This window comes from Paenibacillus sp. ALJ109b (assembly GCF_010747435.1).
GTDB classification, from domain to species: Bacteria; Bacillota; Bacilli; order Paenibacillales; family Paenibacillaceae; genus Paenibacillus; species Paenibacillus taichungensis.
The window spans coordinates 1-115,343 of record NZ_JAAIFP010000011.1; the positions used below are offsets into that span (position 1 = coordinate 1).

Annotated in this window: 95 protein-coding genes and 1 pseudogene (1 of these 96 running past the window's edge); 73 read left to right on the top strand and 23 right to left on the bottom strand. The window is 44.9% G+C overall.

The genetic code is table 11. From position 1 onward, the window contains the following. The first annotated feature begins 104 nt into the window (after positions 1-104). The 5 genes from G3352_RS13110 (at position 105) to purF (ending at position 6,603) form a co-directional block, all read left to right on the top strand. Positions 105-977 (top strand): phosphoribosylaminoimidazolesuccinocarboxamide synthase, encoded by an 873-nt coding sequence (locus tag G3352_RS13110; RefSeq protein WP_163757067.1) that lies wholly within the window; start codon positions 105-107, stop codon positions 975-977. Between the two features lie 1,002 nt (positions 978-1,979). Then, positions 1,980-2,225: a phosphoribosylformylglycinamidine synthase subunit PurS gene (gene purS / locus G3352_RS13115; protein WP_024633544.1), complete on the top strand. Its 246-nt coding sequence runs from the start codon at positions 1,980-1,982 to the stop codon at positions 2,223-2,225. Positions 2,226-2,229: 4 nt separating this feature from the next. Next, the gene (gene purQ, locus G3352_RS13120) at positions 2,230-2,919 is read left to right on the top strand and encodes a phosphoribosylformylglycinamidine synthase subunit PurQ (protein WP_024633543.1); all 690 of its coding nucleotides are present in this window, start codon (positions 2,230-2,232) and stop codon (positions 2,917-2,919) included. Next, positions 2,897-5,140: a phosphoribosylformylglycinamidine synthase subunit PurL gene (purL, locus tag G3352_RS13125; protein WP_163757069.1), complete on the top strand. Its 2,244-nt coding sequence runs from the start codon at positions 2,897-2,899 to the stop codon at positions 5,138-5,140. Before purQ ends, purL begins: the two co-directional genes overlap by 23 nt. Next, positions 5,125-6,603 (top strand): amidophosphoribosyltransferase, encoded by a 1,479-nt coding sequence (gene purF / locus G3352_RS13130; RefSeq protein ID WP_163757071.1) that lies wholly within the window; start codon positions 5,125-5,127, stop codon positions 6,601-6,603. The genes purL and purF overlap by 16 nt, the downstream gene beginning before the upstream one ends. Before the next feature lie 40 nt (positions 6,604-6,643). Here the strand turns inward: purF and G3352_RS13135 are convergent, their stop codons facing one another. After that, positions 6,644-7,096, bottom strand: coding sequence for a hypothetical protein (locus tag G3352_RS13135; RefSeq protein ID WP_163757073.1), 453 nt, complete (start codon positions 7,094-7,096; stop codon positions 6,644-6,646). Between G3352_RS13135 and purM the strand changes: the two genes are divergently transcribed. From purM to G3352_RS13190, 11 genes are all read left to right on the top strand, one after another. Next, positions 7,084-8,124 (top strand): phosphoribosylformylglycinamidine cyclo-ligase, encoded by a 1,041-nt coding sequence (purM, locus tag G3352_RS13140; protein ID WP_163757075.1) that lies wholly within the window; start codon positions 7,084-7,086, stop codon positions 8,122-8,124. The genes G3352_RS13135 and purM overlap by 13 nt on opposite strands. Further along, on the top strand, positions 8,124-8,741 hold the full coding sequence (gene purN / locus G3352_RS13145) for a phosphoribosylglycinamide formyltransferase (RefSeq protein ID WP_163757077.1): 618 nt from the start codon (positions 8,124-8,126) through the stop codon (positions 8,739-8,741). The genes purM and purN overlap by 1 nt, the downstream gene beginning before the upstream one ends. Before the next feature lie 335 nt (positions 8,742-9,076). Next, complete coding sequence (purH, locus tag G3352_RS13150; protein ID WP_163757079.1) at positions 9,077-10,624, top strand: bifunctional phosphoribosylaminoimidazolecarboxamide formyltransferase/IMP cyclohydrolase; 1,548 nt, start codon at positions 9,077-9,079, stop codon at positions 10,622-10,624. Between the two features lie 130 nt (positions 10,625-10,754). Then, the gene (gene purD / locus G3352_RS13155; protein WP_163757080.1) at positions 10,755-12,020 is read left to right on the top strand and encodes a phosphoribosylamine--glycine ligase; all 1,266 of its coding nucleotides are present in this window, start codon (positions 10,755-10,757) and stop codon (positions 12,018-12,020) included. A 725-nt stretch (positions 12,021-12,745) separates the two neighbouring features. Further along, positions 12,746-14,083, top strand: coding sequence for a hemolysin family protein (locus G3352_RS13160; RefSeq protein WP_163757083.1), 1,338 nt, complete (start codon positions 12,746-12,748; stop codon positions 14,081-14,083). A 280-nt stretch (positions 14,084-14,363) separates the two neighbouring features. After that, positions 14,364-15,446 (top strand): hemolysin family protein, encoded by a 1,083-nt coding sequence (locus tag G3352_RS13165; RefSeq protein ID WP_163757085.1) that lies wholly within the window; start codon positions 14,364-14,366, stop codon positions 15,444-15,446. A 297-nt stretch (positions 15,447-15,743) separates the two neighbouring features. After that, positions 15,744-16,694 carry a ring-cleaving dioxygenase gene (locus G3352_RS13170; protein WP_205524858.1) on the top strand — a complete coding sequence of 317 codons (951 nt, stop codon included), beginning with the start codon at positions 15,744-15,746 and terminating at the stop codon, positions 16,692-16,694. Between the two features lie 14 nt (positions 16,695-16,708). Continuing rightward, positions 16,709-17,314 (top strand): alpha/beta hydrolase, encoded by a 606-nt coding sequence (locus G3352_RS13175; RefSeq protein ID WP_099859048.1) that lies wholly within the window; start codon positions 16,709-16,711, stop codon positions 17,312-17,314. Positions 17,315-17,584: 270 nt separating this feature from the next. Continuing rightward, complete coding sequence (locus tag G3352_RS13180; RefSeq protein WP_163757087.1) at positions 17,585-18,475, top strand: alpha/beta fold hydrolase; 891 nt, start codon at positions 17,585-17,587, stop codon at positions 18,473-18,475. A 63-nt stretch (positions 18,476-18,538) separates the two neighbouring features. Continuing rightward, complete coding sequence (ilvA, locus tag G3352_RS13185; RefSeq protein ID WP_163757090.1) at positions 18,539-19,831, top strand: threonine ammonia-lyase IlvA; 1,293 nt, start codon at positions 18,539-18,541, stop codon at positions 19,829-19,831. Continuing rightward, positions 19,831-20,436 carry a GNAT family N-acetyltransferase gene (locus tag G3352_RS13190; RefSeq protein ID WP_240343063.1) on the top strand — a complete coding sequence of 202 codons (606 nt, stop codon included), beginning with the start codon at positions 19,831-19,833 and terminating at the stop codon, positions 20,434-20,436. The genes ilvA and G3352_RS13190 overlap by 1 nt, the downstream gene beginning before the upstream one ends. A 90-nt stretch (positions 20,437-20,526) precedes the next feature. Here the strand turns inward: G3352_RS13190 and G3352_RS13195 are convergent, their stop codons facing one another. After that, positions 20,527-21,492: a hypothetical protein gene (locus G3352_RS13195; protein ID WP_163757091.1), complete on the bottom strand. Its 966-nt coding sequence runs from the start codon at positions 21,490-21,492 to the stop codon at positions 20,527-20,529. 288 nt (positions 21,493-21,780) lie between these two features. Here G3352_RS13195 and G3352_RS13200 point away from each other — a divergent pair, with 288 nt between their 5' ends. Both G3352_RS13200 and G3352_RS13205 read left to right on the top strand, forming a co-directional pair. Next, positions 21,781-24,981 carry a copper amine oxidase N-terminal domain-containing protein gene (locus G3352_RS13200; protein WP_163757093.1) on the top strand — a complete coding sequence of 1,067 codons (3,201 nt, stop codon included), beginning with the start codon at positions 21,781-21,783 and terminating at the stop codon, positions 24,979-24,981. Between the two features lie 242 nt (positions 24,982-25,223). Next, a complete protein-coding gene (locus G3352_RS13205; protein WP_163757095.1) occupies positions 25,224-26,141 on the top strand; it encodes an AraC family transcriptional regulator in 918 nt (305 codons plus the stop codon). Positions 26,142-26,460: 319 nt separating this feature from the next. On the opposite strand, the gene G3352_RS13210 is transcribed toward G3352_RS13205, so the two are convergent. Beyond that, positions 26,461-27,297 carry a DUF1129 family protein gene (locus G3352_RS13210; RefSeq protein ID WP_163757097.1) on the bottom strand — a complete coding sequence of 279 codons (837 nt, stop codon included), beginning with the start codon at positions 27,295-27,297 and terminating at the stop codon, positions 26,461-26,463. 413 nt (positions 27,298-27,710) lie between these two features. Here G3352_RS13210 and G3352_RS13215 point away from each other — a divergent pair, with 413 nt between their 5' ends. The 3 genes from G3352_RS13215 (at position 27,711) to G3352_RS13225 (ending at position 29,982) form a co-directional block, all read left to right on the top strand. Beyond that, entirely contained in the window at positions 27,711-27,947 is a 237-nt protein-coding gene (locus G3352_RS13215; protein ID WP_163757099.1) for a hypothetical protein, read from the top strand. 239 nt (positions 27,948-28,186) lie between these two features. Beyond that, positions 28,187-29,017, top strand: a complete 831-nt coding sequence (locus G3352_RS13220; protein WP_163757101.1) for an alpha/beta hydrolase — start codon at positions 28,187-28,189, stop codon at positions 29,015-29,017. Positions 29,018-29,196: 179 nt separating this feature from the next. Beyond that, a complete protein-coding gene (locus G3352_RS13225) occupies positions 29,197-29,982 on the top strand; it encodes a DODA-type extradiol aromatic ring-opening family dioxygenase (protein WP_163757103.1) in 786 nt (261 codons plus the stop codon). A 179-nt stretch (positions 29,983-30,161) separates the two neighbouring features. Here G3352_RS13225 and G3352_RS13230 read toward each other — a convergent pair whose 3' ends face one another. Together G3352_RS13230 and G3352_RS13235 are read right to left on the bottom strand one after the other, a co-directional pair. Further along, complete coding sequence (locus G3352_RS13230) at positions 30,162-30,374, bottom strand: hypothetical protein (protein WP_076291601.1); 213 nt, start codon at positions 30,372-30,374, stop codon at positions 30,162-30,164. A 157-nt stretch (positions 30,375-30,531) separates the two neighbouring features. Beyond that, a complete protein-coding gene (locus G3352_RS13235) occupies positions 30,532-31,071 on the bottom strand; it encodes a DoxX family protein (RefSeq protein WP_063568076.1) in 540 nt (179 codons plus the stop codon). Positions 31,072-31,409: 338 nt separating this feature from the next. Here G3352_RS13235 and G3352_RS13240 point away from each other — a divergent pair, with 338 nt between their 5' ends. From G3352_RS13240 to corA, 4 genes are all read left to right on the top strand, one after another. Beyond that, a complete protein-coding gene (locus G3352_RS13240; protein ID WP_163757105.1) occupies positions 31,410-32,477 on the top strand; it encodes a DUF3048 domain-containing protein in 1,068 nt (355 codons plus the stop codon). Between the two features lie 216 nt (positions 32,478-32,693). Continuing rightward, the gene (locus G3352_RS13245; RefSeq protein WP_062327047.1) at positions 32,694-33,311 is read left to right on the top strand and encodes a DUF47 domain-containing protein; all 618 of its coding nucleotides are present in this window, start codon (positions 32,694-32,696) and stop codon (positions 33,309-33,311) included. 14 nt (positions 33,312-33,325) lie between these two features. Beyond that, positions 33,326-34,315 (top strand): inorganic phosphate transporter, encoded by a 990-nt coding sequence (locus tag G3352_RS13250; RefSeq protein WP_063568079.1) that lies wholly within the window; start codon positions 33,326-33,328, stop codon positions 34,313-34,315. Positions 34,316-34,667: 352 nt separating this feature from the next. Continuing rightward, positions 34,668-35,627, top strand: a complete 960-nt coding sequence (corA, locus tag G3352_RS13255; protein WP_163757107.1) for a magnesium/cobalt transporter CorA — start codon at positions 34,668-34,670, stop codon at positions 35,625-35,627. Positions 35,628-35,982: 355 nt separating this feature from the next. On the opposite strand, the gene G3352_RS13260 is transcribed toward corA, so the two are convergent. Both G3352_RS13260 and G3352_RS13265 read right to left on the bottom strand, forming a co-directional pair. Next, positions 35,983-37,074 (bottom strand): DNA alkylation repair protein, encoded by a 1,092-nt coding sequence (locus G3352_RS13260; protein WP_163757109.1) that lies wholly within the window; start codon positions 37,072-37,074, stop codon positions 35,983-35,985. Between the two features lie 169 nt (positions 37,075-37,243). Beyond that, positions 37,244-37,879, bottom strand: a complete 636-nt coding sequence (locus tag G3352_RS13265; RefSeq protein WP_099858983.1) for a hypothetical protein — start codon at positions 37,877-37,879, stop codon at positions 37,244-37,246. Between the two features lie 449 nt (positions 37,880-38,328). On the opposite strand from G3352_RS13265, the gene G3352_RS13270 reads away from it, so the two are divergent. From G3352_RS13270 to bioC, 8 genes are all read left to right on the top strand, one after another. Then, a complete protein-coding gene (locus G3352_RS13270) occupies positions 38,329-38,619 on the top strand; it encodes a YerC/YecD family TrpR-related protein (protein ID WP_017690665.1) in 291 nt (96 codons plus the stop codon). A 2-nt stretch (positions 38,620-38,621) separates the two neighbouring features. Next, entirely contained in the window at positions 38,622-39,401 is a 780-nt protein-coding gene (locus tag G3352_RS13275; RefSeq protein WP_163757111.1) for a sirohydrochlorin chelatase, read from the top strand. 335 nt (positions 39,402-39,736) lie between these two features. Then, positions 39,737-41,095, top strand: a complete 1,359-nt coding sequence (gene bioA, locus G3352_RS13280) for an adenosylmethionine--8-amino-7-oxononanoate transaminase (RefSeq protein WP_163757114.1) — start codon at positions 39,737-39,739, stop codon at positions 41,093-41,095. Beyond that, positions 41,092-41,826, top strand: a complete 735-nt coding sequence (gene bioD, locus G3352_RS13285; protein WP_163757115.1) for a dethiobiotin synthase — start codon at positions 41,092-41,094, stop codon at positions 41,824-41,826. Before bioA ends, bioD begins: the two co-directional genes overlap by 4 nt. A 2-nt stretch (positions 41,827-41,828) precedes the next feature. Then, entirely contained in the window at positions 41,829-42,827 is a 999-nt protein-coding gene (bioB, locus tag G3352_RS13290; protein ID WP_326101881.1) for a biotin synthase BioB, read from the top strand. A 13-nt stretch (positions 42,828-42,840) separates the two neighbouring features. Further along, the gene (gene bioF, locus G3352_RS13295; protein ID WP_163757117.1) at positions 42,841-44,019 is read left to right on the top strand and encodes an 8-amino-7-oxononanoate synthase; all 1,179 of its coding nucleotides are present in this window, start codon (positions 42,841-42,843) and stop codon (positions 44,017-44,019) included. Next, the gene (locus tag G3352_RS13300; RefSeq protein WP_205524859.1) at positions 44,016-44,813 is read left to right on the top strand and encodes an alpha/beta hydrolase; all 798 of its coding nucleotides are present in this window, start codon (positions 44,016-44,018) and stop codon (positions 44,811-44,813) included. The genes bioF and G3352_RS13300 overlap by 4 nt, the downstream gene beginning before the upstream one ends. Beyond that, complete coding sequence (gene bioC / locus G3352_RS13305; RefSeq protein WP_163757119.1) at positions 44,794-45,657, top strand: malonyl-ACP O-methyltransferase BioC; 864 nt, start codon at positions 44,794-44,796, stop codon at positions 45,655-45,657. The genes G3352_RS13300 and bioC overlap by 20 nt, the downstream gene beginning before the upstream one ends. Here the strand turns inward: bioC and G3352_RS13310 are convergent. Further along, the gene (locus tag G3352_RS13310; protein WP_163757121.1) at positions 45,654-46,220 is read right to left on the bottom strand and encodes a TetR/AcrR family transcriptional regulator; all 567 of its coding nucleotides are present in this window, start codon (positions 46,218-46,220) and stop codon (positions 45,654-45,656) included. The genes bioC and G3352_RS13310 overlap by 4 nt on opposite strands. A gap of 168 nt (positions 46,221-46,388) precedes the next feature. Between G3352_RS13310 and G3352_RS13315 the strand changes: the two genes are divergently transcribed. Together G3352_RS13315 and G3352_RS13320 are read left to right on the top strand one after the other, a co-directional pair. Continuing rightward, positions 46,389-47,315, top strand: coding sequence for a ketopantoate reductase family protein (locus G3352_RS13315; RefSeq protein ID WP_163757123.1), 927 nt, complete (start codon positions 46,389-46,391; stop codon positions 47,313-47,315). A 75-nt stretch (positions 47,316-47,390) separates the two neighbouring features. Further along, positions 47,391-47,807 carry a DUF4395 domain-containing protein gene (locus tag G3352_RS13320; protein WP_063568191.1) on the top strand — a complete coding sequence of 139 codons (417 nt, stop codon included), beginning with the start codon at positions 47,391-47,393 and terminating at the stop codon, positions 47,805-47,807. Between the two features lie 66 nt (positions 47,808-47,873). Here G3352_RS13320 and G3352_RS13325 read toward each other — a convergent pair. Then, positions 47,874-48,071 (bottom strand): annotated as a pseudogene (locus G3352_RS13325) (NPP1 family protein); the annotation flags it as partial. Positions 48,072-48,555: 484 nt separating this feature from the next. Here G3352_RS13325 and G3352_RS13330 point away from each other — a divergent pair. Both G3352_RS13330 and rlmD read left to right on the top strand, forming a co-directional pair. Beyond that, entirely contained in the window at positions 48,556-49,437 is an 882-nt protein-coding gene (locus tag G3352_RS13330) for a diacylglycerol kinase (RefSeq protein WP_063568189.1), read from the top strand. A 110-nt stretch (positions 49,438-49,547) separates the two neighbouring features. Beyond that, positions 49,548-51,185, top strand: a complete 1,638-nt coding sequence (rlmD, locus tag G3352_RS13335) for a 23S rRNA (uracil(1939)-C(5))-methyltransferase RlmD (RefSeq protein ID WP_163757127.1) — start codon at positions 49,548-49,550, stop codon at positions 51,183-51,185. A gap of 148 nt (positions 51,186-51,333) precedes the next feature. On the opposite strand, the gene G3352_RS13340 is transcribed toward rlmD, so the two are convergent. Further along, positions 51,334-53,199 carry a leucine-rich repeat domain-containing protein gene (locus G3352_RS13340; protein ID WP_163757129.1) on the bottom strand — a complete coding sequence of 622 codons (1,866 nt, stop codon included), beginning with the start codon at positions 53,197-53,199 and terminating at the stop codon, positions 51,334-51,336. Positions 53,200-53,622: 423 nt separating this feature from the next. On the opposite strand from G3352_RS13340, the gene G3352_RS13345 reads away from it, so the two are divergent. Then, positions 53,623-58,077: an endo-1,4-beta-xylanase gene (locus tag G3352_RS13345; protein WP_163757131.1), complete on the top strand. Its 4,455-nt coding sequence runs from the start codon at positions 53,623-53,625 to the stop codon at positions 58,075-58,077. 100 nt (positions 58,078-58,177) lie between these two features. Here G3352_RS13345 and G3352_RS13350 read toward each other — a convergent pair whose 3' ends face one another. Beyond that, a complete protein-coding gene (locus G3352_RS13350; protein WP_076291617.1) occupies positions 58,178-58,384 on the bottom strand; it encodes a DUF2536 family protein in 207 nt (68 codons plus the stop codon). A gap of 477 nt (positions 58,385-58,861) precedes the next feature. On the opposite strand from G3352_RS13350, the gene G3352_RS13355 reads away from it, so the two are divergent. The 7 genes from G3352_RS13355 to G3352_RS13385 all read left to right on the top strand — a co-directional run bounded on the left by G3352_RS13355 (position 58,862) and on the right by G3352_RS13385 (position 68,180). Further along, positions 58,862-60,124, top strand: coding sequence for a hypothetical protein (locus G3352_RS13355; RefSeq protein WP_163757133.1), 1,263 nt, complete (start codon positions 58,862-58,864; stop codon positions 60,122-60,124). Then, positions 60,093-60,557, top strand: coding sequence for a three component ABC system middle component (locus G3352_RS13360; RefSeq protein ID WP_163757135.1), 465 nt, complete (start codon positions 60,093-60,095; stop codon positions 60,555-60,557). Before G3352_RS13355 ends, G3352_RS13360 begins: the two co-directional genes overlap by 32 nt. Then, complete coding sequence (locus G3352_RS13365) at positions 60,554-62,428, top strand: DUF3732 domain-containing protein (protein WP_163757137.1); 1,875 nt, start codon at positions 60,554-60,556, stop codon at positions 62,426-62,428. Before G3352_RS13360 ends, G3352_RS13365 begins: the two co-directional genes overlap by 4 nt. A 477-nt stretch (positions 62,429-62,905) precedes the next feature. Next, positions 62,906-63,808: a hypothetical protein gene (locus G3352_RS13370; RefSeq protein ID WP_205524860.1), complete on the top strand. Its 903-nt coding sequence runs from the start codon at positions 62,906-62,908 to the stop codon at positions 63,806-63,808. Positions 63,809-64,321: 513 nt separating this feature from the next. After that, the gene (locus tag G3352_RS13375) at positions 64,322-65,857 is read left to right on the top strand and encodes an AAA family ATPase (RefSeq protein ID WP_163757141.1); all 1,536 of its coding nucleotides are present in this window, start codon (positions 64,322-64,324) and stop codon (positions 65,855-65,857) included. Then, positions 65,850-66,911, top strand: a complete 1,062-nt coding sequence (locus tag G3352_RS13380; protein ID WP_163757143.1) for an HNH endonuclease — start codon at positions 65,850-65,852, stop codon at positions 66,909-66,911. The genes G3352_RS13375 and G3352_RS13380 overlap by 8 nt, the downstream gene beginning before the upstream one ends. Positions 66,912-67,202: 291 nt before the next feature. Further along, complete coding sequence (locus G3352_RS13385) at positions 67,203-68,180, top strand: tRNA dihydrouridine synthase (RefSeq protein WP_163757145.1); 978 nt, start codon at positions 67,203-67,205, stop codon at positions 68,178-68,180. A gap of 197 nt (positions 68,181-68,377) precedes the next feature. Here G3352_RS13385 and G3352_RS13390 read toward each other — a convergent pair whose 3' ends face one another. After that, positions 68,378-69,430, bottom strand: a complete 1,053-nt coding sequence (locus G3352_RS13390) for an ankyrin repeat domain-containing protein (RefSeq protein ID WP_240343065.1) — start codon at positions 69,428-69,430, stop codon at positions 68,378-68,380. A 280-nt stretch (positions 69,431-69,710) separates the two neighbouring features. On the opposite strand from G3352_RS13390, the gene G3352_RS13395 reads away from it, so the two are divergent. The 4 genes from G3352_RS13395 to G3352_RS13410 all read left to right on the top strand — a co-directional run bounded on the left by G3352_RS13395 (position 69,711) and on the right by G3352_RS13410 (position 76,102). Then, the gene (locus tag G3352_RS13395; protein WP_076291621.1) at positions 69,711-70,280 is read left to right on the top strand and encodes an SF0329 family protein; all 570 of its coding nucleotides are present in this window, start codon (positions 69,711-69,713) and stop codon (positions 70,278-70,280) included. Positions 70,281-70,391: 111 nt separating this feature from the next. Then, positions 70,392-71,552, top strand: coding sequence for a cobalamin-independent methionine synthase II family protein (locus G3352_RS13400; protein ID WP_163757148.1), 1,161 nt, complete (start codon positions 70,392-70,394; stop codon positions 71,550-71,552). Positions 71,553-71,830: 278 nt separating this feature from the next. Beyond that, complete coding sequence (locus G3352_RS13405) at positions 71,831-75,196, top strand: HEAT repeat domain-containing protein (RefSeq protein ID WP_205524861.1); 3,366 nt, start codon at positions 71,831-71,833, stop codon at positions 75,194-75,196. A gap of 198 nt (positions 75,197-75,394) precedes the next feature. Further along, complete coding sequence (locus G3352_RS13410) at positions 75,395-76,102, top strand: DNA alkylation repair protein (protein WP_163757150.1); 708 nt, start codon at positions 75,395-75,397, stop codon at positions 76,100-76,102. Between the two features lie 204 nt (positions 76,103-76,306). On the opposite strand, the gene G3352_RS13415 is transcribed toward G3352_RS13410, so the two are convergent. Beyond that, on the bottom strand, positions 76,307-76,882 hold the full coding sequence (locus G3352_RS13415; RefSeq protein WP_163757152.1) for a TetR/AcrR family transcriptional regulator: 576 nt from the start codon (positions 76,880-76,882) through the stop codon (positions 76,307-76,309). 201 nt (positions 76,883-77,083) lie between these two features. Between G3352_RS13415 and lpdA the strand changes: the two genes are divergently transcribed. The 5 genes from lpdA to G3352_RS13440 all read left to right on the top strand — a co-directional run bounded on the left by lpdA (position 77,084) and on the right by G3352_RS13440 (position 82,552). Beyond that, a complete protein-coding gene (lpdA, locus tag G3352_RS13420) occupies positions 77,084-78,481 on the top strand; it encodes a dihydrolipoyl dehydrogenase (RefSeq protein ID WP_163757154.1) in 1,398 nt (465 codons plus the stop codon). Between the two features lie 35 nt (positions 78,482-78,516). Further along, the gene (locus G3352_RS13425) at positions 78,517-79,149 is read left to right on the top strand and encodes a biotin/lipoyl-containing protein (RefSeq protein WP_163757156.1); all 633 of its coding nucleotides are present in this window, start codon (positions 78,517-78,519) and stop codon (positions 79,147-79,149) included. Then, positions 79,133-80,305, top strand: coding sequence for an ABC transporter permease (locus G3352_RS13430; protein ID WP_163757158.1), 1,173 nt, complete (start codon positions 79,133-79,135; stop codon positions 80,303-80,305). Before G3352_RS13425 ends, G3352_RS13430 begins: the two co-directional genes overlap by 17 nt. A 171-nt stretch (positions 80,306-80,476) precedes the next feature. Continuing rightward, a complete protein-coding gene (locus G3352_RS13435) occupies positions 80,477-81,649 on the top strand; it encodes a DUF4317 domain-containing protein (protein ID WP_163757159.1) in 1,173 nt (390 codons plus the stop codon). Between the two features lie 183 nt (positions 81,650-81,832). Then, on the top strand, positions 81,833-82,552 hold the full coding sequence (locus G3352_RS13440) for an MBL fold metallo-hydrolase (protein WP_163757161.1): 720 nt from the start codon (positions 81,833-81,835) through the stop codon (positions 82,550-82,552). A gap of 123 nt (positions 82,553-82,675) precedes the next feature. On the opposite strand, the gene G3352_RS13445 is transcribed toward G3352_RS13440, so the two are convergent. Continuing rightward, the gene (locus tag G3352_RS13445) at positions 82,676-83,620 is read right to left on the bottom strand and encodes an AraC family transcriptional regulator (protein WP_163757163.1); all 945 of its coding nucleotides are present in this window, start codon (positions 83,618-83,620) and stop codon (positions 82,676-82,678) included. Positions 83,621-83,860: 240 nt separating this feature from the next. Between G3352_RS13445 and G3352_RS13450 the strand changes: the two genes are divergently transcribed. The 4 genes from G3352_RS13450 (at position 83,861) to G3352_RS30895 (ending at position 88,409) form a co-directional block, all read left to right on the top strand. Beyond that, the gene (locus tag G3352_RS13450) at positions 83,861-84,880 is read left to right on the top strand and encodes a glycoside hydrolase family 88/105 protein (RefSeq protein WP_163757165.1); all 1,020 of its coding nucleotides are present in this window, start codon (positions 83,861-83,863) and stop codon (positions 84,878-84,880) included. Between the two features lie 13 nt (positions 84,881-84,893). After that, a complete protein-coding gene (gene gnpA / locus G3352_RS13455; protein ID WP_163757167.1) occupies positions 84,894-87,077 on the top strand; it encodes a 1,3-beta-galactosyl-N-acetylhexosamine phosphorylase in 2,184 nt (727 codons plus the stop codon). 428 nt (positions 87,078-87,505) lie between these two features. Then, a complete protein-coding gene (locus G3352_RS13460; RefSeq protein WP_163757169.1) occupies positions 87,506-88,093 on the top strand; it encodes a hypothetical protein in 588 nt (195 codons plus the stop codon). Positions 88,094-88,211: 118 nt separating this feature from the next. Further along, the gene (locus tag G3352_RS30895) at positions 88,212-88,409 is read left to right on the top strand and encodes a hypothetical protein (protein WP_205524862.1); all 198 of its coding nucleotides are present in this window, start codon (positions 88,212-88,214) and stop codon (positions 88,407-88,409) included. A 300-nt stretch (positions 88,410-88,709) separates the two neighbouring features. Here the strand turns inward: G3352_RS30895 and G3352_RS13465 are convergent, their stop codons facing one another. Beyond that, positions 88,710-90,050, bottom strand: coding sequence for a lytic polysaccharide monooxygenase (locus G3352_RS13465; RefSeq protein WP_163757170.1), 1,341 nt, complete (start codon positions 90,048-90,050; stop codon positions 88,710-88,712). 397 nt (positions 90,051-90,447) lie between these two features. Between G3352_RS13465 and G3352_RS13470 the strand changes: the two genes are divergently transcribed. Beyond that, the gene (locus G3352_RS13470; RefSeq protein ID WP_076291635.1) at positions 90,448-90,663 is read left to right on the top strand and encodes a hypothetical protein; all 216 of its coding nucleotides are present in this window, start codon (positions 90,448-90,450) and stop codon (positions 90,661-90,663) included. Positions 90,664-90,803: 140 nt separating this feature from the next. Here G3352_RS13470 and G3352_RS13475 read toward each other — a convergent pair whose 3' ends face one another. Then, positions 90,804-91,127, bottom strand: a complete 324-nt coding sequence (locus G3352_RS13475) for a hypothetical protein (RefSeq protein WP_163757172.1) — start codon at positions 91,125-91,127, stop codon at positions 90,804-90,806. A 121-nt stretch (positions 91,128-91,248) separates the two neighbouring features. Further along, positions 91,249-92,193 carry an alpha/beta hydrolase fold domain-containing protein gene (locus G3352_RS13480; protein WP_163757174.1) on the bottom strand — a complete coding sequence of 315 codons (945 nt, stop codon included), beginning with the start codon at positions 92,191-92,193 and terminating at the stop codon, positions 91,249-91,251. A gap of 249 nt (positions 92,194-92,442) precedes the next feature. On the opposite strand from G3352_RS13480, the gene G3352_RS13485 reads away from it, so the two are divergent. Continuing rightward, positions 92,443-93,435, top strand: coding sequence for a phosphotransferase (locus G3352_RS13485; protein ID WP_163757176.1), 993 nt, complete (start codon positions 92,443-92,445; stop codon positions 93,433-93,435). A gap of 95 nt (positions 93,436-93,530) precedes the next feature. On the opposite strand, the gene G3352_RS13490 is transcribed toward G3352_RS13485, so the two are convergent. Continuing rightward, the gene (locus tag G3352_RS13490) at positions 93,531-94,520 is read right to left on the bottom strand and encodes a DUF4003 family protein (RefSeq protein ID WP_163757178.1); all 990 of its coding nucleotides are present in this window, start codon (positions 94,518-94,520) and stop codon (positions 93,531-93,533) included. A 463-nt stretch (positions 94,521-94,983) separates the two neighbouring features. Here G3352_RS13490 and G3352_RS13495 point away from each other — a divergent pair, with 463 nt between their 5' ends. Together G3352_RS13495 and G3352_RS13500 are read left to right on the top strand one after the other, a co-directional pair. Beyond that, positions 94,984-96,363: an amino acid permease gene (locus G3352_RS13495; RefSeq protein ID WP_163757180.1), complete on the top strand. Its 1,380-nt coding sequence runs from the start codon at positions 94,984-94,986 to the stop codon at positions 96,361-96,363. 227 nt (positions 96,364-96,590) lie between these two features. Next, complete coding sequence (locus G3352_RS13500; RefSeq protein WP_163757182.1) at positions 96,591-98,051, top strand: alpha/beta hydrolase family protein; 1,461 nt, start codon at positions 96,591-96,593, stop codon at positions 98,049-98,051. Positions 98,052-98,077: 26 nt separating this feature from the next. Here the strand turns inward: G3352_RS13500 and G3352_RS13505 are convergent, their stop codons facing one another. After that, entirely contained in the window at positions 98,078-99,061 is a 984-nt protein-coding gene (locus G3352_RS13505) for a MerR family transcriptional regulator (RefSeq protein ID WP_240343066.1), read from the bottom strand. 333 nt (positions 99,062-99,394) lie between these two features. Between G3352_RS13505 and G3352_RS13510 the strand changes: the two genes are divergently transcribed. Then, complete coding sequence (locus G3352_RS13510) at positions 99,395-100,297, top strand: SDR family oxidoreductase (protein ID WP_024631293.1); 903 nt, start codon at positions 99,395-99,397, stop codon at positions 100,295-100,297. 126 nt (positions 100,298-100,423) lie between these two features. Here the strand turns inward: G3352_RS13510 and G3352_RS13515 are convergent, their stop codons facing one another. After that, positions 100,424-102,955 carry a transglutaminase domain-containing protein gene (locus G3352_RS13515; protein ID WP_163757189.1) on the bottom strand — a complete coding sequence of 844 codons (2,532 nt, stop codon included), beginning with the start codon at positions 102,953-102,955 and terminating at the stop codon, positions 100,424-100,426. 316 nt (positions 102,956-103,271) lie between these two features. Between G3352_RS13515 and G3352_RS13520 the strand changes: the two genes are divergently transcribed. Both G3352_RS13520 and G3352_RS13525 read left to right on the top strand, forming a co-directional pair. Next, positions 103,272-103,691 (top strand): ester cyclase, encoded by a 420-nt coding sequence (locus G3352_RS13520; protein ID WP_163757276.1) that lies wholly within the window; start codon positions 103,272-103,274, stop codon positions 103,689-103,691. Positions 103,692-103,760: 69 nt separating this feature from the next. Further along, positions 103,761-104,198 carry a phospholipase domain-containing protein gene (locus G3352_RS13525; RefSeq protein WP_163757191.1) on the top strand — a complete coding sequence of 146 codons (438 nt, stop codon included), beginning with the start codon at positions 103,761-103,763 and terminating at the stop codon, positions 104,196-104,198. A gap of 41 nt (positions 104,199-104,239) precedes the next feature. Here G3352_RS13525 and G3352_RS13530 read toward each other — a convergent pair whose 3' ends face one another. Continuing rightward, positions 104,240-104,998: a GNAT family N-acetyltransferase gene (locus G3352_RS13530; RefSeq protein WP_163757193.1), complete on the bottom strand. Its 759-nt coding sequence runs from the start codon at positions 104,996-104,998 to the stop codon at positions 104,240-104,242. A gap of 170 nt (positions 104,999-105,168) precedes the next feature. On the opposite strand from G3352_RS13530, the gene G3352_RS13535 reads away from it, so the two are divergent. Together G3352_RS13535 and G3352_RS13540 are read left to right on the top strand one after the other, a co-directional pair. Further along, a complete protein-coding gene (locus G3352_RS13535) occupies positions 105,169-105,831 on the top strand; it encodes a M48 family metallopeptidase (RefSeq protein WP_163757195.1) in 663 nt (220 codons plus the stop codon). 42 nt (positions 105,832-105,873) lie between these two features. After that, entirely contained in the window at positions 105,874-106,260 is a 387-nt protein-coding gene (locus G3352_RS13540; RefSeq protein ID WP_163757197.1) for an iron chaperone, read from the top strand. A gap of 234 nt (positions 106,261-106,494) precedes the next feature. On the opposite strand, the gene G3352_RS31700 is transcribed toward G3352_RS13540, so the two are convergent. After that, positions 106,495-106,575: a putative holin-like toxin gene (locus G3352_RS31700; RefSeq protein ID WP_481856290.1), complete on the bottom strand. Its 81-nt coding sequence runs from the start codon at positions 106,573-106,575 to the stop codon at positions 106,495-106,497. Between the two features lie 526 nt (positions 106,576-107,101). Then, the gene (locus G3352_RS13545; protein WP_163757199.1) at positions 107,102-107,677 is read right to left on the bottom strand and encodes a dihydrofolate reductase family protein; all 576 of its coding nucleotides are present in this window, start codon (positions 107,675-107,677) and stop codon (positions 107,102-107,104) included. A gap of 393 nt (positions 107,678-108,070) precedes the next feature. Between G3352_RS13545 and G3352_RS13550 the strand changes: the two genes are divergently transcribed. The 6 genes from G3352_RS13550 to G3352_RS13575 form a co-directional block, all read left to right on the top strand. Beyond that, positions 108,071-109,654, top strand: coding sequence for a glycosyltransferase family 39 protein (locus tag G3352_RS13550; RefSeq protein WP_163757201.1), 1,584 nt, complete (start codon positions 108,071-108,073; stop codon positions 109,652-109,654). 5 nt (positions 109,655-109,659) lie between these two features. Beyond that, positions 109,660-110,247 carry a hypothetical protein gene (locus G3352_RS13555; protein WP_163757203.1) on the top strand — a complete coding sequence of 196 codons (588 nt, stop codon included), beginning with the start codon at positions 109,660-109,662 and terminating at the stop codon, positions 110,245-110,247. Positions 110,248-110,635: 388 nt separating this feature from the next. Next, positions 110,636-111,640, top strand: a complete 1,005-nt coding sequence (locus tag G3352_RS13560) for a phosphotransferase enzyme family protein (RefSeq protein ID WP_163757213.1) — start codon at positions 110,636-110,638, stop codon at positions 111,638-111,640. Between the two features lie 210 nt (positions 111,641-111,850). After that, positions 111,851-112,381 carry an HAD family hydrolase gene (locus tag G3352_RS13565; protein ID WP_076291655.1) on the top strand — a complete coding sequence of 177 codons (531 nt, stop codon included), beginning with the start codon at positions 111,851-111,853 and terminating at the stop codon, positions 112,379-112,381. Positions 112,382-112,517: 136 nt separating this feature from the next. After that, positions 112,518-113,657 carry a GntR family transcriptional regulator gene (locus G3352_RS13570; protein WP_163757278.1) on the top strand — a complete coding sequence of 380 codons (1,140 nt, stop codon included), beginning with the start codon at positions 112,518-112,520 and terminating at the stop codon, positions 113,655-113,657. 387 nt (positions 113,658-114,044) lie between these two features. Next, positions 114,045-115,343, top strand: the 5' portion of a protein-coding gene (locus G3352_RS13575) for a Vps62-related protein (protein WP_163757215.1). 189 nt of this gene lie beyond the right edge of the window; only the first 1,299 of its 1,488 coding nucleotides appear in the window; it begins with the start codon at positions 114,045-114,047; the stop codon falls past the right edge of the window.

Genomic DNA, 115,343 nt, shown 5'->3' on the forward strand with positions numbered 1-115,343 from the left:
CTGGGGATAACAGCGATCGGAAGATTGTTCTGTCATCGAAGTGGAGTCCGCACCATCAGGATTCTGTTCTTAGCCTTACATCTCCTGAAAGAAGGTGAGCCTCCATGGCGCTGTCCACTGCGGCAGATCTCGTTAAAGCTCCTTTGTTATATAAGGGAAAAGTACGTGAGTTGTACGATCTGGGTGAACATTTTCTCATCGTGGTTACGGACCGGATTTCGGCATTTGACTATGTGCTGGACCCAGCCGTTCCCGAGAAGGGCAATGTGCTAAATAAACTGAGCAGCTTCTGGTTTGAACTGACGGGCGACATGATGGATAACCACGTGGTGCATACGGATGTAAACCAATTGGGCGATATCATCACTGATCCTGAACTGCTCAAAGACCGCATCATGGTGACCCGCAAAGCCGAGCGCATTGATATTGAATGTGTGGTGCGTGGATACATTACTGGTGGCGGATGGAGACAATATGAGAAAAGCGGAGAGGTCAACGGCATCAAGTTGCCGGATGGACTTCGCAAAAATGCCAAGCTCGACGTTCCCATCTTCACCCCAGCAGCTAAAAACGATGTTGGTCATGACGAAGACATTCCGATGGATCGAATGAAAGAAATTGTCGGAGATGCTCTCGCGATTGAGCTTCAGGAAAAGAGCCTGCGTCTCTACGAATTCGCTCGCGACTATTGCGATCAGCGGGGCATCATTCTCGCAGACTGCAAATTCGAGTTCGGCATGGTCGATGGGAAAGTCATTCTGATCGATGAAATCTTCACGCCAGACGCTTCTCGCTTCTGGGCCCAGGAGAATTACGAACTCGATATCGAGATCGACAGCATGGATAAAGAGCCAGTGCGCACCTATCTGTTAGGCAGCGATTGGGACAAGAACAGCAAACCTGACCCGCTGCCACAAGAGGTAGTGGAGGCCACAACCGCAAGATACGTCGATATTTATAATCGTCTAACGAAATAATAGGTTGAAACGTTTGAAGTGAACTTCGGGAAAGTTTGAGGTGGCTAACGTTTGAGTGTAGGCTACGGGAAAGTTTGGCTTTCGATCGCTGTTGCCTCCGGAATGTTTGGATTGGAATCCTTTTTTTCAAAAGGAAACATTCCGGTTGCAAAGGCGAACGCTAACGCTTCTCCAGCTCAAATCTTTCCCTCCGCCAGTGTTCAAACTGGTGGGTGAGGCAATTAAGAGCGGTGGCTTCCCACAGGTAGGGAAGCCTGAAAAGATTACGAGAATTAAATTCATTGATTACTAAAGTAACTTAAAAACCATTCACTGGTTTCACGTAATGGTCAGTCCCGACCATTACACACCGTGCAACGTAAAAGGTTTAGGCCTTTAAAAAACGTCGCATGGACTAGCGGAGGGGCGGAATTGTTCTTAAAGGAGCGATAGCGTTCGCCTTTGTCCCCGGGTTTTGACCGCACAGCGGGCCAAAACAATCAAAAAACCTGGGGACAACAGTGACCGGAAGAACAATCCACCCCGGAGCGAGCTCCACCATTACCCACCGTGCAACGTAAAGGGTTTAGGCCTTTAAAAAAGCGTCGCATGGACTAGCGGAGGGGCGGAATTGTTCTTAAAGGAGCGATAGCGTTCGCCTTTGTCCCCGGGTTTTGACCGCACAGCGGTTCAAAACAATTCAGAAAAACCTGGGGACAACAGCGACCGGAAGAACAATCCGCCCCGGAGCAAGCTCCACCATTACCCACCGTGCAACGTAAAGGGTTTAGGCCTTTAAAAAAGCGTCGCATGGGCTAGCGGAGGGGCGGAATTGTTCTTAAAGGAGCGATAGCGTTCGCCTTTGTCCCCGGGTTTTGACCGCACAGCGGGCCAAAACAATCAAAAAACCTGGGGACAACAGTGACCGGAAGAACAATCCGCCCCGGAGCAAGCTCCCAAGTCACTTTTTTTAACAGCGTAAAGCATTTATCCCGTTCATTACTGAGGAGGAACATAAGGATCATGATCAAAGCAACCGTCTATGTCACTATTAAGCAAAGCGTTCTCGACCCGCAAGGAGTAGCTGTTCAAGGTGCCCTGCACTCGATGGGATTCAATGAAGTGGAAAGTGTACGGATTGGTAAAGTCATGGAACTGACTCTGGATACAACAGACCGTGCGGAAGCGGAGAAACGATTGACAGTAATGTGTGAGAAGCTGCTGGCTAACACCGTTGTTGAAGATTACCGCTACGAATTGGAGGGTTAATCCCATGAAATTTGCAGTTCTTGTGTTTCCTGGCTCCAACTGCGACATCGACTGTTACAAAGCAGTAGAAGATGCGATTGGACAAGAGGTTGATTATGTATGGCACACGGCTACAGATCTATCGGCTTATGATTGTATCCTAGTTCCAGGTGGTTTCTCTTATGGTGACTATCTGCGCTGCGGAGCGATATCCCGTTTTGCACCCGTAATGAACGAGGTAGCTAAGGCTGCTGAACAAGGTAAATATATTCTGGGCATTTGCAACGGATTCCAGATCCTCACTGAGGCGGGATTACTTCCAGGTGCATTGATCCGCAATATGTCGCTGAAATTCCGTTGTCACGATACAGTGTTGAAAGTAGCGAATGCAGATACTCCATTTACACGTGACTATGCACCTGGGGAAGAGATTGTTATTCCGATTGCTCACGGTGAAGGAAACTATTACTGTGACGAGGAAACGCTCGCGAGTTTGCAGGCTAATAACCAGATCGTCTTTACGTATGGCAGCAACCCGAACGGATCCCTGGGTGATATCGCGGGAATCTGTAATGAGGGTGGAAACGTGGTTGGCATGATGCCACATCCAGAGCGCGCGGTGGACTCACTGCTGGGTTCGGAAGACGGCAAACGTATGTTTACATCTATTTTGAAAGCATGGAGGGATCGGCATGACGCAGCAGCTATCCGCTAAGGAACCGACGGCAGAACAGGTCGCAGAACATAAACTTTACGCACAAATGGGCGTGTCTGACAGCGAGTATGAGCTGATCTGTGAGTTCATGGGGCGTAAGCCGAACTACACGGAAATTGGTGTTTTCAGTGTTATGTGGTCCGAGCATTGCGCGTACAAAAACTCCAAGCCGTTACTGCGTCGATTCCCTACAAGTGGACCACGTGTCCTAATGGGGCCGGGTGAAGGCGCCGGAATCGTGGATATCGGTGATAACCAGGCCGTTGTATTCAAAATTGAAAGCCATAACCATCCTTCCGCGGTTGAGCCTTACCAAGGTGCTGCAACAGGTGTGGGCGGAATTATCCGTGATATTTTCTCCATGGGCGCAAGACCGGTTGCATTGCTGAACTCCCTTCGTTTTGGCAAGCTGGAGAGCGATCGCGTTAAATATTTGTTCGAACATGTTGTAGCAGGTATTGCAGGATACGGGAACTGTATCGGTATTCCTACCGTTGCTGGTGAAGTGATGTTTGATGAGAGCTACGAAGGCAATCCGCTGGTTAACGCGATGTGTGTGGGACTGATTGATCATGACAAGATCCAGCGCGGTGTAGCTAAAGGTGTGGGGAACCCAGTGTATTATGTTGGGCCACCAACAGGCCGGGATGGTATTCATGGAGCAACCTTTGCATCGGTTGAACTGACGGAAGAATCCGAGTCCCAACGGACAGCGGTTCAGGTCGGTGACCCGTTTATGGAAAAACTGGTGATGGAATCCTGTCTGGAATTGATCGACACGGGAATCGTGCTGGGAATTCAAGATATGGGTGCCGCTGGTCTGACATGTTCGAGTGCAGAGATGGCAAGTAAAGCAGGTAATGGTCTGGAACTGTATCTGGATCAGGTGCCACAGCGTGAAGAAGGCATGACACCTTACGAGATGATGTTGTCCGAGTCCCAAGAACGGATGTTGTTCGTCGTTGAGCCGAAGGATGAGGCGCAGGCGATGGAAATCTTTGAACGTTGGGGCGTAATCTGTGCCAAAGTCGGTAAAGTAACGGATGATGGTCGTCTGAAATTGATTCACCACGGCGAAGTGGTTGGAGACATGCCGGTAACAGCACTGGTTGACGAGTGCCCTGTGTATGACAAACCTTCTTCTGTACCTGCCTACTACGAGCAAAGTGCTTCCATCGACACGCTTCGTTACGACGAAGTGTCGGATCTCGGCGGAGCTTTGAAACAAGTGTTGGCTTCACCAACAGTAGCGAGTAAAAAATGGGTTTATGATCAATATGACTACATGGTGCGTACAAGCACTGCCGTTCGTCCTGGTTCGGATGCAGCCGTAGTTACGATCCGTGGTACACGCAAAGGTCTCGCGATGACAACGGACTGTAATGGACGTTATGTTTATCTTGATCCTGAAGTAGGTGGACGGATTGCCGTAAGTGAAGCAGCGCGTAACATTGTATGTTCCGGTGCTGAGCCGCTGGCGATCACGGACAACCTGAACTTCGGTAACCCGGAGAAGCCGGATATTTTCTGGCAAATGGAGAAAGCGGTAGACGGTATGGCGGAAGCTTGTCGTGTGCTGGATACGCCGGTTATCGGTGGTAACGTAAGTCTGTATAACGAAAACGCCAAAGGCTCCATCTATCCAACGCCAGTTGTCGGTATGGTAGGTCTCGTTCATGATACGGATCATATCACGACACAAGCATTCAAATCCGAAGGTGATGTTATCATCCTCCTCGGTGACACAAAAGCTGAACTGGGTGGTAGCGAGCTGCAATACGCGGTTCATGGTCAGACGGAAGGTCGTCCACCAGAACTGAACTTGCAAACGGAAAAAGCATTGCTGGGAACCGTGCTGGAAGCTATTCAATCCGGTCTCGTCCGCTCTGCACATGACTTGTCTGAAGGCGGCTTGGCTGTTGCACTCGCAGAGTCTTGTATCAGCGGTAACGTAGGAGCACAGGTGAATGTGGAGACTGCATTACGTGCAGATCACGCCCTGTTCAGTGAGAGCCAATCCCGTATCTTGTTGTCGGCTACGCCAGAGCAAGCGGGTAAACTTGAAGCATTTGTACGTGAGCGCGGTGTACCTGTAGCTGTGATTGGACGTGTAGAAGGAAGTAACCTGACAATTGAATTGAACGGAACATCAGCCGTGAACGAACCTGTAGGAGGTTTAGCTCAGGTCTGGGAGGATGCGATTCCATGTCTCATGAACTGACGACAGGACCATTGTGGACAGGTGATTATTATAACGAAGGGTCCGGCAAGGAAGGACTCGACAAATTAAAGGAAGAATGCGGAGTATTCGGGGTGTTCAGACACCCTGACGCGGCTTCGCTCTCCTATTATGGACTGCATGCGCTGCAACATCGGGGCGAAGAAAGTGCAGGCATGTGTGTGAGTGATGGCAGCCAGTTTAACTATCATCGCGGCATGGGTCTGGTGAAGGAAGTCTTCACTAAAGACCTGATGCAGACGTTGACCGGGGATATTTCCATTGGACATGTCCGTTATTCAACAAGTGGTGACAGTAAGCTGACGAACGCACAGCCATTAGTATTCAAATACCGTGATGGTGATCTGGCTGTAGCAACGAACGGAAACATTGTAAATGCGCCAACAATCCGGCGTGAATTGGAGCAGGGCGGATCTATTTTTCAAACGACCAGTGATACCGAAGTTATTGCCCATCTAATCGCGAGATCTTCCAAAGGATTGGTAGAAGCCGCGAAGGATGCGTTCCAGCGTATTGTGGGTGGTTATGCATTTCTGATCATGACCAACGACAAATTGCTGGTTGCTTCTGATCCCCATGGTCTGCGTCCGCTCACAATGGGTAAATTGGGAGACGCGTATCTGTTCGCATCCGAGACATGTGCATTGGAGACGATTGGTGCAGAGTTGATTCGTGACATTGAACCGGGTGAACTGTTGGTGCTGGATGCGGATGGTCTTCACGAGGACCGCTTCGATCATCACAAACACCGCAAGGCACTGTGTGCGATGGAGTATATCTACTTTGCCCGTCCGGACAGTGACATGAATGGTGCAAACCAGCATGCTGCGCGTAAACGGATGGGTAGCCGGATGGCGATTGAGTCGTTTGTCGATGCAGATCTGGTAACAGGTGTACCGGACTCCAGTATTTCCGCGGCAATCGGCTACGCCGAGCAGACAGGGATTCCGTATGAGATGGGTATGATCAAAAACAAATACACCGGACGTACGTTTATCCAGCCAAGCCAGGAACTGCGGGAACAAGGCGTGAAGATGAAACTGAGTGCTGTGCGCCGTGTGGTAGAAGGCAAACGCGTGGTCATGATTGACGACTCCATCGTACGGGGAACCACTTCCCGCCGAATCGTGAACATGCTGCGTGATGCCGGAGCAACAGAGGTGCATGTACGCATTACATCACCACCGTTCAAAAACCCGTGCTTTTACGGCATCGATACGCCTGACAGCCGTGAATTGATTGCCTCCCAGCTGTCAGTGGAAGAAATTTGCCGTGAAATCAACGCGGACTCTCTGTCGTTCCTCAGTCCGGACGGACTGATTGCATCGATTCAGGGAGATAATCAGGATGACTACAAAGGCGGGCTATGCCTCGCATGCTTTGATAATGATTACCCAACCCGCCTCGATTTCGGCGGCGAAGAGAAATTCGGCTGCAGCTGCTAGCTGTTATCCGGACATACAAACGTAACTCGCCGCCCAGCCCTTAAGCCCCGCCTTGCGGAGCAACAGGGGCCAAGGCAGCGGTGCAAAGCAGCTGCCCCCCGGGCACAGCCCGAGCCCTTAGCCCCGCCTTGCGGAGCAACAGGGGCCGGGCAGCCAGGCGAAGCAGCTGCCCTCCGGTCGCAGCCCGAGCCCTTAGCCCCGCCTTGCGAAGCAACAGGGGCCCAGGCAGCGGTGCGAAGCAGCTGCCCCCGCGGGCTTGCCCCGCAGCGCAGCCGAGCGGGGTTCGCCGACCGGTGGCCTGCGGCCAACGGAATCGGCGAACAACCACGCGAGCATACGAACGAACCAACCATAGCAAGATCATACCAGCCACCCCTGCACCGCTTGTTTGGCGGGTGTCCAGAGGGCCTGCCAAGGTCCTTTGGGGTCCTCCCGGGCGGGAGGATTTAGGAGGGGCGAAAAAAAAGGAGCTGATTCCACTTGTCCGAAGCATACAAAAACGCCGGTGTCGATATCGCGGCAGGCAACGAAGCGGTTGAACGGATGAAAAAACACGTGAAGCGTACCTTCCGTCCGGAAGTGATGACAGATCTGGGAGGCTTTGGCGCCCTGTTCGGTTTGAACAAAGATAAATATGAGGAGCCGGTGCTTGTATCCGGTACAGACGGTGTAGGAACCAAGCTAAAAATCGCATTTGCCATGGACCGTCATGATACCATCGGAATCGACGCGGTAGCCATGTGTGTGAACGACATTGTGGTACAGGGCGCAGAGCCGCTGTTCTTCCTCGACTATCTGGCTTGTGACAAAGTCATCCCGGAGAAAATCGAAGCCATTGTTGCGGGAATTGCAGAAGGATGTCATCAATCGGGCTGTGCTCTGATCGGTGGAGAAACGGCTGAAATGCCGGGCATGTACAGTGAAGGTGAATACGATATTGCCGGATTTACGGTAGGTATCGTGGACAAAGCGAAAATCATTAACGGTACAACGATTGCTCCTGGCGATACGGTCATCGGACTTGCATCCAGCGGTGTGCATAGTAACGGATTCTCCTTGGTCCGCAAACTTTTGTTGGAACAAGCCGGATTGAGCTTGCAAGATGAAGTCGCTGAACTGGGCGGTAAGCTGGGTGATGCACTGCTGGAACCAACGAAAATCTATGTAAAACCACTCCTGTCCCTGCTTGAAAAGGTAAAAGTAAAAGGCATGGCCCACATTACTGGTGGTGGCTTCATCGAGAACATCCCGCGTATGCTGCCAAGCAGCGTGAATGTAGATATTGATTACGGTTCTTGGCCGATTCTGCCAATCTTCAACCTGCTGCAAGAAAAAGGATCTGTCTCAAACCGCGACATGTTCACCACGTTTAACATGGGGATCGGACTTGTCCTGGTCGTGAACGAAGCAGATGCAGGTGAAGCATTGGAACAATTGAAAGCATCCGGTGAAGAAGCGTACATCATTGGACGTGTGACCGAAGGAGATGCGCGAGTAACCTTCACGGGAGCGGATGTTTAATGGCGAATTACCGTATTGCTGTATTTGCCTCTGGTGAAGGGTCCAACTTTCAGGCATTGGTTGATGCAGCACGGAACGGAGGGCTGGGGGCATCGATAGATCTGCTGGTATGTGACAAACCGGCTGCACGTGTGGTGCAGCGGGCGCAGGATGCAGGCGTGGAATGCCATCTGTTTACTCCCAAAAATTATGATTCCCGCGAAGCCTACGAGGCTGAGATCGTGGAAGTGCTTGAATCCAGAAACATTGACCTGGTTGTTCTTGCCGGCTACATGAGATTGTTGACTTCGGTAGTCGTGAATCGCTATGCAGGAAGATTGATTAATATTCATCCGTCATTGTTGCCAGCGTTTGCAGGCAAAGATGCCATAGGGCAGGCACTGGAATATGGCGTTAAAATCACTGGAGTTACCGTCCACTTTGTGGATGGGGGCATGGATACAGGGCCGATTATTGCCCAGCATCCTGTTCCGATTTTGCCAGAGGATACGCCTGAGTCAATCAACCGTTCTATTCATGCGGCCGAACAGCAGTTATACCCCGAGGTTGTTTCCTGGTTCGCTCAAGGTCTGGTTCAGTTAGACGGACGTCACGTCACTGTTAACAAACCGGTGTGAAATAAGTTTAATAATTTTTTTACACATTAACGGAGAGGACAGAAAAAACCTGAAAAAGCGAAGCTAAAAGCTTTCTGAAAGAAAGCTGCATCGGAAGCATACGCTTCGCCTTTATCACCGGATTTTCCCTTTAAGAAAAGGGAATCAAAAAATCTGGGGATAACAGCGATTGGAAGGTTGTTCTGTCATCGGAGTGTCCCGTGTAAACATCTTGGTTCAACTTGTATAACAGAAGTCGAAAATTGGTACGCATTTTGTGATATTTCTCGGGAAATAAATCGGTTGTGTTTCGCCATGAAACGCGAAGCCATGGGACATTAAAGGAGGAGCATATTGTGAGTATCAAAAGAGCGCTGGTCAGCGTATGGGATAAAACAGGCATCGTGGATTTTTGCCGCGAGCTGTCGCAAATGGGTGTGGAGATTATTTCGACAGGAGGTACAAGCAGTCTGTTGTCGAAGGAAGGCGTACCTGTCATCGGAATTTCGGATGTGACCGGTTTCCCGGAGATTATGGACGGACGTGTTAAAACATTGCATCCTGCAGTTCATGGTGGTTTATTGGCTGTTCGTGACAGCGAAGAGCACAAGCGCCAGATGGAAGAGAATGGACTGGATTATATCGACCTCGTTGTTGTAAACCTGTATCCGTTCCAAGACACGATCGCCAAACCGGACGTAACATATGAGGACGCAATCGAGAACATCGATATTGGTGGTCCAACCATGCTTCGTTCTGCTGCCAAAAACCATGCTTATGTTAGTGTTGTTGTAGACACAGCAGATTATGGCAAGGTGCTTGAAGAGGTCCGCAGCAATGGGGACACCACACTCGAGACACGCAAACGGCTTGCGGCAAAAGTGTTCCGCCATACAGCGGCATACGATGCAGTTATTTCCGATTATCTCTCCAACCTGAACGGTGATCCACTGCCAGAGCGTCTGACGGTTACTTACGAAAAACTCCAGGATTTGCGCTACGGCGAAAATCCACATCAGCAGGCGGCATTCTATCGCAAACCGCTGGCAGCCCAAGATACGTTGACAACAGCCGAGCAATTGCATGGCAAAGAGTTATCCTACAATAATATCAACGATGCGAACGCAGCCTTGCAGATTGTGAAAGAATTTGAAGAACCGGCAGTTGTGGCGGTTAAACATATGAATCCTTGCGGCGTGGGTATTGGCGAAAGCATCTACGAAGCTTATGGAAAAGCTTATGCGGCTGATCCAACTTCTATCTTTGGTGGAATCGTGGCAGCCAACCGCATTATCGATAGCGATACAGCGGCTAAACTGAGTGAGATTTTCCTGGAAATCGTACTGGCTCCTGATTTTACACAAGAGGCACTCGACATCCTGACCAAAAAGAAAAATATTCGTTTGCTCAAAACGGGCGAACTGAACGCTGCCCGCAATCGGGCGAGTAACTTCGTAGTAACCTCCATCGACGGCGGCATGATCGTTCAACAAAGCGATGTGCATTCCTTTGAAGCGAGCGAGCTCAAGGTAGTTACAGATCGTGCACCATCCGAAGACGAACTGAAACAGCTGTTGTTTGGCTGGAAAGTGGTTAAGCACGTGAAATCCAATGCAATCGTGCTTGCAGCAAACGACATGACTGTAGGTGTAGGCGCAGGGCAAATGAACCGTGTTGGCGCAGCCAAGATTGCTATTGAACAAGCTGGAGAACTAGCCAAGGGAGCCATTCTGGCATCCGATGCATTCTTCCCAATGGGTGATACACTGGAACTTGCAGCGAAGGCTGGAGTTACAGCCGTTATTCAACCAGGTGGTTCGATCAAGGACGAAGAGTCCATCAAAGTAGCGAATGAATACGGTATTGCCATGGTCTTCACAGGCGTTCGTCACTTCAAACACTAGAGTGAAAAAGGTTTAATAAGGGGTGTCGCCTGTCATGCTTATGACTTATGGTACACCCCTTCTTTTTTAAGCTATTTCAATATGTAATAGTATAACAAAACCAGTTATGCACGGAGGGGGAACAACACTAATGGATATTCTGGTAGTGGGCGGCGGTGGCCGGGAACACGCAATCATATGGGCACTGGCGAAAAGCCCGAAGGCAGGCAAGATTCATTGTGCTCCGGGAAATGCAGGCATTGCACAGCTTGCCGAGTGTCATCCGATTGCGGTGAATGAGTTCGATAAACTAACGGCTCTTGCTGTAGAGCTTAAAGTGGGATTAGTGGTTATTGGTCCGGATGATCCGCTGGCGGATGGGATCGTGGATGCATTTGACGGGACAGGTATTCCGGTATTCGGACCTCGTCGCAATGCAGCAGAGATCGAGGGAAGTAAAACGTTCATGAAGGACCTGCTGCACAAATACAACATTCCAACCGCAGCCTATGAAAAATTCGACAATTACGAACAAGCGCAGGCTTATCTGAATGAGCAGTCCATCCCTGTGGTAATCAAGGCCGATGGGCTGGCAGCTGGAAAAGGCGTTACTGTAGCCTATTCCCGTGATGAGGCTGATCAGGCACTCCGCAGCATTATGGTGGACAAAGTATTTGGTGAAGCAGGAGCCAAAGTCATTATCGAAGAATTCCTGGCAGGTCAGGAAATGTCGATTTTGGCTTTTGTCGATGGGGAGACCGTTCGTCCGATGGCTGCTGCACAGGATCACAAACCGGTATTCGACAATGATCAGGGGCCAAACACGGGCGGAATGGGTACATACTCACCATTGCCACATATCCCGGCCTCCATCATTGAAGAAGCGGTAGAGACGATTATCAAACCAACAGCCAAAGCGATGGTATCCGAAGGACGTCCGTTCCAAGGTGTATTGTTTGCCGGGCTGATGATTTCACCAGATGGTAAACCCAAAACGATTGAGTTCAACGCTCGCTTCGGTGATCCCGAGACACAGGTCGTATTGCCACGTCTGAAGAGTGATCTGTTCGACATTTTCTGGGCAACCGTGCACGGGAAATTGGCGGATATCGAGATTGAGTGGAGCGACGAAGCCGCTGTATGTGTGGTGCTTGCATCTGGAGGATATCCTGGTCCGTATGCAAAAGGTGTAGTTATTGAAGGACTGGATCAAGTCGACGAAGCAGTAGTATTCCACGCTGGAACGGCACGTAATGAATCTGGAGAATGGGTTACCAATGGTGGACGGATTCTAGGCGTTGTGGGTCGTGGTTCTGATATTGCCGAAGCTAGAAACAAAGCCTACACTCAAGCAGAACGTATCCATTTTGACGGTAAACATCAACGGTCTGATATTGCCGCCAAAGCATTGGTATAACTAATTCTAATTCATTGTAACTTGATAAAGTGAAACCAAAGGGCCCGTAAAGATCTACACCGAAAAGGTGTTTGCATCCTGCGGGCCCTTTTCAACGTATACATGATTATCGTTTCATTGCTGGGCTTGTCATGGTCCGGATAAGGCAAAGAAGAATGGTTGTACTAAAAGGCCTGTAGTAGGTTTAATCGACCAAAGTAAAGGGTACCATTTCTATAAACTGTTCTATACTAATTATGTGAACCATATCACATAAAATAAAACTGTAGATCGAGAAAGACCACATACATAAAAGTTTATTTTGTGAACTCATTTTATTATCTATATTCCAAACCATAACGTGCAACTGGATGGTTTGGCGTAGAACATGTTATACTTTTCTGAAACAGGAATGAACAAGAGGGGAGGTGGATATCTATTGGGAAGGCGATATTGTAAATTGTCCAAATGGAGAATTTTGGTGGAGTAAATCGAGAAACAATGACAGCATGAGGGGGAACCCTGTTTTTAGTGAAGTAGTTTCTATAAGTGATTGACTTCATCCTGAATTCCTGTTTTGCAATTTTACAAGGTCAAAGTACAACCTATACACACTTTATCAATTATCGATTTCATATAAGGCATACGCCATATTGAACGTCAATCAGCTGTTGAATGGTTAACCAAGTTAACCGATGACGCTGTAACTATCTCTGGAGGTGAATCCCTGAGAAGCGGGGAAATCATTGGACATAATCACCATATTAAATATTGTATTACTCATTATCTTGATTGCGTTGACCGCATTTTTCGTTGCATCTGAGTTCGCTGTGGTTAAGATTCGTACATCAAGAGTGGATCAACTGGTTGCCGAGGGGAATAAAAAAGCCATATTGGCCAAAAAAGTAGTCTCGGACCTCGATTATTATCTGTCAGCCTGCCAGCTCGGTATTACCGTAACTGCCCTTGGATTGGGGGCGCTCGGTAAGCCAACCGTTGAAAGGTTGTTATACCCGGTATTTAATTATCTGGACGTTTCAGCTTCCATATCGGCGGTTGCTTCCTATGCGATTGCCTTTATCCTAGTCACGTTCCTGCACGTGGTGGTTGGGGAGATGGCTCCCAAAACGATGGCGATTCAATTTTCGGAAAAATTGACGCTGTTGCTCTCGCCGCCGCTATATTGGTTCGGAAAAATTATGTATCCCTTCATTTGGGCGTTGAATGGTGCATCCCGGGTAATTCTTCGGACATTTGGCGTGAAGCCTGCCAGACATGAACAGGCCTACTCGGAAGATGAGATCAAAATCATCATGAACCAGAGTTATGAAGGAGACGAGAACAACAAGACCAAGCTTTCATATCTGGAAAACGTATTCGTGTTCGATGAGCGTGATGCCAAAGATATCATGGTTCCGAGGACAGAGCTTGTGACACTGAATCAGAATATGACTTATGACGATATCATTCCGATATTGGATGAGCATAATTATTCACGTTATCCCGTCATCGAGGATGGGGACAAGGACCGAATTGTCGGTGTAGTGAATGTGAAAAAGATTTTGCCTGACATGGTCGCCCTTAGGGAGCACCAACTTATCGATTTTGTTCGGGAGATTCCGTTCGTATCTGAAGTTACAAGTATCCAGGATGCCATGATCAAGATGCAGCAGGAACGCGTGCACATGGCTGTGGTGGTGGATGAGTACGGAGGTACTTCGGGAATCATTACAATGGAGGATATTCTGGAAGAGCTTGTCGGCGAGATTCGGGATGAGTTCGATGCTGATGAAGTTGCAGACATTCAGATAACCGGAGAGAACCAATATCTCATTAACGGCCGGGTGCTGCTGGATGAGTTGGAGCGACAGTTTGGGCTTGTATTTGAAGGTAATGAAGAAATGGATACCGTGGCCGGATGGATTCAATTCCAGAAGGGTGTCGGTGTGGAACAAGGCGATACGGTAGAACACGGTGATTATGTCTGGACCGTTGTGGACGCAGAAAATTTTCACATTAAGCAGGTTCTGCTTGAACGTGTAAACGGTACTGAGGTCGATGAATCTGTCAGTGACCTGGCGTGATGTTGGTTCGATCATGACTGTAATCTAGGGTATGACTGCCCATTTGGCTACTGCCCTCAGAATTTAAATGTTTTGGCAACGTAGCAGTGTAGGGGACGGAATCGATTCTGAAGAAGCGTAGCGTTCGCGTGTGCAAACCAATTTTATACCTTTGAAAACAACAATCAGGGAAATTTGGAGGCAATGGCGATCGGAAGAACGAGCCGTCACCGGAACGTCACTCGTGCAACCTTAATATAAATTTTACTTGGAGGTGAATCCCTCATATTGAGGGAAATCATTGGACGGAATAATAGCCTTAAACTTATTTTTAGTAGCCGTATTTATAGGTCTGACTGCCTTTTTCGTTGGAGCGGAATTTGCAATTCTGAAAGTACGGATGTCCCGAATAGATCAGTTGATCTTGGAAGGAAACAAAAAAGCGGTACTGGCCAAAAAAGTGGCTCACAATCTGGATTATTATCTATCTGCGTGTCAATTGGGTATCACGATCACAGCGCTGGTATTGGGTGCGTTGGGTGAACCCACTGTTGAGAAAATGCTGCATCCGCTGTTTGAGCGACTGGAAGTCCCAGCGGCATTGTCTACGGTACTTTCGTACGGGATTGCCTTGGCAATTATCACGTTCCTGCATGTCGTTATCGGTGAATTAGCACCGAAAACACTGGCGATCCAGTTTGCAGAGAAGATGACACTATTGCTTGCACCACCGCTGTACTGGTTTGGTAAGATCATGAATCCGTTCATCTACGCGCTGAATGGGGCTGCCCGTCTATTGCTTGGCATCTTTGGTATAAAACCTGCCGGTCACGATACAGTTCACTCCGAAGAGGAACTGAAACTGATTATGGCGCAGAGTTATGAGAGTGGAGAAATTAATCAGACAGAGCTGGACTACCTCAAAAACATTTTTGCTTTTGATGAACGTCTGCTTCAGGAGATTATGATCCGCAAAGAAAAAATCGTTACGTTGGACAAAGAAATGCCGCTGGATCGTATGATCGAGGTTCTAAAGCAGCATGAATATACACGTTTCCCTGTGATCGAAAAAGGAAATCAGGATCAATTCGTTGGATTTATTCATACAAAGGAAATGCTCACGAGTGTTGCAGCAGGCCGGGAGTTCAATATGGATACGTTTGTACACGACATGTTGAAATTTTCGGAGTTATCGCCGATTAAGGATGTCTTGGTCCAGATGCAGCAAAGTCGTTCCCATATCGCAACAGTGCATAATGCAGGAGGGGAAACAGTTGGTCTGGTTACGATGGAGGATATTCTTGAAGAAATTGTTGGAGATATCAAGGACGAGTATGATGGCAAAGATCTGGTTCAACCGCCTAAGCGATTAAAATTAACCTAAAACGTAATGCGAGATTGTAAGGATTGATGGTGTGCGGCGGCAATTGAATAAGTTTCAATGAAGACAGGTTTCCGAGTGATCGGGGCCTGTTTTTTGCCCATCTCAGTATACTCAAGTGGCATTTAGCAGGTTAAAGCCCAGTAATATCTTAACTTTAAAACAAAAGCTTGCTTATTTAGTCCTAATGGATTAATATAAATTTAAAGAATCTTAATTTAAAGATAAATAACAAAAAGCGATGCATAACGAAATTCTAAATATAACAATGAACCAAATAAAACCAAGGGAGTGGAGATTATGTTCAGAACTTCAGGAATCCATCACGTTACGGCTTTTGTAGATGATGCACAGAAAAATGTTGATTTTTACGCAGGTGTATTGGCACTGAGACTGGTGAAAAAAACGATTAACTTTGATGCACCGGATGTGTACCATCTGTATTATGGCAATGAGGATGGGGCACCGGGTACTATTATCACCTTCTTCCCTCAACAAAATGCCAGAAGAGGTGTCATCGGTGCAGGACAGACTGGCGTAACCGTATATGCAATTCCGGTGGGCAGTCTGCCATTCTGGAAAGAACGTCTGACCTCCTTCGATATTCCATTTGAAAATAAAACAAGATTTGGCGAGCAGTACATTCGCTTCTTCGATAAAGGCGGTCTATTGCTCGAGTTGGTTGAGCGTGAAGGAGGTCAGCCAAGCCAGTGGGCATTCAACGGTGTACCGTCGGAACATGCCATTAAAGGTTTTGGTGGAGCTGTACTATTTAGCCATGTACCTGACAAAACAACGGATGTGCTGACAACGATGCTCGGTCTGGAGCAGGTAGGAGAAGAGGATGGAATCATTCGTCTGCAGGCGAGTGGTGACATCGGTCAACTGATCGACATTCAATCAACTGGAATCCAGCGGGGAATTGGCGGAGCAGGTACGGTTCACCATATCGCATGGCGTGCAAAAGATTATGTCGAGCATGAACAAATGCAGCAGGAGCTCCAAAAAGCCGGTTATCATCCAACTTCGGTCATTGACCGTCAGTACTTCAACGCTGTGTATTTCCGGGAACCGGGAGGTATACTGTTTGAACTGGCTACTGATCCTCCAGGATTTGCACGGGATGAACCACAGGAAAGCATGGGTCAAAAGCTGATGTTGCCTGAATGGTATGAACCACAGCGTGAGCAGATTGAACAGCTGCTGCCACCTATTCAAGTACGTGAATGGAAAGGAGAGTCCAAATCATGACTACTACCAATACAATGAAACATATTTATAAAGCAGGTTCTCAGCCAGATGCACCCACCCTTTTGTTGCTGCACGGCACAGGTGGAACGGAGAACGATCTGGTAGGTCTGGCCGAGATGATTGCCCCAGGAGCAGGTATTCTGGGGGTGCGTGGTAATGTATCCGAAAATGGAATGCCCCGTTTCTTCCGCCGTTTGGCGGAAGGGGTGTTTGACGAAGAGGATCTCATTGCACGGACTGCGGAACTGGGTTCTTTTGTGGATGCAGCTGCTGTGGAGTATGGCTTTGATCGTGCCAATGTCTTCGCACTGGGCTACTCCAACGGAGCAAATATCGCAGCAAGTCTGATCTTCCACCAGGCTGACGTATTCAAAGGAGCGATTCTGCACCATCCGATGGTACCGCTTCGCGGTTTGGAATTGCCAGACCTGAAGGGGCTGCCTGTATTCATCGGCGCAGGAGAGAACGATCCAATTGTGCCGAAACGAGAAACGGATGAACTCGCTTCATTGCTTAGTGGAGCAGGTGCAGTCGTGCATATGCACTGGGAACGTCAGGGGCATCAGTTGACTCGTACCGAGGTGGAGGCTGCTGCGGTTTGGTTTAAGACTCAGGCTTGAGTCGAAGTGACTGGCTGCTTAAATACTTCTTATAAAAGGGTTGTCCCATAGGTCATGAAAATGACGGGACACCCCTTTTTTGCCGTTTTTAAGGTTTAACGAAGCGAGCAGCATGCTACTAATGCCAATTTCCAACGATCCACTTTTTAATGAATCAGAGCGACACTATGCCTTGTCCTAAAGTGTAGAATAATCTATAATCAAGTAATTGATAATCATTTTCAATTAGATTCGGTTTGTTATGACTATGCGTGTAATCAGGAGGGGAAGATGAAGCCTAACCATAGCTCACATTCTTTTGGTTCAAGTGCATTTATTCAGACCCGGGATGGTCGCAAACTACATTATATGTCCAGAGGAACAGGCGATCTGACCGTTGTATTTGAGTCCGGTATGGGCTTCTCACGATCGACTTGGGGGCTGGTAGCACCTGCTGTTGCTGAACATACACGTGCTGTCGTGTACGATAGGTCGGGGACAGGACGAAGTGAAGTCGATTCATCTGCGCGCAATCTCCGTAGTATAGCAGAAGACCTGGACGATCTGCTGACTGCATTGGGGTCTGGTCCGTTCATATTGGTAGGGCACAGCTGGGGAGGCCCCATTGTACGAGCAGCTGCGGCCTCGAACCTGTCACGATTAAGGGGAATCATCCTGGTTGATCCTTCAGACGAGCATTGCCAATTGTACTTTTCCAAAGCAGCCAAATTCAATTTTGGCTTGAACAGTCTCCTAATTCCACTCATGGCACGTACAGGATTGTACAGATTATTAGGCAGCAGACCTGGAAGTGTACAGCCTGACGATGTTGTCAGGGATCACCGTTCCGAGGATTTCACTGTACAGGCGGCTAAGACAATGGTTGCAGAGTCGAAACCTTTTCTGACTGACTTGGCTTCCTTGCTGATTACTCCTCTCGATCTTGGTGATCTGGAGGTTAGCATTATATCAGGCACGAAAACAGGTATGGGAGAACGTAAAATAAGACCTGCTATTATCGAGGCACACCGCCGGACTGCGAGTACTTTAACGAATGCAAAATGGATCGGAGCCGATCGATCCAGCCATATGGTCATGTTTACAGATCCACAGGTCATTGTTGATGAAATATTGCGAATGGTAATTGATGCGAGCTCAGGCGCAAGAACAGAACAAAAGTGATACAATAAAAAGAAAAAGCAATGCTTGCATTGCCAACCAAGATAAGCGGAGTGTGGATAAGAGATGAAACCAGTGGAACAAGAACCAACGGGAACTGCCAATTCCGGCCGTACCGGTGTTGGCATGGAAGATATCGTGCGCGCACATCATGTACTGCGTGAAGTCATTGTAAGAACGCCATTGCAGCTGGATGCTGTATTGTCGGCCAAATATAACTGTAATGTGTATCTTAAACGGGAAGACCTACAGGTAGTCCGTTCGTTTAAAATTCGTGGAGCATACAACATGATTCGTAGTCTGACTCCAGCTGAACTGGAGAAAGGCATTGTCTGCGCGAGCGCGGGTAACCATGCGCAGGGAGTTGCTTTTTCCTGTAATGCGCTTAGCATCCACGGCAAAATCTTCATGCCGAGCACAACTCCTAACCAGAAGGTGAAACAGGTCCGTCGATTTGGTGGAGATAATGTTGAAGTGGTGCTGACAGGTGATACGTATGACGATGCTTATGAAGAAGCTATGCGTGCGTGTAATGAACAGGGCATGACGTTTATCCATCCGTTCGATCAACCGAAGATCATTGCGGGTAATGGTACGGTAGCGATGGAGATCATGGAGAGTCTGGATGCAAAAGCGGATTATGTTTTCGTAACTATTGGTGGCGGCGGTCTGGCTGCTGGTGTTGGAACTTACATGAAGACGGTTAGCCCGGAAACCCGCATTATTGGCGTAGAACCACTTGGCGCGGCTTCCATGAGTGAGGCGATGTTCCGCAAGCAGGTTGTGACGTTGGATGATATTGATAAATTCGTGGATGGTGCTGCGGTAAAACGCGTCGGTGATCTGACCTTCGACATCTGTAGCGGCACGTTGGATGACATCCTGAAGGTGCCTGAAGGCAAAGCCTGCACCACCATTTTGGAGCTATATAATGAAAATGCGATTGTTGTGGAGCCTGCCGGTTCTCTGGCGGTTGCTGCACTCGAGCAGTATCGCGAACAAATTGCGGGCAAGACGGTTGTCTGTGTGATTAGCGGCGGCAACAATGATATCGATCGGATGCAGGAAATCAAAGAACGTTCATTGATCTACGAAGGTCTGAAATATTATTTCATGGTTAATTTCCCACAGCGTGCGGGAGCTTTGCGTGAATTCCTTGTGGAAGTATTGGGACCCAATGACGACATTGCCCGTTTTGAATATACGAAGAAGCATGATAAGGAAAATGGACCTGCCTTGGTGGGCATCGAGTTGATGTACAAGGAAGACTACCAGCAGCTGATTGAACGTATGAATCGTAAAGGTCTCGCGTATACCGAGCTGAACAAAAATCTCAATCTGTTCAACATGTTAATCTGATGAATCATTCCAATATGAAGTCGGACCGTAGTGAGGCGCAGCCTCTGTTGAGACCTGCTCGCATAGAAGATGCGACACAAGTCATCCCTTTGCTTTATCAGGCGATTGGTGATATTGCCTATGCTCTGGCGGGTGAAGGTGATCATCAGAAAGCGATGCAGATATTGCAGCAATTTTACGTGCAGGAAGACAATCGGATCAGTTATCGCAATATAACGGTAATGGAGCAGAACGAACAGGTCGCTGGAATACTGGTGGCATATGATGGCGGTGAAGCAGATCTTCTGGATCAGCCAATTCTGGATCGGCCTGGTCGGAGTACAGATGAGAAATATACGTTGGTCAAAGAAACCCGTCCTGGGGAGTATTATCTGGATACTCTATCCGTAAGCGAAGCGTATCAGGGGCAGGGTATCGGCAAGGCATTGATGGCTGCTTTTGAGCAGCAGGGCAGGGAACTTGGACACTCCCAGGTATCCCTCATTGTTGAACGTGACAATGGGCGGGCCTTGATGTTGTACGAACGCCAAGGTTATATCAAAGATGAAGTGATTGTCATTGCTGGACATGAGTATAACCATATGGTCAAGCCAATTCATCGATAGAATCCAAAGAAAAACCGACATGGGAGCGAAGCCTATGTCGGTTTTCTTTGTGTTCATTATGTGCTTTAGGTGATTAATATCATGAATTATTTAATAGCCGGCATACGCCCCGGTCGGGACATTCTGTTCTAGCCATTTCTCCACCGCAGCTGTTTTCTCATATTTCGCTTCCTTAACGACATCCATAAAGGCATCCAGCTTGGTGAGGAATTCACTATCGACGGATGCAAGACGCTGTAAGACGCCGTTGTAACCTCTTTGGGCGTTCGCAACCATTTTGTTCGTGTCATAATCAAACAGCGGTGTGTTGTTCAGCCCATAAAAGGTATACAGGGTATAACTGTTCAACAAATCCTGCACCTGCTTGGCCCGATTCGATTTCGGATAAAGCTCCAGGAATCTTTCCTGGCTGAGTGCTCGAAGGAGAATTTCCTGATATCCAATGACCAGAGCTCCGTCATCCGCAGGCAAGTTTTTCGTTTCCTTCGTCATGATCATGATGTAGCTTGAGATATCTTCTGTAATATCAGAGGTATATTTCACGAGTGCCGCATAATTCATAATGGGATAGAGGGAGCCTTCGAGCATGACGAGGCGATAGCCGCTGTCACGGGCTTCTTTTAACAGCACACGCAGATCGGAGTCCTGAGTACGCCCCATGAGTTTGGTGAAGTTGTCGTTCGTTTGGTATGCCTTGAGCATCTTGTCCTGAACGTTAGGAACGAGCAAGCGGTCTGTCATGGAGGTTAGAGCCTTCAGACGTGCATTCTCCAATTGAAGCACCATTAGGGTAGCGTGATGCTTTGTTACTTTTTTGATATTGGAATCCAGAAAGGTGTCAGCGGCGGGTAAGCCGTTCTTTTTTTTGAGCATAGACTGAAATGTTTTATATATGGCGGTTGAACTGCTGGTGGTTACTTTGGTATCCGGGCTTAAAGGGGCGGCAGTAGCAGCTCCAGATGTAAATGCGGTTCCTGTAAAGATTGCAGCAAGGGTAAGGACTGTGATGAAGAATCGCACCCTTTTGCGTTGTCCAGATAAATACGATGATGTCATCTGTGTGAACCTCCCGTAATTTTAAAAATAATAGGTTGTTATTCACTATACATTAAACGAAATTGGGAAGGATGTTGTTGCGGAATAATGACAAATTCTTCTGTTATTTTTAACCTTTGGAGGGTAGATGGATGAAGGGCATTTCTGCGAAAATATTTTTTGTGGGATTGGAAACTTTTACTGATGTTCATACGTCTTAGATGTGCACAGGAAATTACAGGAATAAATTGAAATTCAAAAAAAGATCACATTTTAACTCAAACAATGAAGAGAATGGGGATATTGGATATGAAGAAAGCGGGAGGACGTCAAGTGAAAAAGGTGATGTCAGCACTGGCCGTATCGGCTATGTTGATGTCTGCACTACCAACGTCGGTTATGGATGCAGCTGCGAGAATTAGTATATATATCAACGATGCGGAGCTTTCGTCCGCACAGGCACCTGTCATGAAAGGTGGACGTGTACTGGTTCCGTTGCGGTCCATTTTTGAAGGATTAGATGCCACTGTACAGTACACCAACAAAACCAAAACGATCACGGCGAACCGGGGTGACCAAGAAGTATCGCTGACGCTGGGTTCCAAAACGGCTTACATCAACGGAGAAGCGGTAGCGCTAGATGTACCTGCAAATACCATCAAAGGAAATACGATGGTTCCGATTCGTTTTGTCAGTGAAGCTTTTGGGGAGAAAGTATTCTGGAATTCCCGCAATCAGCGGGTAGATATCAAAACAACGTCCACTCCTCCTGTGGATGATACGAAATATGCAGCATGGAACATTTATGGTTCTGTATCCGGGAGTAATGGGGATGGACGTGACCTAACTGTAAGCTTCACACGTCCGACGTCTGAGAAGGCTGTATCCCAATATCGTGTAATGCTCGTGAAAACAAGAGATGTGAACAGCTTCAATGAGTCTGCGGCATCAGTCGTTCCATCCAGCAATTATACATCCATTTCTCCAAATGGTACTGATCCAAGATTAACGCTGAACGCTCAGACACGCGACGTGAACGGGGATTTGTTAAATACAAGTGAAACCTATCGTCTATATGTACTTACGGTGGGGAACAGCAACAACAGCTACAAAAATCAGCTGGCGTGGTCTTCCCAGTCCTTGAAATTAAACAATGTGAAAACAACGGTGCAGCCTGTCACAGGTCTCAAGATCGCAGATATCAGTGACTATGGCGATGGACGTGACCTGGAAATTAACTTCACACAGCCGAGTTCAACATCCAATATTACGTATTACCGTGCTTTTGTAGTTAAGGCGAAAGATGCTTCTTCATTCAACCTGACTACGGCCAACAATGTGTCCAGCTCTAATTCAACCATTATCTACAAAGGTAACAGCACAGCGGTTAAAACCCAGCTAAGTTCCTCGACGCGTGACACATCGGGGGAATTGATCAAAAACGGCACATCTTATGTCGTCTACATTGTATCCGTGAGCTCGAATGCGGCAACTGCAGACAATAAACTGTCCACAGTATCCTCTTCGCTCACGCTGGGCGTAAACACAGCAACGGCACCAGTTATCACATCAGTGAGAGATAATTCGGATTATGGAGACGGTCGTGACATTCAGGTGAGCTTCAACCGTTCATCTGATGAATCTAAAGTTGCTAATTATCGAATTTTCGTAGTGCGGAACTCGGTATCCAGCAGCTTTAATCTGACTACGGCGAGCAATCTGTCTTCCAGCTTGTACTATAACGTGAACAAAACAGGAAACAATATTACAACAACACTGCCATCCTCCATGAAGGACACAAGTGGTTATAACGTAACAAATCTGCAAGACTACCGGATCTATGTTATGGCTGTAGGCAACCAGCAGAATGGATATACCAATGCGCTGTCTTCGTCGTCGACGCTGTTGAGACTGACAACGAATAGTAATGCTGGAGTCGCAAGTAATATTGGGGTGGCTGATGTGAGTGATTACGGCGATGGACGCGATCTTCGGGTTTCGTTTACCAGAGCTTCAGATGAATCCAATGTTTCTGCGTATCGTGTATATGTTGTCCGTTCCGGCAATGCAGGCAGCTTCACACTGAGCGCGGCTAACGCATCGAACAATTATTATCAGGTGAATAAGACTGGTGGAAATCAGTCATTTACCCTCCCTAACTATATGGTGGATACCAACGGTTACACAGTTTCCAATAACAATAACTATCGCGTGTTTGTCCTGTCGGTAAGCACAAGTGGAAACTCCAGTCAGAATGCTTTATCTTCTTATTCTTCACAGATTACGTTGACTGCCAATGCAGCTGTGACTGCACCGAGCAATGTGACGGCAACGGATATTGGGGATAACTTAGATGGACGTGATCTGCGTGTGACTTTCAATCGTTCAACGGATGAGACGAATGTGAATCATTATCGTGTGTTTGTGGTGAAATCGACAAATACGAGCTTTAATCTGACATCTGCGAACTCAGTTAGCAGTGCGTATTATACGTATGTAAGCAAAAACGGAAACAACCAAACTTTTAATCTTACAAGTAATACGAAAACGGTAGATGGCAGTGCTATTGTGAATGGTGTGGGTTATCGTGTGTATGTGATGGCAGTGAATAATAACGGCTCTCTTACCAATGCACTGTCTTCAGGCTCGGGAGTGATCACATTAGCTTCCAATACGGCTGTAGCCGCAGTGAGTAATGTAAGTGCAACTGTGAAAAAACAAGGGCAAGCGGGAGATGCTTCGGATGTATCTATAAGCTTCAGCAAGCCTTCCAGTGAGAATGGGATTTCGGGTTACAAAGCTTTCATAGTACCAGCAAATCAAGTAAGTGGTTTTAGTGTTTCTTCTGCACTTGGAATTTCTTATAATATTGATATCAACAAAAATGATGCTTCAAATCCTGTCGTTTTGAATAATGGTCACCGGGATATTAATAATAAGTCACTTGTTATAGGGCAGAAATATCGAGTCTTTGTGTTATCCGTATCGGACAGCAGTTCTCGTGCTTCCAATCTGTCCTCAGCTTCCAACGAATTCAGTATCCTTGCTCCAGCCGCACCTGTCCAAACAGGGATCATTACTAAAATTGAGAATAATAGCACTGCTGCGGATGCAGGCATCAAGGTTACTTTCAATAAAGCGGCAGACGAAAAAGGAATAGCCCAATATCGACTTTTTGTAGTAAGAGCCCAAGATGACTTTGTTGTAGCTCAGGCAACCCAGAATATTAGTTTTAAACAAGTTTCAGCTGGAGAAATTAACTTGACCAAAGATACGTTGGATTCAAATGGGAAAGCAATTGAACTTGGAGCAGAATATAAAATATATATCCTGTCTGTATCAAGTGATACTTCCTTGTATACAAGTTCGCTTTATGGTCCTTCGGCTACAGTTAAATTGGATGCGCCAGTTGCGCCTGTAACTTCAGCTCCAGATTCATCTCAAACGACAGACACAAATACTGAATCTTCCAATTCGAATCAAGCTAACACTACATCTCCACAGACCTAAAATCAAAAAAATAATGAAATAAATAAATTGAATTGAAGAAGCTCCCTTTCCAAACGAGAAGGGAGTTTTTCTTTTTATGAAAACTAATAGAAGACGGTTTCTATTATTAAATGGCCACTCTGAATCACACATAATCCATTTAAAAATCCTGTCACCAAAAAGGTTCCTTTGGCCATTGCTGCAAGTGGGAAAACCGATGGATAATAGGAGAAAGAAGAGCATGATCCGAAAGGAATGATGGAATGCTTGCATTTCGCTTGACCGGCCTGCCGGATTCCCGGTTGCCTCTGTATCTGTATTGTGTGGGAACACAAGAAGAGAAAGTTCAGTTTAGACCGGATGGATTTCCGGTGTATCAGCTTTTTTTATTACGCAGCGGCAAAGGGGAATTTAAGGTTCCAGGTGAAGGAGTATGGACAGTATCGGCAGGTGAACTGTTCGTGATCGAACCGGGGGTGGCCCATGAGTATATTCCGCATTCCAAAACACACGGGGAGCTTGGATATATTGGCATTGGTGGAGAGGCGACGGGGGCGGTGCTTCGGTCGGCGGGACTGCTGCCAATGGGGCCACGGCGTTTGTCCGAATTTGAACAGTTCTGGTCACGAGTGACGGACATCTGGCACTCGCTGGACGATGGGATGAGTGAAATGTGGAACAGTTCAACAATCATCTATCAGCTTATTCTGGATATTTCACAGTCCATCTTCCCGCTTCATGATGCGACAGAAGAGCGAGAAGCAAGAAGTAGGTCGTTAACACGTTCTGAGCGCGAGTCGGAATCGGCAAATGAAGCATTCACTCGAGCAGTGTCGCTGATGCATACACACTACCAGGATGATCTGCTGTTGAAGCATATAGCTGAAGCCGTTGGTTATTCGGTGCAGCACCTGAACCGATTATTTCACCAGAGACATGGGGTGACGGGGCATCAGTACATGCAGCGATTGCGTTTGCAGAAAGCTTCCGATTGGTTGGACAAACACCCACTCGCAAGTGTAAGAGAGGCCGCGGAGACGGTTGGTATGGAAGTGAACTACTTTATCCGGATGTATAAGCGAGAATTCGGAGAGACCCCGGGCAAGGAGATCAAGCATCGCATTCAGCTCAAAATGGAGAAAGACTCTACGGGCCCTGTGGATCATCTATATGAAGTATGACAAGGTCATCCTTTCGGATATGGATTCAGTTTCAAACGAGCTACTGACCGTAATTAAGGTTACTTATGAGTTGTGGTAAGTGATTACCTTTACCTATGCTAGATAAAAAGCATTATGAGGTTTCCTATACGTCTGTAAATAAAAAATAGCTGTCGAGAACTTCTCAACAGCTAGCTAGGGGCCATTAAGGCCCCTTTTTTGACATTCGATATTCTATCTCATCACCGAATTGTCGTACTTCACTCGTAATTCATCTTCGCACATTACATAACTGTACGATATACCCAATGCTGCTGCCCCACACAGGACATCAGCATCCTTACGCTTTCTTTTGTCCGAAGAGTGGTCTCAACGTAGCCAATCCCACAATCCCGATTACGAGACTAATCCACGGAGACAGCGTAAATACGGGAAGGCTGTCACGCAGCGGATATCCTACAAATAAGACAAGCACAACGATAACGATATAGATGACAATTCCGCGAAGATTGACCTGTGGCCTGGCAGTCTTGTCTGCTCCCTGATCATCTGGACGCTCAGCAAGGCGACGAAGCATTTCAACCAGTGCAATACCCCCAACGGCTGCCACGATCAGGGAGAACAGGCTGATATGGCTAAATGGTTCCGTATCGCCCCCCGTCCAGCCAATAAATAGCCCAACCGCACCTTGAATCAGCATGACAAAAGACAAAGCTGCCCAGGAGATCATGAAGTACCATTTGGGCGTCCGTTTAACTTGATCCGGAGTCTCCGCAGGTTCGGCTTCAACTGCTGCTGTCTTCTTGGCTGACGTAATGGTTTTATTGGATTTGCTTCCGGAGCCCCGTACGGCCGTACTTGAAGCTCTGGATGAGTCCATATTTGATTCACCAGCAGTTGCAGCCGGATTATTGTCTGCTACTCCTAGTTGTGAATAGATATGTTGTTCCAGATCAGGTCCATATAATTCGCGAGCTGGATTACCGTCACGCTGAGCTTGTACGATGGCTCTTCCAGCCGAGAGAATCCATTCTTCCTGCGTTCTCTCATCGGCAGGTGCTTGACGCGCAATGGTGCTGATCTGATCGAACAGTTTTACATGTTCCGGTGTCATCTTACTCATTTCGGTCATTTGCCGATTCTGTATTTCTTTTAATTTCTTATAGGAAATCCCCAATGATTGCTCCCCCTATCTACACACGTTCTGATCCCCGATGATCTGGAGACCCTGACGGTATTTTAGTATACGGGAAGGGCTCTCGTTTCGCAAAGTCATTCCTTATAAAACAACTGTTTACGATTCGACCATAGCCCTGCGCAGGCCAGAATGACACAGGTGCATAGCAGTACCAGTTTTCCGTGACTACGAATCCATTCCAAAATGTGTTCCATGAATTCAACCCTTTCGCCAGAAGGAATTGGAGGCAAATGTTGGCTATGATATATTGCTTAGGTTCTCCGTGATTCGCCGTTAATATGCGTAAGGGATCGTCCAGTTCTAACGATTGTGTGAAGAATGAATAAAGTACAGCCGATTCCACCACAATAGTAGCATTTCCAACAGAAACCAGGGATTGGAGTGTGGCAGGAATGGATCAACAAACGGATAAACTAACTAGGAAGCTGCTGCTGAATAGCAACTCTCGTGGAGTAACAGATGAGGTTGTGCCAATGGAGGAGACGTTGGAGGATGCCGAGTATGCGGATGAGTATTCAGAAGGAACCTTTCAATCAGGGAGCTTCTGGGGGAATTCGAATTCGGCTCATGGACATGAATGGCAGGGTCGAGTGGAGACCCATGAGATGTTCCGCCGCAGTTATGAGTAGTGGCTTCAAGTATTAGGAATGACTCGAGTCAGCTGTTGTCAGCTTGGCTCATTTTTTTTGCGAAATTGTCGATAAAATGTAGACAAGGTACGTCTGGAAATGGACATTTCCTCACGTTGACTTGAGGTTCACAGGATGATAATATACTAATATCATCTTAATACACATTAAACTTATCGGATTTATATATAATTAACAAAATGAACATGAGCAGGGAAGAATGGAAAGGGGAAATGGGCATGGAGCGTCAGATCAGTATTCGTCATGGGCAGGAAGAATTAACAGCCACGATTCATTATCCGGTCGTCAAAGACATCAAGGAGGGAAATCATCAACAGCGCGTGCCTCTTGCTGTCATCTGCCATGGATTCGTAGGAAGTCGGATCGGTGTAGATCGTCTGTTTGTGAAGACCGCCCGTGAGCTGGCCGAAGATGGGTATTTGGTGCTGCGCTTCGATTACATTGGCTGCGGGGAGAGCAGTGGTGAGTACGGAGCTGAAGGACTTGAATCCATGATTACCCAAACACGTTCTGTGCTGGACTATGCGGTAAACTGCAGTGATGTAGATCCAACCCGTGTAACGCTGATCGGTCATAGTCTGGGTGGAGCTGTTGCGCTGCTGACTGCTGTCCGTGACAAACGGGTCAAGAATCTTGTTATGTGGTCATCCGTGGGATATCCGTTCAATGATATTGTGAAAATTACGGGACGTGATGTGTACGATGAAGGGGTGAAACTGGGATCTGCTGATTATCTCGGCTACAAGTTTACACCAGCATTCTTTGAATCACTGGCTGAACATCAGCCATTCCAGGAAGCCGTTAAATTTAACGGGGATGTTCTGGTGGTGCACGGCACGTCGGATGAGATGATTCCTGTCGATTACGCATTCCTATATCAAAAGGTATTCTGGATGCGCCAGGAAGGCCGCTGCGACAAGGAAATTATATTCCAGGGCGATCATACCTTCTCTTCTGGTAAAGAGCGTGAACAGCTAATTACGCGTACGAGAGAATGGCTGGGAGAACGTCAGAAGATCGAACAGGATTGGCAGCACTGGATGATCTAAAAGAGGTTAAGTTCAATCTTTATCGTTAGGCTGGAACATTCTATATCCAACATGGATTGGTCCATAAGGCAACATGCGCGTCCAGATTACATCTGATTGGGATGTTAGCTTGGAAAAGCGCCTTCTTCGGAGTAAAATAGAAGGGTAAGCATCCTATCCGTGTCTGGAGGTTGGCAGCAATGACATTACCCGCACTATTCATTGCGCATGGTTCTCCCGCTCTGGCGGTGGAGAGCAATGACTACACTCAATTTTTGAACCAGCTTGGAGACAGGCTGCCGGCTCCGAAAGCCATTGTTGTATTTACGGCGCATTGGGATCGTCCCGAACCGTCCGTGACAATGGATGATACACATCAGACCTTGCATGATTTTTACGGATTTCCCTCTAATATGTATACAATGAATTACCCTGCGCCTGGTCAGCCAGACCTTGCGAATGAGATCTGCGCTCTGTTCACCCGTAGTAATCTTCCACATCAACCGGTTCGAGGCCGGGGATTGGATCACGGGGTATGGGTACCGCTGTTACACATGTATCCAGAGGCCAATATTCCTGTTATTGCGGTATCTGTCGATTCGCTGCGTTCCCCGCAGGAACAGTATGATATTGGGCGGATGCTGGAGCAGCTGCGTCATGATAATGTGCTGATCATTGGCAGCGGCGGAACGGTTCATAACTTGCGTATGCTTGGCAGTAATGATGAGCCGCAAGACTGGGCAGTGGAGTTCGATAACTGGATTGGCGAGGGGCTTGAGCAGTGGAATACGAGAGAGCTGTTTCAATATGACAAAAAAGCGCCCCATGCCCGCACGGCGGTTCCATCTTATGGAACGGAGCACATTGCGCCTTTGTTCTATGCCATGGGTACGGCTGATATGTCTCGATCTGCAAAACGTCTATTCCAGTCGTATCCTTACGGTACGCTCAGTTTAAACTGCTGGCAGTTTGGTGACGGCGTATAACTTGGAACAGACAAGAGTATGTGAACAAGTCTTTGAGTTTTATTTTGCAAATACACCTAGTTCATCGACCAGCCAGACTTAGGTTATGAATGAGCTGAACCAAAAAAGGTTTCTGCGGCCAGCGTAATGGGCCTCAGGAACCTTTTTCTATAACTTGAGCATTCTGCAAATTAGTATAATCACTTGCGAATCTCGAAAAGCTCACAAGCTGTACGCGAGTGATATGCCAGTTCACTTACACTGGACTGAACCACAACGGTATTGCTGTCAAAACGGATAATGACGCCACCGGAATCAATCTGGTGATTATCTTTGAAAACACGGACTTTATGCTTCATTTCCATGGCTTCCTGGAAGTCGGCATCGGTCTCAAGACGGCGCTGGGTTGGCATGTCATGTACTCCTTTAATTGTAGTCGATCGATATGTTCATCATAATACGTGTTTCTGTCGATGGGCAAGTCAGATGACCTACAAGCATATATAAAAAACAAAAAAGTCCTGCTCTCCAGGGGGAGGGGAGAAGGACCGGAAAATGTCTATTTACGATTTAGGCTGTTTTGTGCGTATGGTTTATCGTTGGTGTGTCTTTGGGAAGACTGCCTTTGTTGCGAGTGAACAATCCGCGAAGGTAAGGCATTACCCAATGATCCAAACCGATTTTACCAGCATTTGCACCAGCGACTACAAGGAAGATTTCCATCAGGACTAACTGAGCATTCGTGCTTACTGTTCCCGAGAAGAGGAACGCGAAGTTCATGACCATCGCCATCAGTGCTGCAAGTGTTGTAAAGCATCCAAGAATGAGACCCAGACCTACAAGGAATTCACCCAGCGGGATGATGAAGTCGAACAGTCCTGCATTTGGTACCGCGAAGTTCTCAAGGAATGTTCCCCACCAAGCTTGAACGGTTGGGTTTTCACCCGTTGCTTTTCCTACAGCGCCTGCAAGGAATCCGCCAGCTTGGAATCCTCCTGTTAATTTGCCCCAGCCATGTGTCATCCAGTCGTAACCGATATACACCCGAAGTACTGTCAAAATCCACATTGCCACTTTGTTTTCTCTAAGCCATTGGTTGAAGCTGAACATATAAACCACTCCTTCATGGAATTTAGTGTGTGTTTTTTTTTTTGTTTTTCTAAGTGATCACCTTTGATGTCTTTATTGTATAGTTCAAAAGTCATTCTGTTTGTGATTATTATCACAATCTAGTTCAAATTTTAAGTAAGGTTTGAGAAGTTCACATTTAGGACATATTTTTCATCCTCTCTCAAGTTTCAAACGTGAAATGCAGGGTAGAAAATGCTCTCCATATCGAAGACAAATGGTGCTGTGTGTGATTAAATGGAAAGAAATACGTGAAATGGTCACTTACATAAGAGCAACTACACCTAGATTTCAGCCATATCGTCCAGGAGGTACATATATTGAAGCAATTGAAATGGAACAAAACGACGTCAGCGGCGTCGCTGCTTATTCTGGCCCTGAGTCTGGTCGCTTGCCAGAATAAGGAGATGGTACAGATTCCGAAGCCGGAGTCCGTTCCTACACCCATACAGGAAGAACAAGAGACAGAAGAACCTGCCACGTCGCTCTACACAGCACCGCTGACGGGTCTGCCTGTTGATGAAGCAATTACGCGCCGTCCACTGGCGGTTATGATTAACAATGCTCCTGCAGCGCGGCCTCAATCCGGTTTGAGTGCAGCAGATATTATTATCGAGGTGCTCGCTGAGGGAGGCATTACCCGTTTTATTGCCATCTTCCAAAGTGAAGGCGGGGCAGACATGGTCGGACCCGTGCGCAGTATTCGTCCGTATCTGATCGAGCTTGGTGAGAGTTACGATGGGGTATTGGTTCATGCGGGTGGCAGCCCGGATGCCTATTCCATTTTACAAAAGCAGCAGAAGCAGCATATGGATGAGATATCGAATAGCGGCCCTTATTTCTGGCGTTCCTCGGATCGCAAAGCACCGCACAATCTATATACGTCGGCGGACAAGCTGAGAGAAGGCGCGGATACCAAAGGCTATAGTCACGACTTTAAGTCCCCTGTATATACGTATAACGAAGAAGGTGCCACGTCCGCCGGAGAGGTGGCCAAGCAGTTCGATATTCATTATTTATTGGAGAGTTACCGGGTAACGTATGATTATGATGAAGTTAGCGGACGATATATGAGATTGGTGAACGGAAAGGCAGATCAGGATCTGGATAACGGCAATCCCATTGGAGCGGCCAATATTATTGTAGCGGGTGCGGATCACAAGGTGCTCGATAATGTGGGCAGACTTTCCGTTAATTTGGAACAGGGCGGTGAAGCCATGCTGTTTCAAAAAGGCAAGATGGTTCGAGGCCAGTGGATCAAAAAAACGGGTGATATTATTCGATTTGTGCAAAATGGGTCCGAAGTTGCGCTTGTTCCTGGCAAGACTTTTATCAGTATCGTACCGAATCAGCCTGACTTTGCAGGGCATGTCGAAATTGAAAATTAATCCAATTTGAAGAGAAATGTAAACGCAGTGTAAAATTTCATCATCATTTTTCCAGCCATTCCAAATAATTAAGATTCATTTCAGATTTATGTGATAAGAATATAAAAAAGGATCATGCCTTATGTACAAACCGTGAAACATTTATGATAAGATATCAAAGGTTGTCATTTCATGTTTCATCGGTTATCGGCAATTTCTCGTAAAGGGGATAGAGCTATGAAGCTTAAGAAGAAGAAGGATATATTTTTTGAGACACTAGAGAACATGGCAGATACGGTCGTGCAAGCGGCTGATTATTTCTCCCAACATGTTTCCAACCTTCAGGATGTGACTCTTTTTGCCAATGAAATGAAGAAGTACGAGTCCCAGTGTGATGATTATGTTCATACCATCATTACAGAGCTCAACAAGACATTTATCACGCCGATCGAACGCGATGATATTATGGAACTGACAACGACACTTGATGACGTATTGGACGGGCTCGAAGCAACAGCTTCCCGTTTCTATATGTACCAACTGACTGACCCGGACGAATATATCGTTCAATTCGCTGAAATTTTGCGCCAATCGGCTTACGAAATTCAGAAGGCCATTCATTTGCTGTCTCAGAAAAAATTGCTGGCGATCCGCGAGTACACGATTCGTCTGAACGATCTGGAAAACCAGGGCGACGAAGTGCTGCGTAACTGTATCAAGAACCTTTTCGCTACTGTGCCTGATCCGATTGAACTGATCAAACGCAAAGAAATTTACGAACGTCTTGAGACGACGACGGATGCTTGTGAACACGTAGCGAATGTGCTCGAATCCATCATCATGCGTAATTCTTAAGGAGCCAGAGAATAATGGAAACAACGATTTGGGTATTGGGTATAGTCGTCTTCCTTGCACTGGCGTTTGACTTCATCAACGGATTCCACGATACGGCGAATGCCATTGCAACTTCGGTCTCGACACGAGCACTGACTCCTCGCCGGGCAATCCTTATGGCTGCCGTGATGAACTTTGTCGGTGCCATGATGTTTACTGGAGTAGCGAAGACGATCGGGGGGAGTGTAACAGACCCCACCACGCTAGATAACGGGATTGAGGTTGTCATAGTCACCTTGATCGCCGCGATTATCTGGAATCTCGTTACATGGTGGTTCGGAATTCCTTCTTCATCCTCGCATGCACTGATTGGTGCTCTTGCTGGTGCTGTACTTGTTGGCGCAGGGGCTGATAAAGTCAAATGGAGTGGATTTATTGACATCGTCGGAGGATTGTTATTATCACCTCTGATCGCATTTGCCATCGGTTATGTGGTCATGACCATTCTCAAATATATTTTTGCCAAACGCAGTCCGCATAACGTGAACAAAGGTTTCCGTACGGTACAGATTTTCACAGCAGCGCTCCAGGCGTTTACGCATGGTACCAATGATGCACAGAAGGCAATGGGTATCATTACTTTTGCACTGGTCGCAGCAGGCGTACAGGATCATCTGGATGTTCCGTTGTGGGTTAAAATCTCCGCGGCAACAGCGATGGCACTTGGTACTTCCATCGGTGGTTGGAAAATCATCAAAACGATGGGAACCAAAATTTTCAAAATTGAACCGATTAACGGATTTGCAGCTGATCTATCAGCCGCATCTGTTATTTTCTCGGCAACGTTGCTCCACCTGCCGGTGAGTACAACTCACGCTATCACATCTGCCATTCTGGGTGTTGGTTCCGCGAAACGTTTCTCAGCCGTTAAATGGGGACTAGCTGGACGTATCATTATTACGTGGTTCATTACGATTCCGATTACCGGGGCGCTGGCAGGATTGTTGTACTGGATCATTTTCTAATTCGAAAAAGTGTTCCTGGACTAATTCTGGGTTTCAGACAAACTGTTCATAACGTTGTGAATATCGGGATATGTGGACAATTATACAACCAAAAAGAAGAGACGCCTGTGCATGAACGTGTGGACAGGCTGGATATGTGGATAGCCATCCGTGGAATGATAAACCAAAAGAAGATATTCCTGTGGATACAGGAGACTGTGGATAGGGAAATGAGAGAAGCCAACAGGGTTGGCTTTTTTTGTTGTCGCGTTTGCAGGATAACGTGTGTATAATGGGCTGTTGCAGGAGACGGTTCAGTGGTTAAAGTTGTACAATAACGTAAAGGATACAAGACAAGGACGTGGTCTAATTTATGATTCGTACACTCGCCATCTCACGGGATCATCAGTTATCTGTAAATGTACCGCTTACACAGCTGGATCTGCAGGATTACGCCTGGGTATGGGCAGATTTCAATCAGCCTTCCGAAGAGGAAAGCCAGTTGCTGGATACATATTTTCATTTTCATCCATTAGCTATTGAGGATTGTATGCATGTATTGCAGCGACCCAAGCTCGATTATTATGACAATTTGCAGTTTCTCGTGCTGCATGCACTGAATCCGACCACATTGGAAGCGGAAGAGGTGGACCTGTTTCTGGGTGCGAACTTCCTGGTATCCTTTCATCACGGGGCACTGGAGGAAGTTGATGAAGCTTGGGAGAGGTTGCTGCATCATGCGCACGAACGAACCATCTGGGCTCGGGGCCCGGTGGCAGCGGCATATACGGTGATGGACAAGCTGGTCGATCATTATTTCCCGTCTCTGTTTACCATTGAGGATGAGCTGGCTGAACTGGAGAACCGGGGCGGCAGGGAGTCGGTGGAAGACCTGATGAATCAAGTGTTCGACTTGCGCAGTCGATTGCTGAAGCTTAGACGGACGGTAGTACCCATGCGGGATCTGCTCTATCGGGTAGTCAATTCTCAGCATGTGCAGCGAACAGGGGAGCATACCGTATATTTTACCGATATCTATGACCATTTGTTGAAGCTGACAGACATGATTGAAGCTGATCGGGAAATGACGGCAGACCTGCGCGACAGTTACATTTCGCTGAATTCCAACCGTATGAACCAGATTATGAAGACCCTCACCGTGATTACAACAGTCTTTATGCCATTGACGCTGATCGCGGGGATCTATGGCATGAACTTTGCTTATATGCCTGAGCTGCAATGGAAGTTTGGGTATGGAGCTGTACTGCTGTTGATGTTTGTTCTGGGCGGAAGCATGGTGGCCTGGTTTGTGAAGCGGGGCTGGTTTAAGTAAGGAAGAATAGAAACTATAGCAAGTGAAGAGTTAGCGATCTGCACAGATCGCTTCTTTAGCCTGTGTATGATGTGTATAAGAGGGCAAATAGGAGTACATATAGATTTGTTTTCGGAATAGATGTCCACATGTGGATAAGATAAATGAAGAATCAACATGTGCATAACTTAATTTGAGGAAATTTGGCTGTTACGAACAGGGTGGAAAAAGTAAAAGGCATCTTCAGTACTGAAGATGCCTTGGGGAATTTCTCAAGGAATGGGTTCATGAGCTGAATGTTAACATGAGATTCTTATCATGAAATGAACCCTGCTACGTTTTCATAATAAGTTGGATGGCTCCATTCAAATGTAGGTTACTCTGTTTGCTCCAATACAAATGTGGCTGTAGCAGTAGGTTGTCCATTAACGACAATCGTTAGCGTATGCAAACCGGCATAATGCTTTCTCGTCGTAATGACTTTGAACGATTGCTTCGTTGCAACCTTGGTTCTTCCGGTAGGGAAGGTTTTGTCAGAGCATTTGAACCGCTTGGGTGCCTGCTTGCCATTTGCTTTCATATATCCGATCTCATATTCGATTCGCAGCATCTGTGACTGACCACTTTCATTAACGACATCAAAGGAAAAATGAAGATCTTCCCCGATGGCTACGGTATCTCTTGCAAGCTGAAGATGCTCGATATGTGTCGCATCCTGCTCGACATATCCAAAGAGACTCAGCGCTTTCGGATGTCCCTTTTTCAGCAACGAGCGGCTTGCGTGACGAACGATCCAGTCGGTATGCTCATGTTGTCCGTACCAGCTTGAGGCCAAATCCAGGACCAGTTCTGGATGGTCTTTCGAGATGTCGTTCAGGTGATTGGCTACACTTTTTCGGACATACAGGGACTCGTCCTGCTTCAATTCATGCAGAATTGGAAGTACTGGTGTTGGATCGGTGATGAATCCCCGAAGTTTGGAACCCCATGGAAGACGTGGACGGCTGCCTTCACTGGCAAGCCTGCGTATATGTTCATTGGGACTTCCCGTCCATTCCATCATGCGTTTCATCGTTTCGATCGGGTAGCGTTCGATAAACGGGCGTACCGCGAACTCGGAACTGGAATAAGGTGTGAAGAGGGTCAAGTACTTCATGGATAGTTCGTAGTTTTCCGGCGCAAGTCCGTTGACTTCAATAAAATCGGGAACGAACAGATACTCGACCCCTCGCATCTGCGGTGCTGCCTGCTCAATCACGTGTAATGCCTCTTCATAGTTGTCAGGGAGAACTTCGGTCAATGCCGACGTAATGCGGCGGATACGAGCTTTGAATTCCAGCTCTCCCCAGCCTTCGGCAAATACAAGTTCACGAAATTGCTGCTTGTCCAACTTGGGGTAGAATTGGTGTAACCATTCTCCTGTCCGGTCGATTAATGCGGGAGTATATTTGTCTTTGAACAGTTCCATAATCCGCCTCCTTTATCTATAACTCAGTATACCTCAATTCACGGGAATAAGAACATAGGTTCTTAAAAAAGGTTATGAATATTCTCTTATATGAACGAATGAGGATTGAAGGGGAGAAAAAGATGGAAGTGAATTAAGGCACCCCCTTAAGAGGGCGCCTGGAAAAGTGTTAGAGCTTTTTGCTTTTTTTGGGACGACGTTTGGTGGTATTGGATTTATTCCGGCCAGTTTTACTACTCGTGTTCCGTTTGCGCGGAGCAGAGGTCGTTTTTTTACGACGTTTGCGTGAGCGAGGTGGCGAATACTCTTCATAATCTTTATCCGCAAGACTGCTACCTTTTTTTCCTTTTCCAAAAGGCAGAATCCCCATCACCAGCTTCATCATTGGGGCCATCTGCTGGAAGCCGCCAACGACCTTTTGCATTTTGCCGATCCCGTTCACGATGCCGTCGATTCCACCAAAACGGTCGATCATTCCTTTTAATTCCCCGAGATTAGCCAGGGAAAAGCCTGAGGAAGACGCAGGCGTTTCCACCGGAACAGGGGAAGCAACAGGAGCTCCCCCGCCGAAAAAGTTTCCGCCAGGTCCCCCCGGACCACCTGGACTATAAGGTACAAGTCCGGATGCTTCAACCTCTTGGAATTGGGGAGGATAATAAGGTTCTACACCAGGATACATGGGCTGAACCTGTGCCTCATTCAATGCCCGTGGCGGCATATAGGCAGAAGTATGGGCCTGCCGTTGCGTATGGGAAGACGGACGCTGCCGTGGAGCGGGCTGACGGTGATAATAATGCTGTGGCATGAACTATCACGTTCCTTCTATGTTGGATTTCGGAATTGCGTTCCTTCAGCGACTGGACGTGCATAACAGACTGAGTTGGAACTCCCTTTTGCTATACTGTATGTCATTAGCGGAGAGACGGCGTAGGCGAGTATCCCGCAAAACGGGATATTTGCGGATTTGGGCGCAGGAGAGGATGATAGCTTCGCAGTGGAATTATATAGATCGGACACAAATTTGTCACATTTTAAACAGGGTAATTCCTACATAATTAATCGGAAATATACGGTGAAAAATGGGATAAATCGTGAGATAGAGGGGGATTGTACGCGCAGGGAGGACAATTATGCTATATGAAAGCGGTAACATGTATTTTTATTCTGTAGTGCGTGAAATCGTTAACGCTTGAAATACCAACTCAGGCTGGGTACAATGAAGGTACACAGTAACCGCTAGGGGATGATGATGAAATGCAGCTGAAAAAGCTAAATGATAAAAGCATTGAACAATTATTTGAGGCTATTTTGACTCTGAAAGATATTGAAGAGTGTTATGTGTTTTTTGATGACCTCTGCACGGTAAACGAGATTCAATCCATGTCCCAGCGGCTGGAAGTAGCACGTATGCTTGGCAAAGGAAATACCTATAACCAGATTGAAGCTGAGACAGGTGCAAGTACAGCCACGATCTCTCGTGTAAAACGCTGCCTGAACTACGGTAATGACGGTTATAAAATGACGCTGGAACGCCTGGGACGTTAAGGATGAAGAAACCGGGTGTACTCATCATTAGTCACGGTTCTCAGGAGAAAACCTGGGTAGAATCCGTCGATGACGCGGTCTCCCGGTTGAATCTGCCTGAACCCTTGCCCGTTGAAGCCGGGTTTCTTGAACTTGTGGAGGGACGTCTGATCCAGGACGGTATCAACCGACTGGAAGCACAGGACGTAACTGACATACTGGTAGTGCCTCTGTTTGTTTCGTCCGGCAGTACACATGTGGATGAGATTGAGTATGCCATCGGTGCCAAAGACGCTCCGGAGCGTGAGACTGATCTGGAACCATTCGAGGTGAAAGCACAAATTCACTTCGGTTATCCTGTGGATAACGACCCGGATATTGCGGTCATGGTCTGGGACAAGGTAAAGGCATTGTCGCAGCAACCAGAACAGGAGACGATTCTGCTAGTTGGACATGGGAGTATTCACGATGGATTCCGTCAGCGCTGGGAAGCGGGCATTTCTTCACTCGCACAGCGGGTGCAGGAAGTCAGCGGTGTTGCTCATACCGATTATGCGCTGCTAAATCCGGATAGTGTGTACGACAAGGCGAAATACTGGAGTGAAGAGCGGGGGAGCCGGGTTATTGTGGCGCCGCTGTTTTTGAGTGCCGGTTATTTCACCATGAAGGTGATCCCGGGCCGATTGAAGGAACTGGATTACGCATATAGTGGTGAGACGCTGCTTCCACATCCGCTATTAGGAACGTGGCTGGAGCGCCAAATTCAACTTTTACTGGAAAGATGTAATGAGGTTAAGGTTTAATTCAGGGAAGAAAACAGGTCGCTGCTAGCGATTATTCCCGTTATCTCTAACAATAGCTTAAACACAAACGGCAGAGATGCCGTTTTTTTTGTTTTTGTATGTACTTTAGACCAAACACGCCGAAGCAGGCGTGTTTTTTTGTATTAGGCAAAACCCTCTACGAGGCGAAATTTCGAGTTCAATCCGTGAAGATAGAGTGAAGGGAGAGGGTTCTAACTCTGAAATGATTCTCTTTACAGGAAAGTTTTTGTCTGATAAGATGTCAACATTCAATTGTTAACCTTAGAAATTATTTTGGTTAACAATTGAAATGATCTAACGGAAGGTGATATCTTGTGACACATTATGAACGGCTTGCAGCTATAAATAAGGCCCATTTATGGAACCCTTTTACGCAGATGAAAGATTACAATAACTCCGATCCTCTCATCATTGAACGAGGCGAAGGTGTCATGCTGTATGACGTCCAGGGACGTGCTTATTATGATGGCTTTTCCTCGGTTTGGCTTAATGTTCACGGACATAACATACCTGAGCTGAATCAAGCCATAACGGATCAGTTGGAACGTGTTGCACATTCTACGTTACTCGGAATGGCTAATGTGCCAGCTATTGAACTTGCTGAGAAACTGGTAGAGATTTCCCCAGAGGGATTAAACAAAGTATTTTATTCCGATTCAGGAGCAACCGGTGTCGAGATCGCAGTGAAAATGGCGTTTCAATACTGGAAGAACCGAGGAGAAACCGGTAAAACGAAGTTTATCACGATGAATCAAGCCTATCACGGAGATACGATTGGTGCGGTGAGTGTCGGAGCAATTCCGTTGTACCATGATGTGTTCCGTCCCATGCTGTTTCCTACTCATGTCATTCCATATCCTTACGTTTATCGACATGAGGACGGCGAGCGGGAAGCCATGGATGCTACGTTAACCGCATTACGTAATGTACTTGAAACCAGTGCAGATGAAATCGCGGCTATTATCGTGGAGCCGATTGTGCAAGGAGCTAGTGGCATCCTGATTATGCCAGAGGGCTGTCTACGCGAGATGGCAGCACTTTGCCGTACATATGATGTACTGTTCATAGCCGATGAGGTGGCGACAGGCTTCGGTAGGACAGGTGCTATGTTTGCTTGTGATCTTGAAGAAGTGTCACCTGATTTGATGGTGATAGGCAAAGGCCTTACAGGCGGCTACTTACCTGTGGCAGCGACACTGGCAACAGATGAGGTGTACAGCGCATTTTATGCCGATTATGAGGAGCAAAAAACTTTTTTCCATGGTCATTCCTTCACAGGTAACCCGCTCGGCTGCGCTGTTGCTTTGGCTAACTTGAAACTATTTGAAGAGCGCAACCTGGTGGAAGGTGTAAGAGCAAAGGCGACTTTTGTTGAGCAGAAGCTCTCAGTACTTAAAGATTCTCCGCACGTCGGGGATATCAGGCAGAAGGGATTGATGTTAGGAATTGAGCTTGTACGGGATAAAGCAACTCGGGAACCGTACGATTGGGCTGAACGAATCGGCGTTCGGGTAACGGGGCGGGCCAGAGAGCTTGGCATGCTTACGAGACCCCTTGGTAATGTTATTGTGTTCATTCCTCCTCTTGCTAGCACAGAGGCTGAGCTTGAAGCCATGATTGATATCTTGATGCAATCCATTTTTGACGTCACCGAAGGTGGTTTGGAGTCATGAATGTAATTCGCGGATTATTCGTAACAGGTACGGACACAGGGGTTGGGAAAACAATTGTTACAGGGGCTCTTGTTGCTGCGCTTCGTGCTGAAAAACGGAATATAGGCGTCTGGAAGCCCGTGCAATCCGGTGCACTTCTTGGCAGCGGAGAAACCGATGCAGAACGCCTGTTGCAATACACCGGAATTGATGAGCGTGCCGAGCATGTGGCGCCATTTACGTTCCAAGCTCCATTGACCCCGATGCTCGCTGCCAAGCAGGATGGAGTGGAAATTACGCTACAGGAAATAATCAGTGCGGGTCAGCCACTGGCAAATCGATACGAGTCGATACTCATTGAAGGGGCAGGCGGCGTCGCTGTTCCACTGACCGAAGACTCTCTTGTAGTAGATTTGATCTCGGAGCTTCGAACACCGGCCCTGATCGTTGCGCGGACAGGTCTAGGTACGATTAATCATACACTTCTTACAGTGTCATACCTGCAGCAGCATGGGATTAAAGTCGTAGGTTTTATTCTGAACGATGGTGAATCTGATGAGATTTATAACGACTCCAGCATCACAACAAACGCAGAGCTGATTGAACGTTATTGCGGCATACCCTTTCTTGGACGTTTCCCCCGCTTGATGGACGAAATGAATACGGAAATGTTGATCCAGGTCATTCGAGAGAAGATCCAGTTAACACCAATCAGACAGGCATTAACAGTTCAATCCATGGAGGAGGAATGAAGTTGAAAACAACGGTAACTAATCTAGAATGGTCGTCGCTTGCGAAACGATCGTTGAATGGCGAATGTTTATCAATTGAAGAGGGACTTGCCGTGCTTGAAGCAAACGACGATGAGGTACTGCCGCTAATGCACGCGGCTTTCCAAGTGAGGCAATATTTTTACGGCAAAAAAGTGAAGCTGAATATGATCATCAACGCCAAAAGCGGCTTTTGTCCCGAAGACTGCGGCTATTGCTCACAATCCATCGTATCCACCGCGCCCATCCAAAAATACAGCTTGCTCGACAAAGAAACGTTGCTTGCAGGTGCACATGAAGCTATGGCGCGTAAAGCAGGAACCTATTGCATTGTAGCTTCAGGCAAAGGTCCCACGAATAAGGAGCTGGATCAAGTGGTAGAAGCGGTAAAAGAAATCCGTGAAACGATGCCACTTAAAATCTGTGCGTGTCTAGGAATCTTGAAGGACGGTCAAGCAGAACGTTTGGCTGAGGCAGGTGTGCACCGATACAATCACAACTTGAACACAAGCAAGGCCAATTATCCATCGATAACCACAACGCATACCTATGACCAGCGAATTGAAACCGTGGAAAAGGTAAAAGCATACGGCATGTCTCCCTGTTCCGGTGTCATTATCGGTATGGGTGAAAGTAATCAGGAAATTGTCGAGATGGCTTTGGCACTCCGTAAGCTTGATGCAGATTCAATTCCGATTAATTTCCTGAATGCGATACCGGGAACCCCTCTGGAAGGAGCAGGACGCACACCGGCTATGAAGGCGCTCAAGGTACTAGCACTATTTCGGCTCATCTGTCCGTCTAAAGAGATTCGTGTTGCGGGTGGACGCGAGATCAACCTCCGTACATTGCAACCTTTGTCACTGTATGCTGCAAATTCACTCTTTGTAGGTGATTATTTAACGACAGCAGGTCAGGAAATATCGAATGATCATCAAATGATTGAAGATTTGGGTTTTGAGATTGAGTTAAATGCACTTTAAGGCGGTACGAACTATGAATTGGATGGAAAAAGAACTTGCGTTATTGGCTGATGCCTCCAATGAACGTTACTTGCGTGATAGTGCCGCGGTTCCAGATAGCCCTGGTTATACGTGGAGAGGAGAACGGGTGCTCCTCAACCTGGCCTCCAATGACTACCTGGGACTTGCTCGACATCCCGCTATCATCGATACAATTCGCGAGGCGCTTCTTACCGAAGGAGGAGGCTCGGGCGCATCTCGCCTTGTGACTGGGAATCGACCGCTTTATGGCCGTCTGGAAGAAGCGTTGGCCACTTGGCAGCATAATGAAGCCGCACTTGTTTTTGCAAATGGTTATATGGCTAATTCTGGTGTCATTCGTGCACTCGTGGGCCGGGGTGATGTCGTTTTTAGTGATCAAATAAACCATGCCAGCATCGTGGACGGTATTGTGCTGAGCCGCGCGGAACATGCCCGGTATCGACATAATGATATGGAACATCTGAAGCTATTAATGAACAAACATCGGGATAAACGACGTAAGTTGATTGTTACGGATGCCGTCTTTTCAATGGATGGTGATCAAGCACACTTGGAAGAGCTCGTTGCGCTCAAACAAGAGTACGGGGCCATGCTGATGGTGGATGAGGCGCACAGCGGAGGCATCTACGGGAAACGGGGGGAAGGACTTTGCTTTAAGCTTGGTCTGCATCATGATGTGGATGTGCATATGGGGACGTTTAGCAAATCATTCGGTTTATATGGAGCTTATATCTGCGGCAGCCGAACATTAATCCGCTTTCTCGTTAACCAAGCAAGACCACTTATCTATTCAACGGCATTGCCGCCTTCTCTCGTAGCTGGTATTTCAACAGCGTTAACTTTGGTACAAGCGGATCATTGGCGCCGCGAACGCCTCTACTCGGCAAGTCAATTATTTCGTTCTTCGCTTAGTGATGCCGGATTTCACGTTGGGACCGGGGACTCCCCTATTGTGCCGATATTTGTCGGTGATAACGAAAGGGCTCTTCGTTTCAGTGAGGCACTTGAAGCAGGCGGTATTGCTGGGATTGCCATCCGACCGCCTACCGTTCCTGATGGCACAGCGCGAATCCGCTTCTCCTTATCGGCCGACCATACCCCTAAGGAACTGAATGATGCCAGCGCACAAATCTGCAAAATCGGACTGCAGTTAGGAGTGCTGAGCTCATGAGTGCCTTGGATAATAATCCGCTACAAATTGAGCAAGAGAAAAATGGAACTATATTATGGTTAAAGGGATGGAGTATGCCTGATGCGGTGTTTGACCATCTTCGCCTGTTATTGGCTGATTTTCGACATATTTCTGTAGATTATAGTGCTGCGGATTCTCCAGAGGAAATGCTGTGTTTAACTGAAACAGCAGTTAGAGACATGTTAGATATTGAAGGAATAGCTTGCAGGGAGAGAGTTTCCCAAGGTCCGCTTCTAATATCAGGTTGGTCGCTTGGAGGTTTACTGGCGCTCAGACTAGCGGCTAAAGGTTACGCCGATGGCCTTGTGCTGTTCGGTGCAACGGCTCGTTTTACCCGCTCAAAAGAAGAGTTTGACCGCGGCTTGGCAGATGCATACGTTAGGCAGATGATCAAAGGGATTTTAAAGGATCAACACGCAGTTGAAGCCAATTTTCGAAAGATTATGTTTACGGAGCAAGAATGGGAGGCGGGTCTTGCTGAACGTCTACCTCATACAGGTAGCTGGACAACGCAATCACTACTGGCAGGCCTTCAGATTTTACGAAGCGAGGAATGCTTGTCTCAATTGCCCAATATCGATTGTCCGGTTCTTCTTATTCATGGGACTGAGGATAGGATATGTCCTTACGGTGCTGGATTGGAACTTAGCACTCAAATACCTCAAGCCGAGTTAATTACATTAACAGGCTGCGGGCATGCACCCTTTTTGGGAAAAGAAGTACACATCGCTGATGAATGGAGGAGATGGTGGCATGACCATTGGAAGAAGTAGTGTTGTTCAACGCCAATTTAATCGTAGTGCCACTTCTTATGATGCACATGCTCATATTCAGCGTTCTATGGCTGAGCAGCTAGCAAGATCCCTCGCAGAATGGAAAAACAAAGGGGTCTTAAGTGATCCGAGCATTCTCGAAATCGGTTGTGGAACAGGGGCATTGACTCAAATCCTAGTGAATGAATGGCCTAATTCGAATATTACTGCACTTGATATTGCACCCGAGATGATCGAAGTGGCTTCAAAGCGGTTTCGATCAGCACAGCATCCAGGTACTGCGAATTGTACAAAGGATCGTTTACGTTTTCTACAGGCTGATATCGAAATGTGGGCCATAAAAGCTCCGGAGTGCTCAGTGGATATCATCGTCTCTAACGCCTGTTTTCAATGGCTAAGTTCGCCGAAGGAAACACTGGGTCACCTACGGCGAATGCTACGCCCGGGTGGCTTGCTCATATTTACGACCTTCGGGCCTGATACATTTCGTGAGATGCATGAGGCATTTGATGAAGTTTATCGTGCCAACGGGATGGAAACACAGCGTCATGGACTTTCGTTTCATTCACCTGTTCAATGGGAAATCATGCTTCAGGAATCCGGATATTCTAGTTTCCTTTGTGAGCGTTCGATTTATATGGAAAAGTATGCTTCCGCAAGAGATTTTCTGTATTCGGTTAAAGGAATGGGAGCCAGCACTTCAGAAGCAGCAACGATTCCTGGGTACAGTTTACGACGTTTATTCACCAACATGTATAAGGAGTACGAGGATAAGTTCAGCATACAGGGAGGAGTCTCTGCAACATATGATCTCCTGTTCATTCAATCCGTAGCTCCTTATTAACCCTTTATCTGAGAAGGAAGAATCAGATGAAGCTCCAGCAAAGACATCAATTCTTCAACAATCTGTTCGGCTGGATAAGGCATGGAATTCATGATCCACCATTCCAACAGGCCAGTGGTAGCACAGGCAAGAAATTGCACAGTGATTTCCCTGCTGATTCCCTTGTGAATTCCGCATGCATCAACCTGCTCTTCCACTCCCTGAATCAGGATGTTCATCAGCCGGTTTCGAAAGGCAGGAATGCCTTTTTGGGTTAATAGGGTGGTATAAACAGGAGCGTGCTGCTCCAGGTAACGGAAGGTTCGGAGCAACGCCTCCCTAACAGTCATGGGCGTTGTAGGACTCTCCACTATGCAGCTCTCCACCAGCTGTTGCAAATACGTCTCAATGCTTTGATCCAGCAGATCAAACTTGTCCGTGTAGTGCAAATAGACGGTACCACGGTTCACATTGGCTCGATCAGCAATCTCATTAATCGTAATTTGCTCGAAATCCTGCTCTTCTAACAACCCTATAAAGGCATCGGTTATGGCTTTTCTTGTTTTGACAACTCGTCTGTCCATGGCTCCTCCTTTGATGTTTTCAACAATATGGATCCATTCGTTGATTATTCAACAATAACGGATATTTTAGCGATTGAAGCGTTGCAGATGCTTTGTTACTCTTATTTTATCAACAAATGTTGATAAAGCAACGAATATCCATAAAAAATTGAAATAGAGGGATAACTAATGAATATATTAGTGTATGGGGCAGGTGTCCTGGGGAGTCAGCTGGCGCAGGTTCTGGTACGTGGGGGAAATAACGTTACCATTCTGGCTAGAGGGAAGCGGGCAGAGGAACTGGAGAGGGATGGTATTGTCATTCGTCATGTGTTCCAGTTTAAAACGACAGTTGATCCGGTTCGGGTAACCAGAACGCTGGAAGAGAATGATGAATATGATCTTATTTTCGTGGTTATGAAATATAACGATTTTCCATCAGTCCTGCCTATTTTGGCAGCCAATCAGAGCAGGAACTTGGTGATCGTCGGCAACAATGCAGATGCACGAAGCATGCAAATCTTTTTGGAGGAAAATAGCAAGGTGGAAAAAAAGGTCGCGTTTGGTTTTCAGGTCAGCGGCGGGCGGCGGCAAGAAGATCGTATGTTATCCATTGGTGGAGCAAGCGGGCAAATGGTGATTGGTGGGCTGGACGGCGAGATTGCCTTTAAATCCATACTGGATCAAGCTTTTGAGAAGACGAAATACAAGTTGAATTACCTGGACGATATCGATGCCTGGCTGAAAAGCCATATTGTGCCCATTCTGATGCTTAATGCGGTGAGCTTTAATGAGAAGCATGAGATGATCAAGTTGGACGGGAACAGGAAGCAACTCCAGCATATGATTGGGGCGATGAGTGAGGGCTTTAGCGTGCTTGAGGCTATGGGTATAACGATTATACCGGAGATGCAGGCCAAACTGATTCGCAAACATCAACGGATGTTTTACCTTCTACTGAAGATGTATAGTATGCTTCCGATCTATAAACTGGTTGCGGGTTCTTTTGGGGAGATCGAGGCGTTAAATGAGGCATTTACTGATTGGAAAAAGGCTACCCGCACGCCCACTCCTCATTGGGATGTGCTCAAAAAAGAATATTCTAATCTCAAATGAGATGACTATTGCTCAAATTCCCGATACCGACTACAATTAAACCAACTAATAAAATGGGGATAAGGAGATATGTAGATGCGGGAAGTGCCTATGCGCTATGTTAAAGCGAACCAGATCGGGATTGTGCTATTTGTCGTCCTGTCATTTCTATTCAATCAACCGTTAATTCTGGGAGCATTATGGATCATTCAAGTTGTCGGTCTGGCATCCGGAGGCAAGCTTAATCTGTTTGTGCAGATTGGGAAGGCCGTGTTAACTGGAAAAGGGACAGAGACACAGGCAGTGGAACTGCAACGCTTCAACAATGTTCTGGCCGTATTGTTTCTTACGCTGGCACTTGTCTCATTCGGCCTTGGTTGGCAGGTAGCAGGTTATATTTTCTCGTCGATGCTTCTCCTCGCTGCAAGTGCTGCATTGCTCGGTTACTGTGTGGGCTGCACCGTATATTTTTGGTATAAACAGCTCCGAGCGGGCAGAAAGATTGGCTTCTAAACTATATGTAGTTGCAAATAACAATCCCCTCCAAGTTCTGTGTCTACTTGAAGGGGATTTTACTTTTTATCTGAACCAGGCCTTGTTTAAATTGTTCGTAAAATTGCTGTCGTTCAACGGAACATTGGCACTGCCAAAATCGATCGTATTCAGTGCCGAGACCGGAGGAAGGGAGTCTTTCTGGAAGTACCATGCGTACATAATAGCCCATACGCCATTATGACATGCCGAACGGGAGTACACTTGGCAGGTGCTTGAGCTGCAGTCCTCATGATTTGAGAGGGGATAAGACTATTTCCGGCCCAAGCGGGCAGAATGGTGATGGATGGTTATAAATGACAGGAAATCCATAGGATTAGATTCAAGAGGAGTGCTAGAGGTTTATTTTGTAAAGGATAGACAAGTTCGGAAGTGAACAGAGAGCATGCTCGTCATTGCTGGAGTGGCATAATTCTTTAGGTTTTATCGTTATTGTTATCCAGATGTAAAATTTCGCTATAAACAATATGAAAATAATTACTTATGTATCACAGGCTAGGACATCTTCACATTTGATGATATGATAGTACATAAAGGCTTTGGAATGAGACGGAATTCCTTATGCATATATATAAGTAGAGAAAAGTGTTGGGCAGGATTAACGGACGTGAGTCATTGTGTAAATGATGCCCGACTACGGTCACTCTCAGATAGTAAGAATATGAGGTCGTTCAGACTCATGGATAATGTGGAATAGGTGGCGTATGAGATGAAAAAAGCTCGCTTGATATATAATCCGACCTCAGGCCGGGAAGAAATGAAGAAACGTCTGGCAGATATTTTGCAGCGTTTGGATCAAGGTGGTATCGAAGCCTCGTGTCACGCAACAACGGGTGAGGGAGATGCAACCCGAGAAGCGGAGCTGGCGATTGAACGGGGATATGACATGATTATTGCCGCTGGCGGCGACGGTACATTGTATGAAGTCATCAACGGCATGGCCGAGCGGGAGAATCGTCCTCCGCTTGGTGTATTCCCTCTGGGAACAACCAATGATTTTGCGCGTGCGCTCGGTATTCCAAGACAGTGGGAAGATTACGTCGATCTGGTCATTAACCAGCAGCTTCGTCCGCTCGATCTGGGCAAGGCGAATGATAAATATTTTATTAATATTGCAGGCGGGGGTTCGTTAACCGAACTGACCTATGAGGTGCCAAGCCGTCTGAAAACGATGATTGGGCAACTGGCCTACTATATGAAGGGTATTGAGAAAATGGCGAGCCTGTCTCCGCAGGAGCTGGTTATCCGTGCCGCGGGTCAGGAAGAGATTCATGATGAATTCATGCTGTTCCTCATTGCCAATACAAACTCTGTCGGGGGCTTCGAGAAGCTCGCTCCGGGTGCGACCATTGATGATGGCTTGTTTGATGTGATCGGTGTGCGCAAATGTAATCTGGCTGACATGATTCGCCTCGTAACTCTTGCGTTGCGTGGTGAACATCTGAATGATAAGAAGGTCGTACATTTTCAAACGGATTATATGGAAGTAACATCGCCGGGCTATGTACAGTTGAACCTGGATGGCGAGCTGGGCGGCACATTGCCTGCGACATTCAAGAACCTGCGTCATCACCTGATGTTGTATCGTTAAGCGTAGTATGGGGATCGTGGAGAAATTGTGATTTCCTGTTGCCGTGTGCAGTGGGATCACGTATAATCTCATGGTGCCTGAAAATGAATGGAATCTCCCTTGCACAAGGGATGAACATATATGAAGAAAGAAGTGAATGTACGTTGTCTAATACGAACCGCAGCGGTCGTGGAAAAAACCGCCGGAATTCGGCTGCCTCTCAGGGGCAAGGGAATGCTTCAGCCTCCCGCCAGCCGAGCAAATCATCTCGTCCATCTACACGTCAGCAAGGGAAAGAGGTGCGGCCACAAGGCGCATCTCTTTCTGCCGTTCGTCCGAAGGGACGGGAACGTGAATCTGCACCAATCGAAGGACTTCCTGTAAGCAAAAATGAAGAGACCGTCATCGATATCATCGGCATGAACCATGACGGTGAAGGTGTCGGCCGTGCCAATGGATACACGCTGTTCGTGCAAGGTGCGCTTCCGGGCGAAACTGTACGCGTAAGAGTGATGAAAACCAAGAAGCAGTACGGCTATGCCAAACTGCTGGAGATTGTGAAGGCGAGCCCGGATCGTGTATCCGCGCCTTGCCCGATCTACGATCAATGCGGCGGATGCCAGATTCAGCATATGAGTTACGCCGGACAGCTTGCGTGGAAACGCCAGCTCGTGGTGGATAATTTGCAGCGGATCGGCAAGCTGAATGTGTTGGTGGAGGATGCGGAAGGTGCCGAGCAACAGGGCATTCGTGTGCTGCCTACCATGGGTATGGACGAGCCATGGCGTTATCGCAACAAGGCACAGGTGCCTATCGGTGCAGCCGAGGGCGGCTTGGTGGGTGGTTTTTACGCCAAAGGAAGTCATCGGATCATCGACATGGACACTTGCCTCATTCAGCATGAGCATAACGATGAAGTGGTCGCCAAGGTCAAGGAACTAGGAAGCCATCTCGGCATCAGCGCGTATAACGAAGAGACAGGCCGTGGTCTGCTTCGTCATGTGGTTGTGAAGAAGGCATTTCGTACAGGCGAGATGATGCTCGTTCTCGTCACCAATGGCCGCGACATTCCACACAAGGATGCATGGATCGGCAGTATCCGTGAAGCGATTCCGCATGTGGCGAGCATTTGCCAGAACGTGAACAAGAAGCAGACCAACGTAATCTTTGGCGATGAAACCCGCGTCCTGTGGGGCCGTGATGTGATCTACGATTATATCGGGGATGTGCAGTTTGCCATCTCGGCGCGTTCGTTCTATCAGGTGAATCCGGTGCAGACGGAAGTGCTGTACGGGAAGACGGTGGAATACGCTGGACTGAGTGGCAAAGAGACTGTCATTGACGCTTATTGCGGCATCGGAACAATCTCTCTTTTCCTCGCACAGCATGCGGATCAGGTGTACGGGGTGGAGATTGTGCCAGAAGCGATTGAAGACGCACGAAGCAATGCGATGCTGAACGAGATGAAGAACGTGAAGTTCGAAGTCGGTGCTTCCGAAGATGTCATTCCACGCTGGAAAGAACAAGGCATTGAAGCAGACGTCATCGTTGTCGATCCACCGCGGAAAGGCTGCGATCCGCGTTTGTTGGACACGATTCTGGAGATGAAGCCGGAGCGTGTGGTGTATGTGAGCTGTAATCCGAGTACGCTGGCACGTGATCTGCGTGTGCTAGAGGATGGCGGGTATCGCACGGTTGAGGTAACACCGGTGGACATGTTCCCGCATACAGTGCATGTGGAGAGTGTAGCGATGTTGGTGAGAAGCTAAACAAAAACAGAAGGGGTTCGAGAATTTATATATGATTCTCGAACCCCTTCTTTTCTTTGTTTCAATACCATCCATTAATTTGTGAGTAATTCTGAAGTGAGTTCATTAATTATAGTAGTCTAAAACTCCCTAACATCCCAGGCGGTTATTAATATACATGCACACCCGTACCAAGCACGGATTTGTTTTGTACGGTATTACCGGATAGATATACCTTTTGCAGATTAGGCAGCTGGCTTAGGGTCTCGATATTGGAAATGGCATTGTTCTCGAGATGAAGCTCTTCTATGGCCTGCCAGTTGCTCATGAATTCGAGAGAAGCCAAATTGCTGTCTTGCAGAGTGAAGGAACGTAGAGCGGACATTTTGGCAAAGTAAGGCATCATCTGGTCAACCTCAGTAACAGAGGTGTTGTTTATGCTGAAATATGGCTGCTCTAAGGTCAAATGTTCAAGCACACTGTTCTCTGCGGCCGCCTTTTGTTCAAAGTTCAGCCTACACTCGGAGCACACCAAAGATTTCACCTGCTTCAAACGAAATAAAGCATCGCTCTCCTTATATAGTGACGAGTCGTAAATGTTCAGAGTCTCTAGACGAGGCAAACCGTCCAGGGCGCCAAGATGGGTTATTTCACTGATCTCCCAGAGGGAGAGTTGCTCCAGTTTCGGGAATTTCCCCAGCGCCGCTAAATTCAACTCTCCACTTCCGCCACGGAGCGTCAGGCTGGTTGCGGCGGGCGCTTTCAGCCCGGAGAGAAAGGAGCCTGGGACTTCCACCCGCACTACATTTGGCAATGTCAGCGCTTCTGCTTTCTCGTAATAACCGGACAACGTTAATTCCCGCAGTGAAGACAGACTGTTTATGGTCTTTACCGAGCCAAGCTGACTTAAAGAAGCTAGGCGTAGTTTAGTAATGGAGGCCTTGTCGGCCAAGCGCTCCAGGCTTGAAAAGTTTACATTTTCGATATCTAGCGTTTGTAGAGCAGGCATATTTTGTACAAAGTCGATGGACTTTACATTCGATAAATAGGACAGCTGAAGCTCCTGAAGCTGGGTCAAGGCGTATAGCGGCTGCAGGTCTGTGGTTTCACTGTACTGTATGGATAAGGATGACAGCCCGGTCATGGAGGACAACCATCCGAGTTCATCGACAAAGGTGAGCGACAGGGACTTGATTGGCAATTGGTTTAACAAGTGAAAATCCGTTACGGACTCATCCACATAGGTAATGGATAAAGAGCTCAGATTAGGAAATTCCAGCAGCAGGGCCAATTCTTTATTGCTGCGAAGCTGAGTGGAAAGCTCCGTAATTTTAGACTTGTCGCCAAAGTAGCCCGAAAATGTACTAAAGGATTCGTTAAAAGCGCCTCCATAACTTTTTAATCCGGACATATGGGCCAAAGTGGTTTGGTCCGTCTGAGAGATTTCATAGGTATTTGTCAGGTCCAATGCCGTCAGTCCCTTAAAAGCTTCAAAATCTCTCTGATCGATCTCCTGAGTATTCAGTTTCTTGTCCTGAGTAATATAAGTGATCTTCTCGGCCTGTTCATCGCTGAAGGGATCGGAGAGGCTATATGTAAACTTCCACTGATCATTCTCCGAATGCGCTACGGTTAAATAGCGAAGACGAGCCAATTCCTCCTCTGTCGGCAAGGCAGACCCTTTATCGAAGATATCTCGCAAAAATGAGAGCAGAACCTCGCTTTCGGGCATCTTTCGCACAGACAGATTGGCTTCTGTTTTTGGGTAGGTGGAGCTGTTGCTATAATAAAAATACGTACCGATGGCGCCAGTTAGGACTAACATCAGCATCAGCAGTAGCTTTACGGAGGCAGCCTGCTTCAGCGGTGCTTTAGGGGGCGTTCCGTGGTAATGATTAATGGTCTGGTCTACGTAATGGACATGATTTTGCTTCAATAAAAGCTCTGTTTCACAATAGGGACACTTTAAAATCTCACCCTCTTTGTATTCAATTCTTCCGTTGCAATTGGGACAGTTTAACGGGATAAACGCCACGAATGTCCCCTCCTTCATTATGATGGTCATAAGATCATGCTGAACGGTCATCTGACTTCATTATACCTTGTGAATTTACGTTTGATGAGAGAAAGAAGTTTCACATAGCGAAGGAGCAGGGAAATCCTGCCCCTTTTTGATCTTTTTTAAGTATGGCTGGTGGTAAGCATTATTAAGAGGGGATCTGTTGTGAGTGCTGCGACGAATTTATTGCCGCGACCTGATCATCGGAAAGAAGAGCAAGTCCATACGAGTATCAGACTTGGTAGAGTTCTGTAAAAAACTAAGATTCCCCTTTAATTTGGAGTAAGAATTCTCTTCCATGAAGTGGTATTATCTGGGGTGAAAGGAGGTTGGCTACAACAATTTATGTAAGCGCTTTATATGTTTTATAAAAAATTTGATGTGGGGGGAATGCTTCGAATGAGGAAATCATTTAAGCAGGTCGTTTCCGGGTTACTCGCAGCGGCTCTGCTTCTTCCGGGCGGCTTGATAGCTCCGACAGTTAACGCTGCAGATCTAGTGGCAACTAATTCACAAATTGTGTATCAGGAAACATTCCAGAATGGTCAAGGCAAGGCAACTCAATCAGGTGGTGCCCAGCTGGACGCTGTAACAGACAAGCCGTTTGAAGGCAATGATGATGGAGCGGCTCTACATGTTAGTAACCGATCTAATAACTGGGATGGCGTGGACCTCGCTTTTGATGACCTTGGTTTGTCAGTTGGCAAAGAGTATTCTGTAACCGCTTCCGTATATGTCGATACTGATGCTAACCCACCTGCAGACGGGAAAGCCGTTCTGGAAATTGTAAGCAATAAGGGCGTTGATGGATCTGAGGCATACACTGGAATTAGCTCTGCTGACTTTAAAGCAGGACAAGGCATTACACTATCCGCCGATCTCTCCGTTAACAGTGTGGAGAATACAGCTCTGCGAATCAAGTCTGATGAAGCAGGTAAGGGTGTCTCTTTCTATATCGGGAATATCACGATCACCCAGACAGTAACACCTGTCGAACCCACGGTAGTCCTTAACCAAAGCTTTGAAGACGGGAATACCGGTGGATGGGGCAAACTGGGTTGGGGATCGAATGGGGACACTACGGTCGTTAACGACGTAGCCTCCGAAGGCACGAAATCTCTGAAGTTCTTCAACCGGGCCGATGAGAAGGCTGTTCCTGCTCTTGTACTTACAGGCAAGATGAAATCCGACCATAAGTATGATATTTCCCTCAAGGTTAAACTCAGTTCAGGTGAAGGCCAGTTCCATCTGGCTTCCAAGATAGATTCTGAAATATTAGCAGATGATCAGAAGTATCCTTGGATTATAGGCAACAAGCTTGTAACCGCTTCTGACTGGACACTCTTAGAAACCAAAGGCTACGAAATCCCTTCTAAAACGAATGAGGTTATCATCTATGTTGAACCATCGGGCAATACGTTAACCTCGGATATTTACATTGATGAAGTCATCATCACCGATGTAACCCCTGATCAAACCGCACCGGAAAATGTAGATAAAACGGGCATCTCTGCAGACTTTGAGAATGGTCTGGATGGATTCAAAGCACGAAATGGCCGTGAAACGGTAGTTCTTTCCCAAGACGATAATCATACATCTGGCGGCAAGCAAAGCTTGCTTGTGACAACTACGACACAATATGATGCAGCCTTGGTTAGTGCTGATGGCAAAATGGCAAAGAATCACGAATATGAGCTGTCTGCTTGGGTGAAAATGGCACCTGGACAAGAACCCACAACACTTCGTATAAGTGTTCAATATGCTGACAGCGGCTTTGCGAACGTTTCACCAAATGCAACCGTTACAGATCAGGAATGGGTACACTTAACGGGTAAGTATACGCTCACCACTACTCCAAGCGTACTCAATGCTTATATTGAAACAGCAAACAATGACGGCGGCAACCGTACCTTCTTCTTGGATGACTTTGCTCTAAAATATCTGGGGCCTGTAACTGCCGCACCTCCGATTCAAGAAAACCTTCCTAACCTCAAGGATATTTACAAAGATGATTTCCTGATCGGGAACATTGTTAATCCGTCTACCTTTGACGAGACTCGGCTCAAGCTTCTGAAGAAACATCACAATGTCGTCACGTTTGAGAATGATATGAAACCGGATTATGCCTATAACGCGGACAGACAATTTGATTTCACCGCAGAAGATGCCCTTGTCCAAAAAGTACAGGATGCAGGCCTTGATTTGCACGGCCACGTGCTCGTATGGCATGCGCAGTCTCCTACATGGCTTCATACCGCAGACGGTGGTGAACCATTGAGCCGTGAGGATGCTCTGACGAATCTAAGAACACATGTTAAAACGGTCGTTGAGCATTTTGGTGACCAAGTCATTTCCTGGGATGTTGTCAACGAAGCCATGAACGATAACCCGGCTAATTCGGAAGACTGGAAAAATGCATTGCGTAATTCAGGCTGGTTACAAGCCATCGGCCCTGAATTTATAGAGGAGGCATTCGTTGCAGCCAAAGAAGTCATTGATGAAAACGGCTGGGATATCAAGCTTTACTACAATGATTACAATGATGACAACCAGAACAAATCTACCGCCATCTACAGCATGGTGAAAGAGATCAATGAGAAGTATGCCCTAAATCATCCTGGCGAGAAACTGATTGACGGCATCGGCATGCAAGCCCACTACAATTTGGGTACGAGACTGGACAATGTCAAGATGTCGCTTGAGCGTTTCATTTCTTTGGGAGTAGAAGTCAGTGTCACCGAGTTGGACATTATGGCAGGCACCAATTCTACAATCACTGAAAAAGAAGCAAAGCAGCAGGCCTATCTGTATGCCCAATTGATGGATCTCTATAAGAAGAACAGCGAGCATATTCCGCGTGTCACCTTCTGGGGATTAAATGACAGCACCAGCTGGAGAGCCGAGCAGAATCCAACCTTGTTCGATAAGAATTTTCAAGCAAAACAGGCGTTCTACGCGGTAGTTGATCCGCAAAAGTATATGGCGGAAAATCCGCCTGAAGAGCTTGAATACAAGCGCTCAAGCGCTTATTATGGGACACCAGCTATTGATGGCTCCGTAGACAGCATATGGAGCAAAGCTCCTGAATTGAAACTGGATACAAAGCAAATGGCATGGTCAGGTGCGACAGGAACGGCAAAAGCACTGTGGGATGACGACAATCTGTATGTATTAATTCAAGTCAGAGATGATCAACTGAACAAGTCCAACCCGAATGTATGGGAGCAGGATTCCGTTGAAGTATTCGTCGATGAAAACAACGGGAAAACAGCTAACTTCCAAGACGATGATGGACAATACAGAGTGAACTTTGAGAACGCAGCTTCCTTTAATCCTGCGGAAATCGCTGCAGGCTTCGAATCCAAAGTCTCTGTTTCCGGTACCAACTACACGGTTGAAATGAAGATTCCGTTCAAGAAGGTTAAGCCTGCGAACAATGCCAAAATTGGCTTTGATGCGCAGATCAATGATGCCAAAGACGGCAACAGAATCAGCGTGAATGCATGGAATGATGCATCTGGTCAGGGTTACCAGGATACTTCCGTATTCGGTGAATTGACGCTCACTGGCAAACCTTCTTCTGGCGGAAACAACGGTGGGGGCAATAACAGCGGAGGTAACAACAGCGGGGGTAACAGTGGCGGATCGAACTCAAAAACTACTTCGCAGCCCCAACCTCAACCACAGCTTCCAGACAATGACTCGAAGATAGTGCCGGTAATAAAAGTTGAAAATGGAACAGCCACAGCAACCATTTCAAGCGACAGCCTGAATAAAGCGATTGAAAAAGCTTCTCCAGGTGCAAATGGCAAGAAGCAGGTTACCATCGAAGTGCCGAAGCAAGCAAATGTACAATCCTATGTTGTGCAATTGCCGACTTCAATCCTGCAAAGCAACAATAATGTTGAGTTTGTGCTTAAGACGGAGAATGCAACAATTCAAATTCCGTCCAATATGCTTTCTAATATTACGGAGCAAGCGGATCAAGTCTCTATTCTGATTAACAAAGTCTCGGCAGATCGTCTGAGCGCAGATGTTCGAGCTATTGTGGGCAGCCGTCCGGTGATCGATCTAAGTGTAAAAGCTGGTGACCGTCTCCTTGCCTGGAACAATCCAGCGGCACCTGTAACGGTATCTGTTCCGTACACGCCTGCTGCACAGGAGCTTGTCAATGCACATCAGATCGTGATTATTTACATTGACAATCAAGGGCATGCAACAGCCGTGCCAAGCGGACGCTATGATGCTAAATCCGGTTCAATGGTGTTCAAAACAACTCATTTCAGCACTTATGCTGTAGCCTACGTAACCAAGACTTTTGCCGATGTGCAAAATGTCCTGTGGGCAAAACAAGCAGTCGAAGCGCTGGCTGCACGCGATATTATTAAAGGAATCTCTGATGACAGCTTCGCTCCTGCAGCTTCCATCACGAGAGCCGACTTTATCACCTTGCTTGTCAGAGCACTTGAGTTGAAGGGTTCGGGCACGAACGGGGCAGCCTTCAGAGATGTACAGCCAACTGCTTACTATGCACAGGCTGTGGCTATTGCCAAAGAACTTGGAATTGTCTCTGGATTCGAAGATAACACATTCAAGCCAGGCAACAGCATTTCCCGTCAAGATATGATGGTTCTTACGGCGAAAGCCCTGAAAGCAGCGGGTAAGCAATCTACCGGCAACGGAAATCTAGCTCCATATTCCGATGCTGCAAGCATTTCCACTTACGCGATGGATAGTGTAACTTCCCTCGTAGGAAGCGGAATTGTTAACGGCAAAGATGGCAAAATCGCACCAGCCGAACCATTGACCCGTGCTGAAGCAGCGATGGTTCTCTATCGGATCTGGGAAATGTAAATGTAAAGTTTAATTAAACCAGCTGATAAAAAAGACTACCCCCGTTAATCCAGACGGGGGTAATTCTACTATTTCATATCGAAGTAAAAAAACTCGTCTATCACTCTGCAGAAAAATGAACAACTGCACTATATAACATCTTGTTGCGAAACGGGTCGAACGTGACTTGATGCTGAACCTGCTTCACCCGGAGCAGCAATGCCTTGTTCATTCCGATTCGGTCTTCGATCGCTCGTTCTAGTTCCTTGAAGTCATAAGCCTGCAAGCATTCAACTTTGTCTTTGATAATATCGAGTGAAATTTCCATGTTTGTTTCAGGCCTCCCCCTGTCATGATTTGCAGGTACAAAAGCCTGCCGAACTTTTATTGTAGAGGAGTTAGTACCGTTGGGCAAGAGCGAACAAAGCGAATAATTAGAACCATGGATGTGGCTTGATATCTATTATTGGGAAGCAAACTAGAAAGGTAGAGTTATGCTTCAAATAATCACTAATAAACTCGTGCTGAAAATGGAAAGATGACTGTTTTGTAGCGTATTCTTTTATATGTAACCAACGGTGGAATGCAATTCTGAGCTGTTTTTCTACAAGGGTTTATTCATACTGAACAGAGGATTAAGTGCAAGATGTATAAGACGATTTTAAGAAATGATTCTTTAGTTAAAAAAATGGAGTAATTAACTATGGAAAATGATGTATTGTTGATGTTGAATTTTTGATGTTAGAAAGGAAACTATTGGAATTTGTCGAATCTAATCAAAAAGGCATAGATAGAGGTGGTATTATTGAAAAATTTTCAGGATAAAACAAATGCAGAAGATAAATCAATAGGTTTTGATTATCAATATTATTATTTTCTTTATCTATTACTAGATCTGGAAGAAGGCCAGAAAATAGGTATTGAAGTTAAAGACGATGTACATATCGATTTGAATGATGGTTCGCAAGTCTTACTGCAATTGAAACATTCAATACAAACTAATGCTTCAGGAAAAGCTATTAATCTAACTGAACGGGACAGTGACTTGTGGAAAACACTTTTTAACTGGGTCAGTATAATAAATGATCCGCTAGATGGGAGGTCAAAAAGTGATGAGCAACTTGCTTTTATAGAGCAAACTTCATTCATACTCGTTTCAAACAAGGCTAGTAATGAGAGTAACAAATTCCTACAAAAAATTAAATGCTTTAAACAGAAGTCAATTAATATTTTGGAAGTAAAGGGATACTTAGAGGAATTACAATCAACCACCGCTGATGAGGATATTAGTAAGTATGTTGAATCGCTTAAAAAACAAACACAAAAGTGGCTTACTAAGTTTCTTACTAAACTTGAATTTGAACTAGATCAAGACGATTTGATTTTAAAAATAAAAAGCAGAATCAAAGGGAAGCAGGTAAAAGAATCAAAAATTGAGGATGTATTTAATGCTGTGGACAGTAATTTAAGACAACGTAACTACATCAATACTAAATCGAAAGTTAAAAATGTAATTAGCTTTGAAGAGTTTTACCATGATTTTCATTTATACTTTGATAAAGGTAGAAATGACAAGTTACCCATAAATAAAAACCCCATTCACTTTGATAAGCCGATAGAAGAACAAGTATTTATTAAACAACTTATTGACATTTTAGCATTAGATAAGACTGCAACTTCGGAAATGCTTAGACTTGCAAGTTCTATGTTACAGATCAATAACCATTTGAAGGATTGGCTTAATAGAGGACTTATAGTGCAGGAACAAATCGATGAATTCAACAATGACTGTATTGCAAGGTGGAGAAATTGTCATGACGAAGTCCATCGAGAAATTAATTTGGATTTAAAAATGTTTGGAACAGCGCCCTCAGAAAAGGATATCGTATTGGCTGCTCTGAAGTGCTTAGACGCTGTTAGAAAAAATGAACTTGTCTTTGATGAGACAGCGCTTGATACTGAATTGAGTAATGGTCAATTTTATTTGTTGTCCAATGAGCCCTTAATTGGGTGGCGAATTGACTGGGAGGAAAAGTATGAGCATGATACCCCCAAAGAATCTATATAATAATGAAATGATTGGTGCAATAGCTATTTATTCAGTGCTTTTTCATTTACAAACCATAAGCGTCGCTAAATCAATGCTTATATTCCCTTTTATTTCGCATCAAGGCACACTCGATTTCTTGAAAAATAACAACACTACCTTGCGTAGTCTTGAGGAATTTATAATTAAAAAGCCCGATTTCTTTTCAAATTATAACGACCGTTACTATTCACTTCTGACTTTGTCAGTGAATTCAATCATATTACTTAAAGAGATGGAACTTATAAGAATAAAGAATTCTGAAATTTCTATTAACCCAGAAAAAAAACTTGCTATAAATAAAGAGGCGTATGGACTAAGAGCGTTCCATATATCAATAGCTGGGAAAAAATTATCTGAAATTCTTAATGACAATGACAAGAACCTATACCTACAATTGAAGGTGAAATTATGAGATTCGTAATTAATGAAATGAATTTGTGGCTCAAAAATAAAAAGATACGTTCAATCCCCTTTTTTGAGAACAAAATAAATGTAATTACAGGTGAAAGTGGTACAGGCAAGTCCGTAATTATTGATATTGTAGATTATTGTTTCTTTGCCAGTAAAACAAAAATACCTGATGAAAAAATTAATGAAAATATCAATTGGTACGGACTTAAATTTGAGATAAACGATAAGCAATATGTAATTGCTAGAGGGGCGTTAAGTGAAAATCGAAAAGTAAGTTCATCATACTATTTCTCCCCAATCGGTGATGTTCCAAATGAGCCTACTCCAAACATTACCGAAGATGAATTAAAAGCTGTAATCGAAAAGGAGTTTTCGATTGATAGCAATGTAACTATCCCATACAGTGGGAAAAAATTAAAGGCTGGAAGTAAAATATCGCTACGATATTTCTTTTTATTTAATACACAATCTGGAGATACTATTGACCATAGTGAAGTTTTCTTCGATAAACAAAATGATGAAAAATACAAAGAAGCCCTTCATAGAATATTTGACCTAGCTATTGGAATTGATACCGTTAATAACATAATAATTAAGGACAAGATTAATACATTAGAAAAAGACATATTGAAATTGGAGCGACGAAAAAATGCTATCTTAAAAGAAAATAGTGTATTTGATAGTGAGCTAAGATCTATAGTTAAACAGGCAAAAGAATACGATTTAATTTCACTTGAAACAAATAGCTTAAATGAGGATATAGGTAACTTACAGCATGTCGTTGAAAATGTTCAATTTTTAAATACTTCCGAAAATATGAAGGAGCTTGAAAAATTACAAAAAAAGAAGAATGAAATCAAGCATAAAATTAGAAGTTATAATAAATTTAAAAATGAGTATAGTGGATTCAAAAAACTTCAGTCGGAGACATTTGAAAGTCTCAAGCCAGTAGATCATCTAAGAGAAAATTACGGACATCTTATACAACATCCTATTCTTATTGAATTGCTTGACTTTCTTGAAACTGAAATGAATAAGATTAAGAAGGATATAAGTAACAAAAGGCCATTTGACATAAATTTAGATGATGATCTTAAAAAATTAACAAAGCAACTTGATGAAATTCAAAAAGATATAGATAAAGTTCCGCAAAACAAAAAATCTTTTAACACAGAAATTGAAAAATTCGTATTCATCGGGGAAATAAAATCTAAATTAAGGTTATTTAAACATGGAGATCAAGAGATATTCAATGAAGAGGATCTAGATAAAAAGAAAGATGAACTTGAACAACTTAAATCAAAACTTGAGACAGAAATTATTGATAGAAGTTTAGTTATCAGGTTGCTAGAAGAACTGGTTCAAAGATATCTAGACAAATCTTCTAATGCACTTGGAATCTACAAGGATTATCAATCTGTATTTGATTATAAAACCAAGGTTTTACAGTTGAAAAAACCTACTGCACTTGTCCCTTCTGTTGTAGGAAGTAGTTCAAATCATATGTTCATGCATCTTTGTTTCATGCTTGGAATACATGAGTTGATTATAAAACAAGGTGCTCCTTATGTTCCAAGTCTGTTAATCTTTGATCAGCCTAGTAGGCCATATTACGGTGAGGAAGGAAACAAGAAAAACACAAAAAAATGGTCACAGATACCACAAGATGATAGAACCAAAATAACGATTGCTTTTACCGTACTTAACGACTTTATAACTCATATGAATGAATTATATGGCCAATCGTTTCAGATGATAGTATTTGAACACATTCCAGAGTCAATATGGAAGTCTGCCAATTTAAATAATGTTATCTTAGTCGATCAAGAATTTAGGGATGGTAATGCTCTTATTCCGGAAGATCTTTTGTAATGTTTTTATTATGATTTTTAATTATGCCAAGTAGTCTAAAAAGATTTTCTGATAACCATGGTGGCGGTAATTTGACAACATCGCCACCACGCCAAAATGACAAGTATATTCAACGTGCAAAACTCAACACGGGTCTGGAATATATAACGGTGTAATTACCGGGGAATGGCGATGGATAATAGAAGTGACTACATATACCCTCAAGGTGTGTTCAGTTAGAGAACTATTTAAGTCCAAATAATAACATTTTATTTTTAAGACACTGATAATAGAACTTTATTTCTAGGATTTTCTTCTTACTTCGAAGAAGAGTGAATTTTCTTTTTTGAGTTTGAAAAGCGTTTAAAGAGATCAAGAACGTTATGTTTAAAGTTTAAAGAGGGAATGCTTTAGTAGTTGTAGTTGGACGAGTTTTCTAATTAATTGTGTTATTTTACTATTCTAATAAAGGGCAGTGAAGAGAGAATGCGAATACTTGTGTGTGAAGAGCTAATTAATGACCTTAAAGTAAATATTAAAAAGATTAATGATATGTCTTTACAATTGGACGATAATAACTACGAGGCGTTTTTTGTTTATTCATTCGCTTTATTTGAAAGTGGCATTTGTGAAGTTTTACGCCGTATATTGGCAGCTTTTCCCGAAAAACTATCAGATGAAAAGCAGCCTAAACTTAAACATTCGGATATTTTCGATAATATTTATTCACCAAATTTCATAATCGATACTATTATTAATGCGGAAATAAAATCTATTTCGAAAGGTAATGCGTTAGCCTTATTAAATAAAGCCCAGAGTCTCATTGCAATTGAATTACCTTTTGATAGAGCTGTAATGGAAGAGGTTTCAGTGTATAGGAATAGACTCGCACATGATAATACTATGTCAAACAGAGAATATCTCCTAGGAGTAAGAACTTTAAATAATAATATCTTTTCTCTTGATAAAGCTAAGTTTTTTATAGATATTTTAACCAAAGTTCTATTAGAATTTGAGTTATGTCTAAAAACAAAGTATCAGAAGTATACAAAATTTAAACTTATAAAAGAACTATGGGGAGAAATCTTTACTACTCCTTTACTAAGATTTGAAGATTGTATATTGATTAGGCAAAGCACATTTGATAAGGGTGCAAACGTAGTTGGTATAAATTTTGATCATTTAGACAAGGTAGTGAAATCAACCTCTTCAAGTGAAAAATTCTTTTTATCCTTTTTATTGCAGCAATATTCAGGTAGCATAAATGATCGATATTTTAAGTTTAATGATATCCCCGGTTTGGTATCGATAACTTCTAATACTAATATAAGTAAAATTTTATACGTATTTAATATTTACCCTAACCTATTCAATGGGATAAGTATCGATGGTGCCTCTTAGCGTGGGTCAGTCATTTAAGTCATACCAATTTACCGCAATCATAAATAATTTAATTCCATTGATGCTTGAGCTACTATGCATTTGTTGGAAATTACTAAACTATACTCTGAACAATTTACTGGTTGACTATAATCTTGTCCCAGTATGGTTTAACCAAGAAAAGAAGGTCCAATAAATGATAAAAGTAATAAATGATTCAAAGGTAATGCCAAATCAATATTTACCCAATATGGAATGTCGGAGAAGAAAAATTACAATTAGAAATACAGTTTAAATTTTGGGTATTGATATTGAACAGTACAGGCAAAGTGACAAACTTTTTAATTTCATCTTCCTAGTTTAGGAGAGCAGTCTTGATATAGACTTTACTTCCTACCCATTTGTAGGGATGGTTTAAGTTCATAATTGATGCTGAGGTTTGTATATATTTAATGTAACTATTCCCCATAGTTAAGTTCGTTCGAAGAGTTAGTGAATTGTTATAATAAATACGAATAATAAAGGAGAGAGGAAATGTTTATAAAGCAAATTGAAGTTGATAAATTTAAGAAGTTAGAAAATTTTAAATTAATATTTCCTGAATCTAATATATTGGATTTGGAGAATGACAAGAAAATGAAGCTTTCTGTAATAGTTGGGGAGAATGGAACTGCTAAAACTACTATTTTTCAATTAATAATCAATAGCTTTGCTAAAACTTTAGATAAAGACTTTGATGCAACAAATTATAAAGTGGAATACTTATTGGATAATAATGAATATATAAAAACAAAAGACTATAAAGAATCTATAGAACTTCCATCGAGTATAGTAGTTTCCTCATATACTCCAATTGATAAACTAGACATTGAGAGTAATCATCATAGTTATAGTAATATATCTATAATAAAAGCAAATATAAATGTAAAAAGTGTTAAAGTCATAGCAACACGTATATTGAAAAAGTTTGCTTCAAATGAATTTGAAGAAGTTTACTCAATTTTGAGTTATATAGGTTACGAAAAAAGAGAAATATATTTTGAATTATCAGATTATCAAATAAAAAGTAATTATGCTTTAAATAAGGTAATAAAAAAGTTGAATGTCATGAAAGAAGAAGAATATAACTTTAATCTCGTGAACTTGGACGTAAAACTAGAAGATCGAGTATGTGAATATAATGAAATACTAGAGGAATTTTCAAGATGTTTAGGCATTCGTTATAGGAGTATGTTTCCGAAAAAAGTTGAAAGGTACCTCTCTTCTCCTCACAGACCCTTGAGGGGGATGGAAAATATAAGTTTCAAAGACGAATTTTACATTGCGGAAGCAATATTTATTTTGGAAAAGTTTTCAATACTCTTAAAAGCTTCAAAAAATATTGAATCATACAAAAAGGAAAAGGAAATCAAATTAATATCAATAGTAGATGTTAATTATTATCCTGGTGGAAAAGAAAAATTACTAATAGATATTGAGTTTATGGAGTCATTTTCTATAGATTTATTATCTGATATATGGTTTCAGACTGATTTTGATAAGGATACCATTCCACTTTCAATGTTAAGTTCTGGAGAACTTAGTATGTTTATGAGATTTTTTGATTTACATGAATATGTGAACCATAATTCAATTGTTTTAATTGACGAACCTGAAACCCATTTACATCCGAAATGGATAAGAGGTTACATAAAGACATTAATAGATTTATTAGGAAATAGAAAATGTCATGTGATCATTGCAACACATTCACCTTTAATAGTTTCTGATGTAACAAAGAACTGTATTATTGGATTGAAAAAAAATAAATATGACATCAAACAATTCAAAATTGATGATAAAACATTAGGTTTAAATTATGAAGAAGTGCTTTCTGAAATATTCGATCTTGAAGATTTTAAAGGTGAGATGATTAATGAATATATAGACGTGATAGATAGGTTACTAGAACTCGGGAATTTCGATAAAGCTTTAAAAATATATGCACAAATTGGAGATAGCGAGATAAAGTACCAGTTATTTTTAAAACTAAAAGCATTCAAAGAATTAAAAGGTGATAGACATGTATAAAGTAGAGTGGTCAGAAGAAATGGAAATTTTAATTGGTCCTTACCATGACTTCATCTGTGAGGTACTGAAATTTGTAAATGAGGAACCTAAATTCATAGTAAAACAAGATTCTGATACAAGCGTTTTGAAGAAAAAGATGCAGACCATGGTAAAAGAAGAGAGTAATATATATAGTTTTTTTGAAGTAGCAATTAGAACAAATTTAAAAGAATACATTTGTGAATTGAAATATGAAGGCATAAATTTATTAGATCAGTATAATGAATTTGTTGATAATTATGAGAATTTTCTTTCTTTAGAGTGGAATGCTAACATCACATATTCTAAACAAGTAACAGAAGCATTCGAGTATTTTTATACAGATTTAATTCACGGGAAAATTTTTAATGATTTAATTGGTGAATCTAATGCAATAAAAGAATTTAGGGAAAGAATAACTCTTGAAAGTACCTGTCCATATTGCGATATTCATGATATGGAATTTGATATAGCTTCCATAGATCACTTTATTCCTAAAGCGCGTTATCCATTATTGGCAATTTATCCAAAGAACTTAGTGGTAGCATGTTCAGCTTGTAATGATAGAATAAAAAAAGAAAAATTATATTTACCAATAATCCATCCATATTTTAATAACTTAGACGATTATTTTTGTTTCACTTATAAGAATAATGTTATTGAGTTCGAATTTTTAGATCATATATCAGTTGGAGATAGAGAGAAAATTGAGAATTTCTTCAAACTTTTTAATATAGAAAAAAGGTACAATAGATATTGCCAAAAAAAATTAAAAAGGTTAAAAGAAGAAATCCAACGTAATGTAATTAAACTGATTAAAAGCTCCAAAGATATAACCATCGGTGAAATAGAATCAAATATTAGAGAAGAAATATGTGAACAATATAATTATATTTTAAAGGAAAAAAAGATAGAGCCTTTAACGAAGCTAAGATTAGATTACCTTAAACAAATGAGTAAAGAAGATTTATCAGATCTTAGTCTGTATATAGCTAATGAAAATAGTTACAAACCAATCGCTTTTGGTATGAACTGATATACAAACCTTAATGAGTTAGATGTATAGTGCGAAAGGAAAAGTATAATGGAGGCAGCATCCCTTTATTTATGCCAGTCCATAGAAAAGCATTACTCCTGTTTAGGTTGTAATGTATTCATTTTGATGTGCCATTAACATATAATGCTGTTTGAACTACGTTTCGGTCACATGGTATAAGTGAAGAAGTAGCAATGAACATGTATATCGAATGATACACAAGCAAATGAATAAATTATTTTACTATTTTCGGGATAGCGAAATGTCCTGGTATATAGAGGAGTTTCTAATATGAAAGAAAATTTTTGGCGTGATTTGCCACGACCATTTTTTATACTGGCACCGATGGAAGATGTGACGGATGTTGTGTTTCGTCATGTCGTAAGTGAAGCGGGCAGACCGGATGTGTTTTTTACGGAGTTTGCGAATACAGAGAGTTACTGTCACCCGGAGGGGAACAAAAGTGTACGCGGGCGTCTGACTTTTACAGAAGATGAACAGCCGATTGTGGCCCATATCTGGGGAGACAAGCCGGAGTTCTTCAGCGAGATGAGCATCGGGATGGCGAAGGAAGGTTTCAAAGGCATCGATATTAATATGGGCTGTCCTGTCGCCAATGTGGCGGAGAATGGAAAAGGAAGCGGTCTGATCTGCCGTCCTGCGCTTGCAGCGGAGATCATTCAGGCGGCCAAAGCTGGTGGCTTGCCCGTCAGTGTCAAAACTCGCCTCGGGTTCACCGAGGTGGACGAATGGCGCGACTGGTTGACTCATATTTTGCAGCAAGACATTGTGAATCTGTCCATTCATCTGCGTACAAGAGAGGAAATGAGCAAGGTCGATGCGCACTGGGAGCTGATCCCGGAGATCAAGAAACTTCGGGACGAGATTGCACCGAATACGCTGCTAACCATTAATGGAGACATTCCTGACCGTGCGACCGGACTCAAACTCGCCGAGCAGTATGGTGTGGATGGCATTATGATTGGACGAGGCATTTTCCAGAATCCGTTTGCTTTTGAAACGGAGCCAAGGGAACATACCACAGAGGAGTTCCTTCATCTGCTGCGGCTGCACTTGGACCTGCATGATCAATATTCAGAGCTTGAACCGCGTTCGTTCAGCCCGCTGGCCCGCTTTTTCAAAATCTACGTCCGTGGATTCCGCGGGGCAAGTGAGCTGAGAAACAGCTTGATGAACGCCAAAACAACGACTAGAGTACGCGAATTGCTCGATGAGTTCGGAAGTCAGGAACATGCGGAGACAGAGTAGGACGAAGAACACGAATGGTTGTAATCATGGATACGGAGTATGATCCAGGTAGATTAGATTTAACAGCAAAAAAGAAGCGGTAGCTCTTCCGCTTCTTTTTTGCTGTTAATGTGGTTTTAGCGGTAAAGGTCTACTGCACTTCATCCATTTACGCGATTTAGGGAACATCGGAGCCGTTTCCGATTCTACTGAAGATGTTAACGCGTATACTCCGGCTTCTCCATAGCAATGGGTTGAGGATTATCCAGCACCCATAACACCGCCAGCTCACTTAATCGGGCAGGCGCATCATAATTCGATCCATGGCGAAGCCTGTGGGCCAAGTCTGTTGCTTCTTGAAGAAGTGCCGGGGCTAATGGCGTACCAGATCCCAGATGGCGAATCAGCGCATCCAGCATGTTGCGATACGGCTCATCCCAGTTTCCACCGCCATTATCCAATACTTCATGGGACACACGTCCTGTGATGCGGATGACTTCTCCCTGAACCGTTTGGGCATGTCCTTGGGCCGGGATGAGATACTCCCACAGCTCCTGATGCTGTTTGGGCCAAGTGGTTGCTTTTACCTGAATGGGAGCTGTTCCATCGTGCATCATCCGACTTGCTACCGGCTCGACATCAAATTGTTGATAGAGCTTGCTCAGTGCGTCTGAAACTTCATCTACCTTGTCCTTATTGAACTTCTCACGGACAAATTCAAAATCCTTGCCAATTCGCTTCACGGACTCTTTCATTTCCGGGGTGACTGTTGCTCCGGCATCCAGCAGAATCGCGGAAATCTTCGACATACTGACAATATCGCTATTTCGGCTATTCATTAATCCTTTGGCTAACGGAGTATTGCCTCTTTGATTGACTACATTGATATCAGCACCTCGGGCTACCAATTCTTGTACCACTTCGGTTCTATACGCATTGACCGCTGCGTGTAATGGTGTTTCATTTTGGTAGTCCACAGCTTCCAGATCCGCACCTAATTCAAGGAACAAGGCTACATTTCCTGACCAGTGCGAAGCATGGGCATGTAATGGCGTGCGTTGATAATTGTCACGTGCGTTGATATCTGCCCCTTGTTCTACCAGCCAGCGAACCAATTCATCGGAAATATGCCGAAAGCTGAGGGCCGTACCTTTGCTATAGCCCCCGCGGGCATTCCATTCGCATTGCTCGAAGACCTCTTTTACGGCAACCATATCATTATCTTTAATGAGTTTTTCCATATGAGCAGGTAACGTTGTCTCCTTAATCATTAAACTCTTCCTCTCCTTTGTGGATAGCATCATCGACTTCTGAAGGCAGGTGAAGATCTTCTCAATTGACAGACAAATGATAGTTTAATAGATTACAGATAATTTCCAGCAAGTTTATCATATCCAGAAGTGGAAAACCAATAATAGGAGTTTTGATTTTAAGGGCTGGATAGATCAATCCAGGATGTCTGTTCGTTGTGCTATGTTATAATTTAAATCAATATCGTTTTGAACTGATTGCCTTAGATGAGGCAGCAGGCTTTTGAGAATAGGAGGATCTATGTCCTGGAGTAAATTAAAGCAACAGCTAGAAAGTTTTCTTAGTCCTGCGCTGGTTGGAAAAGTAGATTACCGGGCGACCAGCTATCGCTATTCACCTGATAAATCAGGTAGTTGTTATCTGACCGTGGATCAGAAGAATATCCTCAATATGGGGGACACAACTTCACCAATCCGTTGGTATCATTCCGATCAGGAGATTAAGAATGATCCCAATATCGTGATATCTGTAAGTGATGAAGAGATTGAAGCTATTCGAAACGAAACCAAAGGGAACGTTCCGGAGGACCGTCTTCAAGTCATGGCAAGAAGCAGAAAAGTCTCCGTACATGCCAAAGAGCTGTTGCTGGCACAAACCGCGTTAAGTAAAACGAATTTTACAGCAGCAGCGACTACGTTTTTGTCCACTTCCATAGAGGATAATCTGGAGAGCAAGGAGATTCTGTTCAATATTCTGGCTTTGGTGGACAGACGTGTTGGCAAGAAACGAATTCTGAACATGTCTGATTCGATTAAAATGAAGCATCCGGCTGTGCAGTATTTTTATGAAATACGGCGCAGGACGGTGTGAAATTGATATATTGCTATAGCTTTTAACTATAACTAGTTATGGCATTTAAGTATCTCAGCCAACCTCGTTCTGCATGATATGATAATGGTATACAACGAGGGGGTTTTTGACATGACTGATAAGTTCCAGATCGTAGGTAGTTTGTTGCGTCCTGATGAGCTGCTGACATATAAAACGCAAATTGAACATCGTGATGATATCAAATATCCATTCTATGAAAGTTTTGAAGGTTATGAAAAATGCGAGACTGAGGCCATCAAACAAGTGGTGAAAAAAGAAATCGAGCATGACCTGTCGATTATTACAGATGGAGAGTTCTCCAAATCGATGTGGCATCTGGATTTTGTTTGGGGCTTTGGTGGAGTTGAGCGTTATATTGCAGACCATGGCTATTTTTTCCGTGATGTCGATGGATCTTCAAAATATGAAACACGTAAAGATATTGGCCTGCGCATAACGGGCGAATTGAGCGGTAAAAATCATCATTTCATTCAACTGTTTAAACAATTGCAAGACACGGCGGGTGACCAGCAAACGAAACTTTGCGTTCCATCGCCATCCCATATTTTTGGTGAACTCTCCTGGTCGGATAATATCGGCGGTACGGACGCTGTTTATCAGAATATTCAGGAGCTCAAAGCGGGTCTTGTAAAAGCTTATAAGGAATTTGTGGAAGAATTCGCTGCGGTAGGCGGTAAAATCCTGCAAATGGATGACTGCTTGTGGGAGCTGTTTGCAGACGACAACCCGAACTCTCCGTTTACAGGGGAGCATATTAATCAAGAGGAAGTACACGGTCTCGCTACCGAATTTATTGATATTAACAATACAGTGATTGACTTTGGTCATAGCCTGGGCTTGAAAATGTGGACACATAATTGCCGCGGCAACTATGATTCTCGCAACATGGGCGGTGGATCTTATGCGAAAATTGCGAACCTGTTCCTGAAGCAATTGAAATATGATCGTTTCTTCCTGGAGTGGGATGATGATCGTGCGGGTTCGCTTGAGGCGTTGGAAGTGTTCAAGGACAGACCTGAAACAGAAGTCGTATTAGGTTTGCTTTCCTCCAAAACGAGTACACTCGATGATGAAGCGCGTGTTGTTCGTTTGCTGGACGAAGCATCCAAAATCATCGATAAAGATCGACTGCTGCTGTCTCACCAATGCGGCTTTGCATCCTGCGATGGTGGTAACGAATTAAGCGAAGCTCAGCAATGGGCGAAGATTGATCAGGGTCAGAAGATCGCCAAGAAATACTGGAACAACTAAATTAGAATTGCACCATCTTGAATGAATAGGGATGACTCGTAGGGCCATTGGTGGACCTGCGAGTCATCTTTTTGCATATAGTCGAAGACACGCTTGGCTTTTATAGCATAGGTGGAGATCGATTCCACGGACTATGCCCACCCCGGAAACATCTATCCAAAAGGAAAAGCTCTTGCCCACGCAGAAGTTATATACTTTCAAACTCCTGCGATGAGAAACAATGGCATGGATGCATTGAGTGGTTATATAGAGTGAAAGGGAGAGGGGTCAAGATAATAATGAATCAAACACCGTTAGAAAAAGACCGGGTTCTTAAGAAACTGGATTCGCTTGGATACTCGGACCGGATGAAGCAAATAGCTCAACTGGGTCACCAGCATTCGGATCAGGCAGGGTATTCTGCGTTACTTATAGCTTTACTCGATAGCGGTACTGCCTATGAAGCACATCTGGCATTGACTGGTGCGAGTGTAATAAATGATGTAAATGCCGTATTGCTTGCTTTGAAGCATCCCAAGGCAGGGGTCAGAGGTCGGGCAGCCGGACTGTTGACTACAGTGGTGACAGATCCAGATTATTCAATTGAATCCGAAATCATTTCTATGTCCTATCATTCCCGCCGTCAATTATTGCAAAGCATTGTGAACCATCGTAGACAGGATTGGGCGGAGCGTCTGTTACCACTTGTGCTGGTTCGCTGGGGGGCACAGGAAGCGGCTTTGGTACTGTCCGTGTGCGGTGAAGAGACGGTTCGCGGCAGACTTCCGGAACTCGGCTATGCGCTCCGCAATTGGCGGGTAATTACGAAGCGTTTTCCTGATCTGGTCGCAATATATCTGGAGCATGCTCTGCAAAGCGCGACACAACGTGGAAGAAATAGCGTATGGTGGACACTTTCTTCGGCGGTGGAGAAGCTGAGTGAATCCAGACCAGCGATCGTGCTGGAATATGCGCTCAAATATGGACCATTCGATACGATACATCCTGTGATTAAGCAGCAATTGGGTGTCCTGATCCAGACGAGCCCTGAAAGTGTCTTCGAACTGCTGACACGGGAGGAGACACGAGGTTATCTCTTAGAGGAGGGGGTACCAGCCGGTGTTCTGAAAAAAAGAAAATGGTTCACTACAGCCCAGTGGACCACGCTGGTTACCCTACTCATTGACGAACCCATACACCTTGCCAAAGTATTGGAAACACTTGCACCGTCAAGTCGTGAAGCGATATTTGATAAGGCATATAAGGAAAATGAGCGGAGGACACGCATTTTTCCTACGTCGTTATTGGACGTTCTACCGCACCAACTGCGTGACAAGGAAGCAACGCGCATGCTCGGATTGCGCGACATCCGGGATGATCGGGAACAGACGCTTGAGATTACAGCCCGCCGTTTGATCATTCATGCGAGGGAAAAGCTGGAGCAAGCTGTTCAGGTATCGAATGCGGATGAACGTGCTGCGGCGTATGGTCGGCTTATTCGAAGCACGGCGATATCCCGCCGGGGGATGGATGAGACATTGCGTTTCCTGACACGAGTCAAGAACGATCAGGACCCGGTACGTTGGACGGTGATGTCCGAACTGTCGAACTGTCCTGTTCCCATGTTCACCGAGCAGCATGTGGACGATCTAACTGTGCTGGCAGACAGCGTGGTCGAAGCCAGAGATACCTCATATGGGACGAAGAATGCGACAGAGAGACTGGGCTTCTCCATACTGCGTGAGCATGCGCAGTCGCCGGATAGCAGGCTTTTCAGGTTTGGTTTGAGAACGTTGAAGAGAATGGTCGTGCGGGATGGGCGGTTCGTGTTGTATGAGAGAGATTGGAATAGCATACCTGATCATGCGCTTGAGGTTTTGTTCGATGAGTTGTATGCATTGGGTATAGAAGCGAACAAGCGAGAGAACGATGTTGTGGTCTTGCGTATGGCCGAATCTTTCGGTAAGGCGATTGATCGTTTGCCTAAGCTACAACACTTGCTGGAGGAACTGGTGAAGACAAAGAAGGCTCCTGCTCAGGCGATCCGATATTGGCTGGCTCCTTACGAAACGCGGGATGAAAGAGTCAGAGAGTTGCTCGACAGAGACCCGTCCTTCATCTCGTTCCATGAGGTGTTTTGGCATTTGCACCTGAAGCGACAGGAGTGGCTGGATCCGTTCATCGCGGGAACAGTCATTAAGGGCAAGCATTTGTCGGGAAAAACCATTTATGTTGTGCCTGCTAGTGACGGATTTTATAGGTGGCTGCCACGTCAACAGAAAGCACTGGCCTCCCTGCTGGAACAAGTCGCACTCGATACCAATCGAACTTCCTATGAACGCGCTGCAGTGATCCGAAGGCTGGCGAGCATGCCCGACCACTGGTCCGAACAATTGGAGGTGCTGTTGCAGGATTCGGAAGTGCATGTCGTGGAGGCGGCACTGTATGCCTATTCGTTAGGTGAAGAACCGGAGAAGGCACTTCCTGTTCTACTGGACAATCTGGATGGAGACCGTGCTCGTGTTGCCATGTATTCAATCCCTAGATGCGCGCGCAGGGTGAGTCCAGTTTTGCTAACGTCGATGCTTTCGGAGTTGCTAAATCGGGAGAAACTGAAGATTACGGTCAGAAAAGAGGCCATTCGGCTGCTTGGTGCTTATAAAAGCAATGACAGCATGACCCTCCTCGTTCGGGAATACGAGAAGCCCAATACTCACAAAGACGTCATTATCGCCATTGGACATGCGGCAAGGCAATGTCTGGATGATGAGCGAAGCTGGACCATGATGAGTACGATGGCTTCCTCTTCGGAGCGGGATATTGCCCAAAGCTTGTTGAACCAGCGGCCCAGCGAACTTCCGCTGGAATCGCGTCCAAGGTATTTGAGATGGATTACAGGGATCGCAGGCCATGCAGATCCGATTGTAGCCAGAGAGGCTTTTCGCTCCATGATCTCGTGGTTGAACGGGAATGAAGAAGTAATCGCCACTTGTGCCAGTAGCACACTGCTTGATTTTCAGGATAGTACCCGATGGAAGGCAGCGCTGGACACCCTTATTGCAGCTTGCTCGGAAGGCAAAACAAACGAACAGGTGATCGAGGTTTGCAGACAACTGGCTGCCACAGAAACGATAGACGAATGGAATGCGGGGAATGAGAGAGATCTGCCGCAACGGCAGCGTTTGCTCGCACTGATCGACAAGTTAACCTCGTTGTCTCTGACGGAAAGGAAAATGCTTGTTCATTTGTATACGGGTATCATTACATGTCTCAATTCTGATGAAACCATGAAGCTGGCGGTAATCCGGTTGCATCTGGCTATGATAGACTGGAGCAAGGCGGACCTGGCGATAGGCGGCTTGGACCCTGTCATTGGCATAGTGAACAGACAGCCGTATGTATTGGATTTTGTGAACCGGAAGGTCAGTCGTGTCGTGAATGCAAGCAAAGGGTACTGGAAGCCGGAAGACCTCCTTCAGATGGTGGAACAGTTGAATGCTCGGCCTCACATGGCCGCTTTCCGTATAGGGCTATGTCTGTTGAAGATCGCCGGTGAGGCATTATTATGGAATGAGGACTGTACGGATCGTTTAAGAGTATATCGAACCCATGAGCAGGAAGCTGTCCGTCTGATGGCTTTGGATATATGGACAACTCTTGAATAAGCATAATTGAACAGTGCGGTACAGAAAGTATTCTGTACTGCCATTTTATTACTCGATAATTAGCTCATTTCAGATCTGCGATTATGGCGCTTTAGGAGAATCTGGATGAGAAGCACGGGAAGAAGCTGTGATACAATGAGAGCGAATTTGTTGTACGGATCATCTGGCGAGTAAGTAATATAAAAAGGGGTGTTATTCATGAACGTTGAAGAAGTGATGCAGGAGCTTGAGGCGCTCGGTAAAGATCGAACGAAAAAAATTTACATCTCCAACGGTGCGCATGAACCGCTATTTGGCGTGGCAACCGGGGCGATGAAACCGATGGCGAAGCAGATCAAAAAGGATCAACCTTTGGCGGAGCAATTATACGCTACGGGGAATTATGATGCGATGTACTTTGCGGGAGTGATTGCCGATCCCCAAGCGATGACGCCAGCTGATTTCGATCGTTGGATCGATGCCGCTTATTTTTTCATGATCTCCGATTATATCGTTGCTGTGACGTTGGCCGAGACAGATATTGCGCAAGAGGTCGCTGACGCATGGATTGCTAGTGGTGATGAACTGAGAATGTCAGCGGGATGGAGCTGTTACTGCTGGCTGCTCGGAAGCCGGAAGGATGCTGAATTTTCGGAGAATAAAATGATGGAGATGCTCAAACTGGTGAAAAACACGATTCACGAATCTCCGGAACGAACGAAATATTCGATGAACAACTTCCTGTATACCGTCGCGACCTCCTATCAACCGTTGCATGATCAGGCGGTGGAAACAGCCAAGGCTGTGGGACCTGTCGAAGTGAACAAGAACATGCCCAAGAGCAAGCTGCTGAATGCCTCTGAAAATATCCAAAAGGCAGTGGATAAAGGGCGGACGGGGTTCAAGCGTAAATATGTAAGATGCTGAAATTATCGCCGTATTGTCATTTCTATCATATGGAGCATATCTCTCTAATGAAATAGCCGCTTTTAAGGGCGGTAGGCTTAACAAAAGGATACACGATCAAGTAGACCGCAACCTTCACAAAGGTGGGCGGTCTACTTGTGTTTTCAGCTTGAAAACAAAATGAAACAACCTCAAAGCTACGTATCGTATAAAAGCCCGAAACCTCTACATATCGTTCCGTTTAACCATTTCTTTCGCTTGCTGCCTGCCCGCCGAGAGAAAGCTGTCGCTAAGCTCAGGATCACTAACGGAGCGTGAAAGTACAAGTGAGCCAACCATTGTACTGAACAATGCACGACCTTTGGACACATCGATCTCAGCCAGATTGGAGATAAAAGAGATCATCCGCTCCAGTTCATGAGTGAATACCTGCCGAACCTCTTCAGAGGAGCGGGATATTTCGCCGGAAAGGGCAGGGAATATGCAGCTCATTTCCGTTTTGTCGCGGTGATAGGGACTGAGATAATAATCGATGACTGTATTAATTTTGGGATTCTGCTCTTCCTGATCCGCGACTTTCTGAAGAAGTGCGATGGTATCGCAAATGGCATATTCACAGGCTTCGGCGACCAACTGTTCCTTGTTGTCAAAGTGTGAATAAAACCCTCCATGAGTTAATCCGGCACCCTTCATAATGAACGGTACACTGACATCTTGAATACCGTTGGTGCGAAAAGCCCGAGCCGCACTTTCAACAATTTTACCTCGTACTTTTATTTTATGGCCTTTGGGATAGGGCATTATCATTCACTCCATAATTTCATCATTCTGCTTTATCAAAATATTATAGTCATCATAATAAAGCCTGTCAATTTGGCGACTGGATATCTTTTGATTTACAAAAGGGCCAAATACGGTTGTTGACTGCCTTAAAATATGATGGTTATAATATATTACGGTCATCATATTTTAAATCGGCTGCAAATCGGGAGGTATCAGGACATGAGTAAGCTTGAATCTGTAGATACGTTAGTTATTGGATCAGGTCCGGGTGGATATGTGGCGGCGCTTCGTTCTTCACAGCTGGGGATGAAGACGGCAATCGTCGAACGTCAACAGCTAGGCGGGGTTTGCACGCATGTGGGTTGTATACCATCCAAAGCATTAATTGCGGAATCACATCGCTATAATTTGTTCAGACAGTTCAATCAAGCTGACGCGGCAGCGACATTTAAGATTGCTCAGCATTTTAAGCAGGGGGTTGTGAATAAACAGGCAGGTGGCGTCCACTATTTGTTAAAGACTGCGAATGTGACCATACTCGAAGGCGAGGCCAGTCTGGTGGATGAGCACACAGCGATGATCCAGCAAGCTGGACAGGAGCAAAGCATTTCTTTTAAAAACCTCATACTGGCAACGGGGTCTCGTCCAATTGAGCTGCCAGCATTTCCAGTTGGAGGTCGTATCTTGTCTTCCACAGAAGCACTGTCTCTGCAGGAGGTTCCGAGTAGTCTGGTTGTGATCGGCGGAGGGTATATTGGTGTGGAGCTTGGACAGATGTATGCCAAATTCGGAACAAAGGTGACAATTCTGGAGGGAGGAGCGCAAGTATTGCCCGGATTCGAGGCGGAACTTGCTGCCCCTGTAGTCAAACAATTGAAGGCGGATGGCATCCACATCGTAACCGGAGCGATTGCTGAAAAGGTGGAGCAGAAGGCTGATTCCATTACACTGCATTATTCCAAAAATCAAGAGCAGCACCAGGTTACAGCGGAATATGTATTGGTCACAATCGGCAGGAAACCCAATACAGACGGCCAGTTAGGACTGGAACGCATAGGTTTGCCTGTAACAAACAAGGGACTGGTTGAGACGGATGAACAGTGCAGAACGGTTATCCCGCACATTTATGCCATTGGAGATATTACGGCTGGTCCGGCACTCGCTCACAAGGCATCCTACGAAGCCAAAGTAGCAGCGGAGGCCATTGCGGGTCTTACCTCCAAAGTCGATTACAAGGTGATTCCGCTTGTTGTCTTTTCTGAACCAGAGCTATCCAGTGTTGGAGTAAGTGAGACGGAAGCCAAAGCACAGGCCATTCCGGTGATTATCGGAAAATCTTCTTTTGGGATCAACGGAAGAGCATTGGCATTAAGGGAAACCGAAGGATTTGTGAAAATAGTGGCTGATCCTACCTCAGGAATTGTTATTGGTGCGCAAATTGTTGGCGTGGAGGCATCCACACTGATATCGGAGCTTGCGCTTGCAATTGAGATGGGCGCAACCGTAGAGGATCTGGCCATGACGATTCACCCTCATCCCACGTTGGGAGAAGTGATCATGGAGGCTGCCGAGAACGCGGTCACCAAAATGAAAAAGAAAAATAGTCAACAAATTTAACCATACACGAGGATTGGGAATGGGAGAGAAAAAGGATGAAGTTAAAAGCAGGTTTGTATATCGGAATTGCAATGGTGCTCATTGTTGGAGGTTCACTTCTGGCTGTTAAAGGGAAGGATGCTGTAAGTCAGGCCGAGAGCAGGAAACAAGGCATGCTTGAGGCAGAGCAAACGACATTGTTTTATCAGAATAGTTCTGGGGCAATTGTAGAGGCGGGTGCGTCTGCAGGTGACTCCGTGAAAGAGGGAGAGGTGCTTTTCAAAGTGAAATCAGCTGGGGAAGGAGATGTGGATGTACTCGCACCGTATGATGGTTTGGTCGACCGAGTTGCTGTAAAGCAGGGAGATCAAGTACAAGTAGGCGTGCCGCTGGCAGTTCTGCAAAAGAATAATTACTATACGGACCTTTACATACAGGAGAGTGAAATTCAAAAGCTTGAAGTGAATCAAGCCATTGATGTTCATTTTCCGTATTTGGATCAGCCAACACAGGTGAGCGGGGTGGTTACGTCCATCTCATCTGCGCCACAATTTGCGAGCTTGCGCATGTCACGGGAAAAGGGGCAAGCCGATCTAAGTATGTTTTTGGTCCGAATATCGATGGATTCGAATGCTGATTTACTTCCTGGGATGACAGCAGAGGTGAAACTTGATGAAATCACTGATTGACGAGTGGAAGTACGTATCGGGAAGTAAGTATGTTCGATTGATTTTTATCGGCCCGCTTATTGCAGCCCTATTCTTTGGTTTAATGTTCTCGCAGAATCAAATTAGCAAATCGCCAGTTGTGGTCATTGATGAGGATCATAGCGAATATTCACGGCAGTTGATCTCCAAAATAAATGCCTCGCAATATATGAGCGTCAAAAGCGTATATGCGAGCCGAATGAGTCCGGAAACATTACTTGTCAACGAGCAGGCAGTAGCTGTCATTATGCTTCCCAATCAATTGGGATTACGTCAACAACAGGGAAAATCGACGAATATCGGCATCTTGATGGATAACGCAATGCCCTCGGGGCTAACCGGAATCCGGACCGCGATTCAGGAGATCATCCAGACGGAAAATATGACCCTTTCCATGACACGACTGATCCAGAAAGGGATGGATGCAGAAACAGCTAAAGGAATCGTGTCGCCGATCTCGCTTCAGCAAAGGATGCTATTTAATCCAACCTCCAGTTATGTCGGTTTTATGGTGCTTGGATTTGTGAATATCGTAGTATTGATGATTACAACAAGTGCAGCAGGCTCGATTGCACCTCGGCTTCGCCGGGAAGGGAAGCTATTTTCAAACGGAGGGTCACCTTTCCAGCTATGGGTTAGGAGTGTGCCGTACGCTGTGTTGAGCTCCCTATCGCTGCTTCTATCCTATGGATTGTTAAAGCAGGTGGGGGGAATGCGTTTTGAAGCGGAGCCTTATCTTTTTATCATCCCATTGGTTATTTATGCCTTCGCCTTATCACTTCTGGGTATGTTGATTGGATACACAGCCAAAGACATATCCAAAGTAAGCCTACGAACCAGTTTTGTATTGTATCCCTCCTTTCTGGCAACGGGAATTCAACTAACGCCGCTGGCGTTTCCAGAACCGTTCCAAATTTTCGCATGGGCACTACCCATGAACTGGCTTAACCGCCTGATTCGTGGAATGGCTTTTCGGGACGGAGCGCTTACAGCCTACAGTCAGGAGTTGGGGGCATTGCTAATTATTATTGGTGTTGTGTCCTTGTTCATGGGGTTAATGTTTTTGCGTGAAGGGAGCAAAGTGTCTCCCAGCCGTGAACCCCTGTTGAATGCAGATATGTTGCCGAACAGCGGTTAATTGAAAAGATAAGCAGTGAATCGAAAAACAGACGCACGGGAATCATTCCTGATGCGTCTTTCTGTTTAGTTACCGCAGATGACTTATAAAGATAAAGGTCCTTCTAGCGAAGGTTTTTTATATCGTTTATACTTGTAAGGCCAATTTACTTGAGGAGATGTCTAACGAATCATGAATAAAAAAGAAGTCGCGCATATACGCAAACAGTTTAAGATGGATCATGATTTACTGAATATTTACGATATTCTCAACGTGTATATTACGAAAGAAACGAACGAGATTTATCATTGGGAGCGCCATCCGTTTGAGCTGGTGGATAGAGAGAAACAGGAACTGTACATGGGCAATTTCAAAAAATTGCTGACGGGTGAGCTGGATCAGAAATTGTTTGAGCTGAAGTTCCAGGAGCAAGCGGAGGAGCCGGCTCAGGTGATGCTTCACCAAGCACTGGTAACAGGAGATCCGGAGGAATGGCAGGACCTGATGCTCCTGTTAGTAGAAAGAATGTTGGTGGATGCCAAGTATGAACGGGATATGGTGATCACGTTTGTTCGTGGACAGTATTACTTGCCAACCAAGGCTCGGAACGATGAAGCGGAAGAGAGCGAGAAAAATGAAGTGTTCGCACATCCATTCATTCTGTGCAGTGTGAATTCCACGGAGAAGCAGCGGAAAACGCTCTTGTTTGATTACGTGGAGAGAGAATTTAAGTACAATGTCATTGTAGATCCGGTTGTCAAATTAAGCACCCCGGAGCAGGGTTTCCTGTACCCGAGCGTAACGGACAACTACTCTGATGTGAATCGTGTTCTATATTGCACAGGGAAATCCAATTTCCCGGATCCGCATTTTGTTGAAAATGTTTTGAATGGAGAAAGGTCTGTGACAGCGCTGGAAGAACGAGCGATCTTCGAAGATATCGTGAAGGAAGTGGCCGGTGAACAACTGGACTCAGCCACAATTGCACATGTGTACGAGGAGATCAACCGGGTCATCGAAATTAACGAAGAGTCACATGAGGAAGAACCTCCGAAGCTGGATTATAAAGATCTGGAACGTTTACTGACTGCAAGCGGTGTCGAGGACCTGACGTCGGAGAAGGTGGAACGTGCATTTGAAACTATCGTCGACAACAAGAATTATGAAATGAAAGCGACCAGTGTTATGCCGAAGTTTACGTCCAAGTCCATTAAGATTGAAACTAAAGTTGCTACGATTTCGGTTAGCCCACAAGACTTGAGATATGTGAAACAAGTGAATTTTCAAGGCAGACGGTGTATCATGATTGAAGTGGACGAAGATGTCGTGATTGAAGGATTCACGCTTACGACAGAGGTACTGTAGAATTGCCTCACGGTTTGTTTTTTAAGATAAATAGATGGAAATTAATATGGGCTATTCTTAAAATCTTTTATCAGGATTTTGGATAACCCATATTGTAGTTGTAACCCATTTTTCTCTTTTTGGCTTGAAAGATTTGGTATGGTACATCTTAAGTCTGTATCATAAAGGTGGGAACGCTATATTATGGAACTGAAAAAATTAAATGAATCTATTTATTATTCCGAAAGTGTCAGAGAAACAGATAGACCTGTTCTAGGGTATGTATTAGGTAGAAACTTCTCCATTATGATTGATTGTGGCAATTCTAAATCGCATTTCGATGCATTTATCAAGTGTCTGGATGATCAAGATCTACCAAGTCCCAAATATGCTTTGATCACCCACTGGCATTGGGATCATACTTTTGGCATGCATGCGTTTGATGGAGAAACCATAGTCTCATCGGCAACGAATGAAATACTCCAGAGACTAAAAGGATGGGAATGGGATGAAGAATCTGTCATAAAACGCCTGGAGACAAAAGAAGAAATAGATTTTGCCTATAACTGTATGAAAAAAGAATATGATACGTTTGATGATATTTCGGTTAGCACGGGTTCGATTATGTTCGAGGATTCTTTGACGCTAGATTTGGGTGATACTACTTGCCAGATACTAAAGGTAGGCGGACCTCATGAAGAAGATTCTTGTGTTGTATATTTAAAAGAAGCCGGAATTTTATTTGCAGGTGATGCACATAGTGGAGATTACTATCATGGGGAAGGCAAGATTGATCCTAATAAAATGAGAGCATATGTTGAGTTTTTGAAGGACCTCTCATTTACTACGTATGTTCCAGGACATGATGCACCAATGAGCAAAGACCAAATCATTCAAGTGTTAAGTCGTTTTTGTAATGTGTAGTACAGTGAGTGGTACATTTAGCATGGCAATTAAACTAAACATTTCAGTTCAAAGAAGACGCTCGAGACTCGCTCCCGAAGCGTCTTTAATTTGCCTATAAACTCTATCGCAGATATCCCTTCCCTAAACCCACCCCGTAAACTCCAAAATGGAGGCTTTCGCAGATTGCACTTCGGACTGTGCGCCTTTGCGCCATTCTTTCGGCGATTTCCCCATAAGTTTGGAGAAGCAGCGATTAAAGCTGGAAATGGACTGAAAACCGACTTGTTCAGAGATCGAAAGAATGGAAGCGTCTGTGCTTTTTAATTGTTTGCAGGCTTCTTCAATCCGGGTGCTGTTCAGGAAATCCAGAGGCGCGGTTCCCATAATGTCATGAAATTTTCTTCGAAAATGAGTGGTGCTTAGGTGGCACAGATCAGCGAGAAAATCGATGGTAATGGGCGACATATAGTTTTTGGTGATATACTCCAGAACCGGAGAAATAACAAGGTCACCTTTTAGATTATGCTGCGTTTCTTGGTCTGCCAAAGGTTCATTCCGGGAATGGATTCGCAGGAGTTCGATATAAAGGGATAATAATAAGCCGTAGGCACTTTCCTGATAAAAAGGATTTTTCTGCTTTAATTCCTCTACCACAGATGTCGCAAGGGTATAAATCCTCGGATGTTCCTCCCTGTTTAAAATGCAGTTTAATCCCTTAATTGCCCTCAAATTGGGTTCAAAGTTACTGTAGGCACTGCTCTTAAACGATTGTTGAAAGAGGTCTTCGGGCGAGAAAAAGAGATAAGACCATAGGCTGGCTTCATTGGGTGAACTATACGTTGTATGAGGAAGATATCTGGGGATAAAGGTCACGTCACCGGCTTTAAAAGGTACCGATTCACCTTTAATCTCCATAATGCCGCTATCTGAATGACAAATACCAATCTCCAGATGGTTGTGGAAATGAAGATGTTCACTTTTGATATCGGATATTTTCCATCGTTCACCGCTTAACAACAGGACAGGGAAGTTGATGGGGAGGCTGTAATGGCGGTACTCAATCACAGGTTTCTTTTTTTTGACCATGTATGATACCCCCATTCGTCAATTGGAGTCCATTTTAATTTTGTTCTGACTGCGTAGGTGACGTAGTGTAAACCATCAGACTTTTCATAAATGATTGAAATTGCGCAGTTTTGTTGCGAATATGCTTAGATTGACACTATTTTACTGCGTACAATGGAATAAGTAAAGCGTTTTCAAACCAAGGACGGACAGCTCTCAAGCGCATTTGGGGGCGTGTGCGCTACGAGAGGGGAATCACCGATGCTTCAAGTGAAATATGACAGGGAAGAAATTTTAAACGTTATTGATAACGTTACGAAAAAAACACTGGCGATGGATTTGACGTGGGATTGGCCTTGCGGTGTGGCGTATTATGGTGTATCCAGAGCTTATCAAACGACCGGGAATCAAGAGTATTTGGACAGGCTTGTCCAATGGGCGGATGAATACATCGAGCTGGGCTTGCCAGACTGGACCGTAAATACATGTGCCATGGGCCATATGCTGATTACTTTATATGAAGAAACAGGGAACCAAAAATATTGGGATATTGTGATGAGCAAAGTGGATTATCTTCAAAATCATGCGCTCAGATTCGGAGATAATGTGCTGCAGCATACCGTATCCATTTCCAATGATTTTCCCGAGCAGGCATGGGCGGATACCCTGTTTATGGCGGCATTTTTCCTACTCCGTGTAGGAAGCAAATTAAAGGATCAGGAAATGATTCAGGATGCTCTGAATCAATATTACTGGCATATCAAATACCTGCAAGATCCGAGCAGCGGTTTCTGGTACCACGGCTACAATAACGTCAACAAGGACCACATGTCCGGATTATATTGGGGAAGAGCGAACGCATGGGGCGCTTACACCATGTCACAAGTAAAACCACAGTTGAAGGACTGGTATCTATATCCACAGTGCATGGACGTGGAGTGCTCGCTCCGGGATCAACTGGCAGCTTTGAAGCTCGTGCAGACGGAGAATGGCTTGTGGCGGACAGTTCTGGATGACGAGCAGTCGTATGAAGAGGTTTCGGCTTCCGCTGGTATTGCAGCAGCCATGATCAATAACGGTAATCCGCTACATACAAAGTACGTGCAAAAGGCATTGGAAGGCATCCTGAACAACATTAGTGAAGATGGACGTGTGCTTGGTGTATCTGGTGGTACGGCGGTGATGAAGGATCGGGAAGGATATCGGAATATTCCAAAAGACTGGATTCAGGGCTGGGGTCAGGGCCTGGCGCTCGCTTTCCTGTCCGACATGTTGAAATAGGGAGGGAACCAAGTTGTCCAAACCAATCAAAGGCTCCTTTACACTACCCGGCGAATCCGGTTATGAGGCACTGACTTTGGAACTTGCCGAACGGTGGGGTGCCGATGTCATTCGTGACAGTGATGGCACACAATTATCCGATGAGATTATTAATGCGGGATATGGCATTTATTCGACTATCTGTATTATCCGGGATCATAATGAGTGGGCATCCCAAAATCAAGATAAGCTCCAGCAATGTTTTTTAATTACGAATCCGAAGGTAGCTGTACAAGATTATGTATCGTTTTATCTGATGGAGGATTTTTTTGCTGAACAATTCAAGGTGAATGATTCCAAAGAAGCGTTTAAGTATTGGCAGGTTTTTGACCGGACAACTGGTGAAGAAGTACCAAGAGGACAGTGGAATTATGAGAGAGAATCCGGTCATGTAGTCATTACCGGCATCGTCCCTTGGCATAAATACACGGTAAGCTTCATGGCCTATCGGATCTGGGAAGAGATTTCGATGTACAATCACACCACGAACCATTGGGACAAGGAGCATTTGATGCAAATTGATCCGATCTATTCGGAAACGCAGACATATCTGCTGGATTGGATGGAGGACTGGTGTCAGCAGCATCAGGAAACAACGGTGGTTCGTTTTACTTCATTATTTTATAATTTCGCCTGGATCTGGGGCAGCGACGAGCGTAATCGCCATCTCTTCTCGGATTGGGGCTCATATGATTTCACGGTAAGTTCAAGAGCACTTGATCTGTTTGCCAAAAAAGTTGGATATTCGCTCTCTGCTGAGGATTTTGTGAATGGCGGCAAATATCGGGTAAGTCATATCCCGGCGGAGCAGCGCAAACTGGACTGGATGGCATTTATCAATGATTTTGTGATCGAATTTGGGAAGAAGTTAATTGATATCGTGCATAACCACGGCAAGCTGGCGTATGTCTTCTATGATGACAGCTGGGTTGGCATGGAGCCTTACAATGACCGCTTTCAGGAGTTTGGATTCGATGGGATGATTAAATGTGTGTTTTCCGGTTATGAGGCAAGAATGTGTTCAGGTGTCAACGTGGATACCCATGAGATTCGTCTGCATCCCTACTTGTTTCCGGTGGGCTTAGGCGGACTTCCTACCTTTAAGGAGGGAGGAAACCCTACGCTGGATGCCAAAAAGTATTGGATCAATATAAGGCGCGCTTTGCTCAGAGAGCCGATTGACCGGATTGGATTGGGTGGATATTTGCATCTGGTTGAGCCTTACCCGGACTTTTGCGATTACGTCGAGAAGATTGCGAACGAGTTCAGGGAAATAAAAGAGCTGCATCATGAAGGCAAGCCCTATCAGATTAAGACGAGGGTAGCTGTTCTGCATAGCTGGGGCAAACTAAGATCGTGGACATTGTCCGGCCATTTACATGAAACGTATATGCATGACTTGATTCATGTAAATGAAGCCTTGTCAGGCTTACCGGTTGAAGTGCGGTTCATAGATTTTGAAGATATCCGTCAGGGCGTGCTGCAACATATAGATGTCGTTATCAATGCCGGCTCTGCCGGTTCAGCCTGGAGCGGCGGAGAACTTTGGAATGACCACCAATGTGTGGACCTGCTGACCAAATGGGTGGTGTATGAAGGCGGTACTTTTATTGGCATCAACCAGCCATCGGCGGTAGAAGGGTACGACAGCTTTTTCAGAATGGCACATGTTCTTGGGGTGGATGAGGATACTGGCGCCAGGGTGGTTCATGGAAAATGGACATATGAGACTTGCGATGAGCATGGTTTGTTGCCGGAAGGGGCAAGAATAACGCCGAAGAATAACGTATATCTTACCGATGGAACAGCTGCTGTGGTGGATGAAACGGATGGCATGATTACATTGTCTACACATGATTTTGGTAAAGGAAAAGGAATCTACCTGCCTTCATTCGAATTCAGTTGGGAGAACACAAGGTTGCTGCTGAATCTGATTCGCTTTGCAGGCCAGGAGTACGATGAAACGAAGTATATCCCGGATAACCTGTATACCGAGTGTGCTTACTATCCGGAAAGTAACATATTGGTTGTGATCAACAATAGTGACCAGGAGCAAAAAACGACGATCGATACGGAATATGGAAAACAAACGCTCGAACTGGCTCCGTATGATACGGTCATCACCAAGATTGGTGTAACCAAATCGATGTCCTCATAGAATATCTTCTGCATAGACCGTTTTCTGACCAGGGAGCGGTCTATTTGGGCTAAAAAGAATTTTTACTCATGAATATTTTATAATGTAAACCATAAATGCAAACCTGTTCTATGAATCAACCATGGACATTTTCCACTTCGTCTATATTACTAGGGAGGGTAATCTTTATTCAGTTGGGATGAGTTTTTGTATAGAAAGGGTGTTCGTCTAACAACATTGGAAAACACCAAGTTATGTAAACTTCTGTAATTTCTAAAAAATAGGGTTATTTCACAAAATATATGAAAATATCAAATAAATCATGTTAAAGTATATGGTGATTATGGGAATTGGAGGGTTGAAATGGAAATACGTAATAAGTTGAATCAAATTAGAATTAGAAACAATTCAACAACTGAACAAAAAAAATTTCCATTGTAAGTGCGATAGTGATCGGGGTAATTTTAGGTTTAGCAGCAAAGCTTGTAGATGCACAGGGGATTAATCCCATATTTGACGCTATTGGTGGACGTTTAGGTATATGGATTTTTGTTGCAACACTCTTATCGGTTTTTAGTTATTCTCCCAAATTAGCAGCTCTAAAGATATTCTTCTTTTTTGTGTCGCTATTAACTGTTTACTATGTGTACACCGTGTTTTTTTTGCACTTTTTCCCCAAGAGAGAAATTATATTTTGGGGAATATGCGCGTTGATATCTCCGGTATGTGCTTATGTAATGTGGTATGCACGTGGCTATGGAATCATATCTAGTTTGATTTTATCCTTTCCGATTACAGCCTTACTGTCAGAAGGATTTCAATTGCGGCACGCTTACTTACCTGAGCACACTCACTACTATTTGATCCCTATACTTATGGGAATATATCTGATTATGGTCATTGTTTTACTTTTTATTGTTCCTAAAAGTCCGTTAAGATTTCTGATTGTTCTACCAATTTCTATAGTTCTCTCTTCCATAATGATATATTTTAATGTTTTAGGGCATATATTTGGTGGATTAAACGGCTTTTTGTGAGGCTAAAAGAAAAAAATGTAGAGCAATATTTGCTGGAAGTCATCCAATCTAACGAATCCGCAGTTCCGCTCTATAATAACATAACTTTAAAATTCAAAGGGAATTTCCATGTTTCCAGTTGGAAAAAGATAAATTCATACCGCAAACAACCTGCACGGTGGAATGTGTGGAGAAGATCGATCTGGAGCAGTTCAAAGAATTTTGGAATGTGGAGCCCTCCTGCAAAATTCAATCGATTCCATCTACGCTGTGCCTGAAGCTTTTATCTATTTGGTTGCACGTCTGGATCACAGCATTGTTGGCTATGGCATTATAGATAAAAAAATAAACTGAAGGAACATGATCATTAATCATGATCAATCAACCGCTTTTCAGAATGGCACATGTACTTGGGGTGGGTGAGGATACAGGCGCCAGAGTCGTTCTTGGAAGATGGACATATGATAAAATCGGTATAGAAACATAAAAAGTAAGTAATAAGACGTTCGGGACTAATTCCTGAAGCGTCTTATTTTGCATGGTGTAATACACAGCCGATCCCCTGAATATGGACCGGCTATGGTTTTAAACAGAATCTGGGTGGACTTCTTTTTAACTAATCCTCCAGTCAATCCCGTTATTGCAGCTGCCAGAGGGTTGGTGTTGCCGAAGGGATCCAATCCACTTGAGACGTGTGTGTAAGAAGGCATTTGTACGTCAGGTTATTGTAGCTCACGATTGTACCCGCTGTGTATTGCGTATTAGCTGCCCATGCAGGTGCAGTAGAAGCAGCGGCTGTTTTACCGCTGACTGTGCTGGCAGCAGATTGGTTGCCTGCTGCATCAACAGCATAAACCGAGAAGTTGTAGGTTGTGTTCGCTTCAAGATTGGTTACCGTATAAGACGTTGCCGTCCCGGATGTCGTTGTAACTAAAGTAGAGCCGTTATAAATTTTATACCCTGTCACGCCTACATTATCCGTGGATGCCGTCCACATCAGCTGAATGCTGGAGGAGGTTGGTGTTCCCATCACATGCAGCCCGCCTGGAGATGTAGGTGCAGTAGTGTCGTTTGCAGGAGGCGCAGTCGTGGTAACGCTTACACTATTACTGGCTGCAGATTCATTGCCTGCTGCGTCGACTGCTTTGACCGTAAAGGTATAAGCTGTGCTTGCTGTCAGCCCTGTTACGGTATAGCTTGTAGTTGTGCCGGACACATTGCCTATTAAGGTAGTCCCGTTGTAAATTTTATACCCCGTTACGCCTACATTATCTGATGAAGCCTTCCACGATAAAGATGTACTGGTCGCAGCAGTTGCAGTTGCCACAAGTGCAGTTGGAGGTGTTGGTGCCACATTATCAACCGGGTTCGTCCCGGAGAAGTTTACGTCGATGACATTATAGAAGGCGTTGGGAGTATCCGCAACCTCCCAGACTGCTAGAATAACATGATAACCGCTACGTTCGGGTACGTTGCATGAGTTGGTGTAGCTAAATGGTGGTTGGCTGCCATTATAGGGAACTGAACAGAACGGTGTCAGGTCAAACGAATCACGGGATAAAGGTGCATTCGGATTCCAGTTCGTTTTCGTAATATAATATTTCCAGCTTGCCGTTGAATGGTTAGCTGTCAGCTTCCAAGTAAACGTATTACTGCCACTAGACATATTCACTTTCGACCAACGTGTTGCGGATTGCTCATCGAGCTTAGGGAAGACGCCGTTAGCGCTTGCAATATGGCCGTCCGTAGGTCCTGCAGTAGGGAAGCCTTTAGGTGCTTCCAGGCTTTGGGGTTCATACACGATACTGCCGCAATCTTGATTGACTCCCGAAGCACACAGTGCAGCTCGGCTCGCTGGCCCTTCTACGTAACCATGTGACAACGCCTTTGGACTGTTGAACAGCATGCTTACCGTTGTAAGCACCAGCAGACAGCAAATCAATACTAGCTTGGAAGACGGTAAAATGAATCTGAACATTCGATAGCCTCCTGTATCATTTTTTTTATATAAACTCAAGTAAGAGCTTATATCGTAATTAAGGAAGTGCTATGCCATATACCATATATGGATATCGTTTGATAAAGAAATCGATATACGGGAATTTCTAAAGTTATTGTAAAGGACACACATTTGCTGAACAAGGATAAATTTGATAGATAATCCAGTTATTCAAGACTTAGGCAGGCATACAAAAAGGCCTTTGCGGAGAGATCATCTCTCCACAAAAGCCTTTATTTCCGACTGGATTGATAAGTGAAATGCGTATTATACATCGATTTTACAGAAAAGGCAAGAGGAAAAAGATTGCTTTTAAATGGGGAATCGTTTATGCTAAAAAAAGGAAGTTAACTATATTTGAAAGGAGGAAGTTGAAATGGAAAATATGTGTATGAACATGATGATGAACATGTGCATGGAAGAAATGATGTCCAAGATGAAATCCATGAAGATGATGATGGAATGCATGGAAGACAAAAGCATGATGGAAGGCATGGACATGAATAAAATGATGTCCTGTATGCAAGAATGCGACGAAATGATGACAACAATGATGGGTATGATGAGCAACATGAAGAAAGCATCCATGTAATTATCGATCATTCATTTTATGTAAAGCTGGCGGGCTTTACATATGTGCGGAACAGTTGACTGTACGCATCAAAAGAATAGTAAGCCTTTAATCAAGGCGGGTTAAGCAGACGAACTGCAGACCGGCTTTTTTTATTTATTTTATTTATATTGAAGAATCTTCCGAGAGACATCAATCCGCATTAGCTTCAATTTGAACCATTGCTCCTGTAAAGACTCAGTCTGGTAACCTTCTGAAGCGACTCTCAGCTTGCTGAAAATGTCCACCAGTTGTTTGTTGATTCGGTCGTAGCTTGTAAGCAGCTCACGGAGCAGTATCGCTTTTCGTTCTTCCTCCAGCAACGCATCCTTCTGATCTTGAAGCTTCCTGAGAATATCTTCAGCCCATTCCAAGTCTTCTATGGTACGGGCATAATTATATAAGTCCAAATAATCGTTAACCCAAGTTTCTGTCAAAGAATCCATGGCGTTATTCACTCCAGTCAGCTACGCTTTTCTACTTTTCTATATACCGAGTATTATACCCGGAATAATACAATTTACAAGTGCTGAAGGAGATTTTCCTGGATTTTTTTCAGTAGTAGTCTTACTTATGCGATTCATGTGATACATGCTTAATAATATTAATGATTTTGCGCTCTGCATCCTTGGCTTCAGGAATAGGGTATAGCACAAAGACGTGATTCATTTTGGGATATACAAAGGTATTATGGTCAATACCCTGATCGGTAAGCAGTTTGTCGAGCTTCATGTTGTCGGGAAATAAACCTTCATGGGTTCCGATGAAAATGGTAATCTTTCCGAGTCCTTTGAAGTCTCCGTAGATTGGACTGATCAATGGATCATCCAGATTTTTATCTGCCGCCCATATTCTCCGAATTACATCATAGCCTTCCACAGCCAGCATCGGATCTCGGGTCTCATAATCGAATATGACCGGATTGTCCAGAACCATATCTACACATGGCGATAACAAAATGATATCTTTGGGTTGAGGAAGAAGATTCATCTTAATGTAATGTGCGAAACTGAGCGAAACATTTCCACCCGCTGAATCTCCCATAATAGTAAGTTGTGCAGGACTCTTTATCGATTCAATGATTTCCCGGTATAAGTTTAAGAGTCTTGGATATGTATGCTGGTAGTTGAAATGAGGCACTTTGGGATAGATGGGGGCTATAACTTTGGCATTCAACGATTGTGCGATGCGGTCCATGAACTTCCAATGAAAGGTTAGAGGCTGGTGTGTATGAGCGCCGCCATGTATATATAGGATCACTTTTTGATCAGCAGATTTCTGGTCATTCAATGTAAACACCTGCATGTCTTCAAAGGAACGTTTGTTGACTGAGGAGATTAATTTAACCTTACCCAGCTCATAAGGCTTAGTGTTCTCTACACCCATATGTTGCAAGTGATTCAGGGTGTTTTCTCGCGTGGATAAATTCTTCTTGCTATCTAAAGTTCCGATGTATTTTTCTAGTAAATAGCTCTTGATAGAGCGTTTTTTGTTATATATATTTACACTCATTTGGGCGCCGCCTCTCATCCATAAAGTATGATATCCACAGTATAAAGCCTGAAGTATACTTCAAGGTCAAGGCTGTGAAAGTGATTGGTGCACATAAAAGAGGCTAAATGAATTCAGCTATGCATTCACCTGATTAAATATATATTCTGGAAAATAAATTAAAAATATACTATGTTATAGATTGATAGATGAAAGAATCATTTATCTGTAACTAAAGTGATGATTATATCAAACTGAAGGAGCATACATATGTTCAATCAACCGACTGCTTTACGTTCAGTGCTCAACCCTAAATATCTGGAGCATGTATTGAGTGATCAATACGACATCGGATCGTGGGAAGAATGTTTATTTTGGCTGAGAGGGTTAAATGATACCTACCGGGTACGTACTTCTTCTGGCATGTATATTCTTCGTGTCTACCGTACTGAAATTACGGAAAACGATGTTCAGTACGAACTCCCCCTGTTATCTCAATTAAAGGGCATTTTAGGTTCATCTGTACATACCGATATTGGAGAATACATCAAGAAGAAAGATCATACTGGATATACGGTGTTGGAGGCCGCGGAAGGCAAGCGGGTTGCTGTGATGTTTCGGTATATAGAGGGTATCGAGAACAACCTTGAAGATGAAGAGTCGTGTTACGCTTTTGGTCAGTCTGCGGCTGAGCTGCATAAAGCGATGGACCAAGTGGTATTGGAGCAGCCGCGATATGAGTTGGATACGAAGTTTCTCATTGACGAACCTCTTGAACGAATCATTAACTACATCGGTGAAAAAAATGAAGCATCATCATTTCTACATACGTTTGCTAGAGCGTTAAAAGAACGCATCAGCGTCGCATCCAAACTAGGTTTGGACAATGGACTGTGCCATGGTGATATGCATGGGAACAATAATGCTTTTCAACAGGGCAATCAGTTCATCCATTATGACTTTGAGTGGGCGGCTAATGGTTGGCGTGCCTACGATCTGGCGCAGGTGAAGGCTCGAAAGAGACAGTCTGGTGAGCAAAAAGAAGTGTTATGGAGTGCGCTCATAGCGGGATATCGTTCGGTTAGAAGCTTCACTGCCGAAGATGAACAGGCTGTTGACCTTTTTATTATTGCTCGCCGATTCTGGGTTATGGGTCTGGATGTTGCTTTTATCGAAAGTGATATGGGCGCGCTGGATTATGGTTCGGATTGGCTCAATAGTTTCGTGGAAGAGTTCCGGGATACGGGGATTGTTCAGCAGTGATGACTAACAGCAATGATGAATTCAAATGAAGAAGGCCTTCTGGATGGTTCCAGAGGGCCTCTTTTATTTTGTAAGATGCATTTCATGACCTTTACTTAGTTCGATGAAGTCGAAGCTACGACGGCAGCCGATGTTGCAGCAGCGGCCATGGCGGCCTGTTGGGCAATGATAATGTTGGTGATGCTAGTGGAGACCGTCGTGGTCAGGACGCCGTTTCGAAGATCCTCCACATATTGCACTGCCACCAGCGAGGACGAGAGCAGCAGCAATTCCTGTTTGTTGATTGACCAGGCACCAAAGCCCTTCTGTGTACGCAACCATTCATGCGTTTCCTCAACTTGCTCTACCAACGTATCTCTGTCAGCGGGCAGTAGGGAGAGGATTCCCAGAGCCGGCAGGGTGTACATTTTGTCTAATCGTATTCCCCGTCTGCGGAACGCCTCATTTAACGCTATCACATGAGCGCCCGCCTCCGGATTATCATCACCTAGGACGAGTACCTGCGTTAATGCCTGCACACTATTGCCTGGTGAGAACTCAGGTTTTAATTCTACATACAGCTGCTCCATACGGGTCACACCTAATTCCACGTCAAGATCGGAAAGGGCCAGCATAGCAGCAAAAATATAGTCGTCCTGTCCGGTAAGAAAGCGGTGTTGGGCCTTCATGTGATCATAAAATGCTTTGGCTCGTTCGACCTTATGCTCGAATTGCTCAGTCGTCGCGTGAGCTGCAATCTGATAGGCGGCGATAACCAGAAAATCGGACGTACGAAATTTGATTTTTTTCATCAGATCATAGATAAGCAGGGTGTCTTCCAGTTTCTTTTCCTGATCTGTCGTAAGCGAGAGTAAGGTGGCGATGCTGATCGCCGAATTTCCCCTGAAGGCCGAGAAGAGATTGGTGTTTTGCTTAATCAATTCATGACTTTGGCGAATGGCCTCGCCATCGGCTTGTTTATTTTCTGCTGCATATAAAAGGGCTGCCAGACGGTGCATCATCACATTTTGCCACTTGAATGATTTTTTGATGATCTGAGTGTTGGAAACGAATAATTCGACTCGTGCAGCATGTTGCTCTTGCATAAGCAGACCTCCCGAATGATTGGACATTTTCTCCAGTTTACTATAAATGAGGCCTCCCCGTTCACAGAAAAAAGCACCCCAACAGAAGTTTATGGAATCCTTGGCAGGCTCCAATTTGTACTTCTAAGAGGTGCATTTTTGATTAAAACTGAAAGAGTTCATGTATTTGAATCTGTATATAAGAATGGATACTATGTGTTAGAGATTGTACGAACTACATAATTAGTGCCATTAATAAAAAATTCACACTCCGTTCATACGATCTTGATATGCCTGCCTAACATTAATTTTCTGGTAGCTCTATTTATGTTACTGTGTCCTGAATCCGCTTCCTTACATTCCTTGTTGTATTTCTGCGGAACATCTCGTACAATTTGGTGAAGTAATTCTGCATTGCGTTAATGTGAATATAAAAAATTAATCTTACAACAAGAAGCTGTACACCAGAAAAGGGGAGAATCGTTTGGAATCAAAGCAACTATCTAGAGGGCTAAAGCCCCGCCATGTAGAGCTGATTGCACTCGGAGGTACGATCGGGGTCGGATTGTTCATGGGATCGGCAAGTACGATCAAATGGGCAGGTCCCTCAGTGCTACTGGCCTATTTGCTGGCCGGGATCATTATCTTTTTTGTCATGCGTATTATGGGGGAAATGTTGATTCAGGAGCCTGTTACCGGTTCATTTGCCACATTTGCTCATAAGTATATCAGTCCACTCGCCGGGTTCCTGACTGCCTGGAGTTATTGGTTCCTCTGGGTAACGGTTGGTATGGCAGAAGTCACGGCGATTGGGATTTATGTTGGCTACTGGTTCCCGGATATTCCACAATGGCTGCCTGCCTTGGCTGGCGTGCTCATTATTGCGGCAGCGAATCTGGCAGCGGTAAAGTACTATGGTGAATTCGAATTCTGGTTTGCGCTGATCAAGGTGACGGCGATTGTCTTCATGATCGTGATTGGAACCGGACTGATCTTCTTCGGCTGGGGGAACGGAGGGCAGCCCATTGGGCTATCGAATCTGGTGAGCCATGGCGGATTTTTCCCAGGAGGGATCAAAGGTTTCCTATTTGCCCTGTGTATCGTAACGGCAGCCTATCAGGGTGTCGAAATGGTAGGGATTACGGCAGGTGAAGCAGAAAATCCGAAGATCACGCTGCGTAAAGCGATCAAAAACATCGTGTGGCGTATTCTCATTTTTTACGTTGGGGCCATCTTTGTCATCGTGACATTGTACCCTTGGAATGAAGTGGGAGAGACGGGAAGTCCGTTTGTACTGACGTTTGCCAAAGTCGGGATTGTCGCTGCTGCGGGAATTATCAACTTTGTCGTGCTTACCGCGGCGATGTCGGGATGTAACAGTGGGATCTATAGTGCAGGACGTATGCTTTACACGCTTGCGGAGAATGGACAGGCACCGGCCTTTTTCAAAAAGCTGTCCAAAGGCGGGGTCCCCCGCAACAGTATTATCATCACGATTTCCTTGCTGCTGGTGGGTGTGGTACTCAATTATCTGATGCCGGACTCCAAACTGTTCCTGTACATCTATAGCGCAAGTGTTCTTCCGGGGATGGTTCCGTGGTTCGCGCTAGCCTTCAGCCAGTTCAGGTTCAGAAAGCGTTGGGGCAATGCGATGGCTGACCACAATTTTAAATCCAAATGGTTCCCAATTAGCAACTATATCATCATCGTATATCTGACGCTCGTCATTATCGGTATGGCATTTAACCCGGATACGCGGTTACCCCTGATTGTTGGGGCTACATTTATGGCGATCGTTGTGATCGGATATTTCGTATTTGGCATAGGAAAAAGACAGCGGGTAGATGAAGGCGAAGATCACTAACCTTATATTATAAAATCGTTGATGTTAATATCGTAATATCATTCGTGCATTCCTTGAATACATGGGAGAACCTTCGGGAGATCCAGTGTCATACAGGGAGTGCATTTTTTTGTTTTCAAAATTCATGCTTGAATCTCCTGTAACTGGAGGTTTTATGATTGGAAATAGAAGAGCTGCTGCACGATATATTTTAATTTTAATTGTGGCAGAGAAGGGGGCAAGGAATAATGAGAACACTAGAATGGATTTATCTTATTTTCAATGTAGTGATGCTGGTGTGGTTGATTGGGGGCCGAAATAAACCTCGGAAAATGGTGTGGGGAGGATGGGTCATATCGGTTGTATTATTGTTGGTACATGGGGTGATTGAGGGATTGCGTTGGCCCATGATTCCGGCGTATCTGCTCACACTGGTTCCGCTGATTGTGTTAATCGCTAAGAGGTCAAAATCAGCCGACATGCGGAAATTCGGACGTGTTCGAATCATCGGAACATCGCTGTTGGTATTGGTATACGCTGCCGTGACGATGGGGCTGCCACTTCTGTTCCCGGTATTTTCGTTTGATAAACCAACAGGACCTTACGGAATCGGTACGGTATCCTACGATTGGACGGATGAGAGCCGGGAGGAATTGCTGACGAGTACTGCCGGAGACAAACGGGAACTGATGGTGCAGATCTGGTATCCAACGGATAAAGACACCAAGGGAACAACGGCTCCTTATGTGAATGATCCGAAAGTGTATGCAACAGCCTTTAATGATGTACTGGCACTGCCAAAGATTTTATTTTCAAGCCTGAGCCAAGTCAAAACCCATGCTATTCAGGAGGCATCATTGTCTGATGCGGAAGCCAAGTATCCGGTCATTCTTTTCTCTCATGGCCTACATGGATATGAAAACCAAAATACGTTCCAGGTGGAGCAACTGGTCAGCCAAGGTTATATTGTTGTGGGCATTAATCATACGTACAGCAGTCTGGTTTCGGTGTTCCCGGATGGGCGTGTGGCGCAATTTGAATCGGAGGGCAAGGAAGGATTCGATCAACTGCAGTTCAGTTATATGGACAAGCTCAACGAGACGTGGGTGAAGGATGCGCAATTTGTGCTGGATCAAGTGGAGAAGCTGGCTGCCAATGACGCAAACGGGCGTTTTAACGGTCATATGGATCTGGACAACATCGGCATGTTTGGACATTCATTTGGCGGGGCAACAACCGTACAGATGCTGATGGATGATCCTCGTGTCAAAGCAGGTATGAACATGGATGGCGTATTGTTTGGAGAGAAGCGCATTCCTGCTGAAGGTGTAGGCAAACCGTTTCTCATGATGAGCGCGGACACAACCGTTGCAGGTACAAGTGTCATGAGTGACGACGAGATTGCAGCTATGGGCACCACTCGTCCGGAAGCCGAGAAATACTACGAAGAAGTGTATGCACGTTATGAACCGGTGACCGCGGGAGGGAACTATTGGATGGAGCTGAGTAATACCAAACATTTAAGCTTCTCGGACCTCTATCTGGTATCTCCCATTCTGGAATGGTCACAGGGTGTAGATGCAAGGAAAGCACACCAAATTGTAAATGATACAACAATCGACTTCTTTAACCATTATCTGAAAGGGCAACCGCTCCAGTTGGACAGTGAAGTGGGAGAACACACATCCTATTCATTGAAAAAAGGTTGAATGTGTAAATGGAAGAGGACTGAAATTCAGTCTTCTTCCATTTGTTTTAACCGCAGTCGCATGCCTTCTTGCAACAGATTAATGCCGTCTACGATCTGGCTCCATTCAGGATTCACGATCTTGCAGAGCTTGTTAAAACGAAGGATGCGCTCTGTTACGGAGTCGAGCATATATCGAGCTTGTTTGCGAAAAAATGCTTCCGGATCTCCAGCATGTTCAATACTGGCGTACATCATCACAAAATCCCACACCATGCTCTGCACTGCAGGGCTATCTAATGGCCAACGTTTGTCCAGAGCTTCGGTGGCGCGAATGCGGATGGTCTCCATTTTTTTCACCCAGGCGTCTGCTTCAATCTGTGGATGATTCGCCATGGTGAAGAAGGGAAGTTCGAGGCGGGCCAGATCGGCGATATAGGCCGGATCGTTGATGATTTCCTGGATTTCCTTCCAAGCCAGTGTTTGTTGGGCAGACAGCTTCGTATCTTTCATCAGGTATTTATCGAAAAAATGCAGAAACGAAACTCTCCATTCATGCGGAATACCATCCAGCAGCTGAGATTCTTCCATTTTGGCCGAAACGAATTGTTTTCTTTTTTGGGCATTGGCGGTCAGCGAATCCACTAAGCTTGAAACATAGGTTAGAGAATGTCCGGAATGGAGTGTATCTTCCTTTTCATGCTGTTTCGCTTGTTGCAGAACGGAGAGCATGGAATTCATGGTCCCGATCTGAGTTTCCAGGGCTTCAATCTGTAGATCCAGCGCCTGTGACACGCCAAGTTCACCGGACATCAGCTTGCGAATATCCGATATGCCAAAATTCAAATAGCGAAGCGTTGTGATGAGTTCCAGCCGCCAAACGTCTTGCGGTGTATAGAGCCGGTGACCACCTTCAGTATGAAAAGAGGGCCGGAGCAACTCGATTTCATCGTAATAACGAATCGTTTTCACAGTTGAGCCGATCATTTTGGCAGCTTCACCGATCGAATAGGTATCTTTGCTTGGGTTCAATGAAATCACCTCAGGATCTATTATACAACCTCCAGTAACTGGAGATTCAAATTCGGAAGGTTTGCCATGGAAATGTTCAGAGCCAGTTTAAATTCCACCCATCTCGGTTACAAAGGAAAGAGTGCAACTTTTATGAAAACAACATAATAAATAAATTTAAAATTTACATGATAACGAAGAGCGCAGAAATAACCTGGAGAAACGGAGTGTTCGCCTTTATCCCCGGATTTTCCCCTTATAAAAGGAGAGAAAAAAATCTGGGGATAACAGCGATCGTAAGGTTATTCTGTGATCGTAGTGATCATTGTAAATTAATCCGAGGAGGAATTGTACATGGCTAATCAAGACCAGCACACCATGCAAGATCCGACGACACAATATCCGAAGGCAACATCAGATTGGAAGCAGCAGCAGGAGGAGCCGGGGCTTCAGCGTGAAATGACTCCTGTACCTGATGCAGGTGAAAAAAGCTACAAAGGCAGCGGACGTCTGACCGGACGTAAAGCTGTTGTAACCGGAGCAGACAGCGGTATTGGTCGGGCAGCCGCCATCGCTTTTGCTCGTGAAGGTGCGGATGTCGTTTTGGCTTACCTTCCCGAGGAAGAAGCCGATGCGAAGGAAGTGGTCAAGCTGATCGAAGAAGCAGGCCGCAAGGCTGTTGCGATTCCAGGTGACCTCAAGGATGAGAAATACTGCGAAGAACTCATTGAATCTGCTGTAAAAGAGCTCGGTGGGATCGATATCCTCGCCAACGTGGCAGGTAAACAGCAGTTTGTTGAGCAGATCGCCGACCTGACTACAGAACAATTTGATGCGACATTCAAAACCAATGTCTATTCAATGTTCTGGCTCTGTAAAGCAGCTGTGAAACACATGAAACCAGGCAGCTCCATCATTAACACGTCTTCTATTCAGGCATATAAGCCATCTCCAATCCTGCTGGATTATGCGACAACAAAGGCTGCAATCAACACCTTCAGCAAAGCGCTGGCCCAGCAAGTCGGCAGCAAAGGCATCCGTGTGAACGTTGTCGCACCAGGTCCGGTATGGACGCCGCTTCAGGTGGTCGGTGGACAGCCCGTAGAGAAGCTTGCTGATTTTGGATCTAATACTCCCCTTGGCCGTGCAGGACAGCCTGCTGAAATGGCGCCGGCGTTTGTGTTCCTGGCGAGCCAGGAATCGAGCTATGTGAGCGGTGAGACACTGAACGCCAATGGCGGTACAGTTAGTCCGTAATTTTGGATATAAAATGGGCCTATGAATCTTAGGTCAGTGATCATAGGCAAGAAAAGCAAAGAACTCCATTCCCGATGAAGGTGAATGGAGTTCTTTGTTGTTATGGACTTTTTCCTGATTATTGCATTACTTCTTATCAGGGTTAGGCTCCAGAATGGCGTAGCTGCCGAGTGTGGCCAATTGTGCTGTATTCAGCAGGGCTTCATCTACCGCAGCAAGGGCTTCGCCTGCAGCTGTCATCAGCTCATCAGAGTCCACAGGTGAGGCAAAACGGAGAATCACCCGATTTTCTCCATTTTTCAGTTCACTCTCAGCCTTCGTTTTGTATTCACTAATCGAAGCGACTTCGAGATCGTTCTGTACATAATAATCGTTCGCATCACTTTCGCCATTAAACAGTGCGAGTTCGGAATCAAGCCAGTAATCCTTATCGGCTATCGTTTTCTGGCTTGCAGCCGTTTCATCATTTGCATTGTACAGGAAGTAAGGAATACCGGAATTGGTCAGATTGTTGGTGGCATCCACATGGAACCATTCATTTCCGATTTTCACCTTATTCCACGCATGAGGAACACCGCTAGATGCTCCCGTTACGACGATGCTTTCCAGTCCAGATAGATCGGAGAGTAGTTTGTAAACGGAAGCATAGCTGGCACATACGCCAACGCCTTTGACAAGGATACCGTAAGTTGTAAACGAATCGTTGAACTGTGCATCGACATTTTTAAAGTTGTTCTGTTCTGCATTTTCCAATGCTGCATCATCATACTTCGCGTTATCGTTCAGATAATCGTAGATGGCTTTCCGTTTCTCATCATCCTTCATGCCCTCCTTGATGATGGAAGCCACAACTTCGTTTGCTTTGGCGATAATCTCGCTTTGCTTCTTCTGGATAACATCTGCCGACTCATTGTAATGGATCGAAAGGGTAAGTGTACCGTAATTGTATTCAAAACCTTCCACACCAAGAATCAATGGATTCTGGTACATTACTTTCAGGACAACATCCGAGAGCGTTGTGAAATTCTGGGCTTCTGGAAAAGCTTTTAAAGAGATCTTGTCTTGGGCAGCAACCATGTTTTTAGCCAAAACTTCTTCCAATGCAGAATCTGCATTGATCATTGCATCGCCTGTAGCCGGCTCAGGAACCGTTTCCTGATTGCCTTGTTCTACATTCTGCTGTGTATTGGATTTCTGCTCATCCACCAAGTTGTCTTCTTCAATTTCGGAAGCTGGATCCGGAGATTCACTCGTAATTTCATCAGAAGCTTTATCGGGAGTTTCATCGCCAGTCTCGGTGGATGCAGAATCAGTATCGGCTTCTGACGTTCCAGTATCGGTTGTGGACTCCGTAGATGGAGCTTCTTCCACCGTCGGTTCTGTGTCTGCTTCTGTTTCCGTTGCCAGCTCAGTCGCAGGCGTATCATGATTGTTGATAATGGTTGGCACATCAGGTGCAGGTACGTAAGGTGTGTCGTTCTTCGGTTCCACCAGTCCGTTACTGGACTCAGCAACCGTTTGATTATTCAATTTGTCGAGATCTTCTTGGGTGATATTTTCTACGCGTACGTAACTTTTCAGAACTGTTCCTTTGATATGAAACGGAATATTCGTTTCGTTGAACTCTGAAATTTCTACACCAGTCGTGTCATAGACAATCGTTTCTTGGGAAAACGAACCATCAATGTACTCAATACTTGTTGTTTTAGGCAATTCATTCATGTTCTTCAATTTCTTCATATACAGTTGTTCTTTTAAAGCCATCGGTAGCTGATTAGAGAGGGGGGCAGTGGCAACACCGTTGCTGAAATTGGATTCCTTATCTCCGCTGACCGCTGTGACGTAATATTCACCCTTCATACCATGGTTCTGATAGGAAGTCATCTGTTCATTAATAGTGCCAAGACCGCCTTTTCCGTCTTCCATAAAGTCATTAAAGGATGTTTCCGTTGTTGTGGTTAAAACCAATGGATTGCTTCCATTGAAGGCTTTCTCCGCTCCTTGCAAGGGTACGTTGTTTGTTTCAAAAATAACCGTTCGATCTGCACGATTATAAATTTTATATTCGGTTGCACCTTCGACCTTGTCCCAAGTCAGTTTAAAGCGCTTATCCTTGTCGATTTCATATTTGAGATTGGGAACAGGTAGCTCGGATTTTACTGTGAAAGGAATGATCATTGGATGGTCCAGTAGCGTGAGCTTCTCGGCATCCAGATCATAATTAATGCGAATGTAATAAATGGGGGCACCACCCCAAGTGCTTTGCTCCTGTGTCCGTAACTTATCTGAGGTTAAAACACCCCATCCAAGAGGCTTAATGGAGACACTATTGTCATTGATTTCTGGTGTGGCGTAAACTTTGCTGGATTCAAGGGCCTTAATATCGGTATGTACACTAATAATGTCACTGGCTGACAAGCTACTTTTTCTTAAATCTGCTTTAAACTTAAACTTGAATTCTTCATCTTGAGCTACATTATACATCGGCATAATCGCTTTATTCGATTCAGAGCCGTACTTCTGCTTCAAACTTAATACGCTAGAGCCTTCTACTATTTCTGTGGGGTTATTCTCGGACGGGCTACTCTCCTTGTCATTGCTCTGGCATCCAGCCAATAACAGGGTGAGCGTAAACATAATCAAAAATAAACGTTTCATGGTACACCGCTTTCTCGTTTTTCTAAGTTGTTGCAAAGGCTAATTTCTAAAAATCTAAACATCGAAGATTATCATTTCTGGTTAAAACTCATTTTTGAACCTCTTATCAGCAAAACCTCCTATTAATTCCCTAATGTCTTTTGCTAGTCTATGGTCATATAGACTTATTGTCAAGATATGTAATGGTATATTATGACTATATACAATAGAGTGAGAATCCTGTATAAGAGCTAGTTAAATTGATCTTTGCGAGAGAGTGAGAATTGTCGAGACTTCTGGTACAATGCATGATAAAACGAAAAATGGAGTGGATCGGATGACGCCAGAACAGATTGTCAGAACTTTTTTTGAAGAAGTACGCTCAGGTCGCAATCTTGATTGTGCCAATACACTGATGACCGAGCAGGTACTGGCTCACCAGGTGATCTCGGAAGAGGAAGTGACAGTCACAAGAACGCCCTCCGTCTATGCGGATCATGTGAGGGAAATGATTGAGGCTTACGGAGATTTTTCGCTGCAGATTCAGGAGTTGCTTGCACAGGGAGATAAAGTATATGTACGCTGGAGACAAGTGGGTACTCATGTTGGAGAAGTGGATGGATATGCGCCGACCAACCTGCCCGTGATTGAAATTGCGAGTGCGGTATATCGAGTGGAGAATGAGAGAATTGCAGAATACTGGATTCAGATCGACAGGCTGGGAATCGAAAAACAATTGGAGCGCAATCAGAGCTGAGAACCAGCTCTTTCACAGGAGAGATTTCTTAAGCTGTATAATACAGATATAACAGGTGGAGGTGACATCATGAGATACATAAAAATAGCAATGGCTGTTCTGGCCGCCACCGCTATCATTACTACAGTAATAACAACAGCATCAATGAATAATAAATCTGTTGTCACTACTTCTACCCCATCCACATTATCAGTAATTAATAATGAGGATTTTGCAGGTACTGCGACTACGAAACAGTTTAATATCCCGGAGGGATTTGAATATGTGAAAGTTAGCTTTAAAAACACCGGTTCGAAAGCGTTCACGTTCACGATTAACCAAGAATCTACTGCTGGAACCGCAAAAATGTCTTATACTGTCCCAGCAGATGGAAAAGAGCATACGTATTGGAGTGACCAAGCTTGGTCAACGGGTTTGTTTTATGTGAGTATGTCTTCTGCACAAGGGATGTTCGGCCAATTGAGTGTGAGTCTGGGTACAAACCTCAATAAACTGAAAAGTTTGTAAAAAGCCATTGGCTCATGTTGGTGGAGTGATTGTAGAAAAGCCTAGGCTTTCTTGACCCTATACCAGTATGAATAGATTTCCGAGAATCCAAGTTTGGCATACAGTTTTAATGCGGGAGCATTATTAGCAACTACTTGCAGGTAACTGGAGGTAGCGCCATTCTCTTTTCCCCAGTGCAATAGATGGAGGATCATCTGCTCGGCCAATCCCCGATTCCGAAAGTTAGCGTCCGTAATGATGTCATACAATCCAATATAACCTCGTTCCACCACACTGAATCCACAAGCAACGACTTGTCCGTCAATGAACAGCGAGATGAAACCTGTGCGTGTACGGATGTTGGTCAACATTTGTTCCATCGTTCCCCGATGCAGATCATTTACCTGATTCAGCCTGCAAAAGTGATCCAGCCACTCACCGGTTAACTGTTCGTCCATTTTTACATCAGAGTGCTCAGGCTCCTTAATAGTCTCCAGGCTCCGAGTCTGGACCCGGCTCAGATCCACAACATCATACCCCTTTTCATGCAAAAGCTGGTCGAGATGATCCGGCTGGATAAACGGTGTAATCTTGAATATGGTACTTAACTGATTGGAAGTGTACATTCGCTCGCATTGCTCGATCTTTTCATACACATCTTGGGTAGAGTAGTGAAGGGGTTGAATGGAGTTGGCGCGCTTCGTATATCCCTGTGCAAAACGCAGTACCCATCCGTCAAAAAGTAAGGTGGATAAGGGCTGCCAATGGTTGAGGGATAGTTCCTCAATGGTTTTGTAATCCGGATTCGATCTAGGGATCATATCTATCCTCCTATCTTATGATTTTATAATAATACATATTAATGAATAAAAATTCAATATGAGATATATAATGTCGCTGAACATTATGCATAGAGTTACTGAATAGGTTACAATCTGAATGAATAAATCGAAATTTTGAAATTGAAATATCGGAAGAAGTGGAGCAGGTTATGCTAACTATTGAAATAAACAATCACATCATTAACTGTCATATCGAATATGGAAAACGGAAGAAAGCTTCCATTACGATGGATTTACCCTATATGGTCACAATCAAGGCTCCCAATGGTACCAGCGAAGACATGATCCGGCAGCTTGTCGCCCAACATGGGGAAGTGATTTTGACAAAATCAGCTCTGATGCAGCAGGCGTTGGACGGTCCTCAAGCGAAAGAATATGAAGAGGAGGGCAAAGGGAAGTTTCTGCTCTTTGGCAAAGAACATGCGCTGCATGAGTTAATTGACGTAGAGGGACGTTCGGAAGAGGATTTGCGTGCGAATCTGAAGAAGTTTTATTTTGCGGAGTGTAAAAGAATGATCGGTGAGCGTATCGGCCGTTACCAGCAGGAGTTGAAGGTGAAGCCGAAGTCTGTGGACATCGTGGAATCGGCGACCAAGTGGGGAAGCTGCAGTTGGGATAAAAAGCTGACGTTTAACTACCGCTTGGCGATGGCTCCACTAGAGGTGATTGATTACGTGATCATCCATGAGTTATGCCACATCCATCATATGAATCATGATCGTTCGTTCTGGCGCCGTGTGGGCAGTGTTATGCCTGACTACAAAGCCAAAGAGGATTATCTGATGCGAAATGGCCGAGCCATGACGTTGTAAAAATACGCGTACCACGAATGGACGTGGTGTAAGGAGTTCAAGATGTCAGAGAGTACCTCTTTTGATGTGCTGGTAGATGAATATATCTCGCAATTTCCTTCGGATGTTCAGGTCAAATTACAATCATTAAGACAGATTATTCGCGATTCCGCTCCCAATGCCGTGGAGAAGATCAGTTACAAGATGCCAACGTATGCAGAGCACGGGAATTTGGTTCATTTTGCAGCGTACTCCAAGCATATCGGATTTTACCCGGGTGCCAGTGGGATTGAAGCGTTTAAGGAAGAACTCTCACGGTATAAAGGAGCCAAAGGATCCGTGCAATTCCCCTTGGATCAACCATTGCCAGAAGAATTGATCCGCCGGATCGTGGAATTTCGGGTGCAGGCCAATGTGGATAAGGCTAAGGAAAAGAAGCGAAAGAAGTAGTTAATGTACCGTAAATATATGCATGAATATAAGAGAATGTACGTTGATTAACACGGTTTATATGTGACTTCAAAGATTTGAGTATGGTATAATTAGAGCAGATTAGACGTAAAATGCAAAGAGAGCCGTGCTGGTAACACGACTCTCTGAGCAATAGCCGCTTTTAAGGGCGGTGGGCTTCGGTAACATAAGGGCACGATGAAATAGACCGCGATCCTTTGCTATGGGGGCGGTCTATTTGCGTTTATCGGACAGAATGGCAACGATGAGCGTACCGAAGGTAAGCATCAACATGATTGCTTTAAACACTGTCACAGGGCATCCCTCCCTTCATGGCGAGGTAGCCGACCGACCCTTTAAGCCTATTCTATTGCTTTGTTGATTATAGCATATATTGTAAGAATCCAAGGTGTCAGAATCCGCTTAAATGTAACTCACTCTTTAGGCTAATTTATGTTAAGAGATGTTTTCAGATGATCAAATTCACTCTCGAACAAGTTCTGAAGGATAAGGGTATGTCTATGTATGCTTTGGCTAAGAGAAAACAGGAGTTCGTCTGAATACCATTGGATAATGGGTAACGGAGGGGTTTTGAAGTCAAATCAATTACAATCGAAACCCTTGAGAAAATTTGTGTAGCCTGGAATGTTAGTCAGGCGACTTAATCAAGTATATTGACGAGAAGTGATGTTCAACGATTAGCTTAAAGTCCTGTACTCTTTTTTAAGACGGCTATGTTAAATTCTAATATTGATTTGTGACCATAAGAAAACCGCCTTTGTGAAAAGGCGGTTAATTGCGCTGTCGTCTACCGTTAGCGTAATCACCTTAAGTGACAAGGTCATCTTACCGTCTGGTAAACGAGACCTATGGCTCCAGAATCAAAGGTCTTGTTTTCGATTAGCTTAAGATTGATCTTCTCCTTGATGCCTTGGAATAATGGCAATCCCTTACCGATCAGTACGGGAGAAACCGTAATTTTATACTCATCAATTAAATCAAGCTGCATAAGGTGGTGTGCGAACCTAGGACTGCCGAGGATGATCATATCTTTGCCTGGTTGCTGTTTGAGGTTATTGATCTCTTCCTCGATATCTTCTTTCACGAGTCTTGAATTATTCCATTCGACTTTCTCCAGCGTCGTGGAAAAAACGATTTTGGCTGTCTTTTCGATCCACTCAGCATGATCCTGTTCATGTTGCGAAGCTGATGGGTCCGAAGGCACAGATGGCCAGTAACTGTGCATCATCTGATAAGTCCCACGCCCCCAAATGACAGTGTCGGCAGTACTCAGAATTTCTTTCGCATGTTTCTCCAAATCAGCATCATAGGAAACCCAACCAATGTCCATTTCACCATTCGGCCCTTCTACAAAACCGTCAAGCGAGGCGTGCAGAAATAGAACGAGTTTTCTCATTTTCAGTTCTCCTTTGTGCATGAGGGATATCTAACTTTACAGTTACTACATTTTACCCTAATTCAACTTGGGTTGTTTCTTATGGATTGCTAATCCCAGCCCTGCCAGTTAGCTTAACAAGAAGAAGCAGAAGGCCGAAGCTTTATGTTCGTGTCGGTGACAGTAAACAGGCACGATTCGACCAACATATTTTTCTTATTCGATGAGGTATCCTCATATTCCTTGTTGTCTATATAACGGAACCAAGCCAAATATAATATTGTGAATATTGGTTGCAAACACCATTGAAGCGCGCAATGCGGACAAACCTTAAGCACAAATCTGAATTCAGCCTTTTTTCAGGTAGAGGCATTATACTATTCCCGAATCCTGTACTGGAAAAGGAGTTTTGGCATGTCTAAGGTGATCCATAAGTCGCTTTATCTCATTCTGCTTGTTTTTGTCGGCGTGTTTATCGTTTCGTCCCTGTTTGTCCGGGCGCAGTATAACTACACCTTGTATGGGGATAATCCGATTCTGGGTACGCAGCAGTGGAGTATTTTTATCCCGGTGATTGCCTTGCTTCTAGTATCGGGTGTCGTGTTATACCGCCTTTGCCTGAAGCTGAACAAATACAGTCCAAAGGTTGTCATTCCGGTGGTGCTGCTATGTTCTCTGGCCATTCAAATTATAATTATCTTCGTGTTTCCACGAGTGCCTACGGATGATTCACAGACCGTGCTTTCACTCTCGATGAACATGCTTTACGATCAGGATTATTCCTCGTTTGAAACGGGTGGATATCTGCACATGTTCCCGTTCAACTTTTCCACCGTTTTGTATCTAAAAACATTGCTGTACCTGTTCCCGGATAATTATTTGGTGATCAAGCTGTTCAATATTTTGTTTGCAACGTCAACGACATTAATGATTTATCTCATTTATAAACAGTTAAATAATAAGTCCCAGGAACGTGATTACGGGGTTCTGATCTTTGCAGCGACGTATCTGCCATCCCTGTTTCTGAACAACCTGCTCTATAACGATGTAATTGCTACAGCGTTTCTGACGTCTTGTTTATACTTTTTGATTCGGTTTATACGTGAAAAGTCTTGGCAGACAATCGTCATTGCCGCCATTCTGCTCGCGATTGGCAACTACTTCCGAAGCATTGGCGTAATTGTGCTGATTGCTGCTATGTTAACCATCCTGCTAAATATGCGAAGTATTGGATTCAAGAAAGTGATTGTCTCCATCTTCGTGCTGGCTATGTTGTTTAACGTCCCAGGGTGGACTCAGAATGCGGTATTAAAATCTTCGGGTGCTGTAAGTGAATCTGTTGGGGAAAATTCGGCACCAGTCTATATGTGGCTGAGCATGGGTATTAATCTGGAACGATTCGGCTTCTGGGACAACATGGAGAGCTACCAGATCTATCAAAGAGAAGCCAATTATAATAAAGCTGAAAGTACAGAACTGTACAAACAGGAGATTGAACGCAAGCTGTCGGAAGCCAGTTTAAGTGACTTGGCCCAGATGTATTACAAAAAGATCATTTGGACCTGGACTGAAGGTACCTACCAAATGGATCGATATGGCATCGGTAATGAAAGCTCCTCGGGCATGGGAGGAGGAAGAGGTGGCGGAATTGCCGGCTCCTACAGTTATACCAATGCAGTAACAGACTTATTCAAGGGAGATTCCGTCTACCGGACGGGGGTACTTTGGATCGTTTATGTGATGAATTTCATGATGTACTGTTTTATTTTCATTCGCTTGGTCGGTGGGATTCGTGGAAAGCGGTATGACGAAGTATCTTTGATTCTCATTATTCTCGGATTTATCGGGTTCTACATTCTGTGGGAGATTAAATCGAGGTATATCTACCCCGTATACCCGCTGCTGGTTGTATTATCGTACATGGGATTCAAAGATGCGTATAACTTCATGTTTCATAGAAAACTTGGCTGGGAACGTTCTTCCCTGAGAAAAGGGTGATCCGTATGCGAAAAAATGGTTATCTCACATCGGCTATGCTCTTGCTGCTGACCTGCTCAGTTTTGCTCTCTGCTTGTGATGTTATTACTGCCCAGAACATTACGAATACCGGTTCTGCACAAGGTATGAATGGTGGCGGAATGATGAATGGCGGTGGCCAAGGCATGAATGGAGGAACACAGAGGGGCGGAGGGCAAGGAATGAATGGCAGAACAGGTGGTCAGGACGATATGCGGGGGATGATGAATGCCGATCTTACAGGCAGAGTGATCTCTGCCACAGGGAGTACCGTCACGATCTCGTTGCTTGAGGTGGAGGATAACTCTTCCACAGGCTCGACTAATGGAAATGGAAGACAACCAGGCGCCTCCAGAGGCGGAAGCATGGATATGAAAGATACAGGTATTGAAATGAAATTGAACATCAGTGAGGATGTGGATATCACGGAAGGCATGGGCATGGCTGCCCCAGGCAACAACCAAAACGCTAATTCATCTACTCAGGTGTCTGATCTGAAAGAGGGAGATGTCGTTATGGTTTGGTATAAGGAGAACACCGAGACCGTAGAGCGAATGGTGATTACACAGTCCTGATTTTCATTGCCTATGATTACTTAATGGAGTATTATGGAAATAACTTGTTTTTCGGAAGGAGTGAGCGTCATGAAACGACGGGCTAAGATGATGCAAAGCGTTACAACAACAATTAAGGTGATTACGAACTGAATAGATCCGGCAGAGCAACGGACACATGGCGAAGCATTTGGTGTTTGCTAATGTGACGATCTGAAGTCTGCCGACATATAGGGATATAACTGCTCATTTTTCCTGGTATGCACGAGGTTTATTTGCTTATGCAAGTAAACCCGTGTATCCAGAATTTTTAAAGCCGCAGGCATAGCCTGCGGCTTTTTGCGCGCAAAAATAGGATTCGGAACTCTAAAAGCGTTCTATATTAAATGACCACTAAGGAGATATGCCCATGTTAAAACTACAATATTTGTTCCATAATAACGATCTCGCCGAGATGATTTTGAAAAACTGGAGTTATGATCCGGAGTCACTGGACATGTTCCAGTATTATCGGATATCTTCCAATGCCGTGTATCCGTTCAGGGATCAGGGAAAGGTTCACTTGCTTCGTTTTGCCCCTGCAGAGGAGAAAAATCAAACCAATCTTGCAGCGGAGTTGGAATTCCTGACCTATCTTAAACTAAACCAATATGGTGCCATGGAAGCTGTACCTTCCCATGCGGGAAAAGAGCTGGTAGAGGCTCATACGCCTTGGGGAATGTATTATGCCTCCGTATTCAAACGAGTTCCCGGTAACCAGATGGGCAGTATCGATTTAAATGACGGGATCGTGCACAGCTTGGGTGAGGCATTGGGCAAGCTGCATCGTTTATCCCGCGAATACACACCCAAACAGGCGAAACGCTGGACGTATATCGATGTACTGGATTGGATGAAGGACGTGCTGAGGGAGTTCCCTAGTGAGAATGCGGCGCTCAATGAGGTAGAAGTTCTCCGGAGTTATTTTGCAAATTGGCCCGTTACCCAGCAAAACTTCGGGTTAATTCATTATGATTTTGAACTTGATAATGTCTTCTATGACGAGGAGAGTCATTCCTGTTACGCCATTGACTTCGATGACGCCATGTACCACTGGTACGCAATGGATGTGGAGCAGACTCTGGATAGTTTACGGGACGAGATTCAGCCGGATGAATGGGAGCAGAAGAAGCGAATATTCTTGCAAGGGTATTGGAAGGAAGCAGGAGATAACTATGATATGGAGTCGATGTTCCCGGCATGTCGTCGCTTTGCCAATCTGTACGGTTATGTACGTGTGCTTCGATCTGGGGCAGAACAATGGGCGCATGAGCCGGAGTGGATGAGTGGATTAAGAGCAAGGCTGGATAAAGCGATGACAGTGAAAGCAAAGCAGTTTGGTCAGCAGCAGCCCCTCCAACTACCGGCCAAATGATCCTCATTACTTTATCAGCAAAGATGATTGAGCTTAAATCAGGCCTTTGCATAAGCGCAACGAAATAATGATTGATTTTTTATTCATCTCCATTGTAACATTAGATTAAGCGCTATACCTTTTATTAAAACATCAAAGTTGGATTACATGGTCAAGTGGAAACCGGCAATTCGTTTCACCAATTGAATGAAGAGGACGGTCATAACGAACATGGACGACAAAAAGTTAATTATCTTTTTTGACAGCGGCGATACCATCGTTGATGAATCAACCGAGATTCGGGACGAAGAAGGAATTGTTCTGAGTGCGGATCTGATTCCGGGTGCGGATATCACGATTCAGAAGCTTCATGAAAGAGGGTACACGCTAGCCCTAGTTGCAGACGGCGATGCACAATCCTTCAAGAACGTATTTAAGCAGCATGGACTTCATGATTATTTTAGCGCAATGATTATTTCGGAAAACATTAAAGCCAGCAAGCCAAGCCCGCGGATGTTCAAGGCAGCAATTGGTGCCCTTGATTTGTCCGAAGGGGATTTTTCAAGAACAGTGATGATTGGCAATAACCTGAGTCGTGATATGAAGGGAGCCAACGCACTTGGCATCACCAGCATCTTTCAGAGCTGGACGCCGCGTTATCCCCATGAGCCGGTGGATGAAACAGAACGTCCGACTCACACAGTTGGTGAACCGCTGGAGCTGCTTGAACTTATTGAACGGCTAAATGCCGAAGTCAAATAAATAAAATGTTTGCTTGTATGCCCGTGAGCAGAAGGATGGAATGTCATTCAACCTTCTGCTCACGGGTTATTTTTACTTTTTTACATGAGAAAATGATAGAATGATCGTAAAATCCGGAACTGGGGTAGGTGTTCATATGGAGGAACCACATCGGAAGCCGTTGTTGTACTTGCAAACTGCCGATTTGGTGATGGAAGAAATCCGTAACCGGAAATTGCAGCCACATGATCCCGTGCCATCAGAAGGCGAGCTCGCCAAACTGTATTCTGTCAGCCGTATGACGGCCAAGCTTGCGCTGCAAATTTTGGAGAAACAAGGTATTGTCTATCGGTTGGCGCGGCGGGGTACATTTGTATCGGGTGATTATTTGGGCGGGCCGGGTAAGGAGTCATTATCGGGGAATGTAACTACAGACAAGAAGCTTATGAAGCGAAAAATTGCTCTGCTGTTCCCCAATATGGATGATTACGTAGCCAGAATTATTGCATCCGTCGAGCAGGAAGCACGTAAATCCGGGTGCCAGTTGCTCATTCGGATCACTATGGATAAAGAGGATGAGAGTTTCTGCCTACAAGAATTGTATGAGGAAGGAATCGATGGAATTATTCTGTTTCCAAGGGGACGAACACGCTGCAGTGAAAAGGTGCTGGAGCTTAATCTGCTAAATTATCCATTGGTGATCATCGATCGAATCTTCCGTGAGGTTAATATTGATTGTGTGTACCATGACCATTATCAGGGAGCCTACAACTTGACGGAATATTTGATCGATAGAGGACATCGGGAAATTGGGTATATCTCCATGCCGTTTGATGGAGTGACGAGCCGGGAGGACCGCTATAAAGGTTATGTGCAGGCCATGCTGGACTATGCACTGCCTGTTAACGGTCGCAATATTTGCCTGGATTGTGCAGAGGATTACATGCTTAACCTGAATGGAGCGAACCTGCAACTCAAGGATTTCATTCAAAGTAATTCCGCAATGACAGCCGTTGTCTGTGCGGATGATTATATCGCGACTTCTTGTCTGTACACGGCCTTATCCATCCACAAGCGGGTACCTGAGGAACTGTCCATCATTGGTTTTTCCGACATCCAGTTGGCGAGCCTGCTGCCCGTGCCACTGACTACGGCAAGGCAAACCACAGAGAAGCTTGGTCAGGCAGCAGTGAATTTGCTGTGCAAACGTATGGAGAACTCCCGAGAAGGGGCTTTATCCATCAAGGTGAACACAACCATCATCGAACGAAGCTCCGTACGTAATCTTAATCAATAAATGTCGATCTGGTTCCATTATTCAAGCCTTCCTTATCTCGTTTTAATGATAAGGGAGGTTTTTTATATGTCACTGACATATATGGTTTGCTATCCTATTCAAACTCAATAATGCACAATTTGTTATGGGTTTCACCGTTTTATGCAAAAATAATGTAAATGATAGTAGTTATATGAAGTTTTTATAGAGAGAAATTTACATTTATATCATTGTATATGTCAATGACATATATTAGTGTGAAGGTATGCCACTTATCTTTCAAGGATGAAGGGAGGATCTTCCAGAAAGCGCTACCATACATCCTGGGAAATGACCTGCAGAGCCAAAAGAAATGAACGTACGAACGTTGGCAATAAACGAAATCATTATTCGAAGAGGAGCCCGAATATGACAATCAAATCCTTGCTTGCAGCTTCGTTCTTGGCAGTATCTCTTTTCTTTCCACTGGCGCAGCCCGCGCAGGCGGCAGAGGACAATGCCGTAACGGTTTACCAGGATGGAGATTTTGAAGGCAGCTCCCAACCGTTTGGGGTTGGCCAGTTCAATGTGAATCAGCTTAATGTGGTTGGTAACGACAAAATATCTTCGGTAAAGGTAGCTCCGGGATATCGATTGACCCTGTATCGTGACAAGGATTTCTCCGGTGACACCAAAACGCTGACCGGCGATGCGGGATGGCTTGATGATTTTAACGACGCGACCTCCAGTCTGAAAGTAGAGAAGATCGGAGGCCCCAATAAACCAGTTATCGCATACTCCAATTCACCTTATGGAGGTTTTGAGCAGCAGTTTGATATTGGCAGCTATAATGTGGATGAACTGAAGGCTGGAGTAGGCAATGATGCCATCTCTGCACTTCGGATAGCCCCAGGGTATAAGGTCACATTGTACAAAGACTACAATTTCGCTGGATACTCCAAGGTTCTGACTGCAGATGCGATCTATGTTGGCGGGGATATCAATGATTCGGTTTCTAGCCTGAAGGTTGAAGCCATCTCGCCGCTCGACACCACCTCGGTTGCCGTTCCGGGTAACGATTACAGTGACACAGCCAAGCGTGAAATATTGCAAACCTTTGCTCCTAAAATCTGGTTTGCCCAAGGCGAAGTTTATTTTCCATCCTCGGTAGAACACACCCTGCCTTATGTGGATCGTTATGTGAATCCAGGTTCAGGCTTATATGAATTCAAGACCAAAACGGAGTTGAATCCATATACCCTGAAACTACCGTATTTTACGGGCGATCTGGCTAATGCACCAATCTATGCGTTTTGGGTGGAGAAGGAGTATAACAATGTCGATCTGGTATATTTCCAGTTCAGTCCCTATGATCTTGGGAAAACAGTGTTTGGCACGGAAGTGGGAGATCATGTCGGAGATTGGGAGCGGGTCACGGTCAGATTGGCCAAGTTCACTGATCAGAACAGTAACTATGTGAAGCCGGTTCAAGTTTACTATGGCGCGCATTCTTTCGGTACAACCTACTCTTGGGGTGAAGTGGACAAAGTAAACAATACACATCCTGTCGCTTATTCCGCATTTGGTTCCCATGGGATGTGGAAAGATCCTGGCAATCATGTCTATCAGGAACTCGTCGTGACCCAATTGATTGATGTGACGAATCAGGGAACGGCATGGGATACCTGGAACAATATCCAGGCTTTTCAGTATTATCCGAATACTCGA

What these genes read in the sequence shown, in the direction of transcription:
- G3352_RS13135 (WP_163757073.1), bottom strand. Translation starts at nt 7,096, where the DNA reads ATGCTTCGGACAAGTGGAATCAGCTCCTTTTTTTTCGCCCCTCCTAAA.
- G3352_RS13310 (WP_163757121.1), bottom strand. Translation starts at nt 46,220, where the DNA reads ATGGACAGACGAGTTGTCAAAACAAGAAAAGCCATAACCGATGCCTTT.
- G3352_RS13430 (WP_163757158.1), top strand. Translation starts at nt 79,133, where the DNA reads ATGAAATCACTGATTGACGAGTGGAAGTACGTATCGGGAAGTAAGTAT.
- G3352_RS13535 (WP_163757195.1), top strand. Translation starts at nt 105,169, where the DNA reads ATGCTAACTATTGAAATAAACAATCACATCATTAACTGTCATATCGAA.
- G3352_RS13425 (WP_163757156.1), top strand. Translation starts at nt 78,517, where the DNA reads ATGAAGTTAAAAGCAGGTTTGTATATCGGAATTGCAATGGTGCTCATT.
- G3352_RS13435 (WP_163757159.1), top strand. Translation starts at nt 80,477, where the DNA reads ATGAATAAAAAAGAAGTCGCGCATATACGCAAACAGTTTAAGATGGAT.
- G3352_RS13525 (WP_163757191.1), top strand. Translation starts at nt 103,761, where the DNA reads ATGAGATACATAAAAATAGCAATGGCTGTTCTGGCCGCCACCGCTATC.
- G3352_RS13200 (WP_163757093.1), top strand. Translation starts at nt 21,781, where the DNA reads ATGAAGAAAGCGGGAGGACGTCAAGTGAAAAAGGTGATGTCAGCACTG.
- G3352_RS13545 (WP_163757199.1), bottom strand. Translation starts at nt 107,677, where the DNA reads ATGAGAAAACTCGTTCTATTTCTGCACGCCTCGCTTGACGGTTTTGTA.
- G3352_RS13400 (WP_163757148.1), top strand. Translation starts at nt 70,392, where the DNA reads ATGACTGATAAGTTCCAGATCGTAGGTAGTTTGTTGCGTCCTGATGAG.
- G3352_RS13320 (WP_063568191.1), top strand. Translation starts at nt 47,391, where the DNA reads ATGCGGGAAGTGCCTATGCGCTATGTTAAAGCGAACCAGATCGGGATT.
- G3352_RS13215 (WP_163757099.1), top strand. Translation starts at nt 27,711, where the DNA reads ATGGATCAACAAACGGATAAACTAACTAGGAAGCTGCTGCTGAATAGC.
- G3352_RS13315 (WP_163757123.1), top strand. Translation starts at nt 46,389, where the DNA reads ATGAATATATTAGTGTATGGGGCAGGTGTCCTGGGGAGTCAGCTGGCG.
- lpdA (WP_163757154.1), top strand. Translation starts at nt 77,084, where the DNA reads ATGAGTAAGCTTGAATCTGTAGATACGTTAGTTATTGGATCAGGTCCG.
- bioF (WP_163757117.1), top strand. Translation starts at nt 42,841, where the DNA reads ATGAATTGGATGGAAAAAGAACTTGCGTTATTGGCTGATGCCTCCAAT.
- G3352_RS13110 (WP_163757067.1), top strand. Translation starts at nt 105, where the DNA reads ATGGCGCTGTCCACTGCGGCAGATCTCGTTAAAGCTCCTTTGTTATAT.
- purN (WP_163757077.1), top strand. Translation starts at nt 8,124, where the DNA reads ATGGCGAATTACCGTATTGCTGTATTTGCCTCTGGTGAAGGGTCCAAC.
- G3352_RS13415 (WP_163757152.1), bottom strand. Translation starts at nt 76,882, where the DNA reads ATGCCCTATCCCAAAGGCCATAAAATAAAAGTACGAGGTAAAATTGTT.
- G3352_RS13515 (WP_163757189.1), bottom strand. Translation starts at nt 102,955, where the DNA reads ATGAAACGTTTATTTTTGATTATGTTTACGCTCACCCTGTTATTGGCT.
- G3352_RS13470 (WP_076291635.1), top strand. Translation starts at nt 90,448, where the DNA reads ATGGAAAATATGTGTATGAACATGATGATGAACATGTGCATGGAAGAA.
- G3352_RS13180 (WP_163757087.1), top strand. Translation starts at nt 17,585, where the DNA reads ATGAAGCCTAACCATAGCTCACATTCTTTTGGTTCAAGTGCATTTATT.
- G3352_RS13230 (WP_076291601.1), bottom strand. Translation starts at nt 30,374, where the DNA reads ATGCCAACCCAGCGCCGTCTTGAGACCGATGCCGACTTCCAGGAAGCC.
- G3352_RS13570 (WP_163757278.1), top strand. Translation starts at nt 112,518, where the DNA reads ATGGAGGAACCACATCGGAAGCCGTTGTTGTACTTGCAAACTGCCGAT.
- G3352_RS13380 (WP_163757143.1), top strand. Translation starts at nt 65,850, where the DNA reads ATGTATAAAGTAGAGTGGTCAGAAGAAATGGAAATTTTAATTGGTCCT.
- G3352_RS13565 (WP_076291655.1), top strand. Translation starts at nt 111,851, where the DNA reads ATGGACGACAAAAAGTTAATTATCTTTTTTGACAGCGGCGATACCATC.
- corA (WP_163757107.1), top strand. Translation starts at nt 34,668, where the DNA reads ATGATTCGTACACTCGCCATCTCACGGGATCATCAGTTATCTGTAAAT.
- purS (WP_024633544.1), top strand. Translation starts at nt 1,980, where the DNA reads ATGATCAAAGCAACCGTCTATGTCACTATTAAGCAAAGCGTTCTCGAC.
- G3352_RS13520 (WP_163757276.1), top strand. Translation starts at nt 103,272, where the DNA reads ATGACGCCAGAACAGATTGTCAGAACTTTTTTTGAAGAAGTACGCTCA.
- G3352_RS13390 (WP_240343065.1), bottom strand. Translation starts at nt 69,430, where the DNA reads ATGATTAAGGAGACAACGTTACCTGCTCATATGGAAAAACTCATTAAA.
- G3352_RS13270 (WP_017690665.1), top strand. Translation starts at nt 38,329, where the DNA reads ATGCAGCTGAAAAAGCTAAATGATAAAAGCATTGAACAATTATTTGAG.
- G3352_RS13540 (WP_163757197.1), top strand. Translation starts at nt 105,874, where the DNA reads ATGTCAGAGAGTACCTCTTTTGATGTGCTGGTAGATGAATATATCTCG.
- G3352_RS13385 (WP_163757145.1), top strand. Translation starts at nt 67,203, where the DNA reads ATGAAAGAAAATTTTTGGCGTGATTTGCCACGACCATTTTTTATACTG.
- G3352_RS13410 (WP_163757150.1), top strand. Translation starts at nt 75,395, where the DNA reads ATGAACGTTGAAGAAGTGATGCAGGAGCTTGAGGCGCTCGGTAAAGAT.
- bioD (WP_163757115.1), top strand. Translation starts at nt 41,092, where the DNA reads ATGAATGTAATTCGCGGATTATTCGTAACAGGTACGGACACAGGGGTT.
- ilvA (WP_163757090.1), top strand. Translation starts at nt 18,539, where the DNA reads ATGAAACCAGTGGAACAAGAACCAACGGGAACTGCCAATTCCGGCCGT.
- G3352_RS13195 (WP_163757091.1), bottom strand. Translation starts at nt 21,492, where the DNA reads ATGACATCATCGTATTTATCTGGACAACGCAAAAGGGTGCGATTCTTC.
- G3352_RS13485 (WP_163757176.1), top strand. Translation starts at nt 92,443, where the DNA reads ATGTTCAATCAACCGACTGCTTTACGTTCAGTGCTCAACCCTAAATAT.
- G3352_RS13490 (WP_163757178.1), bottom strand. Translation starts at nt 94,520, where the DNA reads ATGCAAGAGCAACATGCTGCACGAGTCGAATTATTCGTTTCCAACACT.
- G3352_RS13350 (WP_076291617.1), bottom strand. Translation starts at nt 58,384, where the DNA reads ATGGAAATTTCACTCGATATTATCAAAGACAAAGTTGAATGCTTGCAG.
- G3352_RS13275 (WP_163757111.1), top strand. Translation starts at nt 38,622, where the DNA reads ATGAAGAAACCGGGTGTACTCATCATTAGTCACGGTTCTCAGGAGAAA.
- G3352_RS13550 (WP_163757201.1), top strand. Translation starts at nt 108,071, where the DNA reads ATGTCTAAGGTGATCCATAAGTCGCTTTATCTCATTCTGCTTGTTTTT.
- G3352_RS13510 (WP_024631293.1), top strand. Translation starts at nt 99,395, where the DNA reads ATGGCTAATCAAGACCAGCACACCATGCAAGATCCGACGACACAATAT.
- G3352_RS13245 (WP_062327047.1), top strand. Translation starts at nt 32,694, where the DNA reads ATGAAGCTTAAGAAGAAGAAGGATATATTTTTTGAGACACTAGAGAAC.
- purQ (WP_024633543.1), top strand. Translation starts at nt 2,230, where the DNA reads ATGAAATTTGCAGTTCTTGTGTTTCCTGGCTCCAACTGCGACATCGAC.
- G3352_RS13175 (WP_099859048.1), top strand. Translation starts at nt 16,709, where the DNA reads ATGAAACATATTTATAAAGCAGGTTCTCAGCCAGATGCACCCACCCTT.
- G3352_RS13345 (WP_163757131.1), top strand. Translation starts at nt 53,623, where the DNA reads ATGAGGAAATCATTTAAGCAGGTCGTTTCCGGGTTACTCGCAGCGGCT.
- G3352_RS13475 (WP_163757172.1), bottom strand. Translation starts at nt 91,127, where the DNA reads ATGGATTCTTTGACAGAAACTTGGGTTAACGATTATTTGGACTTATAT.
- G3352_RS13225 (WP_163757103.1), top strand. Translation starts at nt 29,197, where the DNA reads ATGACATTACCCGCACTATTCATTGCGCATGGTTCTCCCGCTCTGGCG.
- purD (WP_163757080.1), top strand. Translation starts at nt 10,755, where the DNA reads ATGGATATTCTGGTAGTGGGCGGCGGTGGCCGGGAACACGCAATCATA.
- G3352_RS13405 (WP_205524861.1), top strand. Translation starts at nt 71,831, where the DNA reads ATGAATCAAACACCGTTAGAAAAAGACCGGGTTCTTAAGAAACTGGAT.
- G3352_RS13395 (WP_076291621.1), top strand. Translation starts at nt 69,711, where the DNA reads ATGTCCTGGAGTAAATTAAAGCAACAGCTAGAAAGTTTTCTTAGTCCT.
- G3352_RS13365 (WP_163757137.1), top strand. Translation starts at nt 60,554, where the DNA reads ATGAGATTCGTAATTAATGAAATGAATTTGTGGCTCAAAAATAAAAAG.
- G3352_RS13170 (WP_205524858.1), top strand. Translation starts at nt 15,744, where the DNA reads ATGTTCAGAACTTCAGGAATCCATCACGTTACGGCTTTTGTAGATGAT.
- G3352_RS13265 (WP_099858983.1), bottom strand. Translation starts at nt 37,879, where the DNA reads ATGCCACAGCATTATTATCACCGTCAGCCCGCTCCACGGCAGCGTCCG.
- G3352_RS13220 (WP_163757101.1), top strand. Translation starts at nt 28,187, where the DNA reads ATGGAGCGTCAGATCAGTATTCGTCATGGGCAGGAAGAATTAACAGCC.
- G3352_RS13555 (WP_163757203.1), top strand. Translation starts at nt 109,660, where the DNA reads ATGCGAAAAAATGGTTATCTCACATCGGCTATGCTCTTGCTGCTGACC.
- G3352_RS13375 (WP_163757141.1), top strand. Translation starts at nt 64,322, where the DNA reads ATGTTTATAAAGCAAATTGAAGTTGATAAATTTAAGAAGTTAGAAAAT.
- G3352_RS13205 (WP_163757095.1), top strand. Translation starts at nt 25,224, where the DNA reads ATGCTTGCATTTCGCTTGACCGGCCTGCCGGATTCCCGGTTGCCTCTG.
- G3352_RS13440 (WP_163757161.1), top strand. Translation starts at nt 81,833, where the DNA reads ATGGAACTGAAAAAATTAAATGAATCTATTTATTATTCCGAAAGTGTC.
- G3352_RS13560 (WP_163757213.1), top strand. Translation starts at nt 110,636, where the DNA reads ATGTTAAAACTACAATATTTGTTCCATAATAACGATCTCGCCGAGATG.
- rlmD (WP_163757127.1), top strand. Translation starts at nt 49,548, where the DNA reads ATGAACATATATGAAGAAAGAAGTGAATGTACGTTGTCTAATACGAAC.
- purF (WP_163757071.1), top strand. Translation starts at nt 5,125, where the DNA reads ATGTCTCATGAACTGACGACAGGACCATTGTGGACAGGTGATTATTAT.
- G3352_RS13530 (WP_163757193.1), bottom strand. Translation starts at nt 104,998, where the DNA reads ATGATCCCTAGATCGAATCCGGATTACAAAACCATTGAGGAACTATCC.
- G3352_RS13360 (WP_163757135.1), top strand. Translation starts at nt 60,093, where the DNA reads ATGAGCATGATACCCCCAAAGAATCTATATAATAATGAAATGATTGGT.
- purL (WP_163757069.1), top strand. Translation starts at nt 2,897, where the DNA reads ATGACGCAGCAGCTATCCGCTAAGGAACCGACGGCAGAACAGGTCGCA.
- G3352_RS13465 (WP_163757170.1), bottom strand. Translation starts at nt 90,050, where the DNA reads ATGTTCAGATTCATTTTACCGTCTTCCAAGCTAGTATTGATTTGCTGT.
- G3352_RS13450 (WP_163757165.1), top strand. Translation starts at nt 83,861, where the DNA reads ATGCTTCAAGTGAAATATGACAGGGAAGAAATTTTAAACGTTATTGAT.
- G3352_RS13480 (WP_163757174.1), bottom strand. Translation starts at nt 92,193, where the DNA reads ATGAGTGTAAATATATATAACAAAAAACGCTCTATCAAGAGCTATTTA.
- G3352_RS13300 (WP_205524859.1), top strand. Translation starts at nt 44,016, where the DNA reads ATGAGTGCCTTGGATAATAATCCGCTACAAATTGAGCAAGAGAAAAAT.
- bioC (WP_163757119.1), top strand. Translation starts at nt 44,794, where the DNA reads ATGACCATTGGAAGAAGTAGTGTTGTTCAACGCCAATTTAATCGTAGT.
- G3352_RS13330 (WP_063568189.1), top strand. Translation starts at nt 48,556, where the DNA reads ATGAAAAAAGCTCGCTTGATATATAATCCGACCTCAGGCCGGGAAGAA.
- G3352_RS13250 (WP_063568079.1), top strand. Translation starts at nt 33,326, where the DNA reads ATGGAAACAACGATTTGGGTATTGGGTATAGTCGTCTTCCTTGCACTG.
- G3352_RS13445 (WP_163757163.1), bottom strand. Translation starts at nt 83,620, where the DNA reads ATGGTCAAAAAAAAGAAACCTGTGATTGAGTACCGCCATTACAGCCTC.
- G3352_RS13260 (WP_163757109.1), bottom strand. Translation starts at nt 37,074, where the DNA reads ATGGAACTGTTCAAAGACAAATATACTCCCGCATTAATCGACCGGACA.
- G3352_RS13190 (WP_240343063.1), top strand. Translation starts at nt 19,831, where the DNA reads ATGAATCATTCCAATATGAAGTCGGACCGTAGTGAGGCGCAGCCTCTG.
- G3352_RS13235 (WP_063568076.1), bottom strand. Translation starts at nt 31,071, where the DNA reads ATGTTCAGCTTCAACCAATGGCTTAGAGAAAACAAAGTGGCAATGTGG.
- G3352_RS13500 (WP_163757182.1), top strand. Translation starts at nt 96,591, where the DNA reads ATGAGAACACTAGAATGGATTTATCTTATTTTCAATGTAGTGATGCTG.